Below are 113,520 nucleotides of genomic sequence, written 5' to 3'. Positions count from 1 at the left end.
GCACCACGTTCCTCAACAACCTCCACAAGGGTCAGGTCCGCAAGGGCGTCGTCTCGTCGATCGTCAACTTCGGTGCGTTCGTCGACCTGGGCGGCGTGGACGGCCTCGTGCACGTCTCCGAGCTCTCGTGGAAGCACATCGAGCACGCTTCCGAGGTCGTCGAGGTCGGCCAGGAGGTCACCGTCGAGATCCTCGAGGTCGACCTCGACCGCGAGCGCGTCTCGCTGTCGCTCAAGGCGACGCAGGAGGACCCGTGGCAGGTCTTCGCCCGCACCCACGCGATCGGACAGGTCGCGCCGGGCAAGGTCACCAAGCTCGTTCCGTTCGGTGCGTTCGTTCGCGTCGCTGACGGCATCGAGGGCCTCGTGCACATCTCCGAGCTGTCGGGCAAGCACGTCGAGCTCGCCGAGCAGGTCGTGTCGGTCGGCGAAGAGGTCTTCGTCAAGATCATCGACATCGACCTCGAGCGTCGCCGCATCTCGCTCTCGCTGAAGCAGGCGAACGAGTCGGTCGACCCCTACGGCACCGAGTTCGACCCCGCCCTCTACGGCATGGTCACCGAGTACGACGAGAACGGGGAGTACAAGTACCCCGAGGGCTTCGACCCGGAGACCAACCAGTGGAAGGAAGGCTTCGACGAGCAGCGTCTGGCCTGGGAGGCCGAGTACGCGGCAGCTCAGGGTCGCTGGGAGGCGCACAAGGCTGCTGTCGTCAAGGCCCTCGAGGCCGAGGCGGCTGCTCCCGCCGACAACGGCTCGTCGTTCTCGTCGGACGTCCAGTCCGCGAGCACCGGCGGCGGCACGCTGGCCGACGACGAGGCTCTCGCCGCTCTGCGCGAGAAGCTCTCGGGTCGCTGAGCTCACACTGATACGACGAAAGGGTCGGAGCCTGGTGCTCCGGCCCTTTCGCCGTTCCTGGGCGGCGGGCGCGATTCCGCCCCGCCGCGCGCGCGGGCGTCCGCGACGCGATAGTTTCAGTGCATGGAGAATGAGACGCCGCAACGAACGCGCGCGACCCACGTTCTCCCCGCGCCCCCGCGATGGGTGAACACCGTCCGGGGGGACGGTGACCGCGCGCGGTCGGCGATGCTCAATCAGATCGTGACGACGTCGGTCGTACTCGTCGTCGCGATCGCGGGCCTCATGGTGGGATTCCGCGGTGACACGGCGATGTTCTTCCTCGCCGTCACCGCTGTCTTCGTGCTGACCGGCGCATCGATCATCGTCCCGTGGGGGCATCTGCCGCCCCTGTGGCTCGCTCTGATCCCGCTGGGCGACATCGTCGCGATCGGCGTCATGCGCGTCGCCGAGCCGACCGGTGGATTCGGGTTGCTCTGGGTCTTCCCGGTGATCTGGCTCGCGGCGGGTTTCGGCGCCGCCGGCTGGCTCGGGGGCATCTTCCTCGCTCTCGCCGCATACGGCGTCACGGACGCGGTGATCCGGTCGTCGCCGTCATCCTTCGGTTTCCTGCTTCTGCCTCTCCTGCTCGTCGCCGTGAGCACGTCGACGTTCCTCAGCAGCCGGCGCGCCAGCGCACAGCGGCTGCTCCTCGACCGGCAAGCAACGGTGCTGACGCAATCTCTCGAGCGAGCGCGCCGACATGAGCAGGTGCTCACCGAGGCTCTCGACCGCGTCGACTTCGGCGTCGCTCGGATCGAGTCGGACGGCTCGGCCTCGATCATCAATGACGCCCACGCGCGCCTGCAGCGCGGGTCGCGCACCAGCGGACAGCCTGACGTGTTCTCGGCCGACGGTTCGACGCTGCTGGCCGCTGACGAGCATCCACTGGCGCGCGTCCGGCACGGCGAAGCCTTCACCGAAGCGCGAATCCAGGTCGGCCGGGGCGAGGACCGCCGTGTTCTGAGCGTGTCGGCGCGGCGCATCATCGAGCCGGACGGCAGGGACTCCGGCGCGGTCGTCGTCACCCGCGACGTCACGGCCGAAACCGACGCGTTGCGAGAGCGCGACGCGCTCGTGTCGTCGGTCTCGCACGAGCTGCGGACCCCTTTGACGTCCATCCTGGGTTACCTCGAACTGGCCATCGACACGCCGGGTGTTCCCGAGGCGGCGCTCGAGAACCTGCGCGTCGCAGATCGGAACGCCGACCAGCTGCTCCGCCTCGTGGGAGACGTGCTGGCGGCGTCGAGTCAGCACAAATCCGCGGCGCAGCTCACCGTCTCACCGGCGGACATCGATCTCGTCGAGATCGTCCACGCTGCCGTGGAGTCGATCCTCGTGAGCGCGGGGGAGCGCGGCATCGTGATCGACGTGTCCCGCGTCGAACCAGCCCGGGCCTATGCGGACCCTGTTCGCATCCGGCAGGTTCTCGACAACCTCCTCTCGAACGCGGTCAAGTACAACCGACCGGGCGGCCGTGTCTCGGTCGCCACCTCGGTCGGCGACCAGTGGGCGCTGATCGCCGTGCAGGACTCCGGGGTCGGGCTGAACGAGGAGGACCTCGGCTCGGTTTTCCAGCGCTACTACCGGGGGGCAGCCGTCCGCGATTCGTCCGTCACCGGCAACGGGCTCGGTCTGGCGATCAGCCGCGATATCGTGCGCAGGCACGGCGGCGACATCACGGTCACCAGCGTTCTGGGCGTCGGTTCGACTTTCTCGGTGACGCTTCCGGTGCGGCGGCCCGGGACGGCGACATCATGATCGATCAGTTCTCCGTTTCGCTCGTGACCGCCGTCGTGGTGCTGGTGTGCGCCGTGCTGTTCATCTTCGATACTCTGCTGCGTCGGCCCGAGCAGAGCGGCCGATTCTGGGCAGTCGGATTCCTCTCCGCCGTGCTGACCACGATGTTCTACGTCGTTTGGGCCAGTGCCCCTGAAACCGCCTGGGCCGTCGTGTGCGGCAACACCGCTGCCGTCGTCGGTACGGGTCTCATGTGGCTCGGATGCCGCGCCTACAACCGGCGGCCGGTGCGCGGAGCCGGTGTCGTCGTCGCGCTCGGCGGCACCGCTGCCGCAGTCGCCGCCTCCGTCGAGTTCGCTCTGGGCGGCGACGACTGGTCCGGAGCCGTAGTGATGTTCGGAGCGCTGAGCGTGCTGGCCGCGGCCGCGTCGGTGGAGTGCTTCCGCGGTGCCCTGGGCGCCTCCCGTACCGCGCTCCCGCTCGGCATCGTCTTCGGCGTGCAGGCGCTGTTCTACCTCGTGCGCGTCGTGATCGTCGCGACGCTGGGATACGGCGAGGTCTTCGACCTGTGGGCGGGTTCCATACCCACGAGCATCCTCACCGTGGTCCTCTCCATCACCGCCGTCGTCAGCGCGTCGGTCCTCCGCGCTGGTCGGGTCGGCGTGCGCGGGTCCGATTCGCCGGAGGGGCGCGATGCCGGTTCGGGTGAGATCGCGACGATAGCGGGCTTCCGCCGGGCGGTCAGCGTGAGCGTCCAGCGGGCCAGCGCGCGGAGGGAGTTGGTGGCGGTCTGGGTCATCGAGCTCGACGGACTCGAGTACATCGCCACCGCGTTCGGTCTCGATGTGGGCGATGAGGTCGTACAGACGTGGCGCAAGACCATGGCGACGAACGCGCCCACGCTCGCCGTTCTGGGCGAGGTCGGGGCCGAGCGGATCGGAGTCATCACGGTCGTCGGATCCGCGGCGGACGCGCGACGGCAGGCGCTGGCGCTCTACCGCTCCCTGTTCGAGGCGCTCGGCTCGGTCGAGGGCGGCGTGCTTCCCGCCATCGGCGTCGGCGTCGCGCTGAGCGATGCCGTCGGCTACGACGCGGATGCCCTGATCGAGGCGGCCGCGGCCGCGGCGACCCGTGCCTCGTCGGGGGTGGCTTCGGCCGTGCTGCTCGCCGAACCGTCCTGACGCTGTCCGCGCCGCTGTCAGCGCTGATCGAGCCGGTACCCCGTGCCCTGGTCCGAGGCGATCAGGGTCGACGTCGCGGCGGCCGCGAACGTCCCGCGCAGCGACTCGACGCTGCGCTCGATCGCCCGCACCTCGTCGGGATCGGGAGCTTCTGCGCGTGACCGGGACCGGAGAGCGAGTGCGAGGTCGTGCTTCGTCCGGGTGCGTCCCTGCGCGAGGAGCAGGGCGCGGAGCACGGACGCTTCCGTCTGCGCGAGTTCGATCGGAACGCCCGCGAGGCGGAAGACGCCGTCGGTCACCGATACGTCGCCATAGGAGAGGTTCTGCGCGGCCGGAGTCGGGGTCGCGGCCGGTGCGGCATCCACGACGGGCGCCTCCTCGCGTCGCCGCTGTGACGGAATAGCGGCCAGGCGAGCTTTAAGATCGCGCGGCCGGAACGGCTTGCCGAGGTACTCGTCACCGCCGGCTGCCCTGCCGCGCTCGGCGTCGCCCGGTTCCACGAAGGCGGAGATGAAGATGATGTAGGTGTCGCTGAACTCGCGGACGCGACGCGCGACCTCGAACCCGTCGATGCCGGGAATGTTGACGTCGAGGGTCGTGACGTCGGGGGATACCGATCGGATCAGCTCGACCGCGTCGAGGCCGTTCTCGGTCGCGTGCACCGAGAATCCGCTCGATTCGAGGATCGCCGAGAGCAGGCTGCGGATGTCGGCCTGGTCTTCGACGATGACGGCGGTGCGTTCCACGGTGATCCCACCTTCCGCGGGTTGTGTGGAATCCATCGTATCGACCGGGCGACCTCGCGCTCGGCCTAGCGCCCGTGGCATCCTCGGGTGTATGCCTCTGATCGCATTGACAGGCGGGATCGCGTCCGGCAAATCCACGATCGCGCGTCGGCTGGCCGAGCACGGGGCCGTTGTCGTCGACGCGGACGCGATCGTGCGGGACGTCCAGCGCCCCGGGTCTCCCGTGCTCGAGGCCATCAGCGGCGAGTTCGGGTCCGGCGTGATCGCGGCTGACGGCGAACTCGACCGCGCCGCGCTGGCGGCCATCGTGTTCGCCGACCCGGAAGCGCGAACCAGGCTGAACGAGATCGTTCACCCGGCGGTGCGTGCGGAGTCGCTGCGACGCTTCGACGAAGCACTCGGCCGAGGGGACGGGACCGTCGTGGTGTACGACGTGCCTCTGCTCGTCGAGGCTCGCGTCGACGACCCCTGGGATTCCGTCGTCGTCGCGCACGCGCCCGCATCCGTCCGCCGTGAGCGTCTGCGGCGGCTTCGCGGGATGACGGCGGAGGAGGCCGATCGGCGGATCTCGGCGCAGGTCGACGATGACCAGCGGCTCGCAATCGCCGACGTCGTCATCGACACCGCGGGTGACCTCGAGGCGACGCTGGCGCAGGTCGACGCCCTCTGGGCCGAGCTCACCGCGGCGCCGGCCTCGTAGCACGCGCGCACGCTCTGAGCGAAGGTCGGGCCCGATGTCGGTGGCCCCGCCTACGCTGGAATCATGCAGACCACGCGCTCCGTGAGGCCCTTCGAGGTCATCAGCGAATACGTCCCGAGCGGTGACCAGCCCCAGGCGATCGCCGAGCTCGCGGGCCGGATCAACGCGGGCGAGACCGACGTGGTGCTGCTGGGTGCCACGGGTACGGGCAAGTCGGCGACGACGGCGTGGCTCATCGAGCAGGTGCAGCGTCCGACGCTCGTGATGGCCCACAACAAGACGCTCGCCGCGCAGCTGGCGAACGAGTTCCGCGACCTCATGCCGAACAACGCGGTCGAGTACTTCGTCAGCTACTACGACTACTACCAGCCCGAGGCGTACGTCCCGCAGACCGACACCTTCATCGAGAAGGACTCGTCGATCAACGCCGAGGTCGAGCGGTTGCGCCACTCGACCACGAACTCGCTCCTGAGTCGTCGCGACGTGGTCGTGGTCAGCACCGTTTCGTGCATCTACGGCCTCGGTGCGCCGGAGGAATATCTCCGCGCCATGGTCGCGCTCCAGGTGGGCGAGCGATACGACCGTGACGCCCTCATCCGCAAGTTCATCGCGATGCAGTACAACCGCAACGACGTGGACTTCTCGCGCGGCAACTTCCGGGTGCGCGGCGACACGATCGAGATCATCCCGGTGTACGAGGAGTACGCCATCCGCATCGAGCTCTTCGGCGACGAGATCGAGGCGCTGTACATGCTCCACCCGCTGACGGGTGACGTCGTCCAGAAGCTGGACAGCGTCCCGGTGTTCCCGGCGTCGCATTACGTGGCGGGCACCGAGACGGTCCAGCGCGCCATCGGAACGATCGAGCACGAGCTCGGTGAGCGTCTGAAGGAGTTCGAGAGCCAGGGAAAGCTGCTGGAGGCGCAGCGTCTGCGGATGCGGACGACGTTCGACCTCGAGATGCTGCAGCAGCTCGGCTTCTGCTCGGGCATCGAGAACTACTCGCGGCACCTCGACGGTCGTTCCCCGGGTGACCCGCCCCACACGCTGCTCGACTTCTTCCCCGACGACTTCCTCCTCGTGATCGATGAGTCGCACGTGACCGTTCCCCAGATCGGAGCGATGTACGAGGGGGACGCCTCCCGCAAGCGCACCCTCGTCGACCACGGGTTCCGTCTGCCGAGCGCCATGGACAACCGGCCGCTCCGCTTCGACGAGTTCAAAGAGCGCGTCGGGCAGACCGTGTATCTCTCCGCGACACCGGGGCGGTACGAGATGGGCATCGCCGACGGCGTGGTCGAGCAGATCATCCGGCCCACCGGTCTCGTGGACCCCGAGATCATCATCAAGCCCTCGAAGGGTCAGATCGACGATCTGCTCGAGGAGATCCGGCTGCGCGTGGAGCGCGACGAGCGCGTCCTGGTGACGACACTCACCAAGAAGATGGCTGAAGAGCTCACCGACTTCCTCGGCGAGCACGGCGTCCGGGTGCGCTACCTGCACTCCGACGTCGACACGCTCCGCCGTGTGGAGCTCCTCACCGAGTTGCGCCAGGGCGCGTACGACGTGCTCGTCGGCATCAACCTGCTCCGAGAGGGACTCGACCTGCCCGAGGTGTCGTTGGTCGCGATCCTCGACGCCGACAAGGAGGGGTTCCTGCGTTCGGGAACCTCACTCATCCAGACAATTGGGCGCGCGGCGCGAAACGTCTCGGGCCAGGTGCACATGTACGCCGACAAGATCACCGACTCGATGGCCGCAGCCATCGAGGAGACCGAGCGTCGCCGTGAGAAGCAGATCGCCTACAACCTCGAGCACGGCATCGATCCGCAGCCGCTGCGGAAGAAGATCGCCGACATCACGGATGCCCTCGCGCGAGAGGCATCCGATACCCGCGACCTGCTGAACGGCAAGGCGACGGCTCGCAACAAGTCGGGCAAGGGCAAGAGCCCGACCCCGCAGCTGCGCCGTGAGGGGATCGCCGCAGAAGGGGCTCAGCAGCTCGAGGCGACGATCGAAGACCTCTCGCAGCAGATGCTCGCCGCGGCAGCGGAACTCAAGTTCGAGCTGGCAGGGCGCCTCCGTGACGAGGTGCAGGACCTCAAGAAGGAGCTGCGTGCGATGGAGCGAGCCGGGCACGCCTGACCGCGGGAGGTGTCAGCGGCGGCGCCGGGTCAACGGGGGCAGTGGAGCAGGGGCTTCGGCCCGGCTCGGTCCACGTCGTGCTCGGTCATCGGGTGGCCGCACAACGGACACGCGCGGCCGGTGCGCTCGGGCTCGGGCTCGCTCTCGTACGGGCCGACGGACGCCGGCCCGGCGGCACGGATGAGCCGCGAGTTCAGATAGGCGTACCAGCCGCCCGCCTCGCGGACGCGCGTGCGGAGGGGTGGGCGGCGGTCGTGCTCGGTCATGATCATCAGTGTACTAACGATTAGGGCGTATAGAATGCGAGGGTGGACTCCGCCGACGACATGTTGAAGCTCGACAACCAGCTCTGCTTCGCGCTGGTCACCGCGGCCCGGAACGTCGTGGCCATCTACCGGCCGATTCTCGAGCCGCTCGGCCTGACCCACCCGCAGTACCTCGTCATGCTCGCCCTCTGGGAATCGTCACCGCAGGCGCTGGGGGAGCTGGCGGCCGACCTTGCGATGGAGCCGGCGACGCTGTCTCCGCTCGTCAAACGTCTCGAGGCCCAGGGGCTGGTCACGCGCGCACGGCGGCGAGGCGACGAACGCGTGCTCGAGATCGGACTGACCGCTGCGGGCCGAGCGCTGCGCGCGGACGCGGTGCGTGTCCCCGAACAGGTCATGGCGGCGGTCGGCATGACGGTCGACGAGGTGACCGCTCTGCGCGACGGACTCGAGCCGTTCGCCGGGCGGCGGGTCCCTCGAGAGCAGCCGCCTGTAGCGCAAGAGTGAGCCCAGGGCGAACCGCGGAGCCGGTGTCGGAGGCCCGACCTAGACTTGTGCGGTGCCCATCGTCCCCGTCGCTTCCTCATCGAAACTCAGCATCCGCGGAGCCCGCGTCCACAACCTCAAGGACGTGGATCTCGACATCCCGCGCGACAGTCTCGTCGTCTTCACCGGCCTCTCCGGCTCGGGAAAGTCGAGTCTCGCCTTCGACACGATCTTCGCCGAGGGCCAGCGCCGCTACGTCGAGTCGCTGAGCGCATACGCGCGACAGTTCCTCGGTCAGGTCGATCGTCCCGACGTCGACTTCATCGAGGGCCTGAGCCCCGCCGTCTCGATCGATCAGAAGTCGACGAACCGCAACCCGCGGTCGACTGTCGGCACGATCACCGAGATCCACGACTACATGCGCCTCCTGTGGGCGCGGATCGGCGTACCGCACTGCCCCGAGTGCGGCGAGCGGATCCAGCGTCAGACCGTCCAGCAGATCGCCGACCAGCTCATGGAGCTGCCCGACCGCACGCGCTATCAGGTGGTCGCGCCGGTCGTGACGCAGAAGAAGGGCGAGTTCGTCGACCTCTTCAAGGAGCTGAGCGCGAAGGGCTACGCCCGGGCGGTCGTCGACGGCGACGTGATCTCGCTGGCCGAGCCGCCGACGCTCAAGAAGAGCTACAAGCACGACATCGCGGTGGTCGTCGACCGCCTCGTCGCCGGCCCCGATCTGCTCGGGCGCGTGACCGACTCGGTCGAGACCGCCCTGGCACTCGCCGGCGGCGTCATCAAGATCAACTTCGTCGACGAAGAGGGCGACGCGGCGTGGCAGAGCTTCAGCGAGAAGCTCGCCTGCCCGAACGGCCACGCGTTGCAGCTCACCGAGATCGAGCCGCGCACCTTCTCGTTCAATGCACCCTTCGGCGCATGCCCGACGTGCTCGGGTCTCGGCACCCGGATGTCGGTCGACGCCGAGCTCATGCTGGGCGACGAGGAGCTCTCGATCGCCGAGGGCGTCCTCCTGCCCTGGACAACGCAGGGCAAGGGACTCTTCCAGTACTACGAGCGGCTGCTCGAAGGGCTCGCATCCGACTTGAAGTTCTCGCTCAAGACCCCGTGGCGCAAGCTGCCGGCGGAGGTGCAGGACGCGGTGCTGCGCGGCGAGAACTATAAGGTGACGGTCAAGTGGAAGAACCGTTACGGGCGCGAGATGCGCTACGCATCGGGCTTCGAAGGCGTCATCCCGTACATCGAACGTCAGTATCTCCAGGCCGAGACGGACACGCAGCGTCAGCGCTGGGCGGAGTACCTGCGCGAGGTCCCGTGCCCCGCGTGCGACGGCGACCGGCTCAAGCCGGAGGTGCTCGCGGTCCTCGTCCACGAGCATTCCATCGCCGACGTCGCGCGGCTGAGCCTCGCCGAAGCGCAGACCTACTTCAACCAGCTCGAGCTCACCGAGCGCGAGGCCAAGATCGCGGCAGCGGTGCTGCGCGAGATCCGCGCCCGACTCGACTTCCTCATCGAGGTCGGACTGAACTACCTCAGCCTGGGGCGCGCCGCCGGATCGCTCTCGGGTGGCGAGGCACAGCGCATCCGGCTCGCGACACAGATCGGTTCGGGCCTCACCGGGGTCCTCTACGTCCTCGACGAGCCGTCGATCGGACTGCACCAGCGCGACAACCGCCGCCTGATCGACACGCTGGTGAAGCTGAAGAGCCTCGGCAACACGCTCATCGTCGTCGAGCACGACGAAGAGACGATCGCCGCCGCCGACTGGGTGGTCGACATCGGCCCGCGTGCCGGCGTCGAAGGCGGAAACGTCGTCCACTCCGGCCCGTACGACGCTCTGCTGGCCGACGAGAACTCCATGACCGGCGATTACCTGTCGGGACGCCGGTCGCTCGAGACGCCGACGAAGCGTCGCAAGATCGACAAGAAGCGGATGCTGACGGTCGTCGGCGCCCGGGCCAACAACCTCAAGAACGTGACCGCCGAGTTCCCGCTCGGTGTGCTCACCTCGGTGACCGGAGTCAGCGGCTCGGGCAAGTCCACGCTCGTCAACGGCATCCTGTACGAAGTGCTGGCGACCCGCCTGAACGGTGCACGCCGCGTCGCGGGCAAGCACACGCGCGTCACCGGCCTCGACAACCTCGACAAGGTGGTTCACGTCGACCAGGCGCCGATCGGCCGCACCCCGCGATCGAACCCCGCCACCTACACCGGCGTCTTCGACCGCATCCGCTCCCTGTTCAGCGAGACGCCCGAGGCGAAGGTCCGCGGATACCTGCCGGGTCGGTTCTCGTTCAACGTCAAGGGTGGTCGCTGCGAGGCGTGCTCCGGCGACGGCACACTGAAGATCGAGATGAACTTCCTGCCCGACGTGTATGTCGACTGCGAGGTGTGCCACGGCAAGCGGTACAACCGCGACACGCTCGCTGTGCACTACAAGGGCAAGAACATCGCCGAGGTCCTCGAGATGCCCATCTCGGAGGCCGCGGAGTTCTTCGAGCCGATCCAGGCGATCCACCGCTACCTGAAGACGCTCGTCGACGTCGGGCTCGGGTACGTCCGGCTCGGTCAGTCCGCCACGACGCTTTCGGGCGGCGAGGCGCAGCGCGTCAAGCTCGCCACGGAGCTGCAGCGCCGCTCGAACGGCCGCAGCATCTACGTGCTCGACGAGCCCACGACGGGCCTGCACTTCGAAGACGTCCGCAAGCTGCTCGAGGTGCTCAACGGTCTCGTCGACAAGGGCAACACCGTGATCACGATCGAGCACAACCTCGACGTGATCAAGGCCTCCGACTGGATCATCGACCTCGGTCCCGAGGGCGGTGCCGGCGGCGGCACGATCGTGGCCACGGGTACGCCCGAGCAGGTCGCGGGCGTCGCCGAGAGCCACACCGGTCAGTTCCTCGCCGAGATCCTGGGGGCCCCGGCGGCGCGCAAGGCGGGCTGACGTGGCGAACGTCCTTCCGTACCGGCCGAAAGCCGGCGAGATCCCCACAGACCCCGGGGTCTACCGCTTCCGCGACGCGGAAGGGCGGGTCCTGTACGTCGGCAAGGCGAAGAACCTCCGGGCCCGGCTGTCGAACTACTTCGCTCCGCTCCACACCCTCCACGAGCGCACCCGCCGCATGGTCACCACCGCGGCCTCGGTCGAATGGACCGTCGTGGCGACCGACGTCGACTCGCTGCAGCTGGAGTACATGTGGATCAAGGAGTTCGATCCGCCCTTCAACGTCCGCTACCGCGACGACAAGTCCTACCCGTTCATGGCCATCACTCTCGCCGATGAGGCGCCGCGGGTGATCGTGACGCGCAACCGGCGGATTCCCGGTGCGAAGTACTTCGGGCCGTATCCCAAGGTCTGGGCGGTGCACGAGACCATCGATCTGATGATCAAGGTCTTCCCGATCCGCACGTGCAGCGACTCGTCGTACAAGAAGGCGATGGCCTCGGGGCGTCCGTGCTTCCCCGGGCAGATCGGCCGCTGCGGCGGGCCGTGCTCGATGAAGGTGACGATCCAAGAGCACCGCGCGATGGTCGACGACTTCGTCGCCTTCATGTCGGGCGGCGACCAGCGGTTCGCCCGCGAGCTGACGACGCGCATGCGCGAGTCCGCCGCGGCGATGGACTACGAATCCGCGGCTGTCTACCGCGACAAGCTGCAGGCGATCGATGCCGTTCTCAACAAGAGCGCCCTCGTGCTCGAGGACGATATGGATGCCGACCTCTTCGGCATCGCCGAGGACGAGCTCGCCGCTGCCGTCCAGCACTTCGTTGTGCGCGGCGGTCGCATTCGCGGTGTGCGGGCGACGACGATCGAGAAGGAGATCGACATCTCCGGGGCCGATCTGGTCGATCAGGTGCTCCAGCGGACGTACGGGGATGCCGCGCCCGGTGACATCCCTCGGCATGTGTTCGTTCCGACGCTGCCCGGCGATGCCGGCGAGCTGGAGCAATGGCTGCAGACCCGTCGCGGCAAGCGCGTCACCGTGCAGGTCGCGCAGCGCGGGCGCAAGGCGGATCTGATGAAGACCGCCAACATCAACGCGCAGCAGGCGCTCATGCTTCACAAGACCCGTCGCACGAGCGACTACGTCGCTCGCAGCCAGGCGTTGACCGACCTCCAGGAGGCCCTCGGCCTCGAGGAGGCTCCGCTGCGGATCGAGTGCTACGACGTCTCGCACCTGTCGGGCACCAATGTCGTCGCGTCTCTCGTGGTCTTCGAGGATGGGCTTCCCCGCAAGGACCAGTACCGGATCTTCGGCGTCAACGAGACGACGGACGACACGGACTCGATGTACCAGGTGCTGACGCGCCGCCTCGCCTACCTCGACCGACCCGACGAGGACGATGAGCCGGTTCCCGACGCGACCGCCGACGGCGAGGTCGTGACGGCACGCAAGCGCCCGCGTTTCGCCTATCGTCCGCAGCTGCTCGTCGTCGACGGCGGCAAGCCTCAGGTCGAAGCGGCAGCGCGAGCCCTCGCCGACGCCGGACACAGCGAGATCGCTCTCTGCGGCATCGCCAAACGGCTCGAGGAGATCTGGCTGCCGGGGGAGGAGTACCCCGTCATCCTCCCGCGCACGTCCGAGTCGCTGTATCTCCTTCAGCGGCTGCGAGACGAAGCCCATCGATTCGCGATCGTCCACCAGCGCAAGCGGCGAAAGCGTGACATCACCTCGGTCCTCTCCGAGGTACCGGGCCTCGGAGCGGCCCGGATCAAGGCTCTGCTCCGGCACTTCGGCTCGGTCTCCAAGCTCAAGCAGGCGACGCCGGAGGAGATCCAGGAGCTGCCGGGCATCGGTCCCCGACTGGCCGAGGCGATCCATCGCCATCTCGCGGACGGATAGGCTGGACGTCGGCGACAGACAGGGGTGGTGACGGTGACCGACGAGGTACCCGCGGGCGAGATTCTCATCGTCACGGGCATGTCCGGTGCCGGCCGCACCACGGCCGCGAACGCCCTGGAAGACCTCGGGTGGTACGTCGTGGACAATCTGCCGCCCCAGATGCTGCGTCCGCTGCTCGAGCTCAGCGAGCTGGCGGGGAACGCGTTGCCGCGAGTCGCGGCGGTCGTCGACGTCCGCGGCGGTGAGCTCTTCGCCGCACTGCCCGAGATCACGCGGGCGCTCCGGCATGGGCGCACCCTCCGGATCCTGTTCCTGGATGCCGCCGACGAAGTGCTCGTGCGCCGGTTCGAGTCGGTGCGTCGCCCGCACCCTCTCCAGGGCGACGGCACACTCGTCGACGGCATCCGCCGCGAGCGCGAACGCCTCGCCCCGATTCGCGAGAGTGCCGACGTGATCGTCGACACCTCCCGCGACAACATCCATCAGCTGGCGACTTACATCGGTGACCTGTTCGCCGACGACGGTGCGGCTCGCCACACCGTCACCGTCATGAGCTTCGGCTTCAAGTACGGCCTGCCGCCGGACGCCGACCTCGTGGCCGACATGCGATTCCTGCCGAACCCGTTCTGGAACCCCGACCTCAAGGCGCTCACCGGCGAAGACGACGCCGTCCGCGAAGAGGTCCTTTCGCACGACAACGCACGCGAGTTCATCGACGCCTACGCTGCGGCGCTGGCACCTGTGCTGCGCGGTTACCAGGACGAGAACAAGCGCCATTCCGTGGTCGCCGTCGGATGCACGGGAGGCAAGCACCGCTCCGTCGTCACGGCTCGAGAACTTGCGCAGCGGCTGTCGGGGCTGCCCGGCGTGGCGGTGCGACTCAAGCACCGCGACCTCGGTCGCGAGTAGGCTATCCCTTCGTCCCCCGAACCCCCTCCCGAAGGAGCGCCGTGCCGCTGACCGCTGACGTCAAGACCGAGTTGGCTGCGATGCGCGACCCTCGACCCGCCGCCCGTGTGGCCGAGGTGACCGCGATCCTGCGCTTCGCGGGCGGTCTGCACTCGATCGCGGGCCGAGTGGCCGTCGAGGCCGAGGTCGACTCGGAGATTCTCGCCCGCCGCGTGGCGCGCGAACTCGTCGAGATCTACGGCGTGCGGCCCGAGCTCGCCCGCATCCAGGCGTCCGGCGGCCGCGACGGCGCGACGTTCGCCGTCCGCGTTCGCGAGGGAGGCGAGACCCTCGCACGTCAGACCGGCCTTCTCGACCAGCGGCGCCGCCCGGTGCGCGGCCTTCCCAACAGGCTCACGACCGGATCGCGTCCCGACCTGGCCGCCCTGTGGCGCGGTGCTTTCCTCGCTGCGGGTTCGCTGTCCGACCCGGGACGTTCGGCCGCTCTCGAGATCTCCTGCCCCTCTCCCGAGGCCGCCATGGCCCTCGTCGGCGCTGCTCACCGTCTGGGCATCGCGGCCAAGGCGCGCGAGGTCCGCGGGATCCCGCGCGTCGTGGTCCGCGACGGCGAGGCGATTCGGCAGACCCTCGCCGAGATGGGCGCCACCCGCACGGCCGACACGTGGGATCAGATGCGGCAGCGGCGCGAGGTGCGCGCAGGCGTGAACCGCCTCGTGAACTTCGACGACGCGAACCTGCGTCGTTCGGCGCAGGCAGCCGTCGCGGCCTGCGCGCGCGTCGAGCGAGCCCTCGAGATCCTGGGGGACGAGGTGCCCGACCACCTCAAGCAGGCCGGCGATCTCCGTCTCGCACACCGCGACGCGAGCCTCGATGAGCTCGGTCATCACGCCGACCCGCCGCTGACGAAGGACGCTGTCGCGGGCCGCATCCGCCGCCTTCTCGCGATGGCCGACAAGAAGGCCGCTGCTGAAGGACTGCCCGACACCGAGTCGGCGGTCCCCGCGGGACTCTCCGACTGAGCGACCCCACCCGCGTTACACCGCGTTCCGAGCGGGAAGCAACGGGGTGTGCGACGCGTTGCCCCTCAATAGGATGAGAAACGTCCACGAGGCGTGCGGTCGCGCGCCTTCGACAGCACGAGCCGCGCGCTGCGCGGTGCTGACAGGAGATAGAGAATGACGAAGTACACCCTTCCCGAGCTCCCATACGATTACGCGGCACTCGAGCCGCACATCAGCGGCAAGATCATGGAGCTTCATCACTCCAAGCACCACCAGACGTACGTGAACGGCGCCAACACCGCTCTCGAGCAGCTCGCGGAGGCCCGTGAGACCGGCAACCTCGCGAACGTCAACAAGCTCGAGAAGGACCTCGCGTTCAACCTCGGCGGGCACGTCAACCACTCCATCTTCTGGACGAACCTCTCGCCCGAGGGCGGCGGCGAGCCCGAGGGCGAGCTCCGCGCGGCGATCGACGAGTTCTTCGGCGGATTCGACAAGTTCCAGGCGCACTTCACGGCTGCCGCCACCGGCATCCAGGGCTCCGGCTGGGCCGTGCTCAGCTGGGACCCGATCGGCGCGCAGCTGATCATCCAGCAGCTGTTCGACCAGCAGTCGAACACCGCCCAGGGAACCATCCCCATCTTCCAGCTCGACATGTGGGAGCACGCCTTCTACCTCGACTACCTCAACGTCAAGGCGGACTACGTCAAGGCGGCGTGGAACATCGCGAACTGGCAGAACGTCGCCGAGCGCTTTGTGACGGCTCGGGAGAAGACGGCCGGCCTGCTCGCGTAGTAGGGTCATAAACAGGTGAGGATGCCGGGCTCCTCCCGGCAACGGGAGCCGAACCCGGCATCCTCTTCTTTTTCATCAGATCGCGTTTCGGTCAGCCAGCACGGGCTTTTCCGGCGCGACAAGAAACGGGAGACATCGTGTCTGTCAAGATCGGCATCAACGGCTTCGGCCGCATCGGACGCAACTACCTCCGCGCCGCCCTCGCTCAGGGCGCGGACCTCGAGATCGTGGCGGTGAACGACCTCACCGACAACAAGACTCTCGCCCACCTGCTCAAGTACGACTCGATCCTGGGTCGCCTGGACGCCGAGGTCACGTACTCGGAGGACTCGATCACGGTCGGCGGCAAGACCATCAAGGTCTTCGAAGAGCGCGACCCCGCCAACCTCCCCTGGGGCGAGCTGGGCGTCGACATCGTCATCGAGTCGACCGGTCGTTTCACCAACGCCGAGGACGCCAAGAAGCACATCGCGGGCGGCGCTAAGAAGGTTCTCATCTCGGCTCCCGCGAAGGGCGAGGACGGCACGTTCGTCATCGGCGCGAACGAGGACCTGTACGACCCCGAGAACCACAACGTCATCTCGAACGCGTCGTGCACCACGAACTGCCTCGCGCCGCTGGCGAAGGTCCTGAACGACGAGTTCGGCATCGTCAAGGGCCTCATGACGACGGTCCACGCCTACACGGCCGACCAGAACCTGCAGGACGGCCCGCACAGCGACCTCCGCCGTGCCCGCGCCGCCGCCCTCAACATCGTCCCCACCTCGACGGGCGCGGCCAAGGCCATCGGCCTCGTCCTCCCCGAGCTGAAGGGCAAGCTCGACGGCTTCGCTCTTCGCGTGCCCGTTCCCACCGGTTCTGCGACCGACCTCACGGTCGAGCTCGAGCGCGAGGTCACGGTCGAGGAGATCAAGGCTGCGTACAAGGCTGCTGCCGAGGGTCCGCTCAAGGGCATCCTGAAGTACACCGAGGACGAGATCGTCTCGAGCGACATCGTCACCGACGACCACTCCTGCATCTTCGACGCCGGCCTGACCCGCGTCATCGGCAACCAGGTCAAGGTCGTCGGCTGGTACGACAACGAGTGGGGTTACTCCAACCGCCTCGTCGACCTCACCGAGCTCGTCGCCAGCAAGCTCTGACGACCATGGCTCTGCGAACCCTCGATTCGCTGGGCCCGCTCGCAGGAAAGCGCGTCATCGTCCGTGTTGATTTCAACGTCCCCCTGAAGGACGGAGTCATCACGGACGATGGCCGTGTGCGTGCGGCACTGCCCACCATCGACCACCTCATCGGCCAGGGAGCCCGCGTCATCGCGTGCTCGCACCTGGGACGTCCCGACGGTTCCCCCGACCCCAAGTACTCGCTCGAACCCGTCGCACAGCGTCTGTCGGAGCTGCTCGGCAAGCCCGTCGCCTTCGCTGGCGACACGGTGGGCGAGTCGGCGCAGCAGGTCGTCTCGTCGCTCGGCGACGGTGACGTCGCAGTGATCGAAAACCTCCGCTTCAACGCGGGCGAGACGGCGAAGGACGAGACCGAGCGTCGCGCGTTCGCGGAGCAGCTCGCCGCGCTCGGCGATGTGCTCGTGTCCGACGGCTTCGGTGTCGTGCACCGCAAGCAGGCCTCGGTCTACGACCTCGCGGAGATCCTCCCGTCGGCCGCCGGCTTCCTCATCGAGAAGGAGGTCGACGTCCTCGACCGCCTCACCGAGAACCCCGAGCGTCCGTACGCCGTGGTGCTCGGCGGGTCGAAGGTGAGCGACAAGCTGGGTGTCATCGAGCACCTGCTTCCGCGTGCCGACAAGATCCTGGTCGGCGGGGGGATGCTGTTCACCTTCCTCGCCGCGCTCGGACACAAGGTCGGCAAGAGCCTGCTCGAGAGCGACCAGCTCGAGACGGTGAAGGGCTACATCGCCACGGCGAAGGAGCGCGGCGTCGAACTCGTGCTCCCTGTCGACGCGGTCATGGCTTCCGGCTTCGCGGCGGACGCCGATCACGTGGTCGCGGCGGCCGATGCTCTGGAGGACACCCCGTTCGGTGCCGACGGCATGGGCCTCGACATCGGCCCGAAGAGCGCAGAGCTGTTCGCCGACGCGATCCGCAGCTCGCGCACCGTGTTCTGGAACGGCCCGATGGGCGTGTTCGAGATGCCCGCGTTCGCGGCAGGCACGCGAGCCGTGGCTCAGGCGCTCACCGAGGTCGACGGGCTGTCCGTCGTCGGCGGCGGAGATTCGGCGGCCGCGGTGCGGCAGCTCGGGTTCGCCGACTCGTCGTTCGGTCACATCTCGACCGGCGGCGGTGCGTCGCTGGAATTCCTGGAGGGCAAGAAGCTGCCCGGTCTGGAGGTGCTCGGATGGGCATGAACCGTATGCCGCTCATCGCGGGCAACTGGAAGATGAACCTCGACCACCTGCAGGCGGTCGCATTCGTGCAGAAGCTGCACTGGACGCTGAAGGATGCCAAGCACGAGGACGACTCGGTCGAGGTGGCCGTCTTCCCGCCGTTCACCGATCTACGTACGGTGCAGACGCTGCTCGACGCCGACAAGATCGCGTTCGCGCTCGGCGCCCAGGATCTTTCCACGAAGGACTCCGGCGCGTACACCGGCGAGATCTCGGGAGCGTTCCTCAAGCAGCTCGACTGCCGGTACGTGATCATCGGGCACTCGGAGCGTCGTGAGTACCACGCCGAGACCGATGAGGTCGTCGCGGCCAAGGTCCAGGCGGCCCTCCGTCACGGTCTGTCGCCGGTCATCTGCGTCGGTGAGACGGCGGAAGACCTGGAAAAGCACGGCGCGTCGGCTGTTCCGGTGGCGCAGCTCGAGGCGGCCCTCGCGGGCGTGGCGGCGGATGCCGACATCGTCGTGGCTTACGAGCCGGTGTGGGCCATCGGGTCGGGCCAGGCTGCGACCCCGCAGCAGGCGCAGGACGTGTGCGCGAAGCTCCGTGAGGTCGTCGGCTCCGTGCTCGGCGCCGATGCGGCTGCGCGCACCCGCATCCTCTACGGGGGATCGGTGAAGTCGGCCAACATCGCCGGTTTCATGCGCGAGCCCGATGTCGACGGCGCTCTCGTCGGAGGCGCGAGCCTCATCGCAGACGAGTTCGCCGCGATCATCCGCTACCAGAAGCACGTCGGCGTGTGACGTCGTACGGCCCGGCGACCCACCGGTCGCCGGGCCGTACGCGTATCCGTGCGGCTGCTGGATATACTTGACCCTCGTGCGATCGGAACGATCGCCGGAAAGGTGACGACCACCGTGCAGATCCTCGAGTTCGTGCTGCAGGTGCTTCTGGGCATCACCAGCCTGCTCCTGACGTTGCTGATCCTGCTCCACAAGGGGCGCGGCGGCGGCCTGTCCGACATGTTCGGCGGCGGGATGAGTTCCGCCATGGGCTCGTCGGGCCTCGCGGAGCGCAACCTCAACCGCTTCACGATCGTGCTCGCGCTGGCGTGGTTCCTCTCCATCGTCGCCCTCGGCCTCATCACGAAGTTCACGGTGCTCTGATGGCCACCGGAGGAAACGCCATTCGCGGCACCCGCGTCGGTGCGGGCCCCATGGGCGAGCAGGACCACGGACACCACGCTGATCGCGTGGCGATCTCGTACTGGGACGCTCTCGGCAACGAGACCGTGCGCTACTTCGCCGCCGGCATCGCGGACGAAGAGATTCCCGAGACCATCGACTCGCCCCACTCGGGGCTGCCGGCCGGTCGCGACAAGGCGAATCCGCCTGCCGTCGCCAAGACCGAGCCGTACAAGACGCACCTCGCCTACGTGAAGGAGCGCCGCTCCGACGAAGAGGCCGAGCAGCTGCTCGACGAAGCGCTGCAGCAGCTTCGCGAACGCCGCGGACTGAACTGACGCGGCACACGTCGCAACATACGAAGAGAGCGGATGCCACGGCATCCGCTCTCTTCGTATGTGCGCGCGAGTCAGTACTCGTCGTCGATGAGCTCTGGCGGAACCTGCGCGGCGGTCGCTTCATCCGTGAACAGAATGGTGCGACGGGTGCCCTTCGCACCGGCTGCCGGCACGCTGTGGTAGCTGGCACCCGCAAGCGCGAGCCCGAGCGCGGCTGACTTGTCCGGACCGGCGAGCACCATCCATACCCGCTTCGACGCGTTGATCACCGGCCGAGTGAGCGTCACGCGCTCGGCCGGGGGCTTCGGGGAGTCGTGGACGGCTGAGACCGCGCTGTCGGTGATGCGGATCTCGCCGCGGTCCGGGAACAACGAGGCGATGTGGCCGTCGGGGCCGACGCCCAGGAAGCAGATGTCGAAGACGGGCCAGGCCGCGCCGTCGATGCCCGCCGTAGCGAGCTCGGCGGCGTACGCGCTGGCGGCGGCTTCGGCATCCGGCGCCTCGTCTGACGCAGCGATGGGATGCACGTTCGATGTCGGCAGCTCGATCGCGTCGAGGAAGGCGCGACGTGCGACCGCCTCGTTCCGATCCTCGCTGTCGCGGGCGACGAAGCGCTCGTCGACCCACCAGAAGTGCACGCGCGACCAGTCGACAGTGTCGCGCTCGGGGTGGGACCCGAGCCGCTCGAGCACATCCGTCATGATGCCGCCGCCCGCGAGACCGACGTTGACGGTTCTCCCGTCCGTTCCCCACTTCGCCACGCGATCGAGGAAACGTGCCGCGATCGAGCCGGTGAGGGTGTCGACGTCGGGGCTGATGACGACGCGCTTCTCAGCGGTCGGCATCTCAGGCGTCTCCGGCAGGCGAGCGGTGGAGCCGCGCCCAGCCGTCCGTGATGACCCGGCCGTACAGGACGTCGGGCCCGAGGCGTCGGAGCTCTTCCGCGAGGCATTCGCGGAGCGTCCGACGGGGGAGGACGAGATCGTGCGACGGCTGGCCCGGCTGGGTCAGCGTCGCGTCGACGGTCGTCGTGCGCTCGAGCAGGACGTCACCGCTCGGCCGCTTGAGGCGGACACTGCGGATGCCGTGCTCCCACTCGTCGCGGGGCGCGTACTGCCAGTTCACCGGTACATCGAGCATCAAGCACAGCCAGGCGGCGAGCAGTCCTGTCGACGGCGAGCTGCCGCTGCCGACGACCTCGACCTCGGTCACCGGCTCGTAGGGAGGCTGGTCGAGGACGGCCGCGAGCTGCTCGCGCCAGTGCGTCAGGCGTGTCCACGCCAGATCGGTGTCTCCGGGCGCGTAGCCGTCGCCCAGCGCGGCGAGCCGTCCACTGTCGTAGGGCAGCGTGGCGGCGTCGGTGATCCGCCGCTGCGCGATGCGGCCGATGGGCGACTGCGACGGGTCTGCGGGCGGGTGGTCGGGCCACCAGGCCACAACAGGAGCGTCGGGCAGCAGGAGGCCGGTGATGAGAGCCTCGTCGTTGCTCGCTGCGCCACCGCTGGCGCGCAGGACCACGACCTCGCTTGCACCGGCGTCGCCGCCGACCCGGATCTGCGCGTCGAGCTTCGATTCGCCCTTCGCATCGGTGATCAGCACGATCACGCGCATCGGGTGCTCGCGCGAGGCGTCATTGGCCGCCTCGATCGCGTCTTCTTCGAGCCCGTGCGACGTCGCGATGACGAGTGTCAGGACGCGTCCGAGGGCGACGGCACCGCCCTCCTCGCGCACGTTGACGAGTTCGCGGGCGATCTTCGACACGGTCGTGTCGGGCAGATCGACGATCATGGACGCCTCCAGACGCGGCCGTCGCGGGCCAGCAGTTCATCTGCGGAAGTGGGGCCCCAGGAGCCGGGCGCGTACTGCTCGAGCGGACCGCCCTGCTTCGCCCAGAACTCCTCGACGGGGTCGAGGATGCGCCACGAGAGCTCGACCTCTTCGTGCCGCGGGAAGAGCGGCGGATCGCCCAGGAGGACATCGAGGATGAGCCGCTCGTATGCCTCGGGGCTGGATTCGGTGAAGGCGTGGCCGTAGCCGAAGTCCATCGTGACGTCGCGGACCTCGGTGGCGGCCCCCGGCACCTTGGAGCCGAATCGGATCGTGACGCCCTCGTCGGGTTGGACGCGAATCACCAGGGCGTTCTGGCCGAGCTCCGTCGTCTGATTGCGCAGGAACAGATGCTGCGGGGCCCGCTTGAACACGACCGCGATCTCGGTCACGCGGCGGCCCAGACGCTTGCCCGTCCGGAGGTAGAACGGCACACCTGCCCAGCGGCGCGTGGCGATGTCGACCTTGATGGCGGCGTAGGTCTCGGTCGTCGACTCGGGATTCATCCCGTCCTCGTCGAGGAAGCCGGTGACCTCTTCGCCGCCCTGCCACCCGCCGGCGTACTGTCCGCGGGCGGTAGCGGTCGAGAGATCGGCCGGCAGCTGGACAGCGGCGAGCACCTTCTCCTTCTCGGCCCGCAGGTGGCCCGCCTCCATCGAGATGGGCTCCTCCATCGCGGTGAGGGCGAGGAGCTGGAGAAGGTGGTTCTGGATGACGTCGCGGGCCGCGCCGATGCCGTCGTAGTATCCCGCACGCCCGCCGACGCCGATGTCTTCGGCCATCGTGATCTGCACGTGGTCGACGTAGTTCGCATTCCAGATCGGCTCGAACAGCTCGTTCGCGAAGCGCAGTGCGAGGATGTTCTGCACCGTCTCCTTGCCGAGGTAGTGGTCGATCCGGAAGATCGAGTCGGCCGGGAAGGCCACCTCGAGCGCCTCGTTGAGTTCGCGGGCCGTCTTCAGATCGCTGCCGAACGGCTTCTCGATGACCACGCGGCGCCAGGTGTCGGCATCCGCGTGCTCGTCGACCAGGCCGGAGTCCTTGAGCTGCTTCGCGACGATCGGGAAGTCCTTCGGCGGGATCGACAGGTAGAACGCGTGATTCCCCATCGTCCCGCGATCGACATCGAGCTTCTCGACCGTCTCGCGGAGCCGACGGAAAGCATCGGCGTCGCCGAACTCGCCGGAGACGAAGCGGATGCCCTGGAGGAGCTGCTTCCAGGTCTCCTCGCGGAACGGCGTGCGCGCGTACTGTTTCACCGCCGAGTGCACGACCTCCGCGAAGTCCTGGTCCTCCCAATCGCGTCGGGCGAAGCCGACCAGGGCGAACCCGGGGGGCAGCAACCCGCGGTTGGCGAGGTCGTAGACGGCGGGCATGAGCTTCTTGCGCGACAGGTCGCCGGTGACGCCGAAGATCACGAGAGCGCTGGGCCCTGCGATGCGGTTCAAGCGGCGGTCGTCGGGATCGCGCAGGGGGTTGTGGGCGCGCGAGATCTCCACGGTCATGGGAGGGGTCTTCCTACTGGGCGGCTTCGAAAAGGGTGAGGACCTCGGTCGCGGGGTCCGTCAGGGTGAGCGTCACGACGGGGCGGCCGCGCTCGGCGAGGACCGCGGCGTCGCCGGAGGCCTGCGCTTCGATCAGACGGCCGAACGTGAAGGGACGACCCGGAATCTCGAGGTCGACGTCCGTGCGCTCGGTGATCTGGACGAACACGCCGTTCGCGGGGCCGCCCTTGTGGTACTGACCGGTCGAGTGCAGGAACCGCGGTCCCCACCCGAACGTGGTGGGGCGGCCGGAGTCGGCGGCGATCAGTTCGCGCACGCCAGCCAGCTGCGGCACGGCGGTGCGATCGACATAGGCCTGGACGGCGACGTATCCGTCGGCCGGGACGACCCGCCACAGATTCGCGAGGACCCCCGCGAGCGTGCGATCCGCCGCGAGGGCGGGATCGGACACCCGCACTTCGACGCCGTCCTCGACGAACAGCGGCGCGGTCGACGCGGGCTGCGCATCGAGCAGGCCACGCGCGGCGGTCTTCGCCGCCTCGACGTCGGGCTGGTCGAAGGGGTTGATCCCGAGCAGGCGACCCGCAATCGCTGTGGCGTACTCCCACACCAGGAACTGGGCGCCCAGGGAACCGCTGACGAGCACCTCGCCGGGGTGCTGCTCGAGGATCTGGAAGTGGACCGCGTCGCCGACGAGTCGCACGACCTGCAGGTCATCAGGAAGGAGGTCGAGCTCGGGGGAGAGCGGGGTGGCGACGACGGGCAGGATGCCGGTGCCGGCCTTCCCGGTCGATTCGGCGACCAGCTGCTCGATCCAATCGGGGAGTCCCACGATGTGGGTCCCGTCGCTGATGAGGGCCAGCTTGTCGCGGCGCGGTTCGCCGCCCGCGATCGCCGCGGCGAGCACGAGAGCGGGGTTGCGCGGGTCGTCCACGGCCACTTCGAGCAGGGTGGCGTCGGCTTCGTCGAGCAGCTGCCCGATGTCGGCCCCCGCCAATCCCGCCGGCACGAGGCCGAAGGCCGTGAGCGCCGAATAGCGCCCTCCGACCGTCGGGTCGGCGGTGAACACCCGGTGTCCCGCTTCGCGCGCCTCGCGCTCGAGCGGAGAGCCCGGGTCGGTGACGACGACGATGCGATCGGCCGGATCCATACCGAGATCGCTCCACGCAGCAGCGAAGGCGCGACGCGCCGAATCGGTCTCGACCGTCGAACCCGACTTCGACGAGACGACGAGGACGGTCTCGGCGAGACCGCCTGTCTCCGGGTCGCCGTCGATGGCCGCCAGGACCTGCCCGGGGGCGGTGGAGTCGAGGATCGTCAGCGGCACACCGTGCGTGCGGGCGATGACCTCGGGAGCGAGCGACGAGCCACCCATCCCGGCCAGCACGACGCGCGTGATACCCCGGCCGAGGAGCTCGGAGCGCAGCGCCTCGATCTCGGCGACGAGCGGACGCGACACGGTGACGGCCTGCACCCAGCCGAGTCGGCGGGACGCCTCGGCGGCGGCAACAGGACCCCACAGGTCGGCGTCACCGGCGGTGATGCCGCTCGCCACCAGATCGGTCACGAGTCGGGGCACGGTCTTCTCGACGACGTCGGAGACGTGCCCCGAGACGTGGATCTCGAAGCTCAACGGGCGCTCTCCAGAGCCGCCGTCACCGTGCCCTGCAGGTCGTGCCACGACGCGATGAACTTGTCGACGCCCTCGTCCTCCAGCAACTGGGTGACGTCTTCGAGGTCGATGCCTACCTCGGCGAGGTCGGCGAAGACCTTGTGCGCGGCCTCGTAGGCGCCGGTGACGGTGTCGCCGGAGATCACACCGTGGTCGAACGTCGCCTCGAGGGTCTTCTCGGGCATCGTGTTGACGGTGCCGGGGGCGACGAGCTCGGTGACGTAGAGGGTGTCCGGCAGCGCGGGGTCCTTGACACCGGTCGAGGCCCACAGCGGACGCTGCAGGTTCGCGCCGGCGGTAACGAGGTCCTGGGCGCGCTGCTCGGCGAACTTCTTCTCGAAGAGCTCGTAAGCCAGGCGCGCGTTGGCGACACCGGCGAGCGACTTCAGCTCGTTCGCGGCATCCGATCCGATCGCCGTGAGGCGCTTGTCGACCTCGGTGTCCACACGCGAGACGAAGAACGACGCGACCGAGTGGATGCCACCGAGGTCGACGCCCGCCTCGCGGGCGCGTTCCAGGCCGGCGAGGTAGGCGTCGATGACCTCGCTGTAGCGCTCGAGCGAGAAGATCAGCGTGACGTTGACGCTGATGCCGGCGGCGATGACCTCGGTGATCGCGGGCAGGCCGGCCTTGGTCGCGGGGATCTTGATCAGGACGTTCGGGCGGTCGACCGCGGCGGCGAGCTTGTTGGCCTCGGCGATGGTGGCGTCGGTGTCGTGCGCGAGGTCGGGGGAGACCTCGATCGACACGCGACCGTCGACGCCGCCCGTCTTGTCGAAGATCGGGCGGAAGATGTCGGACGCGTTGCGCACGTCCGTCGTCGTCAGCTCGAAGATCGTGTCGTCGGTGGAGGCTCCGGCCTTGGCCTGCGCCTCGATGGCCTCCTCGTATCCGACGCCCGCGCTGATGGCGGCCTGGAAGATCGAGGGGTTCGTCGTCACGCCGACGACGTTGCGGGTGTCGATGAGCTCCTGCAGGTTGCCGGTGGTGATGCGCTGACGCGACAGGTCGTCGAGCCAGATGCTGACGCCGGCGTCGGAGAGGTCCTGGGTGGGCGTGCTCATGCGTTGTTCTCCTCAACGGTTGCGCGGGCGGCCGCGACGACGGCCTCGGTGGTGATTCCGAACTTCTCGAACAGGGTCTGGTAGTCGGCCGAAGCGCCGAAGTGGTCGATGCCGACCGAGCGTCCGGTGTCGCCGACGATGGAGCGCCACAGCGGGGTGGCACCGGCCTCGACGGAGACGCGCGCACGGACGGCTGCGGGCAGCACCGACTCGCGGTACGCCTCGTCCTGCTCAGCGAACCATTCGAGCGCGGGGGCCGAGACGACGCGGGCCTGGATGCCGTCGGCGGCGAGAGCCTCGCGCGCTTCGACAGCCAGCTGCACCTCGGAACCGGTGGCGATGATGATGACGTCCGGCTGGCCGCCCTCGGCATCGATGAGCACGTACGCGCCCTTCGCCACGCCGTCCGTGGTTGCGAAGCCGTCCTCACCGCGTGGGAACACCGGGATGTTCTGTCGCGTCAGGGCGATGCCCGCGGGGCCGGCCTGGCGGCGCAGCAGCTCGTGCCACGCGGCCGCCGTCTCGTTGGCGTCGGCCGGACGGACGACCGTGAAGTTGGGGATGAGTCGCAGCGACGAGATCTGCTCGATCGGCTGGTGCGTCGGGCCGTCCTCGCCGAGGGCGATGGAGTCGTGCGTCCACACGTAGATCGACGGGATGTTCATCAGGGCGGCCAGGCGCACCGCGGGGCGCATGTAGTCGCTGAAGATGAGGAAGGTGCCGCCGAAGGCGCGCGTCTTGCCGTGCAGGACGATGCCGTTGACGATCGCGCCCATCGCGTGCTCGCGGATGCCGAAGTGCAGGACGCGGCCGTACGGGTCGCCCGACCACTCGTGCGTGGACCACTCGGTGGGGATGAAGCTCTTGCCCGACTTGATCGTCGTCAGGTTCGACTCGGCGAGGTCGGCGGATCCGCCCCAGAGCTCGGGGAGCTGGTCGGCGAGCGCGTTGATGACCTGACCGCTCGCGGCGCGGGTCGACACGGCCTTGCCCGCCTCGAACGCGGGGACCGACACGTCGGCCGGCAGCTCGCCGGACTCGAGGCGATCGAGCAGCGCCTTGCGCTCGGGGTTGGCCTCGGCCCAGGCGTCGAACGACTTCTGCCATTCGGCGCGCTCGGCTGCGGCGCGCTCGGCGAGGGAACGGGTGTGGCTGATGACGTCGTCGGCGACCTCGAAGCTCTTCTCGGGGTCGAACCCGAGCACCTTCTTCGTGGCGGCGAGCTCGTCGGCGCCGAGCGCGGAGCCGTGGATCTTGCCGGTGTTCTGCTTCCCGGGAGCCGGCCAGCCGATGATCGTCTTGAGGACGATGAGGGAGGGCTTGTCGGTCTCGCCCTTCGCCGCCTCGATCGCGGAGTAGAGGGCGGCCACGTCTTCGACGTATTCGCCCGTGCTCTTCCAGTCGACCGTCTGCACGTGCCAGCCGTAGGCCTCGTAGCGCGCTGCGACATTCTCGGTGAAGGCGACGTTCGTGTCGTCCTCGATCGAGATCTGGTTCGCGTCGTAGATCGCGATCAGGTTGCCGAGCTGCTGGTGTCCGGCGAGCGATCCGGCCTCGGCCGTGATGCCCTCCTGGATGTCGCCGTCGCTCGCGATGACGTAAATGAAGTGGTCGAACGGCGAGGTGCCGGCCGGCGCCTCGGGGTCGAACAGACCGCGCTCGTAGCGAGCCGCGTAGGCGAAGCCGACGGAGGTGGCGAGGCCCTGGCCGAGCGGGCCGGTCGTGATCTCGACGCCCTTGGTGTGGCCGTACTCGGGGTGTCCCGGGGTCAGCGAGCCCCAGGTGCGCAACGCCTTCAGATCATCGAGCTCGAGACCGAAGCCGCCGAGGTAGAGCTGCACGTACTGCGTGAGGGAGGAGTGACCCGCCGACAGGATGAAGCGGTCGCGCCCGAGCCAGTCGGTGTCCGTGGGGTCGTGCCGCAGCACGCGCTGATACAGGAGGTAGGCGGCGGGGGCGAGGCTCATGGCCGTACCCGGGTGGCCGTTGCCCACCTTCTCCACCGCATCCGCGGCCAGGACGCGGGCGGTGTCCACCGCGCGCCGATCGATCTCGTCCCAACGAAGTTCCGACACTCGGTCGCCTTTCTCGAGAGGCAGCGCCTGCGCATGCCGCTCCGCAGTCAGGAAGGGAGGGGTTCGGCGCCGGCGCGCGTATGACCTCAGCATAGCGAGGACGCCAGACGGCCGGGGCGCGCACGTCGTCATGTGACAGTCGTGGTAGGGCGGCCCCGCGGAGGCCCTCCTCGGCGGATGCCCTAGACTGGACAGGTTCACAGCGGTGAGATGCGGGGAGCGATGGACATCACGACGACTGCCGGTTCGGCCTCCGTCGACACCTCTCGTGGCACGTCGTTCGGTGCGACCGTCCGCGCGTATGTCGCGCTCACGAAGCCCCGCGTGCTCGAGCTGCTGCTGGTGACGACGGTGCCGGTGATGATCCTCGCGGCCGGCGGTCTTCCGAATCTCTGGCTCGTGCTCGCGACGGTCGTGGGAGGCGCGATGAGCGCCGGGTCCGCCGCCGCGTTCAACATGTACCTCGATCGCGACATCGACGCGCACATGAAGCGCACCGAGAACCGACCCATCGTGACGGGCGAGGTCTCGGCCCGCGGCGCGTTGATCTTCGCGTGGACGCTCGCGGTGGCATCCACGGTGTGGCTCGCCGTGACGACGAACTGGGTCGCGGCATCCCTCAGCGTCTTCGCCATCTTCTTCTACGTCGTGATCTACACGATGATCCTGAAGCGCCGCACGGAGCAGAACATCGTCTGGGGCGGCATCGCGGGCTGTTTCCCGGTCGTGATCGGATGGTCGGCCGTGACCGGCTCGCTCTCGTGGGCGGCGCTCATCCTGTTCGTTCTCGTCTTCCTCTGGACGCCGCCGCACTACTGGCCGCTGTCGATGAAGTACAAGAACGACTACGACGAGGTCGACGTGCCCATGCTGGGCGCAACCCGCAACGGATCGCAGGTCGGCCTTCAGGTCATCCTCTACGCGTGGGCGACCGTCGCGTGCTCGCTGCTGCTCATCCCGGTGGCGCCGATGGGGCTCGTGTACACCGTCTCGGCGATCGTCTTCGGCGGGTGGTTCCTCTACGAGTCGCACCGTCTGTACAACCGCGCCGTCCGCGGCGAGCAGGCTCGCCCCATGCGCGTGTTCCACGCCTCGATCACCTACCTGACGCTGGTCTTCGTGGCCATCGCGGTCGACCCGCTGCTGCCCTTCTGAGGCCGCGCCCGCGCGGCTGGGCTCACTGGACTCACTTGACAGGTGGGGCCCCTTCGGCGCGTGGGTAGGGGCGCGAGCTGCCATCTGGATCTGCAGGTCCGGGGTCGCTGGGCTCACTTGGCAGGGGCGCCCCCTCAGCACATGGGTGCGGGCGCGAGCTGCCAGGTGAACGTGCTCGGAGTCGAGCCGACAGTGCTGGCGCGTGCAGAACGGCCGCCCTCCTCACCCGGGGAGCCCGAGTGCCGCGGAGGACGGCCGTTCTGAGGGTGTGGCGGCGCGGCTCAGCGCTGCTGCGGGTCGTTGGACGGCGACTCCAGGGTCGAGGTCGTGGCCGGGTCGGGCGCCGTCGTGTCTGCGGCCGAAACCGCGGTCGTCTCGGTCGAGACCGCCGGCTCCGAGGCCGCGCGCTCCGAGATGACATGCTCCGAGGCGGGCACAGCTGCATGCCGATCCTGCTCTCCGGCGGTGCGGCGCGGCTCCCGCGGGAAGACCGAGCTCAGCGCCGCGGTGGCGAGGGCCAGAGCCAGACCGACGACGCCGGCGCCGAGGAGGATGCCGCCGAACACGCCCCAGATCTGGCCGACGTAGACGTCGACACCCGTGGCGGTGTTGTCGAGAATGGTCGCTTCCATGTTGCTGAGCTTCTCGACCAGGATGTAGGTGCCACCGCCGATCGCGGCAACCGATCCGGCAACGAGGATCCAGAACGGGATGCTGCGGACAATGCGGGGGTGAACGCTCATGGTGCTCCTTCGTGTCGCGACCGCTGTCGGCGGCCTCGAACACTCTGGGGGATCGACCTCTGCGTGCCCCTTCCGAAGCCTATGAGGCTTCTGTGTGCGCGACCTCTCGTTCGGTCGCGGGCGCCACGCTCGACAGCGGAGCCTTCAGCGACATCACGACGGCGACCATCGCGGCTACGAGGGCCACGGCGAGAACCATGTGGATGTTCACGAGCGCGATCGGCAGGCCCGTGCGCGCCTGCCACAGGCCGACCGCGATCTGCAGCAGCTCGATGCCGAGCAAGAGGCCCGTCCAGCGCTGCAAGCCGGTCGTGCGGGGGAGCCGGATGGCGCCCTGCACGAGGACGAGCGTCAGCACGAGGGTGATGTATGCGGGCCAGCTGTGCACGTGCTGCCAGAAGATCGGGTCGAGGCCGTTGCGGGCGGCGGCGTCGTCACCGGCGTGGGGCCCCGCTCCGGTGAGGAGGATGCCGACGACGACCGTCACGGTCACCGCGAGCGTCGTCACGTGCGTGGTGATGGCGTACGCCCGCGGCACGATCCGCGCGCGCGGGCCGGGCGTCGCATAGACGCGCACGAGGAACGCCGTCGCCAGCGCGACAAGCGCCGCCGAGATGAGGTAGTGGAGCCCGACGATGCTCGGGTGGAGGTGAAGCCAGACCGTGATGCCGCCCACGACCGCCTGCACGATGATCCCGAGGCCGACCAGGAAGCTCAGGACGGGCAACTCGCGTCGCGTCGCGCGAAGGCGGATGACGGAGAGGAAAGCGAGCAGGGCGACGATGACGAGCACGCCGGTGAGGGTGCGGTTGCCGAACTCGATGAGACCGTGGATGCCCATCTCGGGCGTCGGGGTGAGCGATCCCTCCGTGCAGTACGGCCACGTCTCGCACCCCATGCCCGATCCGGTGAGCCGGACGAGGCCGCCGGTGCCGACGATGCCGATGTTCGTGATGACGAGCAGCCATCCCATGATGCGCGTCCATCGCGTGATGGCGGTCGGCATGATCGTCGCGACGAGTCCGGGGCGGGTTCGGACCAGTGACATCGGACTCCTCCGGGGGCGCTCGATTCGCGCCTCGTACGTTCCGGGCAGGCCCGCGGATGGGGGCGTTGCCTGTAGAATCGGGTGTGTTCGGGATGGCGGCGCGTGTGCACGTCGTCCCTCATAGTCTAGGCGCGGCATCCGCGTCCATCAGGCCCGCGAATCGGCATCCCCGTCCACGTGACTCCCGTCGGAGTCGGGAATGCCGGGACGGATGACACCGTTGCGGTGCGAAGAGGAGGAAAGTCATGTCGGATGTGCTGATCGACCGACCGGAACTCGAAGGCCTGGGGGTGTACGAGTTCGGCTGGCACGACACGGATGCCGCGGGCGCTGTCGCGCAACGCGGCATCAACGAGGACGTGGTCCGCGGGATCTCGGCCCTCAAGAACGAGCCGGAGTGGATGCTGAAGACGCGTCTGAAGGGCTATCAGCTGTTCGGCCGCAAGCCGATGCCCACGTGGGGTGCCGACCTCAGCGACATCGACTTCGACAACATCAAGTACTTCGTGCGCTCGACCGAGAAGCAGGCGCAGTCGTGGGAGGACCTCCCCGAGGAGATCCGCGAGACGTACGAGAAGCTCGGCATCCCCGAGGCCGAGCGGCAGCGTCTCGTCGCCGGCGTCGCCGCCCAGTACGAGTCCGAGGTCGTCTACCACCAGATCCGCGAGGACCTCGAGGCGCAGGGCGTCATCTTCATGGACACCGACACGGCCCTGCGGGAGCACCCGGAGTTCTTCGAGGAGTACTTCGGCACCGTCATCCCCGCAGGCGACAACAAGTTCGCTGCCCTGAACACCGCCGTGTGGTCGGGCGGCTCGTTCGTCTACGTCCCCAAGGGCGTCCACGTCGAGATCCCGCTGCAGGCCTACTTCCGGATCAACACCGAGAACATGGGGCAGTTCGAGCGGACGCTGATCATCGCCGATGAGGACAGCTACGTCCACTACATCGAGGGATGCACCGCGCCGATCTACAAGAGCGACTCGCTGCATTCGGCGGTCGTGGAGATCATCGTGAAGAAGAACGCCCGCGTTCGCTACACGACGATCCAGAACTGGTCGAACAACGTGTACAACCTCGTCACCAAGCGCGCCGTCGCCCACGAAGGCGCGACGATGGAGTGGGTCGACGGCAACATCGGCTCCAAGGTGACGATGAAGTACCCGTCGATCTACCTCATGGGCGAGCACGCGAAGGGCGAGACCCTGTCGGTCGCCTTCGCCGGTCCCGGTCAGCATCAGGACGCCGGCGCCAAGATGATCCACATGGCGCCCTACACCCAGTCGTCGATCGTCTCGAAGTCGATCGCGCGCGGCGGCGGCCGAGCCGGCTACCGCGGAGAGGTCCGGGTCGACGCGAACGCGCATCACTCGGCCAACACCGTGCGCTGCGACGCCCTGCTCGTCGACACCATCTCGCGGTCCGACACGTACCCCGCGATCGACATCCGCGTCGACGACGTCCAGCTCGGGCACGAGGCCACCGTGTCGAAGGTGTCCGAGGAGCAGCTGTTCTACCTCATGAGCCGCGGTATGCCCGAGGACGAGGCGATGGCCATGATCGTGCGCGGCTTCATCGAGCCGATCGCGCGCGAGCTCCCGATGGAATACGCCCTCGAACTCAACAAGCTCATCGAGATGGGCATGGAAGGCAGCGTCGGCTGATATGACCAGCGTCACCCAGGCCCCCGCCACCGGCGAGAAGGGCCACATCGACCCTGCAGCGGCATTCGTGCCCGTCCAGACGCGTTCCGAGCGGCCGTCGTCGTACGACCCGGCCGATTTCGGCGCCCCGACGGGCCGCGAGGTCAACTGGAAGCACACCCCCATCGACCGGTTGGCCCCGCTGCTGGTCGACGAGGCCGGCCCGACCGGCGTCGTCTCGGTCGAGGTGACCGCGCCGGCCGAGGTCGAGCAGGCCCGGCTTCGCGTCGGCGATGCGCCCCGCGGCGAGGTCTTCCGTCCCGAGGACCTGCCGAGCGCCATCGCGTGGTCGCAAGAGGCCGAGGCGCCGCTGCTGCGGATCCCCGCAGGCGTCGAGCTGAATGAGCCGGTCGTGGTCAGCCTCCGCGGCAACGGCGGCCTGGCCCACGCGCACGTCGTGATCGAAGCCATGCCGAACGCGCGGGGCACCGTCATCCTTCGCCACGAGGGGACCGCCGCCCACGCGCAGAACGTCGAGATCATCGCTCGCGACGGCTCGGCCCTCACGGTCGTGTCGCTGCAGCGCTGGGACGACGACGCTGTCCACGCCGCGGCGCACCAGGCCCGCGTCGACCGCGACGCCTCGCTCACCCACGTCGTGGTGAGCCTCGGTGGCGCGGTGGTCCGCGTGAACCCGTCGCTCGAACTCGCCGGCTCCGGGGCCGAGGGGCGGATGTACGGTCTGTCGTTCGCCGACTCCGGCCAGCACCTCGAGAGCCAGGTGTACCTCCACCACAAGGGCCCCCAGACCGTCGGCGACGTCCTGTACAAGGGTGCGCTGCAGGGCGAGAGTGCTCACAGCGTCTGGATCGGCGACGTGCTGATCGGCCCCGACGCCGTGGGCACCGACTCCTACGAGGCGAACCGCAACCTCGTCCTCACCGATGGCGCGCGTGCCGACTCGATCCCGAACCTCGAGATCGAGACCGGCGACATCCAGGGCGCGGGTCACGCGAGCGCGACCGGCCGGTTCGACGACCAGCAGCTGTTCTACCTGCAGGCGCGCGGCATCCCCGAGGCCGAGGCGCGCCGCCTGGTCGTGCTCGGATTCCTCGCCGAGATCGTCCAGAAGATGGGTGTGGACGAGCTTGCGGACGAGCTGCTGCAGGCCATCGAGGCCGAGCTCGCAGCCGGAGCCGGCGCGTGACCGCGCAGAAGGTCCTGAAGCTCAGCGAGCTGGAGCAGGACACGGCGGTGCGCGTCGTCATCGACAAGGTCCCCATGGCCGTCGTCCTCGACGCCAACGGCGAGGTGCACGCGATCGGCGACACCTGCACCCACGGCGACATCTCGCTCGCCGAGGGCTTCGTGGAGGGCGACACGCTGGAGTGCTGGGCGCACGGCTCGGCATTCTCGCTGCGCACCGGCCAGCCCCTGAATCTTCCGGCCTACGAGCCGGTCCCCGTTTACGAGGTCACGATCGACGGGGATGACATCCTCATCGACCCCGCCGTGACCCGCGATGTGAAGTGAAGTAAGGAACCCGACATGTCTGTTCTCGAGATCCGCGACCTGCACGTGACGGTCGAGACCGAGGCGGGGGCCACCCCGATCCTCAACGGTGTCACCCTCACGGTGCGCACGGGCGAGACCCACGCGATCATGGGGCCCAACGGCTCCGGAAAGTCGACGCTCGCCTACGCGATCGCCGGACACCCCAAGTACACCGTGACCGGCGGCTCGATCTCGCTCGACGGCGAGGACGTCCTCGAGATGTCCGTCGACGAGCGCGCCCGCGCGGGCCTCTTCCTCGCGATGCAGTACCCGGTCGAGGTGCCCGGCATCACGGTCACCAACTTCCTCCGCACGGCCAAGACGGCCGTCGCGGGCGAGGCTCCGGCGATCCGCTCGTGGACCAAGGATGTCAAGCAGGCGATGGCCAACCTGCGCATGGACCCGAAGTTCGCGCAGCGCAACGTCAACGAAGGGTTCTCGGGCGGCGAGAAGAAGCGCCACGAGATCCTCCAGCTCGAGCTGCTCAAGCCGAAGATCGCGGTGCTCGATGAGACCGACTCCGGCCTCGACGTCGACGCGCTCAAGATCGTCTCGGAAGGTGTGAACCGCGCGAAGGCCGACACCGACCTGGGCGTGCTGCTGATCACGCACTACACCCGCATCCTGCGCTACATCCAGCCGCAGTTCGTCCACGTCATGGTCAAGGGACGGATCGTCGAGGAGGGCGGCCCCGAGCTCGCCGACCGACTCGAGGAAGAGGGCTACGACCGCTTCCTCGACGCCGACACCCCCGTCGACGCGTAAGATCGTTACATGACCGCAACACTCGCGCCCGAGAAGTACGACGAGGTCACCGAGGCTCTCAAGGACGTCATGGATCCCGAGCTGGGGATCAATGTCGTCGACCTGGGCCTCATCTACGACCTCGCGTGGGACGACGAGAACGACGCTCTCATCATCCACATGACGCTGACCTCGGCGGGCTGCCCGCTGACGGACGTGCTGGAGGAGCAGACGGCTCAGGCTCTTGACAACGTCGTGGACCGTTTCCGCATCAACTGGGTGTGGATGCCGCCGTGGGGCCCCGAGCGCATCACGGACGATGGCCGCGACATGATGCGCGCCCTCGGTTTCGCGATCTGACGACTTCCGCAGACAAGCCCCCGTGGCCGCCGGACGGCGGAGACGGGGGCTTCCGTCATGCGGCGACACCTGCCGGCGGCGCGCCCGGACCCGCGACTAGGCTCGCCGAATGAGCATCCAGCCCCTCGACGCCCTCCCGCTCGAGACGCTGCGGCGACGGTCGAGCACGAAATGGCGATCGTACCCGCACGACGTCATCCCGATGTTCGTCGCGGAGACCGATTTCGCGCTCGCGGAGCCCATCACGCAGGCTCTGCGCGACGCGGTGGAGATCGGTGACACCGGTTATACGCCTCCGCAGCCCGGTGTCGCGGAGGCGTTCGTCGGGTTCGCCCAGCGGCGATGGGGATGGACGGTGGACCCGAGCCGGGTCCGCTGGACCGGGGACGTCATGATGGGCGTCGTCGAGCTGCTGCGCGCCACGGTCTCGCCGGGCGATCGCGTCGTCGTCAACCCTCCGGTGTATCCGCCGTTCTTCGACACGGTGGCCGAGGCGGGCGCCATCGTCGAAGAGGTGCCCCTCGTCGACACCGGCACGGCCTGGGAGCTCGACCTCGACGGCATCGAACGAGCCCTCGCCGGGGGCGCGCGGGCCGTTCTGCTCTGCAATCCGCACAACCCCACGGGAACCGTGCACTCGCTGGAATCGCTCCGTGCGCTCGCGATCCTCGCGCACCGGTACGGCGCCGTCGTGATCAGCGACGAGATCCACGGTCCCCTTGCGGCAGCCGACGTCGTCTTCACCCCGTTCCTCACAGCATCGCCGGAAGCCGCCGCCGTCGGCTTCGCGGTTACGAGCGCGTCGAAGGCCTACAACCTCGCTGGACTGAAATGCGCCGTGCTCGTGACGGCATCCGAGACGAACGCTGACGTCGTTCGGGGACTGCCCTGGGAGGTGGAGTGGCGCACGGGGCTCTTCGGCGCGCTCGCAGCGATCGCCGCCTTCTCGCCGGAATCCGATGCCTGGCTCGACGGCCTGCTCGCGCGCCTGGATGTCAACCGGCGGCTGTTGGGCGAGCTGCTGACCGAGCACCTTCCGCTGGCCCGCTTTCGCATCCCCGACGCGGGATTCCTCGCGTGGATCGACGTGTCGGCGTACGGCTGGGGCGACGATCCAGCCGACCCGATCCGAGAAGGTTCCCGTGTCGCGCTCCACCACGGCCCGTTCTTCGGTACGGAGGGCACCGGGCACGTGCGCCTGAACTTCGGCTGCGGGCCCGAGGTACTGCGAGACGCCGTCAGCCGTGTCGGTGCGTTCGCGCGTCAGACGGTGCTCACCCGCGGCTGAATCGGTGGCGCCGCACGCGCGTCGTCAGTTCTCGGAGCGCCCGAGACGCCAGTAGCCCATGAAGGCGACGGCTCGGCGGTCGACCCCGACGGTGCCGACCAGGTGGCGTCGCAGCGTCTTGATCGCGGATGCCTCTCCCGCGAGCCAGGCGTACAGCGGCGCGCGTTTCAGGGCGGCGCCGCCCTTCGCCGTACGCGGCACCTCCCACAGGATGTCGGCGTCGATGTCGATCTCCTCCACCTCGGCGCCGATGCCCGCGGGGGCGAGGCGCGCAGCGGTGTCTTCCACCGCCGGGATCAGATGCGCGTGACGTTCGCCGTCATCACTGCGCGCGGCGATGTGACGCTCGAACCCGGGGTGGTGGGGGAGGTAGTCGATATCAGCCACCGTGGGGACCTCGAGCACCACGGTGCCGCGAGCGTCGAGCGGCAACTGCTCCAGGATCGTCGCGATCGCAGGCGCTGCTGTCTCGTCGCCGGCGAGCAGGATCGCGTCGGTATCGGCCGGCGGAACGAAATCGATCCCGTAGCTCACTCCGACGTGCGTGGTCGTCGGCGCCAGGATGAGCACTTCGTCGCCGACGCGTGCGTTCGCGATCCATGCCGACGCCGGCCCGAGGACGTCGTGGGCGACCATGTCGATGTCGACTTCTTGCACGGTGGGGCGGACGGCGCGCGTCGTGTACGTCCGCATCACGGGGCGGGCGTCGGGGGAGAGGGCGCGCCACCCCTCGTACCAGTCCGGGCCCGTGGGCATCGTGTCGATCGACGCGGTGTCTGTGGGGAAGAGGATCTTCACCCGCTGGTCGAAGCCCGGATCACCGTACTCGGCCAGGTCTTCGCCGCGGAAGGTGAACCGGCGGAAGCTGGGGGTCAGGTCGGTGATCGCCGCGACGGATACGCGGAAGAAGTCGAGTGCGGGACGAGTCATGGTTTTCCAATCAGCTCTGCAGGCACGTGATGACGGCCGATCGGCAGCACGAGCGGCCGCCCCGTGAGCGGGTCGGGGATGACGCGACTGTCGAGCCCGAAGACCGCGCGCACGGTCTCGGCCGTCAAGACCTCGGTGGGATCTCCGGCACCGTAGAGGCGTCCGCCGGCCATGGCGACGAGGTGGTCGGCGTACCGCGCCGCGAGGTTCAGGTCGTGCAGGACCATCACGATCGTCGTCCCGCGGCTGCGGTTGAGGTCGGTGAGAAGGTCCAGGACGTCGATCTGGTGGCTCACATCGAGGAACGTCGTGGGCTCGTCGAGCAGGAGCACATCGGTCTGCTGCGCCAGCGCCATCGCTATCCAGACGCGCTGACGCTGGCCGCCCGACAGCTCGTCGACGGAGCGATCGGCGATGGCGGCGGTGTCGGTGGCGTCGAGGGCCTGGGCCACTGCCTCGTCGTCCGTGCGCGTCCACCGCGCCAGGGGCCCGTGGTGCGGGGTTCGTCCGCGGCTCACGAGGTCGGAGACCGAGATGCCTTCCGGCGCGATCGGCGACTGCGGCAGCAGACCGAGATCGCGGGCCACCTGTTTCGTGGGCAGCCGGTGGATGTCTTTGCCGTCGAGCAGCACACTGCCGGTGCGGGGGGTGAGCAGGCGTGCCATCGACTTCAGCAGCGTCGACTTGCCGCACGCGTTGGCGCCGACGATCGCGGTGACGCGGCCCCCGGGTACGACGAGGTCGAGCTCGTCGACGATGATGCGGTCGCCGTAGCCGAGGCGCACGCCGCGTGCTTCGAGTGAGCGGTCCGCGGTCATAGTGAGCCTCCTGAGCGGCTGCTGCGGATAAGCAGGAAGATGAGATAGGGGGCGCCCAGCACCCCGGTGACGACTCCGACGGGCAGACGGATTCCGAGCAGGTACTGCGCCGTGAGATCGGCGACGAGGACGAGCAGCGACCCGAAGAGTCCGGCGGCCAAGACGGGGGAGCCGACGGGCCCGAGCATCCGTGCGGCGATCGGGCCGGAGAGGAATGCGACGAACGAGATCGGGCCGGCGGCGGCGGTCGCGAAGGCCAGGAGCGCAACCGCGGCGATGATCAGCAGGACGCGACGGCGTTCGACGGGAACGCCGAGTGCTGCCGCGGTGTCGTCGCCGAGTCGCATGAGTTCGAGATCGCGGGTCAGCCAGAGCAGGGCCGGGACGACCACGATCATCGTGAGGGCCAGGGGGATGGCCTGGTCCCAGGAGGCGCCGTTGAGGTTGCCCGTGATCCACCGCATCGCCGCCTGCAGGTCCCACTCCGCCGCGCGCGAGAGCACGTAGGACACGACGCTGTTGAAGATCGCCGCGACGCCGATTCCGATGAGGATGAAGCGAGCCCCGGCCCCGCCGTCCTTGAAAGCGAGCAGGTAGATCATCAGCGCCGTCACGAGGGCGGCGACGGTGGCGAGCAGGGAGATGCCGGTCTCGCTGAGCGAGAGGAAGACGATGCCGACGACGGCGGCCGCGCTCGCACCCGCGTTGACGCCGATGATGTCGGGGCTGGCGAGCGGATTGCGCAGCATCGTCTGGAACACCGCGCCGCCCATGCCGAAGCACAGGCCGGTGAGGAGGGCGACGGTGGCTCGGGGCAGTCGCAGCTCGCCGACGGTGAACGAAGCGCCGGGGACGGTCTGGCCGGTGATGACGCCCCACACCTCGGCGGGAGTGTAGAAGGTCTGACCGACCATGAGCGAGACCGCGTACATGACCACGACGGCCGTCAGCAGGGAGCCGAGGACGATGCGTCGGCGCCAGGCGCGGCGGGCGCGGCCGGAGACGACGATGTCGACCGTCGTGCGGGGAGCGGCGGCGGTCACAGCGCGCGCATCTTCTGTCGGCGGACGATCGCGATGAAGAAAGGAGCGCCGATGAGCGCGGTCACGATCCCGACCTCGACTTCCTGAGGCCGGGCGATCACACGGCCGACGACGTCGGCGACGATCAGAAGGCCCCCGCCGACGAGAGCTGAGACGGGCAGGAGCCACCGATGGTCCGGACCGACGAGCAGGCGACAGATGTGGGGCACGATCAGCCCGACGAAGCCGATGGGGCCGGCGACGGCGGTCGCCGCGCCGCACAGGATGACGGCGCCGAGCGCGGCGATCAGACGTACGGTGCGCACACGCTCGCCCAGGCCCGCGGCGAGCTCGTCGCCGAGCGCGAGGGAGTTGAGCGCGGCACTGGCCGCGAGACAGATCACCATGCCGACGGCGAGGAAGGGGAGCACGAGCAGGATCTTCTCGACGGTGGCACCGCCGACGCCGCCGATCTGCCAGAACCGGAAGACACTCATGACGTCGATGCGGGGGAGGAGGATGGCGCTGATCAGGGAGCTGAAGGCGACTGCTGTGGCGGCTCCGGCGAGGGCGAGCTTGAGGGGGCTCGCGCCGCCCCGGCCCAGCGAGCCGATCGTGTAGACGAAGACCGCCGCGATCGCCGCGCCGAGCATCGCGAGCCAGATGTAGCCGAACGCGCCGGTGACGCCGAAGAACGCGAGCCCGATGACGACCGCGAGCGACGCACCGCCGTTGATGCCGAGAATCTGCGGGTCGGCGAGGGGGTTGCGCGTGACTCCCTGCATCACGGCGCCCGATACGGCGAGGGCGGCTCCGACGACGAGAGCGAGCACGGTGCGTGGAACACGCTTGGTGACCGCGGCCGCGGAGGTGCTCTCGACGCTTCCGCTGAGCCCGGCGACGATGTCGTCGAAAGTGACCGCTCGCGTTCCGAAGGTCACCGAGACGATGCCGGCCGCGAGGACGAGCAGAGCGAGAACGATGAGCCAGACGACCCGCCGCCGCCGGGAGCGGCGCCGCGGGGGCGCGCTCACGGCGGCGGGGGCCGTCGTCACGGTCGTGACGCTCACGGCATCCGACGAGGATCGACTACGGTCACGAGGTCGCCTTCGCGGCCGCCGCGCCGATCATGTCGACGTACGTCGACGTCAGAGGGTCGGTGATCGAGAGGGGGCTGGGGTTGGCCGCCGCGGCGAGCGGGTCGTTCGCCGCGGGCAGCACGACCACGGCTCCCGAGGCGACGGCGGGGATCCGCGACAGCAGCGGATCGGCCTGCATGGCGGCCAGCGTGGAATCGTCGCCGTAGGTCACGAGCACCTGGAGGTCGGAGAACCGCTCGATCTCCTCCGTGCTGTTGGTGATCCAGAACTGGTCGGTGCCCTGGGACTGCTCCGTAACGGTCGCGGCCGGCGTGAGCCCCAGGTCTTCGAGGAAGAGGGGCCGCGGGTCAGCGGTCGAGTAGAAGCCGATCTGGCTGAGGTCGGTCGCGTCGAAGGAGCTGAAGAGCGTCGTCTTGCCGGCGATGTCGGGGTAGGCGCCCGTCAGCTCGTCCAGGTGCGCCGTGAGCTCGTCGACGAGCGCCTCCGCCTCGTCCTTGAGACCGAGCGCCGTACCGTTCATGACGGTGAGCTCCTGCCAGCTGGTGCCCCACGCGATGTCGGGGTACGCGACGACCGGCGCGATCTTGGTCAGGGTGTCGTAGTCGTCCTGCGTCAGACCCGAGTAGGCCGCGAGGATGACGTCGGGCTGCGTGTCCGCGACGGCTTCGAAGTCGATGCCCTCGGCCTCGTCGAAGAGCACGGGAGTCTCGCCGCCGAGCTCGTCGAGCTTGTCCTCCACCCAGGGGAGGATCCCGTCGCCGTCATCGTCGCCCCAGGTGACGGCGGGCATGCCGACCGGGACGACGCCCAGGGCGAGCGCGGCCTCCTGGTTTCCCCATGAGACGGTCGCAACGCGCGTCGGCTTGCTCTCGATCGTGGTCTGACCGAACGCGTGGTCGATTGTGACGGGGAAGGCGTCGGACGATGCGTCACCGGAGGCGGCGGGTGCCGAGTCGGGAGCGGCGGTCGAACCGCAGCCGGCGAGGAGCAGCGTGGCTGCGATCAGGGCTGCGGCGGCTGTGCGGATGCGGGGCACAGGGGCCTCCAAGAGGAGAGGTGAGTAAGGGCAGGCTTACTTTACGTCCGCCATGCCAATCCCGCCAATCCGCTGCAGTCGCCCTGAAGGTCAGGGGACCCGCGGAGCGGGAGCGCAGACACGGAGTAGGATGAGAGGCTGGCCGTTCGGCCGACCTCCCTGTTCCTGACGATTGGACGTTCGCTGTGCTCGCCGTGCACGACCTCGAAATCCGCGTGGGCGCGCGCACGCTGATGGCGGACGTGTCCTTCCGCGTCTCCGACGGCGACAAGATCGGACTCGTCGGGCGCAACGGCGCGGGCAAGACCACTCTCACCAAGGTGCTCGCCGGTGACCTCTTGCCGAGTGACGGCAAGGTCGAACGTTCGGGCGAGCTCGGCTACCTCCCGCAGGACCCCCGATCGGGTGACCCGGAGATGCTCGCACGCACGCGCATCCTCGACGCGCGCGGCCTCGGCACGATCGCGGTGGAGATGCAGAGCGCGTCGCTCGAGATGGGTTCCGAAGACGAAGCCGTGGCGGGAAAAGCCATGCGCCGGTACGGCAACCTCATGGAGCGTTTCGAGGCGCTCGGCGGCTATGCAGCCGAGGCCGAAGCGGCATCCATCGCCCACAACCTGTCGCTGCCGGATCGGATCCTCGACCAGCCGCTGAAGACCCTGTCCGGTGGGCAGCGGCGACGCATCGAACTCGCCCGCATCCTGTTCTCGGACGCGCAGACGATGATCCTCGACGAGCCCACGAACCACCTCGACGCAGACAGCGTGGTCTGGCTGCGCGAGTTCCTCAAGGGATACAAGGGCGGACTGATCGTCATCAGCCACGATGTCGAGCTGGTCGGCGAGACCGTCAACCGCGTCTTCTACCTCGACGCCATGCGCCAGGTCATCGACGTCTACAACATGAACTGGAAGAACTACCTGCGCCAGCGGGTGGCCGACGAGGAGCGCCGCAAGAAGGAGCGCGCGAACGCCGAGAAGAAGGCCACCGCGCTGCAGCAGCAGGCCGCCCGGTTCGGTGCGAAGGCGAGCAAGGCTGCCGCGGCGCACCAGATGGTGGCACGCGCTGAGAAGCTGCTCTCCGGTCTCGACGAGGTGCGCCAGGAGGACCGCGTCGCAAAGCTGCGCTTCCCCAAGCCCGCCCCGTGCGGTAAGACCCCGCTGATGGCGTCAGGGCTGTCCAAGTCCTACGGGTCGCTCGAGATCTTCACCGACGTCGATCTCGCGATCGATCGCGGCTCGAAGGTGGTCGTGCTGGGGCTCAACGGTGCCGGCAAGACGACGCTGCTGCGCATCCTCGCGGGCGTCGATCAGCCCGATACCGGAGTGCTGGAGCCGGGGCATGGGCTTCGTATCGGCTACTACGCGCAGGAGCACGAGAACCTCGATGTGGCGCGGTCCGTGCTGCAGAACATGATGTCCGCCGCGCCGGACATCACCGAGACCGAGGCGCGCAAGGTGCTCGGGTCGTTCCTGTTCACCGGAGACGACGTGCTCAAGCCGGCGGGTGTGCTCTCCGGCGGAGAGAAGACACGGCTCTCGCTCGCGACCCTCGTCGTCTCGTCGGCCAACATGCTGTTGCTCGACGAGCCGACGAACAACCTCGACCCCGCCTCACGCGACGAGATCCTCGGTGCGCTCGCGCACTACGAGGGCGCTGTCGTGCTGGTGTCGCACGACGAGGGCGCGGTGGAGGCCCTCAACCCCGAGCGAGTGCTGATCCTGCCCGACGGCGTCGAGGACATCTGGGGACGCGACTACCTCGAGCTCATCACCCTGGCCTAACGGCCCGGAGCGCGATCAGCTGCGCGACGAGTCGAGGATCGCGTCCTCGTCCTCCATGTCGCGGTCGCGCTTGGTGTCGCGACGGCGACGCAGGCTGGGCGGGACGACCGATGACTTGTGCGGACCGGATGCCGTGACGGCAGGCGCGGGTGATTCCTCGGAGACCGGGGCGGCCAGCGCGGCGGCGGCTGCGGCATCCTCTTCGTCTTCACGCCGGTGACGGCGCTCGGTGCGGATCATGTACCAGATGAAGACGAAGCCCATGATCGCGAACAGGATCCACTGAATCGCATACGACAGGTGCGGTCCCGGATCCTCGGACGGGCTCGGCATGGCTCCGAGGCTGTCGGCGGGGGCGGGGTCCTCGGAGACGAGGAGCCCGTACGCCGACGTCACGACATCGCCGGCGAGGCCCGCTTCGTCGGCGACGAGGTCGACGTTGATCGTCGGGACCTGGCCGTCGGGTGCCGAGCGCCCCGACGTGGGCGCGGCTTCGGCGGGCTTCAGCCGGGCCACCACCGTCACCGTGCCCGCGGGCGGTGCGGCTATCGCGTCCGGCACGGGGCTGTCCGACGCCGGCGGCACCCAGCCGCGATCGACGACGAAGATGCGACCGTCCGTCGTCTGGAACGGGACGAGGACCTCGAAGGCCGATGTGCCCCCGTGCGGGCGGTTGCGAACAAGCACCTGATCGTCGGCGCGGTACTGGCCGATCAGCTCCACGGGGTGCCACTCGTCCGCCGGGTCGAGCTCCGCGCCTGACGGCAGGATGTCGGACAGCGGCGCGGGGTCGGCGTCGTAGTTCCGCTCGACGAGCTCGAGCTGAGCGCCGCGCTCTTCGTTGCGCGTGAACTGCCAGTTCGACAGATAGGCGCAGGCGATCGCGAAAGCCACGGCGACGGCGACATAGCCCGTCCAGCGCACAGCGGTCTTGCCTCTCACGACCCACCTGCTTCGCTGCTGTCGACGACGAGAGGCTCCACGCTCACGGGGAAGTCGCGTGCGGCGACGAACTCTCTCAGGTATGCGACGTGGTCGTCGCAGGCCACCCAGATCTTCCGCCGGTCGGCGGTATGGATGCGAGGATTGCGCCAGATGACCCGCCACCGTGCCGACGCGCGGCATCCGGCGCGGGAGCACTCGATGTCGTTCACTCCGGCCGCGACTCCCGGATCTCGATCACGGTCGGCTTCGCGGGTTCCTGCGGCTTGCTCGGCGACTCTTCCGGGCGCTCGGGCAGGGCCGCGAGGGGTGAGACGGCCGCGGGTTCGCGCACGTCGTCGCCGACGTTCGCGATGACCACCGCGAAGTAGGGGAGGAAGATCGCACCGACCGCGAGGGCGGCCGTGTGCCAGCCGTAGGGGGCGATGACGACCATGAGGACGAAGCACACCACGCGCACCGCCATCATGATGAAGTACTTCGTCATGCGACGGTTCGAGTCGTCGTGCGGGGCTCGCGGGAGCGAGGTCGCCGACGGTGTGGCGGTCTGATGCTTCACGGTGCATCAAGGATACGCCCGCGGTGAGTGGTGCGGCCGGGCTCAGAAGCTCGACGAGTAACTGGTGTAGCTGTCCTGCTCGATGGCCCAGCCGATGAACGACGCGACGATGATGATGCCGACGATCGCGAGAGCGAGGCCCGCATAGCCGACGATGAGGCCGGCCAACGCCATTCCTCGCCCGTTCTCGTTGGTCCGCTTGATCTGCGACAGCGAGATGTGGCCCATGATCACACCGGCGACGGACCCGATGACCGGGAGCAACCAGATGAAGCCCACGATCGAGGCGATCATCGACACGATCGCGAGCGTGTTCGTCTTCTGCGGCTGGTAACCGCCGTGGCCGTACGCCGGGGGCGGATACCCCGCCGGCTGGTACGCCTGCTGCTGGGGCGGGGTGGCGTACGGCGGCGCCGGGGGCGGGACCGGCGCGCCGGAGGCGGGCTGTCCGGGCGCGGGGTACGGCTGCTGCGGCTGGGGCTGGTCGCTCACATCTGCTCCTCGTCGACGTCGGGCCGCCAGCTTATCGGTCGTCAGCCTCGCGCACGCGCCCGCTAGGCTTGCGGGGTTCCCGCCGCAGACACAGGAGAGTCGCATGTCCACGTCCCGAGTCGTTCTCGTCACCGGAGGAAACCGCGGCATCGGCCGCGCGATCGCGGAGCGCTTCATCGCCGACGGTCACCGTGTCGCTGTGACGGCACGGTCGGGCGAAGGCCCCGAGGGTGCGCTGACGGTTCGTGCCGACGTGACGGATGCGGCATCCATCGACGCAGCGTTCACCCAGGTGGAGAGTGAACTCGGTCCCGTGGAGGTCGTGGTCGCGAACGCCGGGATCACGAAGGACACGCTTCTGCTGCGTATGACGGAGGACGACTTCGACTCCGTCGTCGCGACGAACCTCGGTGGCGCCTTCCGTGTCGTCAAGCGCGCCTCGAAGGGCATGCTGCGGGCGAAGTGGGGCCGCGTCATCCTCATCTCGAGCGTCGTCGGGCTGTTCGGTTCGGCGGGGCAGATCAACTACTCCTCGTCGAAGGCCGCGCTCGTCGGCTTCGCCCGTTCGCTCACCCGAGAGCTCGGCGCGCGCGGCATCACCGCGAACGTCGTCGCGCCGGGGTTCATCGAGACCGACATGACGGCGGCTCTTCCCGAGGAAACACAGGCCGAGTACAAGCGCAGCATTCCGGCGGGTCGTTACGGCTCGTCTGCCGAGGTGGCCGGGGCTGTGGCCTGGCTCGCCTCGGATGACGCGGCGTACATCTCCGGCGCTGTCATCCCGGTCGACGGCGGCCTCGGAATGGGGCACTGACGCGCCGTCGAGCGTCACATGAGCGCGGCGACGATCTCGCGCCCGAGGCGGTCGGGCTGCGAGAACTGCGGCCAGTGACCTGAACCGAGCTCGACGACCGTGACGTCGTCGAGAGCGTCGAACTCCGCGAGGAAGGGCAGCCACGCCGTCAGCGTCTCGCGGACTCCTGGTTCGTCGGCCGAGCCCGACAGGACAGTCACCGGGATGCCGTGTCGGCGGGCGTCGCGCAGCTCGACGGCGTCGGTCGGCACTGCGGCCGGAACCCGGTGTGTGCGAGCCGCCCACCGGGCACGCGTGCCGTCGTCGAGGTCGGTGACATCCGGCTCGTCGAAGAACTCCCAACCGGGGAACGGCACGACGCCGTCGACGACCGGGAACGCCGAGATCTCGGCACCGGGCGCGGGCGGAAGAGTGTCGACGAAGACGACCCGCGCGATGCGATCGGGGCGCCGGTCAGCGGCCGCCCACGCGACGTTCCCGCCACCGCTGTGCCCCACGAGAGCGACCGACCGTAGCGCTCGGCCCGGACACGCGACAGCCTCGTCTCAGGGGAGGAGCGGAATGACCTCTCGCAGGTCGACCGGGCCAACCACGACGTCCGCCTGGCGGCGCACCGCGGGCTTGGCGTTGAACGCGACGCCGAGGCCGGCAGCGGCCATCATCCGCAGGTCGTTCGCCCCGTCGCCGATGGCGATCGTCCGGGTGAGAGGGACCTCGTGACCATCCGCCCATTCGCGCAGGGACGCTGCCTTGGCCTCCGCGTCGACGATGGCGCCCGCGACCGTGCCGTCCAGCGTTGCGCCGTCGGTGCCGAGCCGATTGGCGCGCCACAGGTCGACCCCCAGCCCGGGAGCGATGTGATCGAGCACCTCGTGGAAGCCCCCGGAGACGACAGCGGCAGCGCCGCCGCGCTCGTGGATGGCGGCGATGAGCTCAGCCGCGCCCCGCGTCGGCTCGACGCGCGACCGCACCCGGTCGAAGGCCGTGAGCGGCACCCCCGCGAGCTGTGCGACGCGTGAGCGCAGGCTCGACGCGAAGTCGACCTCCCCGCGCATCGCCGCCTCCGTCGCGGCGGCGACCTCCGCGCCGCGTCCTGCTTCGTCGGCGATGAGCTCGATGACCTCGTTGCGCAGGAGGGTCGAGTCGGCATCGAAGACGACGAGGAAACGCGCGTGGGGCATGACCACCACGCTAGCGGGAACGCGTGTCAGCGCTCGACGCGCGCGTTCTTGCCGACGACGGTGATGCCGGTGTCGGTCACCGTGAAACCGCGGGCGAGGTCGCGCTCACGGTCGACGCCCACCGTGGCACCGTCTTCGAGCACGACGTTCTTGTCGAGGATCGCCCGGTGCACACGCGCCCCCGCGCCGACGCTGACGTAGTCGAACAGCACCGAGTCGGTGATGGTCGCGCCGCCCCCGGAGAGTGTCCACGGGCCGACGACGCTGCGCTCGAGATGGGTCCCCGACAGCACGGAGCCGAGCGAGACGATCGAGTCGATCGCATTGCCCATGCGTCCCACGCTGTCGCGGACGAACTTCGCCGGCGGCGAGTTGACGGCTTGGGAGTGGATCTGCCAGTCGGTGTTGTACAGGTTGAAGATCGGCAGCGTCGAGATGAGGTCCATGTGGGCGTCGAAGAACGACTCGATGGTGCCGACGTCGCGCCAGTAGTTGCGATCCCGCGGGGTCGAGCCGGGCACGTCGTTCCGCTTGAAGTCGTAGACGGCCGCCTCGCCTCGGTTCACGAAGTAGGGGATGATGTCGCCGCCCATGTCGTGGTTCGACGTCGGCAGCTCGCCGTCGGCCTCGACCGCCTCGATGAGGGCGTCGGTGTCGAAGATGTAGTTGCCCATCGAGGCCAGCACCTCGTGCGGCGAGTCGGGCAGCCCGGCGGGGCTCTGCGGCTTCTCGAGGAACTCCCGGATGCGGGTCTCGTCAGCGGGGTCGACGTCGATGACCCCGAACTGGTTGGCGAGCCCGATGGGCTGGCGGATGCCGGCGACTGTCGCGCGGGCGCCGGAGGCGATGTGCGCGTCGAGCATCTGACGGAAGTCCATGCGGTACACGTGGTCGGCGCCGATCACGACGACGATGTCGGGCTTCTCATCGTTGATGAGGTTCAGGGACTGGAGGATCGCGTCGGCCGAGCCGGAGAACCACCGCTTTCCGAGACGCTGCTGTGCGGGAACGGAAGCCACATAGGAGTCCAGCAGGGCCGACATGCGCCACGTCTGCGACACGTGGCGGTCGAGGCTGTGCGACTTGTACTGGGTCAGCACGACGACCTGGCGCAGGCCCGAGTTGATCAGGTTCGAGATCGCGAAATCGATCAGGCGGTACTGGCCGCCGAACGGGACGGCGGGCTTGGCGCGGTCTGCCGTCAACGGCATCAGGCGCTTTCCCTCGCCGCCGGCGAGAACGATTCCGAAGACCTTGGGCGCTGCTGGCATGGCACCACACTAGGCCCGCCGAACGCTCCTGTACTAGCGTTCGAGACATGCGTGTAGACATCGTCTCGAAGGAGTATCCTCCCGCGATCTATGGGGGAGCGGGGGTGCACGTCACCGAGCTCGTCCGCGCCCTGCGCGCGTCGATGGAGGTGCAGGTGCGCGCCTTCGGGGCCGACCGGGAGGAGCCCGACACCACGTCCTATGCCACCCCGGTCGGACTCCTCGACGCGAACGGCGCGCTGCAGACGCTCGGCACCGACCTCGAGATCGTGGGGGATGTCGCCGGCGCGGACGTCGTGCACAGCCACACCTGGTACGCCAACTTCGCGGGTCACCTCGCCTCGCTCCTGCACGGCATCCCGCACGTCGTCACAGCGCACTCGCTCGAGCCGCTGCGTCCCTGGAAGGCCGAGCAGCTCGGCGGCGGCTACGCCGTGTCGAGCTACATCGAGAAGACGGCATACGAGAACGCGGCCGCGATCATCGCCGTGAGCGACGGCATGCGCCGCGACATCCTGCGCAGCTATCCGGATCTCGATCCCGAGAAGGTCTCGGTGATCTACAACGGCATCGACGTCGAGTCGTGGCGCCCCGTCCACGATCCCGCGGTCCTCGAGCGCCACGGCATCGATCCCGCACGCCCCTCGGTGGTCTTCGTCGGCCGCATCACGCGGCAGAAGGGGCTGCCCTACTTCCTGCGCGCGGCTCGTCTCCTGCCCGCCGACGTCCAGGTCGTCCTCTGCGCGGGCGCGCCCGACACGGCCGAGATCATGGCCGAGGTGCAGGGGCTCGTGCGCGAGCTGCAGGCCGAGCGCTCGGGTGTCGTCTGGATCGAGGAGTTCCTTCAGCGCGACGAGCTCTGTGCGATCCTCACCGCCGCGACGACGTTCGTCTGCCCGTCGGTCTACGAGCCGCTCGGCATCGTCAACCTCGAGGCGATGGCGTGCGGCGCCGCCGTCGTCGGTACTGCGACCGGCGGCATCCCGGAGGTCGTCGTCGACGGCGTGACCGGGCGCCTCGTTCCCATCGAGCAGTCGGACGACGGCACCGGGACGCCGCTCGATCCCGACAGGTTCGTCGCCGATCTGGCGGCCACCTTGACCGAGGTCGTCTCGGATCCCGAGACGGCGCGAAGCTACGGCGCCGCGGGCCGCGAGCGTGCCGCCGACTCGTTCAGCTGGGCCGCGATCGCGGACGAGACCGCCGCGTTGTACGCGAGAGTGGCGGGGCTCGGCCGCTAGGCTGAACCCATGCCGCAGGTCCTGGAGTTCTCCGACGTCGTCGTCCGCCGAAACGCCCGGAACATCATCGACCGGGTCGACTGGTCGGTTTCCGATGATCAGCGCTGGGTGGTGCTCGGCCCCAACGGCGCGGGCAAGACGACAGTGCTCCAGCTGGCGGCGAGCCTGCTCCACCCCACCTCGGGGACCGTCGAGATCCTGGGCGAGCGCCTGGGGCGCACCGACGTGTTCGAGCTCCGCCCGCGCATCGGGTTCGCCTCGTCGGCGATGGCCCGCCGCATCCCGGCTGAGGAGACCGTACTCGACGTGGTCCTCACCGCCGCCTACGCGGTGACCGGGCGCTGGCGCGAGGACTACGAGGACATCGATGAGCGGCGCGCCATGCGGGTGCTCGCAGAATGGAAGCTCGACGGTCTGGCCGAGCGCACCTTCGGCACCCTCTCGGACGGTGAGCAGAAGCGCGTCCAGATCGCCCGCGCCGTCATGACCGACCCCGAGCTCCTGCTTCTGGACGAGCCGACGGCGAGCCTCGACCTCGGCGCTCGCGAGGAGCTGCTCGCTCTCCTGGGCGGTTATGCCCAGGCCCCGACCACGCCCGCGATGATCATGGTGACTCACCACGTCGAGGAGATCCCGGTCGGGTTCACGCACGTGCTCCTCCTTCGCGAGGGTGGAGTGGTCGCTGCCGGTCCGCTGGCCGAGACGCTCACCGCGGAGAACCTCACCGAGACGTTCGGGCTCTCCATCACGCTCACCGAGGAGGGCGGTCGCTACGCGGCTCGGGCGGCATCCTGAACCTGGTAAGATCGCTCTTTGGTGCAGACGCATCGCAGATTTCCCTCGCCCTGGCAAAATCCAGGGCACCACGTAAGGAATCCCATGAAGACTGACATCCACCCCGAGTACCGCGCCGTCGTGTTCCGCGACCTGGGCTCCGGCGAGACCTTCCTGACCCGTTCGACGGTCTCGAGCGACAAGACGATCGAGCTGGACGGTGAGACCTACCCCGTCATCGACGTCGAGATCTCGTCCGCCTCGCACCCGTTCTACACGGGCAAGCAGCGCATCATGGACTCGGCCGGTCGCGTCGAGAAGTTCAACCAGCGCTTCAAGAACTTCGGCTCCAAGTAAGTCGTTCTTCGATCAAGGCCCCGCTTCGGCGGGGCCTTCGTCGTTCTCGGCGGTGTGCTGTGCCCGCTCACGCGATCACGGCTTGACGATCGGGATCGACGCCGTCTCGGCGGCGACCTTGCGGCGGTGCAGGGCGCGTTGCTCGGGCAGGGAGATGTCGAACACGACGGCGAGCAGACGGATGACGGTGGTCACAGCGATGCCGACGATGGCCGCCGCCACGATCGGGGCTCCGAGCGCCGATGCGCCGGCGAGCACCGCACACCCCACCGCTGCCGCGACGGCGTAGAGGGAGCCGACGTGCATGATGGCGACGGGAAGCCCGAGGATGACGTCGCGCAACATGCTGCCGCCGACCGCCGCGCACGAGCCGATGAAGATCGCCGGGACGATCGGAAGTCCCAGCACGAGGGCCTTGCTGGTTCCGAATGCGCCGAACAAGCCGATGACGACGGCGTCGAGGCCGATGATGACGGCGTTCAGCCGTCGGAAGACGTTCGACAGGAGCATTCCCACGAGGGCTGCCGAGGTAGCGGTGATGAGGTACCAGTTGCTCTGCAGCGTGACCGGCTGGACGCCGAGGAGCAGATCGCGGATGAGGCCGCCGCCCATCCCGATCAGGATCCCGATGATGACCACGCCGAGAGGGTCGAGCCGCTGCTTGCCCACGAACCCCGAGGCGAACAGAGCGCCCTGCACCCCGCCGAGGCCGACAGCGGTCAGATCCGCCCAGAGCGGGATCACGAACTGAGACTGCGTCACGGAACCATTGTCGTCGGTCGGCGCGATAATTGGAGGGTGCCCACCTACCGCGACGAGGTCGTGATCCTCCGCACCCACAAGCTGGGTGAAGCGGATCGCATCGTCACGATGCTCAGCCGTCGGCACGGCAAGCTCCGTGGCGTCGCCAAGGGAGTACGTCGCACGTCGTCGCGCTTCGGGGCGCGCCTCGAGCCGTTCATGGTCGCCGACGTGCAGATGTACAAGGGACGGTCGCTCGACATCGTGCAGCAGGCCGAGTCGCTCGGGTCGTACGGGGCCGACATCGCGACCGACTACGACCGGTACACCTCGGCGTCGGCGATGGTCGAAGCCGCCGACCGTCTGAACGAGGCCGAGACGACGCCGCAGCAGTACCTGCTGCTCGTGGGCGGCCTCCGCGCGCTCGCGCGTGGCGAGCACGACAGTCGCGCTGTGCTCGACTCCTACCTCCTTCGCGCCATGGCGCTCTCGGGGTGGGCGCCCTCGCTCGACGCCTGTGCCCGCTGCGGTCGTACCGGGCCGCACGACGGGTTCGTCGCGCCCCTCGGGGGCTCGGTCTGCGATGCCTGCGCTCCGGCGGGATCGGCCCGCATCGCACCGGAGACCGGCGCCCGGCTCCGCGCCCTCATCGCCGGCGAATGGGAAACGGTCGACGGCGGCAGCCCCGGCACCGCGAACGCGGCATCGGGGCTGATCGCCGCGTATGCCCAGTGGCATCTCGAGCGCGGCATCCGGTCACTCGGACACATCGGCGCGGCGCGCTGACCACGGTGATGGCGGGCAGCTCGAACGCCTAGGCTCGAACCGATGAGTCCCAAGCCGTACACGCACCGCGACGCGGTTCCCTATCGCCCCCTCGACTGGACCGGGGTGTACCCGCCGGCGTTCCCGCGAGGCGGCGTCCCGAACCACGTCGCGATCGTCATGGACGGCAACGGACGATGGGCCAACCGCCGCGGACTCACCCGCATCGAGGGGCACCGCGCGGGCGAAGAGGTGCTGCTCGACGTCGTCGCCGGCGCCGTCCAGGCCGGCGTCAAGCACCTGAGCGTCTACGCGTTCTCGACCGAGAACTGGTCGCGGTCGCCTGATGAGGTGCGCTTCCTCATGGGCTACAACCGTGACGTCCTCCACCGTCGTCGTGATCAGCTCAACGAGTGGGGCGTGCGTGTGCGGTGGGCCGGGCGCAAGCCGCGCCTGTGGGGCTCGGTCATCTCCGAGTTGCAGTACGCCGAGCAGCTCACCCGCGACAACGACGTCCTCACGCTCACGATGTGCGTCAACTACGGCGGCCGGCACGAGATCATCGATGCGATGCGGGCGATGGGGGAGCAGATCGCCGCGGGGCGGATGAAGCCCTCCGCCATCACGGAGAAGGCCCTGCGCCGGCACCTCTATGTGCCCGACATGCCCGACGTCGACCTGTTCATCCGTTCGAGTGGAGAGCAGCGGACCTCGAACTTCCTCCTGTGGGAGGCGGCCTACGCCGAGATGGTGTTCCTCGACACGCTCTGGCCCGACTTCTCTCGTGCGGACCTGTGGGGTGCGATTCAGCTGTATCTCTCGCGCGACCGCCGGTTCGGCGGCGCTGTCGACGCTCCCACCGCGTAATGCGCGAGCGGGAATAGCCCGCGCGCGCCAGGACGTTGCACCCGGTGTGACGGACGCAATCAAGATCGACGTGTGGAGCGACATCGCCTGCCCGTGGTGCTACATCGGCAAGCGCAACCTCGAGTCGGGCCTCGCGGCCACGGCGGATGACGAAGACGCTCCGCGCGTCGAGGTGACCTTCCACTCGTTCGAGCTCTCGCCCGACACTCCGGTCGATTTCGAGGGCGACGAGCTGGACTTCCTCTCGACGCACAAGGGGATGCCGCGCGAGCAGGTGCAGCAGATGCTCGACAACGTCACCGGCGTCGCGAAGGACGCGGGCCTCGACTACCACTTCGACATCCTCAAGCACACCAACACGGTCAAGGCGCACGAGCTGCTGCACGCCGCGAAGGCGGAGGGCCGTCAGCACGAGATGGCCGAGCGCCTGATGGCGGCGTACTTCACCGAGGGCCGCCACGTCGGACGGATCGACGATCTCGTCGAGCTCGCCGCCGAGGTCGGACTCGACCGCGACGTGATCCGCGCCGCGCTCGAGTCGGGCGAGCACCTGCCGGCCGTTCGCGCCGATCAGGATCAGGCGCGTTCGTACGGCATCAACGGCGTCCCGTTCTTCGTCATCGACGGCAAGTACGGCGTCTCCGGAGCGCAGCCTGCCGAGGCGTTCGCGCAGATCGCCCGTCAGGTGTGGGCCGAGCGGAACGGCGTCGAAACCGCGGGCTGAGCGCGGTCCGCGCACGCGCGCAGGGTCAGCGCGGGAGGTTCGCCTCGATGACCGCGACGATCTCCGGCGCGTCGGGCTTCGTCTGGGGGCGGAAGCGGTGCACCTCACCGCTCGGCGTGATGACGAACTTCTCGAAGTTCCACATCACCGGGCCTCGCGCACCTTCCTCGTTGCGGATCTTCTTCAGCGCCTTGTACAGGGGAGCGGCGTGCGAGCCGTTGACCCGGATCTTGTCCATGATGGGGAAGCTCACTCCCCAGGTCATCGCGCAGTAATCGAGGATCTCCTCCATCGAGCCCGGCTCCTGACCCATGAACTGGTTGCAGGGGAATCCGATGACCTGGAGTCCGCGCTCGCCGTAGGTGCGCTGAAGCTGCTCGAGCTGCTCGTACTGGGGCGTCAGGCCGCACTTCGAGGCGACGTTGACGACGAGCAGCACACCGTCGCCGAGCTCCTCCAGCGTGGTGGCGGTGCCGTCGGCTGCGGAGAAGGGAATCGAACGGATGTCGGTGGTCGCTTCGGTCACGTCCCCAGGCTACGCCCGGCCGCCTTCCGGCATCCGTCCTTCTGGGAGAATGATCTGGTGAGTACCGTCGTTTCCGCTTCCCCGCGCCTGCGGATCGGCCCGATCGCCCTGGATGCACCCGTCGTCCTGGCGCCGATGGCCGGGATCACGAACACCGCATTCCGTCGACTGTGCCGCGAGTACGGCGCTGGTCTCTACGTCAGCGAGATGATCACGACCCGCGCACTCGTCGAGCGCAACGCCACCACCATGCGCCTGATCACCCATCACGAGTCGGAGAAGCCGCGCTCCATCCAGCTCTACGGCGTCGACCCCGCCACGACCGAGGCCGCGGTGCGGCTCCTTGTCGAGGAGGACCGCGCCGACCACATCGACCTGAACTTCGGATGCCCCGTGCCCAAGGTGACGCGCAAGGGCGGGGGAGCCGCCCTGCCGTGGAAGCTCGACCTGTTCCGCGACATCGTCACGCGCGCCGCGCGCGCGGCCGGCGACGTCCCGCTGACGGTCAAGATGCGCAAGGGCATCGACTCGGACCACCTGACCTACCTCGACGCGGGTCGCATCGCGGAGGACGCCGGGGTCTCGGCGGTCGCGCTCCACGCACGCACCGCGGCGGAGTTCTACTCGGGGCACGCCGACTGGTCGGCCATCGCCGCGCTGAAAGAAGCCGTCACGAGCGTTCCTGTTCTCGGCAACGGTGACATCTGGTCCGCCGACGACGCCGTGCGCATGATGGCGGAGACCGGCTGCGACGGGGTCGTCGTCGGTCGCGGATGCCTCGGGCGTCCGTGGCTCTTCGGAGACCTCGCGCGAGCGCTGGGCGAACCGGGCTCAGCTGGGCCGGAGGTCGACGCCACGCTCGGGTTCGTCGCGACCGCCTTCCGCCGGCACGCCGAGCTTCTCGTGGAGTTCTTCGAGGATGAGGGCCGGGGATGCCGCGACATCCGCAAGCACGTCGCGTGGTACTTCAAGGGGTACCCCGTCGGCGGTGACACGCGGGCGCGGCTGGCGACCGCGTCGAGCCTCGCCGAGATCGACGACATCCTCGCGACGCTGGACTGGACGGCGCCCTACCCCGGCTCGGCTGCGGAGGGGCAGCGTGGTCGCGCGGGAACGCCCAAGCGCCCGGCGCTGCCGGACCGTTGGTTGGAGTCCCGCGACGTCGACGCGGCCGAGTCGTCGGCCATCGCCGCAGCGGAGGTCGAGAACAGTGGGGGCTGAGGTCACGAGCGGTGTCGGCGTCTCGGCGGGACGCCCCTCCGGCTACGACGACCACGACGCCGCCCGTTTCCACCGCGAGGAGCACCGCTCGCGCCGCGACAGCTTCGCCCGCGATCGCGCCCGTGTGCTGCATTCCGGCGCCCTGCGCCGTCTCGCCGCCAAGACGCAGGTGCTGAGTCCGGCGAGCCCGGCCGACTTCGCGCGCAACCGCCTGACGCACTCGCTCGAGGTCGCCCAGGTCGGGCGCGAGCTGGCCATCGCTTTGGAGCTCTCGCCCGACGTCGTCGATACCGCCTGCCTCTGCCACGACCTCGGACACCCGCCGTTCGGCCACAACGGTGAGCGGGCCCTCAACGACTGGGCCGAGGACATCGGCGGCTTCGAGGGCAACGCGCAGTCGCTGCGCATCCTCTCGCGTCTCGAGCCGAAGGTCGTCGACGCGTTCGGTCAGAGCGCGGGCCTGAACCTCACGCGGGCGAGCCTCGATGCGACGTGCAAGTACCCGTGGACGGTCGAGCACGCCATCCCCGACCCGGGCGGACGGCAGAAGTTCGGCGTCTACCCCGAGGACGAGGCGGTGTTCCAGTGGATGCGTGAGGGCGCCCCGGGACGCCTGCGTTGCATCGAGGCCGAGGTCATGGACCTTTCCGACGACATCGCCTACTCGGTGCACGACTTCGAAGACGCGGTCCTGAACGGCTACCTCGATCCGGCGCGGCTCGGCGATCCCCGCGAACGCGAGGCGCTGCTCACCGCGATCCAGAGCTGGGTGGGCTACGGGTTCACGAAGGACGAGCTGGGCGATGCACTCTACCGTCTGACTCTGCTTCCCGAATGGCTCGAGTCGTACGACGGCTCGCGCGCGGCGATGGCACGTCTCAAGAACCTCACCTCCGATCTCATCGGCCGGTTCGCGCGTGCCGCCACGGCCGCGACCCGCGAGCACTACGACATCCCCGTCCTGACCCGCTTCCGCGGTCGGGTCATCGTTCCGCGCGTCATCGAGGTCGAGATGGCGGTGCTCAAGGGAGTCATCGGCGCCTTCGTCGTCTCGATCGAGGGACGCAAGGGGCTCTACAAGGAGCAGCGTCGCGTGCTGCGCCGCCTTGCCGACGCCCTCTGGGAGCGCCCGGAGCACCTCGACGCGCTGCACGCCGAGGACTTCGCCGCAGCGGTAACGGATGCCGCCCGCCGCCGCGTCATCGTCGACCAGGTGGCGACCCTCACCGACCGCTTCGCGATCGAGTGGCACGGCCGCCTGGTGGGCCCGGTCGACCTTCGCGAGCTGGGCCTGTGGTCGTCTGATCCGCGCGCGACGGCGCCGAGCCACTTCGCGCTGCCCGAGCCCATCGAAGGGCTCTGATGGCACGGATCCGGCAGACCGACATCGAAGAGGTCAAGGCGCGCACGAACATCGGCGACATCGTCGGCGAGCGTGTCGCCCTGAAGTCCGCCGGCGTCGGCTCGCTGAAGGGGCTCTGCCCGTTCCATGACGAACGAAGCCCCAGTTTCCACGTCCGGCCGCAGGTGGGGTACTACCACTGCTTCGGATGCGGTGAGTCGGGCGACGTCTACTCGTTCCTGCGGGCGATGGATCACCTCTCGTTCACCGAGGCCGTGGAGCGCCTCGCGGCGCGCATCGGTTACTCACTGCACTACGAGGACGGCGCTGCGGCTCCCGAGACGAGCGGTCGTTCCCGGCTGTACGCCGCCCACACCGCCGCGGCTGAGTTCTACCGGTCGCAGCTGTCCGCCCCGGACGCGCAGGCCGCACGTCAGTTCCTCGGCGAGCGGGGATTCGACGCCGGTGCAGCCGCGCACTTCGGGGTCGGATACGCGCCCCAAGGCTGGTCGGCGCTTCGCGACGCACTGCGGTCGCAGGGATTCACCGACGAGGAGCTGCTCACCGGGGGACTGGTCTCGAAGGGGCAGCGCGGCGTCTACGACCGGTTCCGGGGACGGGTCGTCTGGCCCATCCGCGACGTCGCCGGCCAGACGATCGGTTTCGGCGCTCGCCGCCTCTACGACGACGATCAGGGCCCGAAGTACCTCAACACGCCAGAGACGCCGATCTACAAGAAGGCGCAGGTCCTCTACGGCCTCGACCTCGCGAAGAAGTCGATCTCGCGGGAGCATCGCGTCGTCGTCGTCGAGGGCTACACCGATGTGATGGCGTGCCATCTCGCCGGGGTCACCGGAGCCATCGCGTCGTGCGGCACGGCCTTCGGTACCGATCACATCACGGTGCTGCGTCGCGTCATGGGCGACAGCGAGGGCAGCTCGGGGGAGGTCGTCTTCACGTTCGACCCGGATGCCGCCGGCCAGAAGGCCGCGCTGCGCGCCTTCGGCGACGAGAAGCGCTTCGCTGCGCAGACGTACGTCGCGGTCGCCCCCGAGGGGCTGGACCCGTGCGATCTCCGGCTGAACCGCGGTGACGCGGCCGTGCGCTCGCTCATCGAGGCGAAGGCGCCGATGTTCGAGTTCGTCATGGATCAGCGTCTGTCGACGTTCGACCTCTCCACCGTTGAAGGACGCATCGGCGCCCTGCGGGCGGCGGCACCGATCGTCGCCGACATCCGCGATGCCGCGCTTCGACCGGGCTACACGCGTGTCCTCGCCGGAAAGCTCGGGCTCGACCTTTCGGAGGTGCAGCCCGAGGTCGAGCGGGCCGCGCGCCGCGCGTCGGCGTCCGGGAGCGCAGGGGAGCGCACTCGCGGCGAGGCACCGGGCGCAGGCCGAGCGCAGCCCTCCGGTGCGCCCGGCGCGGCCTCCGAACCGCCGCCCGTGTCGGTCCGTGTCACCCTCGCCTCACTGCCGGCCGCCCTCGAGCTCGAGAAGCGCGCGCTCATGGGCGTGCTGCAGTACGGGCACCTGCTCGACAAGCAGGCCGTCGACATCGCGCTGGGTCTGCCCATGCCGCATCCGGCTCTCGAAGCCGTCCGTCAGGCCGTCTCGATGCAGCCCGATCTCACCCGGCCCGGATGGACCTCGGCTGCGGTGGACGCGACTCGCGAGCCCTATCGCACGCTCGCGATCGAACTGCTCACGGCGGACTTCCCCGCGGGAACCGAACGCATCGCGCAGACGACGGCGATGGAGTCGCTGCGCAAACTCCGCCAGCGGGCGCTCGAACGCGAGAAGGCCGAGCTGCGAAGCGCGCAGCAGCGCCTGGAACCGGGCTCGCCCGAGTTCCGTTCCATCGGCGTCGCCATCCGCGATCTCGACCTTCGGCTGCGGCAACTCATGGAGTCGGAGTAGCCGCCGTCGGCGACGAGTGGCGGTCGAGCGATGAAAACGGCAGGATGATGCGCATGTCCCGACGACCCGACGCGGAGATCGCGGTGCGCTGCGACGATTTGTCGATAGCGCGGACGGGCGATTCCGATCGCGTCGTCGAGGGCGTCAGCGTCACGGTCCGGGCGGGAGAAGCCCTCGCCGTGATGGGCGCGACCGGATCCGGTAAGTCGACGCTGCTCTCCGTCCTGGCCGGCAATGCGCCGGCCGACGTCGGGGTCGTCGGCGGTGCCGCCGAGGTGGCCGGCCTCTCGGTGCGGAAGGGTGGCCGTTCCCGCCGCATGCTCACCTATTACGCCGGGCACATGCCACAGGCGGCGGGCGCGTCGCTCCCGGCTCGATTGACCGTGGCCGAAGTCATCGCCGAGCCCATCACCTCGCGTGACCGGCGGGTGAGTCAGCGCGCTCTGTCGCTTCGGGTCGCCTCGCTCCTCGACGAGTTGCACCTTCCGCTGGGGGCGGCCTCGCAGTATCCCTACGAGCTCAGCGCGGGCATGCGCCAGCGCGTCGCCCTCGCGCGCGCTCTCGTGCTCGACCCGAAGGTCTTCATCGGCGATGACCCGTACGCGAACCTCGACATCGAGGTACGCATCGCGGCTCGAGAGGCCTTGCTCTCGCGTCGCGACGACACGGGGATGGCGATCGTCATCGCGACGAACGACGTCGAGACCGCCGACGAGCTGGATGCCGCGGCTCTCGTCCTGCACGGTGGCCGGCCCGTGGGATACGGGCAGACCGCATCGGATGTGGTCTGGACGCCGGACGGGCGATCGCGGGCGTCCTGACGGCCGCGACCCGCCCGGCGGTCGGCCGATGTCGTGAGCACCCCCGGAGCTTTGCTAATATAGACGGGTTGCCCGGCGCGAGCGGGGCGGCTGATCCTCGGTAGCTCAATTGGCAGAGCAATCGGCTGTTAACCGATAGGTTCTTGGTTCGAGTCCAAGCCGGGGAGCGAGAGACCCGCGTTATCTACCGCGGCTCTCACCGAAGGCCCGGGCTTCCACCCCGGGCCTTTACTCATGTGTCTGAGGTTCGCCTGGCACTCGATGCCCGTTCCTCGGCCTCGAAGCGGCGCAAAGTGCCAACCGGAGACGTGCGCTCGAACGATCAGCCGAAGACGTGCAGTCCGAGGTCGTCGCTCAGCGCCTCCGCGCCGATGCGACCGCGCACGCTCGTCCCGTGCTCGTCGAGAGGCGGGCTCACGATGGCAGCGCCGAGCTTGCCCGGAGCCGACAACACGATCGCGCCGGAGACACTGGACTTCGCGGGGACGCCGACGGCTCGCATCCAGCGCCCCGATCCGTCGTAGACGCCGCACGTGGCCATGACGGCGACGACGTCTCTCGCGATCCGCGCAGACACCGCCCGTTCGCCGGTCACGGGATTCACCCCGCCGAGAGCGAGCGTCGCGCCCATGACGGCCAGGGTCTGCGCGTCCACCAGCACGGCGCACGCACGGGCGTAGACCGCGACGGCGTCATCGGCCGTGACGGCGAGCGTTCCCTCATCGCGCATCAGATGCGCGAGTGCATGATTGCGGTCGCCGAGGAGGTGCTCGCTGTGGGCGACATCGTCGTCCACCTCCAGTCGACGACCGGCGAATCCCGAGAGCCCGGCCACGATGCGGCTCGCCCGCTCGTCGGGATCGTCTCCATCGACCAGCGCGCAGGTCAGGATGGCGCCGGCGTTCACCATCGGGTTCGGGGGTCTTCCCGTGCCGCTCTCGAGCTTGATGGCGTCGAACGCCTCGCCCGTCGGCTCGATGCCGACCCGGGCTAGAGCTGCGCCGTCGGTGTCGGCCAGAGCGAGGGCGAACAGGAACGGCTTGACGGCTGACTGGATGCTGAACGGGACCTCCCCATCCACCGACGATCGGACCGAGCCGTCGGGCAGAGCCAGTGCGATCGCGCACAGGTCGCGGTCGGCGTCGGCGAGCTCGGGGATGCTCGTCGAGCGTTCACCGTCGCGCGCCGGCAGCAACCGTCCACGCAGAGCGTCGAGATCGTATGCACGCGGACCGCTGGCGTCGCTCATGGCGTCAGGCGTCGAGATCGTCGACGCCCGGCATCCAGGCGTTGCCCGGACGGCCCCAGCCGCGCTTCTTCGCGATCTTCTGCGTCGTCTTCCAGCCCGAGTCGTCGAGGCGGTCCACGTAGAGGATGCCGTCGAGGTGATCGAACTCGTGCTGCATGATGCGCGCGCGCCAGCCATCGACGCGGATCTCGACGGGGGAGCCGGCGAGGTCGGTGCCGGTCACGAGCACCTCCTCGGAGCGCCGCAGCGGGAACCGCTCACCGGGGAAGGAGAGGCACCCCTCCGACTCGTCGTCGGGATCGGGTGATCCGGGCTCGAGGGGTCGCATCCAGAGCTCGGGATTGATGATCTCGCCGCGCCAGGGCTCGCCGTCGTCGTCCTGGTACGTGTAGACGTAGATCCGCAGGCCGACGCCGACCTGCGGAGCAGCCAGGCCGACCCCGGGGGCGGCATCCATGGTCTCGTACATGTCGGCGACGAGCTGGCGGATCTCGTCCGTGATCTCGGTGACGGGCTCGGCGGGGGCGTGCAGCACGGGATCGCCCATGATGCGAATCGGAAGAACGGGCACGTTGCGAGCCTAATCGAGCCCGCTTCGCCGTTATGGTCGAAAGGTGATTCCGTTTGTCGCGTCCCTCGATGACGTCACCGATCAGCTGATCGGAGTCTTCCGCGAACCCAGAATCCTCATCGGAATCCCGCTCGCGCTGCTCGGCGCTGTGTTCATGTCCTTCGGAGCGCTCTACCAGCACCGGGGTGTGCAGAAGGTCGAGCGTCTCACCAACTCGTCGGGAAGCGCCGGGCTCAACGGCTCGCAGCTGCTGAGTCTGCTCAAGCGTCCGTCGTGGGTGGCGGGGACGATCATGCTCGGGCTCGCGATCGTGTGTCAGCTCGCAGCGCTGACTTTCGCGCCGCTCATCCTCGTTCAGCCGCTCGGTGCGATCTCTCTCGTGATCACGACCCTGCTGAATGCACGCATCACCGGCGTCAAGCCGACGAAGCGGTCGGTTCGCTCGATCATCCTGTGCGTCGGAGGCATCCTCGCCTTCGTCACGGTGGCTGCGCTCGTCGCGACGGAGGAGCCGATCGATCAGGCGCAGCTCATCACCATCCTCGCTCTGCTCGCGGGCGTGCTGCTGATCTCGGGGGCCGTGTGGATGCTGGTGCGCAAGGGCGCGAAGCCGCTCTTCTACATCGCGGCCTCGGGAATCATCTACGGTTTCGTCGCGACGCTCGCGAAGGTCGTGATCTCGCGCATCCAGAACGGCGACTTCGAGTGGTTGACGCTCCTGTGCCTCGTCGGCCTGATCACCGCGACCGCCGTCGGTGCGTACTTCGTTCAGACCGCTTACTCCGTCGGGCCTCCCGATCTCGTCATCGCCGGGCTCACCGTCATCGACCCGATCGTCGCCGTCATCATCGGCATCGCCATCTTGCGTGAGGCCGCAACGGCGCCGTTGCCGGCATTCGTCGGCTTCGTCGTCGCCGGAGCCATCGCGGTCTATGGCGTGACGTCGCTGGCGCGGAACCATCCGCAGGTCGTGCTCGACAGTCAGCAGCTGCCGATTCCGCGCGGGAGCAAGGGCAAGCGCCTCGACGATTGAGCGGTCGCGTCGGCTCGAGGCGGCTCGCGCTAGGCTCGATACGGCAGGGGGCGGTGGCCAAGCTGGTCAAGGCAGCGGGCTCATAACCCGACGATCGTGGGTTCAAGTCCCACCCGCCCTACAAACGAATGGCCGCCCGCGGGCGGCCATTCGCATGCACAGGCGCGTGAGGCATCAGGGGTGCGTAATTGCGGGATCCTGCGGGAAGTCGGTGTTGTCGTCGCCCGCCTTGAGATCGGTGTCGCCGAGGTCGGAGCCCGCGCGAGCCGCGTCGGCCTTCACCTCATCGCTGGCGGCATCCGTCGGCGCGGCGCTGTCGGCGTGCGCGTCATCGGCGTCGCGGTGGTGGGGAGTGCTGTCGGACATGCGGCATCCTTTCCTCGGGGTGTGAGATCCAGCCTGCCGCTCGGGTGGGTCACGAGGAAGGCGCTTGACATCGGATGCCGGGAGAAATCGTGACACGGTTGTGATTCTTCAGGTTCGTGCGCGATAATCGACGCCATAACCGAACACATCGCCGACATCCGGGCTCAGGTCGTAGGGGAAGACGTACCTGATGAAACGGAGAAGTCATGGCGACACCACAGGCGCGTGGAGTGATCTTCATCCACTCCGCGCCACGCGCGTTGTGCCCGCACCTCGAGTGGGCGGCGGGGCGTGCGCTCGGACGCGCGGTCAGCTTCGACTGGGAGGACCAGCCGGTGCTCGATGGCAGCCGTCGCGCGGAGTTCTACTGGGAGGGCCCCGCCGGAACCGGAGCAGCACTCGCGACGGCGATACGGGGCTGGGAGCACCTGCGATTCGAGGTGTCGGAGGATCCGACGCCGCGCAGCGACGGGGGCCGGTGGATGCACACCCCGAGCCTCGGCATCCATTACGCCCAGACCGATGCAACGGGCAACGTCGTGATCGGTGAGGACCGCATCCGCTACGCCATGGAGATCGCGGCGGGCGATGTGCGCGAGCTGCAGCGCGAGCTCGACGTCGCGTTGGGCGCAGCCTGGGACGAAGAGCTCGAGCCCTTCCGTCACGCGGGCGACGATGCTGCCGTGGTGTGGCTGCACAAGGTGGGCTGATTCTGAGTCGCACAGACCCAGTCGGCCCGTGCGTTCGTACCGAGCCCCGGTGGAATGATCCCGGGGAACGGGAGCACGTACGGGACGACTGACCCGAAAGAAGAACAGACCCCCGCGGAACGCCGTCCGCGGGGGTCTGTTTCGTGTTCCGAGACCGGTCAGGCCGAACGGAACGCGACGACGGCGTTATGCCCGCCGAAGCCGAACGAGTTGCTGATCGCCAGCAGATCACCGTCGCCGAGGCTCTGGGTCTCGCCCGAGACCCGGAACGGGACGGCGGGGTCCTGCTCGGTGATGTTGATCGTCGGCGGCGCGATCCGTTCGCGTAGAGCCAGGATCGTGAAGATCGCCTCGAGGGCACCGGTACCACCCAGCAGGTGACCCGTGGACGCCTTCGTGGCCGAGACCGGGATCTCGTCGATGCGGTCGCCGAAGACGCTGCGCAGCGCCTGGTACTCGTTGGGGTCGCCGACGGGGGTCGAGGTCGCGTGCGCATTGATGTGCGCGACATCATCGGGGGAGGCATCGGCCTGCTCGAGAGCAGCGCGGACCGCGCGCGAGGCGCCGGCGCCCTCGGGGTCGTTGGCCGTGATGTGGTACGAGTCGGCGGTGACGCCGCCGCCCACCGCGTAGGCGTAGATCTTCGCGCCGCGAGCCTTGGCGTGTTCTTCGGTCTCGAGGATCAGCACACCGGCGCCCTCACCCATGACGAAGCCGTCGCGATCGATGCTCGTCGGGCGCGAGGCCGTCGCCGGGTCGTCATTGCGGCGTGACAGTGCCTGCATCGACGCGAAGGACGCCATCGTGATGGGGTGGATGGCCGACTCGGTGCCACCGGCGATGACGATGTCGGCCAGGCCGTCCTGCAGGTGCTCGATCGCGTTGACGATCGACTCCGTGCTCGAGGCGCAGGCGCTCGCGACCGTCCGGGCGAAGGCGCGCGCCCGGAAGTGCAGCGAGAGGTTACCGGCGGCGGCGTTGGGCATGAGCATCGGAACCGTCATGGGCAGAACCCGTCGCGGTCCCTTCTCGCGCAGCGTGTCCCACGCATCGAGCAGCGTCCACACCCCACCGATGCCGGTCGCGAAGTCGACACCGAGACGCTCGGGGTCGACCTCGGGGCTGCCGGCATCCGCCCACGCCTCCATCGCGGCGACCATCGCGAACTGCGACGCGGGGTCGAGACGCTTGGAGACAGGGCGCTCCAGCACGGTGTCGGGGCGCACGATGGCCTCGGCGGCGAAGTGAACCGGAATCTGGTACTTCTCGACCCACTCGTGCTCGAGTGTGCGCGTGCCGGAATGGCCGGCGAGCAGGCCTTCCCAGCTTTCGGGTGCGGTGCCGCCCAGGGGCGACGACGCTCCGATTCCGGTGACGACGATACGCGGGGTGCTCATGGATCTCCTCGGTGGAACCCCGGCGGGGGCGTGTGCCCCCGCCGGTGGGGGTTACGCCTGGTTGGACGTGATGTAGGTGACGGCGTCGCCGACGGTCTTGAGGTTCTTGACCTCTTCGTCGGGGATGGTGACGCCGAACTTCTCCTCGGCGTTGACGACGATCGTCATCATCGAGATCGAGTCGATGTCGAGGTCGTCGGTGAAGGACTTCTCGAGGGCGACCTCGTCGGCCGAGATGCCGGTCTCGTCGGTGATGAGCTCGGCGAGTCCTGCGAGGACCTCGTCGTTGCTGAATGCCATGGGTTTTCTCCTTGTTATCTCTGGACCGACCCGGACGCGGGCCGCTGTTCAGTCTAGGTGCGGGGACCCGCCCGATCAGGGAAGGACGACGACCTGCGCGCCGAAGACGAGCCCCGCACCGAAGCCGATCTGGAGGGCCAGACCGCCGCTCAACTCGGGGTTCTCCTCGAGCAGGCGGTGCGTGGCGAGGGGGATGGAGGCCGCCGACGTGTTGCCGGTGGTCTCGATGTCGCGACCGATCGCGACGGTCTCGGGCAGCCCGAGCTGCTTGGCGAACTCATCGATGATGCGCATGTTCGCCTGGTGCGGGATGAAGGCGGCGAGGTCACCGGCCTGGATGCCGGCCTCCTCGATGGCTCGCCGTGCGACCTTGACCATCTCCCAGACCGCCCAGCGGAACACCGTCGGGCCTTCCTGCCGGAGTGTCGGCCACGGCGCAGTCCCGTCGCGGAACTCCACGAGGGTGTGGTTCATGCCGACGGCGTCGGCCTTCGACCCGTCCGAGCCCCACACCGTCGGACCGATGCCCGGGGTGTCGCTCGGCCCGATGATCGCCGCGCCCGCGCCGTCGCCGAGCAGGAACGAGATCGTGCGGTCGGTGGGGTCGATGATGTCGCTGAGCTTCTCCGCGCCGACGACGGCGACGTAGCGGGCCGCACCCGCGCGAACGAGTGCGTCGGCCTGAGTCACTCCGTAGGAGAACCCTGCGCACGCCGCGTTGACGTCGTACGCCGCCGCCGGGTTCGCCCCGACGCGGTCGGCGACGATCGCCGAGACCGACGGGGTCTGCTTCGGGTTCGAGATCGTCGAGACGATGACGGCGTCGACCTGGTCGGCAGGAACGCCGCTGCGCTCGATCGCCTCGGCCACGGCATCCGCGGCCAGGTCGATGACGGTGGTCTCCTTGTCCGCGCGGACGCGAGTGACGATGCCGGTGCGCTGACGGATCCACTCGTCGCTCGAGTCGATCGGTCCGACGAGGTCGTCGTTGGGTACGGCGTTCTCACCGCGAGCCGCGCCGTACGCGTAGATGCGGGTGTGAGCGGGGCCGGTGGCCTGGCGAATGGCGGCGGTCATGCGGCACCTCCGGAGATGAGAGCGGATGCGGCGACGAGGTCGTCGGGGGTCTTGACGGCGACCGAGGGGACACCGCGGAGAGCGCGCTTCGCGAGACCCACGAGGGTTCCGGCCGGGGCGAACTCGATGATTCCGGTGACGCCGTGCTCGGCGAACGAGGACATGCACAGGTCCCAGCGCACGGGAGACGCGACCTGGGCGACCAGACGGTCGAGAGCGTCACGGCCCTCGGCGACGACGGCGCCGTCGCGGTTCGACCACAGCGTGAGGTCGGGGTCGTTCACCGAGGTGGCGGATGCCGCCGCGGCGAGCGTGTCGACGGCCGGCGCCATGTACCGCGTGTGGAACGCGCCGGCGACCTGGAGGGGAATGACCCGGGTCGCAGCGACGGGCTCGGCGGCGAGGCGCGCGAGAGCGTCGAGTGCTCCGGCCGCGACGATCTGTCCGCCGCCGTTGTAGTTGGCGGGCGTGAGATCGAGCTCGTCCAGGCGGGCGACCACAGCGTCCTGGTCGCCGCCGAGCACAGCGCTCATGCCGGTCTGCTCACGGGTCGCGGCATCCGCCATGGCACGGCCACGGAGTCCCACCAGGCGCATCGCGTCATCGTCGCTCAGTACGCCGCCGGCGGCGAGTGCCGCGATCTCGCCGACCGAGTGGCCGGCGACGCCTGCCGGGCGAGCGCCGTCGGCGACGAGCGCGCTGTACGACAGCAGGCTGGCGGCGACGATGAGCGGCTGGGCCACGGCGGTGTCTCGGATGCGATCCGCATCCCACTCGGTACCGGCGGCGACGAGGTCGACCTCGGCGAGCTCGGAGAAGCGCTCGAGGCGTTCACGCGCACCCTCCAGCTCGAGCCACGGGGCGAGGAAGCCGGGGGACTGCGACCCCTGCCCGGGGAACACGGCGATGATCACTGTTACATCCTTCCAAGTTCAGTCGGTCGACCGCTGGCGACGATCGCACAACAATGCGGCGAACCTTTGTGTCGACCGTACAGTCGACGGTTCATGAGGAGCGTCCGACGGAGGCGCGGCCTCGTCAGCTCCGGCGCGACTGCGGCGCGCGTCGTCTCGTGAGGTCATTGCCGATAGAGCCCAGGATGAGCGCAGTCTGCAGGATGAGCGCCTCACGGGGCCCGGTCGCGTCCCAGCCGATGACGTCCGACACGCGCTTCAGCCGGTACCGGACGGTGTTCGGATGCACGAAGAGCTCGCGGGCCGTCGCTTCGAGGGAACGACCGTTGTCGAGGTAGCTCCACAGGGTAGCGACGAGGTCCGCAGAGTGGGCGAGCAGCGGACGGTAGATCCGCTCGACCAGGGTGGCCTTGGCGACGGGATCGCCGGCCAGCGCGCGCTCGGGAAGCAGGTCGTCCGCCTCGACGGGGCGCGGTGCGTGACGCCAGGCGCTCGCGACCGCGAAGCCGGCAAGAGCCGCGCGGGCACTCTGGCTCGCGTCGACCAGAGCGGGCACGGTGGGGCCGAGCACCAGGTGACCGGGGCCGAAACCGGGCTCGAGTCTCGCCGCTATCTCGAGGAAGGTCAGCTCGGGCACCGGCTCCGCCCGGCCCGGCAGATCAGCGCGCCCGATCACGATCACCAGGCGAAGGCCCTGAACGCCGACGAGGACATCGACACCCATCTTGCGCGCGGCACGGCGCAGCTGGTCGACGTCGAACTGCGGGGGAGCGGTGCCGACGAGGACGGCGACCGCACCGTGCCCGTGCCAGCCGAGCGCGGCGATCCGGCTCGGAAGCTCCTCGTCGGTCTCACCCGTGAGGATGGAATCGACGACGAGCGCCTCAAGGCGGGCATCCCACAACCCGCGCGCCTCGGCGGCGCGCGCGTACACGTCTGCCGCTGCGAAAGCGACGTCACGCGAGTACTTCAGGATCGCCTCGCGGACATCGTCGCCGCGGTGCGCCACCCGTTCCTCGGTGACTTCGACGGTCACTCGCACGAGCTGCAGGGTCTGCGTCAGGCTGACGCTGCGCAACAGCTCGCGCGGAGCCGCGGCGAAGATGTCGGCCGCGATGCGCGGGGTCGAGGTCGGATCCTCGTACCACTGGATGAACGAGGTGATGCCCGCCTGCGCGACCAGTCCTACGGAGGACCGGCGCGCAGGCGGCATCTCGGCGTACCAGGGCAGCGTCTCCTCGAGCCGATTGATCGTGGCTGTGGCCAGATCACCCGAGATCCGGCGGAGCCACGCGAGTGTCTCCGCCTTCGAGCTGTCGTCGGTCACCGAAGGGTCAGCTCTCGCCGCCCGCGTTTCCGCTCGTGCCCGCCGTCACGTCGTGCAGGCGGTAGCGCTCGATCGCCTGCGCCGACAGACCGCGGTCCACGACGCCGTCCTCGGCCAGAGCCTGGAGCGTCCGCGCCACGATCGACGGCCCGTCGATCTTGAAGAACCGTCGAGCGGCCGGGCGGGTGTCGGAGAAGCCGAAGCCCTCCGCGCCCAGCGTCGCGAAGCGACGCGGCACCCACGGCCGGATCTGGTCCTGCACGGCGTGCATGAAGTCGCTGACCGCGACGACCGGGCCCTCGGAGTCGTTGAGCTTCTGCGTGACGAAGGCCGTGCGGGGCTCGTCGGTCGGGTGCAGGAAGTTGTGCTCGTCGACGGCGAGACCGTCACGACGCAGCTCGGTCCAGCTCGTGACCGACCAGACGTCGGCGATCACACCCCAGTCGTCCTTCAGGAGCTTCTGCGCCTCGTAGGCCCACGGCACGCCGACGCCCGACGCGAGCAGCTGCGCGCGCGGCCCGTCGCCCTCGCCGACGCTCACGCGGTGGATGCCGCGGATGATGCCGTCGACGTCGACATCCTCAGGCTCCTTCGGCTGCACCAGCGGCTCGTTGTAGAGCGTGATGTAGTACATGACGTTCGGGTCGGGGTGGTTCCCGCCGTACATGCGCTCGAGACCCGAACGCACGATGTGGGCGATCTCGTACCCGTAGGCCGGGTCGTACGACACAGTGGCGGGGTTGGTCGAAGCGAGCAGGTGCGAGTGGCCGTCAGCGTGCTGCAGGCCCTCGCCGGTCAGGGTCGTGCGGCCGGCCGTCGCGCCCATGATGAACCCGCGGGCCATCTGGTCGCCCGCGGCCCACTGCGCGTCGCCGGTGCGCTGGAATCCGAACATCGAGTAGAAGACGTAGACCGGGATGAGCGGTTCGCCGTGGGTGGCGTACGAGGTTCCGATCGCGGTGAACGCCGCGACGGCGCCGGCCTCGTTGATGCCGACGTGGAGGATCTGACCCTGCGGGCTCTCCTTGTACGCCAGCAGCAGCTCGCGGTCGACCGACGTGTAGTTCTGCCCGTGCGGGTTGTAGATCTTCGCCGTCGGGAAGTACGCGTCCATACCGAACGTGCGCGCCTCATCGGGGATGATCGGCACGATGCGGTGGCCGAAGTCCTTCGCACGCAGCAGGTCCTTGAGCAGGCGGACGAACGCCATCGTGGTGGCGATCTCCTGCGTGCCCGAGCCCTTCTTCGGCAGCGCGTACGACTCGTCGCCGGGCAGCGTCAGCGGCGCGTGCTTCGTACGACGCTGCGGCAGGAAACCGCCGAGCTCACGGCGACGCTCGAGCATGTAGCGGATCGTCTCGTCCTCGGCGCCCGGGTGGTAGTACGGCGGGAGGTACGGGTTCTCCTCGAGCTGCGCGTCGGTGATCGGGATGCGCATCGAGTCGCGGAAGTGCTTGAGGTTCTCGAGCGTCATCTTCTTCATCTGGTGGGTCGCGTTGCGGCCCTCGAAGTGGTGACCGAGACCATAGCCCTTGATCGTCTTCGCGAGGATGACGGTCGGCTGGCCCTTGTGCTCCATCGCCTGCTTGTAGGCGGCGTAGACCTTCTGGTAGTCGAGACCGCCGCGGCGGAGCTTGCCCCAGATGTCGTCGTCCGACCAGTCCTTCACGAGCGCCGCCGTGCGCTCGTCGCGCCCGAAGAAGTGCTCGCGGATGAACGCGCCGTCCTCGGCGCGGTAGGTCTGGAAGTCGCCGTCGGGGGTGGTGTTCATCAGGCGGACGAGGGCGCCCTCGTCATCCTGCGACAGCAGCTCGTCCCAGCCGCGTCCCCAGACGACCTTGATGACGTTCCAGCCCGCGCCGCGGAAGTACGCCTCGAGCTCCTGGACGATCTTGCCGTTTCCACGGACCGGGCCGTCGAGGCGCTGGAGGTTGCAGTTGATGACGAACGTGAGGTTGTCGAGTCCCTCGTTGGCTGCGACCTGCAGCTGACCGCGGCTCTCGACCTCGTCCATCTCGCCGTCGCCGAGGAAGGCCCAGACGTGCGAGTCGGACAGGTCCTTGATGCCCCGGTTGGTGAGGTACTTGTTGTTCATCGCCTGGTAGATGGCGTTGATCGGGCCGAGACCCATCGAGACCGTCGGGAACTGCCAGTAGTCCGGCATCAGACGGGGGTGCGGGTACGACGGGATGCCGTCGGGCGCCTTCGAAGCCTCCTGGCGGAAGCCGTCGAGCTGGCTCTCGCTGAGGCGTCCCTCGAGGTACGAGCGGGCGTAGATGCCGGGTGAGGCGTGGCCCTGGATGAAGATCTGGTCGCCGCCGGACGGGTGGTCGGGACCGCGGAAGAAGTGGTTGAAGCCGACTTCGTAGAGCGAGGCCGACGACGCGTAGGTGGAGATGTGTCCGCCCACACCGATGCCGGGACGCTGGGCGCGGTGCACGGTGACCGCGGCGTTCCAGCGGATCCAGCGACGGTAGCGACGCTCGAGCTCTTCGTCACCGGGGAACTCCGGCTCGTTCTCGGGTGCGATGGTGTTGATGTAGTCCGTCACCGGCACCTGCGGGACGTTGAGCTGCAGCTCGTGCGAGGCCTGCAGCAGGCTCAGCATGATCTCGCGACCGCGACCCGAGCCCTTCGCATCGACCAGCTGGCGCAGCGACTCCTGCCATTCACCGGTCTCTTCCGGGTCGCTGTCCAGGGCGTCCTGGGAGTAGGGGTCTTGATCGTTGACAGTCACGGGCGACCTTTCTCGTATGGCAGATCGTGCCAGGTAATCACCACGGGCAGGGCGCGGGCATTGTCGGGCGCGCACAAGCACCGCACGACAGCCTACTCACGCTCGGAGGGGTCGGCGCTCTCGTACACTGAGAGCAGGGGCCTATAGCTCAGTTGGTTAGAGCACCTCGTTTACACCGAGGGAGTCGGGAGTTCGAGTCTCTCTGGGCCCACATGAAAGCCACCCCCGCAGATCAGCTGCTGCTGCTGGACATCGCCCGCCTTGACGCGCAGGCGCGCGGAGCGGAGGCCGCCAAGCGCAATCCGGCTCAGGCGGCGCGTGTCAACGAGCTGCTCGCACGCCGTCAGGAGCTCTCGGTCGAGCTGACCGGCCTGCTCGGCAATCGCGACGACATCGAGGCCGAGCTCAAGCGCATCGCATCGGACGTCGCTGTCGTCGACGCTCGAGCGGCTCGCGATGCCGATCGACTCGCGGCGACCTCGAACCCGAAGGACGCCCAGGGCCTCGAGCACGAGATCGCTTCGCTCGCCCGCCGTAAGAGCGAGCTGGAAGACGCGCAGCTCGAAGCCATGGAGCGCCTCGAGGCCGCGGAAACCGCGGTCTCCGCGCAGCAGGCCCTGATCGCCGAAGTCAACGCCGAAGGCGGGCGGTTGAGCGCCGAGGGCAAGGCCGCCGTCGCGGACGCCCAGGCCCGTCTCGACGCGGCCACCCGTGACCGTGCGGCGGTCGCGGCCAAGGTGCCCGCAGATCTTCTGGCGCGTTACGAGTCGCTCGCCGAGCGGACGCCGGGCGCCGGCCTCCTGCAGCGCCGCACGTGCGGCGGGTGCCACATGGAGCTCTCCGGAACCGACCTCAAGGCGATCGGGCAGGCTGCCGCCGACGAGGTCGTGACGTGCCCCCAGTGCGGCTGCATCCTCGTCCGCACCGAAGAATCCGGTCTGTGATCCGTCGATGACCACACCGCGCGCCCGGTGGCGCGCGGTGGGACGCCGCAATGACGGAGACGTCGACATCGCGGTGGTGGATGCCGCCGGCGCGGTGGTCGAGCGCGGCCGTGTCGCCGCCGGCGAGCTGGCGGGTGAGATCGCAGCCGACCCCGATGCGCGGTGGATCTGGTCTGACACGACGGCCTGGTACCACGACATCCTGGCCGCCGGCGTCCGGGTGGCGCGGTGTCACGACCTGCGACTGTGCCACGCGATCCTGCGCGACAGCTCGCTCGTCACGGAACCGGCACAGCTGCGGGCCGTGACCTCCTGGGACGCCGCGCCCGAAGACCCGGTGTCTGATCGCGACGTCCTCTTCGCGCTCGAGCCCGCCGCCGACGCCCTTCCGCATGACCTCGACGCGACCCTCGCAGAGTTCGCACGGCAGGTCCGCGCCATGGCGAGCGCGACCGATCCCGGTCGCCTGCGCCTCCTGACCGCGGCCGAGTCCGCCGGAGCCCTCGTGGCCGTCGAGCTGCACGTTGCGGGCGTCCCGTGGAGTCGCGAGGTGCACGACGCGATCCTCGCGGACGCGCTGGGCCCCCGTCCGCGACCGGGTGAGCTTCCGAGTCTTGTGCGCGACTTGGCCGACCGGGTGCGGAAGGCGCTCGGCGACCCGACCGCGAGCCTCGACTCGCAACCGCGCCTGCTGCGCTCGCTGCACCGGGTGGGTGTGCTCGTCGAGTCGACGAGCAAGTGGGAGCTCCGACGTCACGAGCACCCGGTCATCGAGCCGCTTCTGGCCTACAAGCGTGCGATGCGGCTGTTGAGCGCCAACGGCTGGGCGTGGATGGACGAATGGATCCCGACCGACCGGTTCCGTCCGGTCTACGTGCCGGGAGGGGTCGTCACGGGGCGCTGGGCGTCTTCAGGCGGAGGAGCGCTGCAACTGCCCCGGATGCTGCGGCCCGCGGTGCGAGCCGATCCCGGGTGGCAGCTGGTGGTCGCGGACGTCGCTCAGCTCGAGCCGCGCATCCTCGCGGCGATGTCCGGCGACCTCGCCCTCGCCGATGCCGCGCGGGGGCGCGACCTGTACGAGGGCGTCGTGGCCCGCGGTACCGTCCCCTCGCGTCAGGAGGCGAAGATGGCGCTGCTCGGCGCGATGTACGGGGCGACGACCGGCGACAGCGGGCGGCTGGTACCGTCGCTGCGCCGCGCGTACCCGCGGGCGATGGCCCTCGTCGATGACGCGGCGCGCGTGGGAGAGGAGGGCGGCTCGGTGCGCACGCTGCTCGGTCGCACCAGCCCGGCGCCGTCCGCGGCGTGGCGCGAGCTCCAAGCGGATGCCGCCGAGCCCGAGGCATCCGATGCCATCAAGACGCTCGCGCGGTCACGGGCCCGCGAGCGCGGCCGGTTCACCCGAAATTTCGTCGTTCAGGGGACGGCGGCCGAATGGGCGCTCGCCTGGCTCGCCGACCTCCGGCAGCGCCTCGCGGCTTTTCCGAGCGTCGGAGACCACCCCGTCACGGGGCGCGCGCACCTCGCGTTCTTCCTCCACGACGAGATCATCGTGCACACCCCCGTCGAGCACGCCGAGTCCGCCGCGGCAGCCGTCCGCGACGCCGCAGACGCGGCAGGACGACTGCTCTTCGGCTCGTTCCCCCTGGACTTCCTGCTGGACGTGCGCATCGCGGCCTCCGCCGACAAGAGCTGACGACGGGCGTGGGTGGGCCCGCCGGTAGACTCGACGGGCGAATGGGTCGGCTGGACGGTCGCGTGGCGGGCAACCGCACCGAGGAACGTCCGGGCTCCACAGGACAGGACGGTGGGTAACGCCCACCCGGAGTGATCCGCGAGACAGTGCCACAGAAAGCAGACCGCCGGCGTCCGCGCCGGTAAGGGTGAAAGGGTGGTGTAAGAGACCACCGGGGTCGTGGTGACACGACTCGCACGGTAAACCTCGTCCGGAGCAAGGTCAGACAGGGGATGTTGACGCGGTCCGCCGAGTCCCCGGGTAGACCGCTGGAGCGGCACGGCAACGTGTCGCCGAGAGAGATGGCCGTCCACGGGGCTCACGCCCCCGGACAGAACCCGGCGTACAGGCCGGCCCATTCGCCCAACCCCGCTTCACGTCAGGCGCACTTCCGCGCATCAGGCGCGGCTTGAAGCGCGCGCGATGCGCGGAAGTGCGCCCGAAGCCGCAGCTGCCGGCGAGACCTCGCCGTGCGAGGTCAGTGGGCGGTCGTGCCGGCGAGGTCTTCCGTCGTCTCGTCGAGCACGCCCGGGCGTTCGCCGGCGAGCGCGAGGGCCGCTGCGCCGATGATGCCGGCGTTGTTGCGGTGGACGGCGGGCACGATCGGCGTCTTCAGGTCGAGCAGCGGCAGGAACTTGTCGGCATGCTTGGACACTCCACCGCCCACGACGAAGAGATCGGGCGAGAAAAGGAACTCGATGTGGCTGTAGTACCACTGCAGGCGCTCGGCCCACTCGGGCCAGTCGAGCTCGTCGCGCTCCATCGCCGAGTACGCGGCCCAGGCCTCGGCATCCTTGCCGTGTTTCGCCCGGTGCACGTGCCCGAGCTCGGAGTTCGGGATGAGCACGCCGTTGTAGATCATGGCCGAGCCGATGCCGGTGCCGAGCGTCGTCAGGATGACGAGGCCGTCCTGGTCGCGTGCGGCGCCGTAACGCAGCTCGGCGACGCCGGCGACATCCGCGTCATTGGCGAAGTGGATCTGACGGCCGAGGCCCTTCTCGAAGAAGCTCTCGGCTTCGAAGTCGATCCAGGTGTCTGCGACGTTGGCCGCCGAGAGGGTGCGGCCATTCTTCACGATCGCGGGGAAGGCCACGCCGAGCGGCACGTCGCCCGCGTCGGTCACCTCCAGTCGGTTGAGCACGACCTTGACGGCATCGAGGACGTCTTCGGGCTCTGCCCCGTGGGGCGTGGCGACCTTGATCCGATCGGTCAGGAGCTCGCCCGTCGACAGGTCGACGACCGCTCCCTTGATGCCGGTTCCGCCGATGTCCACTCCGACGGCCCGCGTCGCACTCGCACTCATACGGCTCAGCCTATCGAGCGCGAGCTCACCGGATTAGGCTCGGGCTGAGCGCCATCGCAGGCGCAGTCTGGAGCGACCATGCCCGAGAGCCACGACGAGTACTGGTACAACCTCACGACGCACGAGGTGGAGCACGGCAAGCAGTCGCCGGGCGCCGATCGCGCCGGCCCTTTCGCCTCCGCCGAGGAAGCAGCGCGGGCTCCGCAGATCATGGCCCAGCGCGCGCAGGCATGGCGCGAGGACGAGGCTCGGGAGGACGACTGGGGCACGCCGCCGTCGGAGGGCGCTCGCCGCCAGTAGTCTGGGATCCGACCCTGTCTCGGAGAGGACGCGATGGACAAGCAGCGGGACTTCGTACTGCGAACGATCGAGGAGCGCGGCGTCAAGTTCGTGCGGCTCTGGTTCACCGATGTGATCGGCACCCTGAAGTCGGTCGCGATCGCCCCGGCAGAGGTCGAGGGCGCTTTCGCGGAGGGCCTGGGCTTCGACGGCTCGGCCATCGAGGGACTGACCCGAAGCTACGAGTCGGACCTGCTCGCGCACCCTGATCCGACCACGTTCCAGCTCCTGCCCTGGCGCGGCGAGATCGACCCCACCGCTCGGATGTTCTGCGACATCACGACGCCGGACGGTCAGCCCGCGGTCGCCGACCCGCGCAACGTGCTCAAGCGGACCCTCGCGAAGGCGGCCGACGCCGGGTTCACCTTCTACACGCACCCCGAGATCGAGTTCTACCTGCTGAAATCGTCGTCGTACGGGCCCGACGGTCCCGAGCCGGTCGACTCCGCCGGCTACTTCGACAACGTCCCCGGCGGCACGGCGCATGACTTCCGCCGGCGCTCGGTGCGGATGCTGGAAGACCTCGGCATCTCGGTCGAGTACAGCCACCACGAGGGCGGCCCGGGCCAGAACGAGATCGACCTGCGCTACGCCGATGCCCTTGCGACGGCCGACAACATCATGACCTTCCGGACCGTCATCAAGGAAGTGGCGATCGAGCAGGGTGTGTACGCGACCTTCATGCCGAAGCCCCTCAGCGGCCACCCGGGCAGTGGGATGCATACCCACATGTCGCTCTTCGAGGGCGATGTGAACGCGTTCTACGAAGAGGGTGCGCAGTACCAGCTCTCGCAGACCGGCCGCCAGTTCATCGCCGGTCTTCTCCGCCACGCCAACGAGATCTCGGCGGTCACCAACCAGTTCGTGAACTCGTATAAGCGCCTGTGGGGCGGCGACGAGGCCCCGAGCTTCATCACGTGGGGTCACAACAACCGCTCGGCTCTCGTGCGCGTGCCGATGTACAAGCCCAACAAGAGCCAGTCGTCGCGCGTGGAGTACCGTGCGCTCGACTCGGCTGCCAATCCGTACCTGGCGTACGCGCTGCTACTCGCAGCGGGGCTGAAGGGCATCGAAGAGGGCTACGAGCTCCCCGCCGAGGCCGAGGACAACGTGTGGTCGCTCACCGATTCGGAGCGTCGGGCCCTCGGTTACGCGCCGCTTCCCGCGAGCCTCGATCACGCTCTCGAGTACATGGAGGAGTCCGAGCTCGTCGCCGAGACGCTCGGCGAGCAGGTGTTCAACTACGTGCTGCTGAACAAGCGTCGCGAGTGGCAGAACTACCGCGCCCAGGTGACGCCGTTCGAGCTCAAGAGCAACCTGGAGATGCTCTGAGGCCATGACCCGGTCACCTCGTTCGACCGGGCTGACGGGGTTGGCCCGGGCGGGCTTCGATGACCTCGCGCGCGCGGATGCCGACCTCGCCGAGCTCGCCGAGCTGACCGGCATCGAGCGCGGGGAGCTCGTCGGATCGGCGGAGCTGGCGGCGGACCCCGACGGAGCGGTGGCGGCGCTGCTGCGCATCGCCCGCCGGGATGCCGAGATCGTCACCGACACGCTGCGACGGCGGCCTGCGGCGGTGTGGTCGGTGCTCGGCGCGTCGCACGGGCTGGCCGACTTCTACCTGCGGCATCCCGAGGAGCTCGCCGATCTCGCCTCCGACGGCGACGGACTCCCCACACGCGACGAGCTGAGCGCGCAGATGCTGGATGCCGTCGGCGCCGAGGACGGCTTCGCGGCCTCCTGGGGTGACGAGGCCTGGGTCGCGCTGCGGGTGCGATACCGCCGGATGCTGGCGCGCATCGCACGGTTCGACCTCGCAGCATCCGACCCGACGATCATCTTGCACGCGGTCGCTGCGGCCCTCGCCGACGCTGCCGGTGCCGCCCTCGAGGCGTCTCTCGCCGTCGCGCGCAGCAGGCTCGTCGCCGGCGTCCCCGGCGCGGCGCGTTCCGAGCGCGACGCCGTCGCCGCGACTCGCCTCGCGATCATCGGGATGGGCAAGTCCGGGGCGCGCGAACTGAACTACGTCAGCGACGTCGACGTCATCTTCGTCGGCGGATCGGCCGACGAAGCCGTCGTCTCGGAGTCGCAGGCCGTCGAGATCGCGACGAGACTGGCGATTCAGACGATGCGCGGCATCTCGGAGGTTGAGATCGAGCCGCCCCTGTGGGAGGTCGACCCGAACCTGCGGCCCGAGGGGAAGCAGGGGGCACTCGTGCGCACCCTCGAGTCGCACGTCGCCTACTACGACCGCTGGGCGAAGAGCTGGGAGTTCCAGGCTCTGCTCAAGGCGCGGCCGCTCGCCGGTGACCCGGAGCTGGGGGAGCAGTACGTCGACGCTGTCCAGCCGATGGTGTGGGCGAGCGCGGCTCGCGAGAACTTCGTCGAGAGCGTGCAGAAGATGCGCGAGCGGGTGACCGACCACATCCCACCGGGCGAGGTCGCGCGGCAGCTCAAGCTCGGACCGGGCGGCATCCGCGATGTCGAGTTCACCGTCCAGCTGCTGCAACTCGTGCACGGCGCCTCCGATGACCGCATCCGGGAACGGTCGACTCTGGACGCCCTCGACGCGCTCGTGTCGGAGGGGTACATCGGACGCGAGGACGCGTCACGCTTCGCATTCGACTACCGGCGTCTGCGCGTCATGGAGCACAGGCTGCAGCTGCGCGAGCTGCGCCGGACCCATCTCATGCCCGAGGACGGGGCGGCGCTGCGAACGCTCGCGCGCTCGTCGCGCATCGGCGACGGCGGCGACCGGGTCGTCGCGGTGTGGGAGGAGATCAAGCGCGAGGTGCGTGAGATCCACGTGCGGCTGTTCTACCGGCCGCTCCTCTCGGCGGTCGCGGCGCTGCCCGCCGATGAGCACACGCTCTCGCCCGACGCGGCGAAGGCCCGTCTCGCCGCGATCGGGTTCCGTGATCCCGCGGGCGCGCTGCGGCACATCGGCGCCCTGACGAGCGGCCTCAGCCGCAAGGCCGTCATCCAGCGACACCTCATGCCGGTCATGATCCGCTGGTTCGCCGATGGCGTCGACCCGGACTACGGACTGCTCGCGTTCCGCCGCGTCAGCGAACGGCTGGGGAACACGCCGTGGTTCCTTCGGATGCTGCGCGACTCGGCGGGCGCCGCCGAGCGTCTCACCCGCCTGCTCTCGGGCTCGCGCTACGTAGGCGAACTGATGGAGTGGATCCCCGAGTCGATCGCCTGGCTCGACTCGCCTGATCAGCTCCGGCCGCGACCCGGATTCGTGCTGCAGGAGGAGGCGCGCGCGATCCAGACCCGACACGCCTCGATCGATGACGCGATGTCGGCGGTCCGCGCCCTCCGGAGGCGTGAGCTGCTGCGCCTGGCGATGGCGGCCGTCGTCGGCGAGCTGTCGATCGAAGAGCTCGCCGAAGGCCTGACCACCATCACGGAGGTCACCATCCAGGCGACACTGCGCGCCGTGCGGCGCGAGGTGGTGCCGCCAGAGGACGACCGCCTCGACTTCTCGGTCATCGCGATGGGGCGTTTCGGCGGTGCCGAGCTCGGGTTCGGATCGGACGCCGACATCATCTACGTCTTCGACGCGAATGGGGTGCCGGCGCAGCGGGCCCAGGAGCTCGCCCTCCAGCTCGTGCACGGCGTGCGCCGATACTCCGAGGATCACCGTCTGCCGCTCGAGCTCGACGCGGGCCTGCGCCCGGAGGGTCGCAACGGTCCACTCGTGCGCTCGCTGGAGTCGTACGCGGAGTACTACCGGCGCTGGTCGCTGTCGTGGGAGGCGCAGGCGCTTCTGCGCGCTCGGGGCGTCGCGGGCAGTGTGACGCTCATCGATCGCTTCCTCGCCCTCGCCGACGACCTGCGTTATCCGGTGGCCCCCGACCCTCAGGGCCTCCGCGAGATCCGGCGTATCAAGGCGCGCGTCGAGAGCGAGCGACTGCCCCAGGGGCAGGACCGCTCCCGGCACCTCAAGCTCGGTCCGGGGGGCCTGAGCGATGTCGAATGGCTCGTGCAGCTCATCCAGCTCGAGCACGCTCACCGCGTAGCGGGCCTGCGCACGACCTCGACGATCGCCGCACTCGAGGCGGCAGTAGAGGCCGACCTCATCCCGCGGGATGCCGCGGAGAAGCTCGCTGCGGCATGGCGGCTGGCCAGTCGGCTGCGCTCGGCGAACACCCTGCTGTCGGGACAGACGAGCGACGTCCTGCCGACTGATCGTGGCCGCCTGGACGGAATCGGTCGTTTGCTGGAGTATCCGGCGCGATCGGCGACCATCGTGGAGGAGGATTGGATGCGCGCTGCGCGTCAAGCCCGCCGCGTGTTCGAGAAGCTCTTCTACGGCTAAGGGGAAACATGTCGGTTGGTCTGCTGGCTGTCGTCGACGACATCCTGAGCGCGGCGCTGCGCGCCTCCGCGAAGTCGGCGGGTGTCGTGATCGACGATGCCGCGGTGACGCCCCAGTACGTGCAGGGGATCACGCCCGCTCGGGAACTGCCGGTCGTGGGGAAGATCGCGCTCGGCTCGATCGCGAACAAGTTCCTCATCATCATTCCGGTCGCGCTGTTGCTGACCGCGTTCGCGCCGGCTGTGCTGCCCTTCCTTCTCATCCTCGGTGGAATGTTCCTCTGCTACGAGGGAGCCGAGAAGGTGCTGGAGTGGTTCGGGGTGCACCACGGGGCGGAGGACGACGGCCCGCGCGACGAGAAGAAGCTCGTGCTCGGCGCTGTCCGCACCGACCTCATCCTCTCAGCCGAGATCATGCTCATCTCGCTCTCGAACCTCGACGAGGGGATGGGCATCTGGCAGACCCTCGCTGTCCTGGCCGTGATCGCCCTGCTCATGACGGGAATCGTCTACGGAGCGGTCGCGCTCCTAGTGAAGATCGACGACATCGGCCTGCGGATGGCGAAGAACCCGTCATCTCGCGTCCGGCACACCGGCATGCGTATCGTCCGGTCGATGCCCGCTGTGTTCCGCGTGATCAGCGTCGTGGGCACCGTCGCGATGCTGTGGGTGGGCGGTCACCTCGTGCTCGCGAACCTCGGCGAGGTGGGAGTGGCCTTCACCCTCGACCTGCTGCACGGGGTGGAGCACCTGCTCGAAGCCGCGGGCGGTGTGGTCGTCTGGATCGGCGAGACGGCCGTGTCGGCAATCGCCGGGCTGCTCGTCGGGCTCGTGATCGTCGGTGTGCTCACGGTGATCCGGCGCCTCCGGCACAGCGAACCGCAGCATGCCGGAGGCGCCGGCACGCATTGAGCGTCAGCGCTCGCCGCGCTCGGCGTTCGGAATCCGGTTCTGCTCCGCCTCGACGGGGTCGGTGTCGAGATCGGGCACGATCGAGGTGTCGTCGCGATCGGTGTCCTGCGCGGCGGGGTCGGCGATGGGCTGCTGGTCACGGGATGCATCGGTCATGACGGCAGTCCACCGCGGCGTCGGCATCCGGTCACGGTGGTTGACACGAAGTCAAGCCGCCTGCACTCGGTTCCCGGCTCTCATAGCCTGACGAGGTGATGACGACCTCGACGCTGCCTCGCCCGGAGCGTGTCGGATGGTCGCCCCGGCGGATCTCCGTCGACGGGCTCGCGTTCCGCGTCTGGAGCTCCGCCACCGAAGCGTCGCCTCCGAACATCGTGCTTCTCCACGGGGTGGGGATGTCGCACCGCTCGTTCCTCCGGCTGCACCCGCTGCTCGCGCGGAGCGCATCGGTGCACAGCGTCGATCTGCCCGGCTTCGCGGGCCTGCCGACGCCGCGTCGGAATGTGCCGGTCGCCGCAATGTCGGATGCGCTGGCGGAGGTGCTGGGTCGCGTGCTCGCGAGACCCGCTGTGCTCGTCGGGCACTCGATGGGGGTGCAGTGGGCGGTGGAGACGGCGTCGCGGCATCCGGATCTGGTGAGTGGGCTCGCCCTGATGGGCCCGGTCGTCGATGATCACCACCGCACGCTCGGCGCGCAGGCCCTGGCACTGTCCCGCGATGGACTGCTCGAGCCGCCCCGGGTGAACGCCCGCGTCACGCTCGACTACTTCCGAACCGGCCCCCGCTGGTTCTTCGCGCAGGTCCGGCACATGCTCGCCTATCCCATCGAGGAGCGCGTGGCGCAGCTGAATGTGCCGACGCTTCTCGTACGCGGCGGCCGCGACCCGATCGCGGGGGACGCGTGGGTCGAGCGCCTCGCCGCCCGAACGGCACGAGGCAGCGTCCTCGTTGTACCGGGTAAGGGCCACCACGTCGAGCGCACCGCGGCGGAACCTGTCGCCCGCGGCATCCTCGCGATGGCCGCGTCGAGGGACCCGGGAGAGGGCCCGTGATCTTCCGCCCCGTGAGGAATGCCGCGTGGTGGATCGCGGACTACGCCTACGCCGTCGTCTGGCAGGCTCGCGCCTTCTTCTCGCGGACGGATCCCGGCGACTTCGGGTCGGGGGATGGCACGCCCGTCGTGGTGCTGCCCGGCGTCTACGAGACGTGGCGCTTCCTGCAGCCCCTGATCACCGAGCTGCACGACCGCGGGCATCCGGTTCATGTGATCGCCGCGTTGGGGCGGAACCGCTGGCCGGTGCCGCGTGCCGCGCGCCACGTCGCGGAGTACCTGCAGCAGCACGATCTCGACGACGTCGTGATCGTCGCGCACAGCAAGGGCGGCCTCGTCGGCAAGCAGGTCATGGCGGATCCCGCCGTCGGCGGTCGGGTCCGGGGGATGGTCGCCGTCGCGAGTCCGTTCGCCGGATCGGTCTACGGCCGGCTCATGCTCGTGCCGACGCTGCGTGCGTTCTCGCCGACTGCGCCTGGGATTCTGGCGCTGGCGCGCGAAGTCGCACCCAACCCGCACATCGTGTCGGTCTACGGCGAATTCGATCCTCACATTCCGGGTGGAAGCGAGCTCGACGGTGCGCGCAACGTCCGGTTGGAGACCGGGGGACACTTCCGCATCCTCGCGCACCCGCGGGTCATCGCCGAGGTCGTGCGACTGGCCGAGTGAGGCTCCTCAGTTGATGATCTCGGCGCGTTTCATCCGGTCAGGATGGCTCCGTCGCCGGCGGTGCGCACGCACGCCGAAACGACGGAGCCCCGCCGCCCAGCTCGCGAGAGCGGGCGACGGGGCTCCGTCGCAGCTGGTGCTCAGACGCCGAAGTACAGCTCGTACTCGTAGGGGTGAGGACGCGCGTTGATCGGCTGGATCTCGTTCTCGATCTTGTACTCGATCCAGGTCTCGATCAGCTCGGGCGTGAAGACGCCGCCGGCCAGCAGGAACTCGTGGTCGTTGCGCAGCGCCTCGAGGGAGTCGAGCAGCGAGTTCGGAACCTGCGGGATGTTCTTGGCCTCCTCAGGCGGCAGCTCGTAGAGGTCCTTGTCGACCGGCTCGTGCGGCTCGATGCGGTTCTTGATGCCGTCGAGGCCGGCCATCATCTGAGCGGCGAAGGCGAGGTACGGGTTGCCCGAGGCGTCCGGGGCGCGGAACTCGATGCGCTTGGCCTTGGGGTTGGTGCCCGTGATCGGGATGCGGACGGCCGCCGAACGGTTGCCGGCCGAGTAGACCAGGTTGACCGGAGCCTCGTAGCCCTTGACGAGACGCTTGTACGAGTTGAGCGTCGGGTTGGTGAACGCCAGGACCGCGGGAGCGTGCTTGAGCAGGCCGCCGATGTACCAGCGCGCGATGTCGGAGAGTCCGCCGTAGCCCTTCTCGTCGTAGAAGAGGGGCTCGCCGTTCAGCCACAGCGACTGGTGGGTGTGCATGCCCGAGCCGTTGTCGCCGAAGAGGGGCTTGGGCATGAAGGTCGCGACCTTGCCCCACATCTCGGCGGTGTTCTTGACGATGTACTTGAACTTCAGGATGTCGTCCGCCGAGTGCACCATGGTGTCGAAGCGGTAGTTGATCTCCTGCTGTCCACCGGTGCCGACCTCGTGGTGGGCGCGCTCGAGCACGAGGCCCGACTCGATGAGCTTGAGCGAGATGTCGTCGCGCAGGTCGGCGGTCTTGTCGACGGGCGAGACGGGGAAGTAGCCGCCCTTGTACGCGGTCTTGTTGGCGAGGTTGCCGCCCTCTTCGACGCGGCCGGTGTTCCAGGCGCCCTCTTCGGAGTCGACGGAGTAGAAGCTCGAGTTCTGCTTCACTTCGTAGCGGACGTCGTCGAAGATGTAGAACTCCGCCTCGGGGGCGAAGAACGCGGTGTCGGCGATACCGGTCGAAGCGAGGTACTTCTCGGCCTTCTTCGCGACCTGGCGCGGGTCCTTCGCGTAGATCTCGCCGTTGCGCGGGTTGTAGATGTCGAAGATCATGATCAGCGTCTTCGCCTCACGGAACGGGTCGACGTAGGCCGTCGAGACGTCCGGGATCAGCTGCATGTCCGACTCGTGGATGTTCGCGAAGCCGCGAATGGACGAGCCGTCGAACAGCTGACCGACCGTGAAGAACTCCTCGTCGACGGTCGAGGCCGGGATGTTGAAGTGCTGCTGCACGCCAGGGAGGTCCGTGAAACGGATGTCGAGGAACTTGACGTCCTCGTCCTGGATGAACTTGAGCACCTCGGAAGAATCTTTGAACATGGAGTCTCCAAGATCGGGTGAGGAACAGCCTGGAGTCATCCAGACCTCTTCGAACCTATCGGCATCCAGTTGCCCGGCAGTATCTCGGATGTTTCCGGGATGTTACGCGGCCGGCCCCGTTTAGGCTGGTGAAGTGCCCGAACCCCTGCGCGAGAACACCTATCCCGGCGAGCGGTTGGGGCGTCCCGAGTACGGCCCCGGCAGCGTCGGCCGCCTGGGCCGGCGGCTCGCGGCGCTGGTGATCGACTACGCCGCGGCCACGCTGCTCGCGACCGCGTTCCTCGGTTTCAACCAGTTCGCCCTTCCGGGTGAGGCGGGAGTGACGCAGTTCGCGCCGATCACCGTCTTCGCCGCGCTCCAGGTCATCTTCATCCCGCTCATCGGGGGCAGCCCGGGTCATCGCATCGTGGGCCTGCGCCTCGAGCTCCTGCACGGCGGCTGGACGGGCCTCTGGCGTCCGATCATCCGGACGCTGCTCCTCGTCCTCGTCATCCCCGCCGTCGTGTTCGATCCCGACCAGCGGGGCCTCCACGACAAGGCGGCCGGCACGATCCTCGTCCGGGCCTGATCCCGCCAGCCTCGGGCCGGGTGGAACTCAGCGGGGTCGCTGGGCGCGAGCCTTCATCGGGTCGACGCCCTTCGGGATCGGCAGCGAGGTGACCGACTGTGAGACGGACTCGATGCGCTTGATGACGGCCGCCATCGTCGTGCGGTCGATCGCCTTCGGCAGCGCCTTGATGGTGGGGGCGAGCTTGGCGATGGGGACCTCGTCCTCGCCGTGGCCGACGTACAGCACGTGGATCGGCACACCCGAGGCCACGCGCTTGACCTTGCTGCGCTCGTCGTTGATCAGTCGCGTCAGACGTCCGCGGGCACCCTCGCCGATGATGACGACACCGCCACGGCCGACGGCCCGGTAGACCGCTTCCTGAGTCTTCGGGTTCACGCCGACGGGCATCTCCGAAGCCTGCCACTTTCGGCCGAGGTTGGTCGAGATGATGTGCCCCGTCGCTCCCGGCATCCCGTCGATGCGCTTGTACATCGCCCGGGTCGCCAGTCGCGTCATGGTGATCATGGCGCCGAGGATGCCGAAGAGCAGACCCGTGACGCCCCACAGGATGATGCTCCAGATCGCTCCCGGCGGGATGAGGAAGCCCACGAGCACGCCGAGACCGATGCCGACGACCACGATGCCGATGAGCAGCCACGGCAACCAGCTGTAGTACTCCTTCGTGAAGGTGAAGAGGGAGCGGAGCTGGGAGAAGAATCCGGGGCGCTTCTCGGGTGCGGTGCTGCGGGACGACATGCTCACAGCCTACCTTTTCGGCCGCCCCGTTCCGCCTGCACAGGCACCGTCGCGCGATCACTGTGCACATCGGCACCGGAAGGTCGCAGGCGCGCCGGGCGCCATCGCGAGACTGGGGCCATGATCCGAACGGGCAATCTCGACGTCACCACTCCGTTACGCCGCGTCGCGCCCCCGGAGGTGCCTTTCGCCGGGGAGATCCTGGCGACGTCCGACGGCGCGGTGTACCGAGTCTCTGCGGCGGACGTGCCGCGTCCGGTGTGGGCGGCGCGGCCGGACGGTCACCTGCTCGCCGTCGAGGACGTGGACCGGATCGCGGGGACGACCGTGGCGATTCTGCCGTTGCTCGACACACGCCTGTGCGGTGGTGAGCAGCCGTTCGACCTCACGCCCGGCCAGGCGGTGACACTTGCGGTCAGCGTTCTCCGAGGGGCGGCCGAAGCGGCGGAATCGGACTGCCACGAGGGGGAGTGGTGGTCGACGACCCAGGGACGACCTGTGCTCGTGCCGAGCGGAGACCGCGCATGGGAACTCTCGTCGCGGCTGGTGCTCGACCGGATCGCGGACGCCGTGCTGCCCCGGCGGATCCGTGACCGACTCGACGAGGCGCTGAGCGACCGGGTCACGCTGCCTTTCACGGTGCCCGGACTCGAGGACGACCTCTTCGCGGTGGCGACCCCGGAGCCGTTCGCGGTGTCGGTGTCGGCGTCATCTCCGTCCGCGCGCAACGTTCGCGAGCACGACACCGCTGGCCATCCCGGCGCCCGACCGGGTCCGGCTCCGCTGGCACGGGATGCTGCCGCCGGGCTCGTCGACGGCGAGGTCGTCGAGCGCCTGACCGATGTTCTCAGCTCGGTGCGCGCCGCAGTCCGACGCGTGTCCGACCGGCTCCCGGCCCGGCGGCGGGGCCATGGCGCCGAGGCCCACGACAAGAGCGGGGGAATCGCGACCGGGAGGCGACGCGTCCCGATGGTCGCGCTCGCTGCGGTCGCCACGACGCTCGTGGTGGGTCTGCTGTGGCCGGAGGGTGGCGAGAGCGACAACGGATCCGCCTCGGCCCGAGACGTGCCCGAAGACTCGATCGTGCGCCCGACGCCGAGGCATGACGCAGCGCAGGAGACGTCGGCCGCGCCGGTTCCCGCCGCGGAGGAGGCTCCTGCACCGGTCTCCGGCGCGCCCGAAGACGACGAGGAGCCCGACCCGGTCGAGAGCGCGATCGACGAGCTCGCGCGGTGCTGGCGGGAGGAGGACGCGCGATGCCGTGCGGCGATCCTGGAGCGTCCGGATGCGGCGCTCCCGGAAGGCGTCGCGACGTCCGCCGGCCCTCGAGAGGTGGCCCTCCTGGATGATCTGGGCGGAGTCGAGGTGGTTCGCGTCGACGACCCGTCCGGGACGCTGCCTGCGCAAGTCGTCGTGCTGGTTCGGCGTGACGACAAACGGCTGGTCCGCGACGTGTATGACGTCGCGGACCAGCCGTGAGGTGGGTGCTCAGCTGATCAGTAGCCGAGGTTCCCCTCGAACTGGGCGCCCTCGAGGCGTGCCTTCATCGCGCTCAGGAATCGAGCTGCGTCGGCGCCGTCGATGGTGCGGTGGTCGTACGAGAGCGCGAGGTACACGTACGAGCGCACCGAGATCGCGTCCTTGCCGTCCACCGTCACGACGCCGGGGCGCTTGTAGACGATGCCGGTGCCGAGGATCGCCGACTGCGGCAGGAACACCACCGGGGTGTCGAAGAGCGCGCCGCGCGATCCGGTGTTCGTGATGGTGAACGTTCCGCCTGCGAGCTCATCGGGCTTCAGCTTGTTGTCACGCGTGCGTGCGGCGAGGTCTGCGATGTCCTGAGCGATCTGTGCCAGGTTCTTCGAGCCTGCGTCGCGCAGCACGGGCGTGAGCAGCCCGCGCTCGGTGTCGACCGCGATCGAGATGTTCTCGGTGGCGGGGTAGACGATCTCTTCGCCGTCGACCGTCGAGTTGACGATCGGGAAGGTCTGCAGCGCCTCGGCTGCAGCGAGGGCGAAGAAAGGCAGGAACGACAGCTTCGCGCCGGTCTTCTCGTTGAAGTCGACCTTCACCTTGTCGCGGAACGCGGACAGCTTGGTGACGTCCACCTCGACGACGGTCGTCAGCTGAGCGGTCTGCTGCATCGACTCGACGGCGCGCTTGGCGAGCACCTTGCGCAAGCGCGACATCGGCGCGCGCGTTCCGCGCAGCTCCGAGACCTCGACCTGCGCGGGGGCGGCGGGAGCCTCCGCGGATGCGGCGGCGGGCTGGGCCGATGCTGCTTCCGCGGCCTTGAGGACGTCTTCCTTGCGGATGCGACCGCCGACGCCGCTGCCCTTGATCGACGACAGATCGACGCCCTGCTGCTGGGCGAGGCGACGCACGAGCGGCGTGACGTAGGTGACGCCGTCGTTGTCGGAGGCGGACGCTGCTTCAGCGGCCGGAGCCGCCGGAGCAGCCTGCGGAGCGGAAGCTGCCTGCTGAGCCGGAGCGGCCTGCTGAGCCGGAGCGGGCGCCGATTCCTGCGCGGGGGCCTCGGCCGGCGCGGCGGGCTTCTCAGCTGCGGGCTCGGGCGCCGCGGCGGGCTCGGGGGCGGCGGGCGCTTCCGCGGCCGGGGCGGGAGCGCCCGAGCCGATGCGCGCGAGTGCCGCGCCGACCTCGACGGTCTCGTCCTCCTGGACGAGGATCTCGACGAGCGTGCCGGCGAAAGGCGCGGGGATCTCGGTGTCGACCTTGTCGGTGGAGATCTCGAGAAGCGGCTCGTCGACCGCGACGTCGTCGCCGATCTGCTTGAGCCAACGGGTGACGGTTCCCTCGGTCACGCTCTCGCCGAGCTCGGGGAGCACGACATCCTTCGCGTCGCCGGATGCCGCCGGAGCGGGAGCCGCCTGCTGGGGTGCGGCGGGTGCCTCGGCGGCAGAAGCCTCCTCCGCGGGAGCGGGAGCCTCCTCAGCCGGAGCCTGCTCGGACGGTGCGTCGCTTGCGGGCGCGCCCGAACCGTCACCGATCTTCGCCAGAACGGCGCCGACCTCGACGGTCTCGTCCTCCTGCACGAGGATCTCTTCGATGACGCCGCTCACGGGCGACGGAATCTCGGTGTCCACCTTGTCGGTGGAGATCTCGAGAAGACCCTCGTCTTCCTGGATGGTGTCACCGACCTTCTTGAGCCAGCGGGTCACCGTTCCCTCGGTGACGCTCTCTCCGAGCGCGGGGAGGACCACGGAAGTGCTCATGAATCTGTCTCCTTCAAGAAATGCCGATGTCCTTCTAGCTTACTGATCTGCATCGGTCGACCGGTCAGAGCGCGTGCAGCGGTTTGCCCGCCAGCGCCAGGAATGCTTCTCCGAGAGCTTCGCTCTGCGTCGGATGGGCGTGGATGAAAGGTGCGATGTCCTCGGGATGGGCTTCCCAGCCCACCGCGAGCTGGCCCTCGGTGATGAGCTCCCCGACGCGATCGCCGGCGAGGTGCACCCCGACGATGGGGCCATCGAGTCGTCGAACGACCTTGACCAGGCCCGCCGTCCCGAGGATCTCGCTCTTGCCGTTTCCGGCGAGGTTGTACTCGCGCACCACGATCGCGTCACCGTGCTCGGCACGGGCCTGCTCCTCCGTCAGCCCGACGGATGCGACCTCCGGGCTGCTGTAGGTGACGCGCGGCACGAGGCTGTCGGGGACGACGGTCGGGCGCAGGCCCGCGATCTCCTCGGCCACGAAGACGCCCTGCTGGAAGCTGCGGTGAGCGAGCTGCAGGCCCGGGACGATGTCGCCGACGGCCCACACCCGGTCGCGTGTCGTGCGCAGCCGCTCGTCGACGCGGACGAAGCCGCGATCGAGCTCGACTCCGGCCTCTTCGAGACCGAGACCGGCCGTCGCGGGGCCGCGGCCGACGGCTACCAGCAGGACGTCGGCCTCGAGCTCGGTGCCGTCTTCGAGCGACACCCGGACACCGTCCGCTCGGCTCTCGGCGCCGGCGAAACGCACTCCGGTGCGAGCGCTGATCCCGCGCTTGCGGAACGCGCGCTCGATGGCCTTGCTCATGGCGGCATCCTCAGCGGGCAGCAGCCGGTCGAGAGCCTCGATGATCGTCACCTCGGCGCCGAAGGATCGCCAGATGCTGGCGAACTCGACTCCGATGACGCCGCCGCCGAGGATGACGGCATGCCGCGGCACCGTGCCGAGTGCCAGGGCGCCCTCGCTCGTGATGATCCGGTCGTCGAGCTCGAGTCCGGGCAGCGATCGGCTGTACGAGCCGGTGGCCAGCACGACATCCGTGCCGCGGTAACGGTCGTCGCCGACGGTCACGCCACCGTCCGCCTCGAGTCTGCCCTCGCCGTGCACGACGGTGATCTTCCGTGCCGCGATCAGGCCCTCGAGGCCTTTGTGCTTCTTGGCCACGATGCCCTCGCGATATGCGTGGACACCAGCGATGTCGATTCCCTCGAGCGTGGCGCGCACGCCGACGTGCTCCGAGCCGCGGATGCTGTCGGCGACCTCTGCGGAATGCAGGAGCGCCTTGGTGGGGATGCAGCCGCGGTGCAGGCACGTTCCGCCGAGCTTGTCCTTCTCGATGAGCACGACCGATGAGCCGAGTTCCGCGGCGCGCAGCGCGGTCGCGTAACCGCCGCTGCCACCGCCGAGGATCACCAGATCGACGCTGTGATCGGTCATCGCTGCGAACCCCGGAGGTACTCGACGAGCGAGCGGACGGTCGCCGCGGTCGGGCCCTTGTCGGTGCCGCCGAAGGCGGCCTTCGTCGTACCCGACCCGGCGATGTCGAGGTGGATCCAGGGGATCCGAGGAGCGTCGTCATCGTCACCCGTACGCCCGACGAAGCGCTGGAGGAAGAGGCCCGCGAAGAGGGAGCCGCCCGAGGGGTCGCCGATCTTCGCGTTCTGCATGTCGGCGATCGGCGAGTCGAGCTCGTCTTCCATGTGAGCGGGGAGCGGCAAGTGCCATGCGTCCTCGCCCGCCCGCTCGGCCGCCGCCAGATAGTCGGCGACGGCGGCCTCGTCTCCCATGACACCGGTGTGCCGGTTGCCGAGGGCGACGATGATCGCCCCGGTCAGAGTCGCGATGTCGACGATCGCGTCCGGCCGCGTTCGGCTGGCAGCGACGATGCCGTCGGCGAGGACGAGACGGCCCTCGGCGTCGGTGTTCAGAACCTCGACGGTCGTGCCGTCGAGCATGCGGAGCACGTCGCCCGGGCGCGTCGCGCGCCCCGAGGGCATGTTGTCGGCGACGCAGAGCCATGCCGAGACGCGCACCGGAAGGGCGAGCGCCGCGGCCGCCTGGACGACCGCCAGCACCGTCGCGGCACCGGCCATGTCGTACTTCATGCCGACCATGCTCGCCGGGGGCTTGAGCGAGAGGCCTCCCGTGTCGAAGGTGATGCCCTTGCCCACCAGTGCCACGTGACGTGCGGCGTCCGCGGGGGAGTAGTCGACGCGAACGACGCGGGGCGGGCGGTCGGAGCCCTGCCCGACGCCGAGCACCCCACCGAAGCCCTGACGTTCGAGCTCGCTCTCGTCGAGGACTTCGACCTCGACGGGGAGCCCCGCGACGGCCTCGATCGCGCGCTCCGCGAGGTCTGCGGGCGACAGCCACTCGGCGGGCGTGCTGACCAGGTCCTTCACCAGCGCGAGCGCCCGACCCAGAGCGTTGACGTCCGCGACGTCCTCGGCGGACGGCTCAGCCGACGAGTGGATCGTGACCCGTTCCGCGCGCGATTTCGGCGTGCCGCCCTTGTATCCGGCGAAGCGGTACCCGCCGATGGCCGCACCCTCCGCGAGAGCGCCCCACGCATCCGCCGCCGCGAGCGGCGCGGTCACGGCGAGCGAGGCGAAACCTGTCGTGACGCGAACTGCCGTGCCGACGGCGTCGCGCAGCGCGGCGGCGTCGGGATCGGTTCCCGATCCGACGACGACCACGGGGGCCGACGACACGGCCGGCAGGAAGACGCGATGGACCGATCCTCGCGCGCCGGTGAACCCGACGGCGGTCAGCATCTCGGTGATGCCCGGCCAGTCGGCGACGTCGGCCTGCTCATCGAGCGGTGGCAGAACGAGGACGAGAGCGTCGGCGTCGGATTCGGTGACGGGCGCGCTGCTGTGCGCGATCTCGGGGAACGGCATCCTCCCATCCTAGGTTCGCGCGCCGCGGGCGTTCGCTGACAGCGAGGGGGTGAGCCGCCTCGGGGGTGTGATGGGCCTCGTAGAGTTGAGCCATGCCGCTGTCCGGACCGCTCTACGCACGTGCCGCCGGGTCTCCGCCCGTTCCCGCGGGGCTGCCGCTCGTCATCGCGCTGACCGGGTTCACGGATGCCGGCGGTGCGGTCTCGCGCATCGTCGAGTACTTCCGTGGCGAGCTCGACCCCACGACGGTCGTCGCGTTCGACAACGACGTCCTGTTCGACTACCGCGCACGACGGCCGATCGTCACCTTCGACGAGGATCACCTCACCGACTACCGCGCGCCGCGGTTGGAGCTCTCTCTCGCGCACGACTCGCTCGGCCAGCCGTTCGTGCTGCTCGCCGGCTACGAGCCCGACTTCGCGTGGGAGGCGTTCGCCGAAACCGTCGTGGGTCTGGCCGAGGGGATGCAGGTCGCCTCGATCACGTGGGTGCACGCGATTCCCATGCCCGTGCCACACACGCGACCCATCGGCGCGACGGTCAGCGGTACCCGTTCGGAACTCACGGCGGCCCACTCCGTCTGGCAGCCGCGAACGCAGATCCCCGCCACGGCGGGCCATCTGCTCGAGCTCCGTCTCGCCGAGGCCGACGCGCGCGTCGCGGGCTTCGCCCTGCTCGTGCCCCATTACCTCGGTGAGACCGAGTACCCGGCTGCGGCCATCGCCGGCCTCGACAGCCTGAGCGTCGCGACCGGGCTCGTCTTCGACAGCGACACGTTGCGCAACGAGAACCGCGACTACCTCGAGAAGGTCGCTGATCAGGTTTCCGGCAGCGAAGAGCTGACGACCATGCTGCACACGCTCGAGGAACGCTACGACTCGTACATGGCGGGGTCGGCGCTCGGACAACCCATCATCCATACGGGTGATCTTCCGAGTGCGGATGAGCTCGCTGCCGAGCTCGAACGATTCCTCGCTTCGCGCCCGCCAGGGGACGACGACAAGCGCGGCCGCTCCTGAGCTTGCCCCTCCGGCCCCGGTCATCTCCGACGGTGGGAATGCCCCGTAGGCCGTCGGCGTTCTCATAGGAATGAATGCTTGCGCAGGAACAGCGCACGAGATATGAGACAATGAAGGACCTGACCCGTTGTCGATCCTGTGCTCCTCGTCGTTCGAGTGGCGGGGGACTTGACAAGGGTCTTACTAGTGTCCGAGAACCCGGTGCGTTCGCACCGGTGAGAGGCTAACCGTGACGTCAGGCACGAAGACCACCCGCACCCGCGCGAGCGAGGACACCGAACTCGTCGAGGACGCGCCCGCTACCGCAGCGAAGGCTGCGCCCAAGAGCGCCGCGAAGAAGGCGCCTGCGAAGAAGACCGCCGCGAAGAAGGCCGCCCCCGCGAAGGCTTCCAAGGCGAAGGCCAAGGCCGACGACGAAGAGATGGACGACGAGGACGTCGAGGACGACGTCGAGGTCGACACCGACGACGTGACCGACGACGCCGCCCCCGCGGGCGATGCGGCCAAGGCAGACGACGACGAGGACGACGACGAGTCGAAGAAGCCCGTCGTCACCGAGGCGCTGCCGACCGGCGCCATCGTCATCTCGTCGAGCGACGAGGAGGACGTCCCCGTCTACTCGACGCAGATCACCGGCGCGACGGCAGACCCGGTCAAGGACTACCTCAAGCAGATCGGCAAGGTCCCGCTGCTGAACGCGGCCGAAGAGGTCGAGCTCGCGATGCGCATCGAAGCCGGACTCTTCGCCGAAGAGAAGCTCTCCCACATGTCGGCGGCCGAGAAGTCGAACCAGCTCGGTCTCGACCTGCAGTGGGTCGCACGTGACGGTCAGCGCGCCAAGAGCCACCTGCTGGGCGCGAACCTGCGTCTGGTCGTCTCGCTCGCCAAGCGCTACACCGGCCGCGGGATGCAGTTCCTCGACCTCATCCAGGAGGGCAACCTCGGTCTCATTCGTGCCGTCGAGAAGTTCGACTACACGAAGGGCTTCAAGTTCTCGACCTACGCGACGTGGTGGATCCGTCAGGCGATCACGCGCGCCATGGCAGACCAGGCCCGTACGATCCGCATCCCGGTGCACATGGTCGAGGTCATCAACAAGCTCGCCCGGGTGCAGCGTCAGATGCTGCAGGACCTCGGACGCGAGCCCACGCCCGAAGAGCTGAGCCGTGAACTCGACATGACCCCCGAGAAGGTCATCGAGGTGCAGAAGTACGGTCGTGAGCCGATCTCGCTGCACACACCCCTCGGTGAAGACGGCGACAGCGAGTTCGGTGACCTCATCGAGGACACCGAGGCGGTCGTCCCGGCCGACGCGGTCGGCTTCACCATGCTGCAGCGTCAGCTCGAGTCGCTCCTCGACTCGCTCAGTGAGCGCGAGGCCGGCGTCATCCGCATGCGCTTCGGCCTCGGCGACGGCCAGCCGAAGACGCTCGACCAGATCGGCGACACGTTCGGCGTGACACGCGAGCGCATCCGTCAGATCGAGTCGAAGACGATGGCGAAGCTGCGCCACCCGTCGCGTTCGCAGTCGCTCCGGGACTACCTCGAGTGACCGGCGCCGCCAACGAGGGCAAGGCTCTCGAGGTCGTCGTCGACGGCACGTCCTACGCGCGGATCCCGATCCGCACCCGCGTGGTGATGCCGGGCGACGATCTCGAGGCCGTCATCTCGGAGTACGCCACGTCCACCGTCCAGCCGGGAGACCTGCTCTTCGTCACCGAGAAGATCGTGGCGATCACGCAGGGTCGTTCCTACACGCTCGACGAGATCGAGGTGCGCCCGCTCGCCCGATTCCTGTCGAAGTACGTCACGCGCACCCCGTACGGCATCGGCCTCGGCATGCCCGAGACGATGGAGATGGCACTTCGCGAGTGCGGCACGCCGCGCATCCTCTTCGCCGCCGCCGTCAGCGCCGTCACGAAGGTCTTCGGCCGCCGGGGCGACTTCTACCGCGTGGCCGGCGACAAGGCGCGCGCCATCGACGGGCCCACGTCCGGAACCATCCCGCCCTACAACAAGGCGGTCGTCCTCGGGCCTACCGACCCGAAGGGTGTCGCCGCGCGGATCAAGTCGCAGCTGGGCGGCGTCGCCGAGGTCGCGGTGGTCGACATCAACGACATCGGCGGCAACATCCTCGGCTCGACGCTCGACAAGGCCGGAGAGCAGCGGCTCGTGCGGATTCTCCGCGACAATCCGCTCGGTCAGGGCCACGAGTCGACGCCGCTCGGCGTCATCCGCGAGGTCTGACGTGGGAGCGGTGAACCGGCTCTACCGGCGTGCGCGTTTCTTCGTCCGTCGCGTCTCATCGTTCGACCGCGAGCGGGTGCTCCAGTTCGCCCGCCAGTCCGCCGCGCTCTCGAAGGCGCCGGTGTGGTGGGTCGCCGCCGACATGGCGTGGTGCGCCGTTCGCTACGAGACGACCTTCGAGAACTATTCGGAGTGGGATTTCCGGATCCTGAAAGCGCGTGAGCGCCGGACGTACATGACCGACCCGAAATCGTTCCACCTGTCGCGGCGTCTCAACGACAACTCGGTGCGCGGCGTCTTCGACGACAAGCTCCAGTTCGCCCAGCGGTTCGGTGACGAGCTCGGACGGGCGTGGCTCGATGTCACCACCTCCGACGCGGCGGCCCTCGCCGCTTTCCTCGACGGTCGCGACCGCGTCATCACCAAGAACCCCGGGGGAGTCGGCGGCAACGGTATCACGATACGCGAGGTCGCCTCGATCGATGACGTCGCTGCGCTTCGCGAGGAGCTTCTGGCGTCGGGTGAGACGCTCGTCGAAGAGGTCCTGGTGCAGCATCCGGAGATGGCGCGGCTCTATCCTGGCAGCGTCAACTCGCTCCGCGTGGTGACCTATCGAGACCCCGACGATGTGGTTCACGTCCTCGCCTCGGTGCTGAAGGTGGGCAATGGGGGAGTGATCGACAACTTCTCCAACGGTGGCATGTACACGATGCTCGACGACGAGGGCCGCGCCCTCCACGCCGCGAGCGATGAAGAAGGCCGCCCGTTCGAGACGCACCCGATCACCGGAGTTCCGATCACGGGTTACCAGGTTCCGCTCTACCCCCAGGTGCTCGAGCTCGTCGATCGGCTCGCCCGACGGGTTCCCGAGATGCCGTACATCGGCTGGGACATCGCGATCACGCCCGAGCGGCCCGTCGTCATCGAGGGCAATCACAACACGGGTGTGTTCCAGTCGAAGCCGTCGGTGTCGGGCATCCGGCGCGGGCTGCTGCCGCGCTACCGCACCGCGATGCGCTTCTGAGGTCCGCTGGATCCGCCACCGGAACACCGAGAAACACGGAGAGAACGAGCAATGGGTCGATCACGCGTCCGGCTGGGCTACCTCCTCGACCGTGCCCGCAACGTCCGGGTCGGCAACCTCGTCGAGTTCGGCCGCCAGGTGCAGAAGGTGTCGAAGGCACCCCTGCCGCTGATCATCGCCGACATGCTCTGGTGCTCGGTCAAGTACGACATGGGTTTCCGCGATTACGCGGTCTGGGACATCCGTCTGCTGAACGCGCGCGAGCGCGCCACCTGGATGACGCACCCGAAGTCGTTCCGGATCACCCGCATGCACAACACGCCCGAGGGGCGCGCGAAGCTGGAGGACAAGCGCCGGTTCGCTCGCGAGTACGCCGACCTGCTCGGCCGCGAGACGCTCGACCTGCGCGATGTCGACGACGCGGAACTCGGTGCGTTCCTCGGCCGCCACCCGAAGGTTCTGGCGAAGCCGCTCGACGGACACGGCGGCGGCGGGATCACCCTGCACGAGAACGTGACGGATGCTGCGGCCTTCCGCGCCGAGGCCACCGCCGCCGGGCAGTCGATCGTCGACGAGTTCATCGTGCAGCATCCCGAGATGGCCTCGCTCTACCCCGACAGCGTCAACACGGTACGGATGATCACGTTCCTCACCCCGGAGGGCGATGTGCGCCTCCTCGCCGGTGTGCTGCGGATCGGCAACGGCGACGTCATCGACAACTTCGCCTCGGGCGGGATGTTCACGATGCTCGACGAGCACGGCGTCGCGCTCTACCCGGGCGTGGACAAGAACTCGAACGTCTACCGCGAGCACCCCGTGACCGGCACCCCGATCGTCGGCTTCACCGTTCCGTTGTTCGACCAGGTGCTCGCGCTGACCGAACAGCTGGCTCGCCGGACGCCGGAGGCGCCCTATGTCGGGTGGGACCTGGCGATCACGCCGAACGGTCCGGTCGTCATCGAGGGCAATCACAACTCGAGCGTGTTCCAGCCCAAGCCGTCGGCCTCGGGTGTGCGCACCGGCCTGCTTCCCGTGTACCAGGCGGCCGTCGGGTTCTGACCTGACGACCGGGAACTGCGCCGCGGTTCCCGGTACGCGAAAGCCCCGAGCACGATGCTCGGGGCTTTCGTCGTGAGGCCGTCCTCAGCCGGCTGCGACGAGGCGCGAGGTCTCGTCGTGCCAGCTGGTGGCGACGGCGCGGAGCTTCTCTTCGTACTTGCGGCCGTGGTGGGCGCAGAAGAGGAGCTCGCTGCCGTTCACCTCGGCGGCGATGTAAGCCTGTGCGCCGCACGAGTCACAGCGATCTGCCGCAGTCAGGCGGTGTTCGAGGACGGCGGTGCTCTCGGAAGTGTTCGTGGTCATGATGGGTGCCTCCTCGGTCGATCGGGTCGTGCAACTGAGTGCCTTCGATACAACCACGACCAGCCGGGGGTATGCCTCATTTGACGTGCATTTCGCTCTGCGCGTACGCTCACCGCGCACAGACCGGACCGGGACCGCCGTGACCTCGTGTGTCCTCCCCAGCGTGTCGGCGCCCGCGGATACGCTTGGAGATCGTGACTGCTGAGTATTCCGCCCACCACCTCCAGGTGCTCGAAGGGCTCGAAGCCGTCCGCAAACGCCCCGGCATGTACATCGGCTCGACCGACTCCCGCGGCCTCATGCACTGCCTCTGGGAGATCATCGACAACTCCGTCGACGAGGCCCTGGGCGGATACGGCTCGCGCATCGACATCGTGCTCCATGCCGACGGCAGCGTCGAGGTACGTGACCGCGCCCGCGGCATCCCCGTCGACGTCGAGCCCCGCACCGGCCTGACCGGTGTCGAGGTCGTCTTCACCAAGCTGCATGCGGGCGGCAAGTTCGGTGGCGGCTCGTACGCAGCGTCGGGCGGCCTCCACGGTGTCGGCGCATCGGTCGTCAACGCCCTGTCGGAGCGCCTCGACGTCGAGGTCGACCGCGCGGGCAAGACCTACGCGATGTCGTTCCATCGCGGCGAGCCGGGGCTCTTCGCGGGCGATACGCCCGACTCGGAGTTCACCCCGTTCGAGCGCTCGTCCGAGCTGCGTGTGGTCGGCAAGGCGCCCCGGGGCACGACCGGTACCCGCATCCGCTACTGGGCCGACCGTCAGATCTTCACGAAGGATGCCGCCTTCCATCTCGAAGAGCTCGTGCAGCGGGCGCGGCAGACCGCCTTCCTCGTCCCTGGCCTCGAGATCGTCATCGTCGATGAGCGCGGCGAGGAGCGGGTCGAGACGAGCTATCGCTTCGACGGCGGCATCTCCGAGTTCGCCGAGTTCCTCGCTCCCGATGCCCCGATCACCGATACCTGGCGGCTGACAGGCTCGGGAAACTTCACCGAGACCGTGCCCGTGCTCCAGGCCAACGGCGCGATGGTCCCGACCGAGGTCGAGCGATCGTGCGAGGTCGACATCGCGCTGCGGTGGGGCACGAGCTACGAGACCGTCACCCGGTCGTTCGTGAACATCATCGCGACTCCGAAGGGCGGAACGCACCAGCAGGGCTTCGAGCAGGGCCTGATGAAGATCATCCGCAGCCAGGTCGAGCAGAACGCTCGGCGCCTGAAGGTCGGCAACGACAAGCTGGAGAAGGACGACATCCTGGCCGGGCTCACCGCGGTCCTGACGGTCCGTCTGCCCGAGCCCCAGTTCGAGGGCCAGACCAAGGAGATCCTCGGAACACCGGCGGTGCGGCAGATCGTGGCATCCGTCGTCAACCGGGAACTGGGTGCGCTGTTCTCATCCACCAGACGCGACGACAAAGCGCAGACCGGGCAGCTGCTCGAGAAGGTCGTCTCCGAGATGAAGGCGCGCATCTCGGCGCGCACCCACAAGGAGACCCAGCGGCGCAAGACCGCTCTCGAGTCCTCGTCGCTGCCGGCGAAGCTCGCGGACTGCCGCAGCAACGACGTGGCCGAGTCCGAGCTGTTCATCGTCGAGGGCGACTCGGCGCTCGGCACCGCCAAGCACGCCCGCAACAGCGAGTATCAGGCGCTGCTCCCCATTCGCGGGAAGATCCTCAACGTGCAGAAGGCGTCGGTCAGTGACATGCTCTCCAACGCCGAATGCGCCGCCATCATCCAGGTGATCGGCGCGGGGTCGGGACGCTCGTTCGACCTGAGCGCGGCTCGCTACGGCAAGGTCATCCTGATGAGCGACGCCGACGTCGACGGCGCACACATCCGTACCCTGCTGCTCACGCTCTTCTTCCGGTATATGCGACCGCTCATCGAGGAGGGTCGCGTGTTCGCTGCGGTTCCGCCGCTGCACCGCGTGGTCGTCGTCAACCCGGGGTCGAAGCCGAACGAGACGATCTACACGTACTCCGAGGCCGAACTCCACGGGCTGCTCACGAAGCTCCGCAAGTCCGGGCGGAAATGGCAGGAGCCCGTGCAGCGCTACAAGGGTCTCGGCGAGATGGATGCCGATCAGCTGGCGACGACCACGATGGATCGCGCCGGCCGTACGCTCCGCCGTGTCCGTGTCGAGGACGCCGATGCGGCCAACGCCGTCTTCGAGCTGCTCATGGGCAACGAGGTCGCGCCGCGCCGCGACTTCATCGTCACCTCGAGCGACCGCCTCTCGCGCGAGGCCATCGACGCCTGACCCACGCCGCGGCGGCGCGCACGAAGCTCGGAGGACGACGCGAGCCTCGGAGGCATCCCGGCTAGGGGTCCGAGATCGGCGTCATTCTCCGAGGTTCGGGGGCCGGCGGCTCAGGCGACGACAGTGCCGACCGCACCGATCACGCCATCCAGAGGCTGGCCTGACGCGTCGCGCTTGGCTCCGGCCTCGGGCAGAGCGCGGGTCGCACCGTCAGGACCGACCGCGCGGGGGGAGTCGCCCACCCACGCCAGGGTCAGCGTGTCTTCGCCGCGCAGGAAGCGCTGCGCACGGACGCCGCCGGTCGCGCGGCCCTTCGCCGGGAACTCCGAGAACGCCGACACCTTGCCGCTGCCGGCGTCAGCACCGGCGAGCGACTGCGTCGACCCGGCGATCGTGACGACGACGGTGTTCTCGGAGGCCGTCACGGCGGTGAATGCGATGACTCGCTCGCCGTCTGCGACGCGGACGCCCGCCATGCCGCCGGCCGCCCGACCCTGCGGTCGCACCGCAGCCGCATCGAATCGCAGCAGCTGAGCATCGGAGGTGACGAAGACCAGCTCGGTCCCGTCGGGGGCGGCCGCAGCGCCGACGACGCGATCACCGGGCTTGAGCGAGATGATCTCGGCGTCGGGCTTGCCGGGCGCGAGCTCGGTGGCCGCGACGCGCTTGACCACGCCCTGAGCGGTGCCGAGCGCGATCGGCGGTTCGCCGGTCAACGGCACGATGGCCACGACGTGCTCGTTCGCGCCGAGTCCGAGGTACTGGTCGGCCTTCGAGCCGGCCGCAAGCTGAACGCTGTTGCCGGGAACCGAGGGCAGATCGACGGGCGAGAAGCGGACGAGACGCCCGGTGCTGGTGACGGCGCCGAGGTCGCCACGGACCGTCGCGTCGACGGCAGATCGGATGGCGTCGTGCTTGCTCCGTCGCGCAGGCGGGACGATGCCGCTGCTGAGCAGATCTTCGCCGAGCTCCGCGCGGACCATGCGGCCCGTGGCCGACAGGAACACGCGGCAGGGCGCGTCGGCGATCTGCAGGTCGGCGCCGGCCTTCTTGCCCGAGCGCGCAGTCACGGGTCCGCCGTTGAGCAGCAGCGTGCGACGCGGCGTTCCGTACGTCTCGGCGGCCGCCTCGAGCTCGCGGGCCACCTGGGCGCGCAGCAGCACATCGCTCGCGAGGAGCTCCTCGAGGTGCGCGATCTCGGCCTTCAACTGGTCGCGCTCGGTCTCGAGCTCGATGCGAGAGAACTTCGTCAGGCGGCGTAGACGCAGTTCGAGGATGTACTCGGCCTGCGGCTGCGAGAGATCGAAGACGTCGATCAGTCGCGTCCTCGCCTGCTCCCCGTCGTCGGACGCGCGGATGACCTGGATGACCTCGTCGATGTCGAGGATCGCGATGAGCAGGCCCTCGACGAGGTGCAGGCGCTCCTGCTTCCTGGCCAAGCGGTACCGGCTGCGCCGTGTGACGACCTCGATGCGATGGTCGAGGTAGACGCGCAGCAGCTCTTTGAGTCCGAGCGTCTGGGGCTGTCCCTCCACCAGCGCGACGTTGTTGATGCCGAACGAGTCCTCGAGCGGGGTCAGCCGGTAGAGCTGCTCGAGCACCGCGTTCGGGTCGAAGCCCGTCTTGATCGTGATGACGAGGCGCAGCCCGTGGTTGCGGTCGGTGAAGTCCTGGACATCCGAGATGCCGGTCAGCTTCTTGGCGTTGACGGCATCCTTGATCTTCTCGATGATCCGCTCGGGGCCGACCATGTACGGCAGCTCGGTCACGACGAGACCGGTGCGTCGTGGTCCGAGCGACTCGACCGACACCTTCGCGCGGGTGCGGAAGGTGCCGCGCCCGTTGGTATAGGCATCCTTGATGCCGTCGAGTCCGACGATCACGCCGCCGCCGGGCAGGTCGGGGCCCGGCACGAACTCCATGAGCTCGTCGAGCGTCGCGTCGGGGTTCTCGAGCAGGTGCACGGCTGCCGCCACGACCTCGATGAGGTTGTGCGGCGCCATGTTCGTCGCCATACCGACGGCGATGCCCGTCGTTCCGTTGACGAGCAGGTTCGGGTATGCGGCGGGAAGGACAGCCGGCTGCTGGAACTGTCCGTCGTAGTTCGGGACGAAGTCGACGACGTCCTCGTCGAGGTTCTCGGTCAGGGCGAGCGCGGAGGGCGCCAGCCGGGCCTCGGTGTACCGCGCTGCCGCAGGCCCGTCGTCGAGCGAGCCGAAGTTGCCGTGTCCGTCGACCAGGGGCACGCGCAGAGCGAAGTCCTGTGCGAGACGGACGAGCGCGTCGTAGATCGCGGAGTCGCCGTGCGGGTGCAGCTTTCCCATGACTTCGCCCACGACGCGGGCGCTCTTGACGTGCCCCTTATCAGGACGGAGGCCCATGTCGGCCATCTGGAACAGGATGCGCCGCTGCACGGGCTTGAGGCCGTCACGCGCGTCGGGAAGCGCGCGGGAGTAGATGACCGAATACGCGTACTCGAGGAACGAACCCTGCATCTCCGCCGAGACGTCGACGTCCTCGATGCGCTCCGGCTGGTCGGGGACGGGTGAAGCGGTGCGGGATGCGGCCATGGAGCTGTACGGACCTCGATCGGGGATGGGAGTGCGGATGCCGGGTGTGCGAGACTGTCCGCGATGCCCTCCAGCCTACCGATCGACCCGCCCACGGCCCGGAGCCTCACCGGTGTGCTGTCGCAGCTGATCGCCTCCGTCTCGGGTCGATCCGACTGGTTCGCTCCGGCGCGATCGGCGATCGTCATCGTCGCGGACGGGCTGGGGCGCGGCAACCTCGCTCAGCGGGCCGCTTACGCCCGGTTTCTCTCCGAGCGGATGGCCAAGCGGGATGCCGCTCGCACGGTGTTTCCGGCGACGACCGCCGCCGCCCTGAGCAGCCTCTTCACCGGCGTGCTTCCGGGTGAGCACGGCATCGTCGGCTATCGCGTCCGCGTGCCGGGCACCGCATCCGCTCCCAATCAGCTGACGGGGTGGGAGCACGACGGGCTCGATCCGCTCTCGTGGCAGCGCTCGCAGCCGGTCTTCGAGCGCGAGGTCGCCGGGGGAAGACGCTGTTTCGTCGTGAGCCGGGCGCAGTACGCCGGCACGGGGTTCACGACGGCGACGGTGCGCGGCGCCGAGTTCGTCGCGGCCTCGGGGATCGGCGAGCGTCTCGCGATGGCTGAGGCCCTCGCGGGCGCTCATGATGGGTCCCTCATCTACGTCTACATTCCCGAGCTCGACGTCATCGGGCACGCGCAGGGCTGGGAGAGCGACCGGTGGTCGGCCGAGCTGGAGTCGCTCGACGCCGAGCTGCGGCGCTGGGACCGTCAACTGGCACCCGGGATCGGCGCGGTGCTGACGGCCGACCACGGCATGATCGACGTTCCCGCCCACCGGCATGTGCTGCTCGGAGAGGGGGACCCGCTCGTCGACGAGGTCGAAGTCATCGGCGGCGAGCCGCGGATGCTGCACCTCTATGCGTCGGACGGCGCGGCCGAACGGGTCGCTTCGCGCTGGCGCGACGCGGAGTCGGATCGCTCCTGGGTCGTGACGCGCGAGGAGGCGATCGACGCCGGGCTGTTCGGACCTGTGCACCCCGAGGTCGTACCGCGGATCGGCGACGTACTGGTCGCCGCGCGTTCAGCGGTGGCCTACTACGACGATCGTCTCGCCGACAAGAAACCGCAGCGCATGGTCGGCCAGCACGGATCTCTGACGGATCAGGAGCGGATCGTTCCGCTCGTCCGTCTCGGCGCTTTCGCCTGAGCGGTCAGGCGTCCTCGCTGCGAGCGCCGAAGACGATCTCGTCCCACGAGGGCATCGACGTGCGGCCACCGCGACGGCGAGTCTCGGGCGCGGAATCCTCGCTCGCGGGCACGGTCTTCGGCGTCTCGGGTTCGGACGGCGCGGGCTCGGCTGGCTCGCGCTGACCGGCCTCCAGGGCATCGAAGAGCGCGACCGGAGTGCGTTCCCGCGCGTCGGAACCGCGGTCCTCGCCGGGCATCGGCTCACGATGGCCCCGGCGACGCCGGAGCGCTTCGAGCAGATCGGCGGTCTCCGACGAGGTCACGACCGGCTCGGGTGCTCGCTTGATCGCCGCGTCCTTCGCGTTCGTGCTGCGCAGCGAGTTCGACGCGACCGCGTCAGCGTCGGCGGCGGCGGGATGCCGCGGCCCGAAGGCGCCGCTGTCGAACCGTGACTCGTCCTTGGCCTGCGGCGTGTCGAGGGCGCGCAGACGGGGGATCAGTCCCTCCGGCAACGACCCCTGGCGCGACAACTGCGTCGCATCCGAGTTCAGCGGTGCCAGCGACGAGCGCCGCGGGTCGAACGACCACCGTGCGTCGTGCTCCACCTCGCCGACCGCGAACTCGACCTTCACGATCCAGCCGTCGGGTTCGCGCCAGCTGCTCCACCGCTCGCCGGTCGCGCCTGCCTCGCTGAGCTTGGTGCGAACCGCCGTTCCGAAGGTCGGCTGCGCATCGGGCTCCAGCTCGCCTGCGATGAGGACGGGCACGGCGAGCGCTTGCCCGACGATGTGCTCGCGTTCGGCGATGATCGGGCGCTCGTAACGCGCGACGTCCTCGACCCGGACTCCGAGGAGGGTGGCGACGTCAGCGGCGCTCATCCCGGAGCGGATGTGCGATTGGATCTCGCGCGGGCTGGGGCGAGGAGCCCGCGGTTCGTCCGTCGGCCGGGCGCGGCGCAGCTGGGCGCGCAGCGTCTCGTTCACCGGCAACGCGAAGCGCTCCCCGGACTCGGTGGCGAGGACGAGGATGCCCTCCTCGGTCCCGATGACCTTGAGCTGTTCCATGCGCAGAACCCTCCCAGCGATACGTGTGCCGTCATGGTGTCACAGGCATCCGGGCACCGCGGGAATATCCGGGGCGCGCCGCCGGTTTCGGGGGGCGAACCGGTCGTGCGCATCCGTTCCCGGAAGGATCTTCCGCGACGTTTTGCGAAAATCGCGCCGGTCATGCAAACTATCGCCGCCCCACTCGGCGCGGCAACCGGCAACACCTGGAAGTAGAGGCCTTTCGACATGGCTACGGATTACGACGCACCCCGCAAGACCGAGGACGACAGCGAGTCGATCGAGGCCCTGAAGGAGCGCGTGCCCGACAAGTCGTCGGGCTCGATCGACAACGAGGACGCCGACAACCCGTCGGGCTTCGAGCTGCCCGGGGCCGACCTCTCGGACCTCGAACTCGATGTCGTCGTCCTGCCCCCGCAGGAGGACGAGTTCACGTGCATGGAGTGCTTCCTCGTGAAGCACCGCACCCAGATCGATCACGAGACCAAGGTCGGCGCCATCTGCACCGAGTGCGCGGCCTGATCGCACGACCTTCGCTGACCCTCGACGCTCCGGCGTCGGGGGTCTGTCTTTTACCGGGCGGCGTTACGCGTCGGGCCCGGCCGGGGCGGCGGTCGCGCGGGCGCTCTCGATCACCGCGGCGACGCGGGCGGGCGTCCGCGAGGAGAACACCCAGTGGGTGACCGGATCGTCGTCGTCTTCGATCGCGATCCGTACGACTCCGTCGATGCCGCCACGCAGAAGGTGCCAGGAACTCGACGACAGGCCGGGCCCGCGTGCCTGCCGCGCGGCGTCGCCGGTGAACGTCTCGATCTCGCCGAGGTAGGTGAGCTCGATGCTCGCGCGCCCGACTCGGAGCCGCTCGCCGGTGACTTCGATCACCGGCGAGAGGGCGATGAGTCCCGCCACGACGAGGGCTCCCACGGCGATGCCAGCGATGAGCCCGACCACCGAGTCGAGCGGGGCGAGCACGAGAGCGACCATCGGCCCGCAGACGGCGGCGCTCACCAGAGCCCACAGGGATGGGCTCAGGCGCTCGCGGTAGCGTGTGGCGGGCGAGGTGGCGGGGGCGGAACTGTGCATTAGCCTCGTGGGGTGACCGAATCCGTGGACGTCCCCATTATCGCCGCCGACGTTCCCGTTTACGCCCATCCCGGAGATGCCGGAGCAGATCTCGTGTCCGTCGAGCAGCTGCGTCTCGAGCCCGGGCAGCGCGCGCTCGTGGGGACCGGTGTCCGAATCGCCCTGCCGGACGGCTTCGCCGCCTTCGTCGTGCCGCGCAGCGGGCTCGCGGCGAAGCACGGGATCACCGTGGTCAACTCGCCGGGAACGGTCGACGCCGGGTACCGCGGAGAGATCAAGGTCACGCTCCTGAACACCGACACCGCGGAGCCGTACGACATCGCGCCCGGCGACCGCATCGCCCAACTGATCGTCATGCCCGTCACCCCGGCCCGCTTCATCCCCGTCGACACCCTGCCCGAGAGCGTTCGCGGTGAGGGCGGTTTCGGCTCGACCGGCTATCAGCAGCAGACAGGAGTACCCGCATGAGCGACGACGCGAAGTCGGCACCCGCCGACCGGGCCACGGCAGGCCCCTTCGACGAGTCCGAGGCCAACCCGGTTCGTCCGTACATCGATCTCGGCGGTATCAAGGTGCTGCCGCGCGAGGGGCTGAACCTGCGTCTCGAGGTCGAGGAACAGACGAAGCGCATTGTCGCGGTCGGTCTCGACTACGCCGGTTCGACGCTTCAGGTCCAACCGTTCGCAGCGCCCCGTTCGACGGGGCTCTGGGAGGAGACGCGCGAGCAGATCCGCCAGCAGGTGCGCCAGCAGGGCGGTCGCGTCGAGGAGCGCGAAGGCCCGCTCGGCCCGGAGCTGCTCGCCGAGGTCCCCGTGATGGCCGGGGCGGAGGGCAGCGGAAAGCGTCTCGCACGTTTCGTCGGCGTCGACGGGCCGCGGTGGTTCCTCCGAGGCGTCATCGGCGGTGCGGCGACCAATGACGTCGACGCGGCTGCGCAGGTCGAGGATCTCTTCCGGTCGCTCGTGGTCGTCCGCGGCGGATCGCCGATGCCGCCGCGTGACCTCATCCCGCTCAAGATGCCGGCGACCCCCGGCTCGGCGTGAGCGCTGACGAACGGCGCGAGGCCGCGACCGAGCGCCCCGCCGATCTGACCCCGCCCGAGCCGGCGGCCTCGACCTCGGGCGTTCTCGGAGCCGCGCTCGGCGAGGCTGCGCGCAAGGCCGGTTTCGATCCCGACACCGAGGCTTCGACCGGGGGCGTCGTCTGGCGCGCGATGGGCGGTTTCCGCGGCATCGTCGAGGCCGTCCTCCCCGGCTTGGTCTTCATCGTCGTGTTCACGCTCACGACGGACCCGCAGACCCGTGAGGCGAATCTCTGGCTGTCGCTCGGACTGTCGGTCGGCGTCGCCGCGGTGTTTACGCTGCTGCGCCTCATCCAGCGCGGCCCGGCAGGAGCCGCATTCGGAGGTCTCATCGCGACCGCTGCGGCCGCGGGGCTGGCGCTGTGGACGGGGCGGGGGCAGGACAACTTCATCCCGGGTCTGATCACCAATGCGGCTTACGGGACCGCCTTCCTGGTCTCGGCCCTCATCGGATGGTCGCTCATCGGGCTCGCCGCCGGATTCCTCATGAACGAGGGCGTCGCCTGGAGGCGTGACAAGCGCAAGCGTCGCGTCTACTTCTGGCTCGCGATCGCCTGGGCGGGGCTCTTCTACCTCAGGCTCGCCGTGCAACTGCCGCTGTACTTCGCCGACGAAGTCGCCGCCCTCGGAACCCTGAAGCTCGTCATGGGCCTGCCGCTGTTCGCCCCGCTCGCGGCCGTCACCTGGCTCGCCGTGCGGGCGCTCTATAAGCGGCCCGCCGAGTGATACATTTATCTTGACGTCAAGATAAATTTCCCCCGATCCGACTAAGGGTCGCCTCACTAGATCGACCGGTGCGGCGAGGGGATGATGGGACAGTGCGCGCGAGCGCGCGGCCCGCCGATGAAGGAGAGCAGACGTGTCCACTGTTGACAGCTTCGGAGCCAAGAGCACCCTGACGGTCGGCAGCACCGACTACGAGATCTTCCGGATCGACACGGTCGAGGGTTACGACCGTCTTCCCTTCAGCCTCAAGGTGCTGCTCGAGAACCTCCTGCGCACCGAGGACGGCGCGAACGTGACGCAGGAGCAGATCCGCGCGCTGGGTTCGTGGGACGCCTCGGCAGAGCCCGACACCGAGATCCAGTTCACCCCGGCCCGCGTCGTGATGCAGGACTTCACGGGCGTGCCCTGCATCGTCGATCTCGCCACGATGCGCGAGGCGGTGACCGCGCTCGGCGGTGACCCCAACCGCATCAACCCGCTCTCGCCCGCCGAGATGGTCATCGACCACTCGGTCATCGCCGATCTCTTCGGCAGCGAGAACGCCCTCGAGCGCAACGTCGAGATCGAGTACGAGCGCAACGGCGAGCGTTACCAGTTCCTCCGTTGGGGTCAGGGCGCGTTCGACGACTTCAAGGTCGTCCCCCCGGGCACCGGCATCGTCCACCAGGTGAACATCGAGCACCTCGCGAAGGTCATCTACGACCGCAACGTCGACGGTGTGCTCCGTGCGTACCCCGACACCTGTGTCGGCACCGACTCGCACACCACGATGGTCAACGGCCTCGGTGTCCTGGGCTGGGGTGTCGGCGGCATCGAGGCCGAGGCCGCGATGCTGGGTCAGCCCGTGTCGATGCTCATCCCGCGCGTTGTGGGCTTCAAGCTCACCGGCGAGATCCCCGCGGGCGTCACCGCGACCGACGTCGTGCTGACGATCACTGACATGCTGCGCAAGCACGGCGTGGTCGGCAAGTTCGTCGAGTTCTACGGCGCCGGCGTCGGGTCCGTCCCGCTCGCGAACCGCGCCACGATCGGCAACATGAGCCCCGAGTTCGGGTCGACCGCCGCGATGTTCCCCATCGACGACGTCACGCTCGACTACCTGCGCCTGACCGGCCGCGACGAGCAGACCGTCGCCCTCGTCGAGGCGTACGCGAAGGAGCAGTCGCTCTGGCACGACCCCGCGAACGAGCCGAGCTACAGCGAGTACATGGAGCTCGACCTCTCGACGGTCGTCCCGTCGATCGCCGGCCCGAAGCGCCCGCAGGACCGCATCCTCCTGTCGGAGTCGAAGGAGCAGTTCGCGAAGGACATCCTCAACTACGCGACGGCCGCCGACGAGGCCGTCGAGGTCGAGGGCACCTTCCCGGCGTCCGACCCGGGCAACGCCCCGGGCGTCGAGCACGAGACCCACTCCGACGACACCGTCTCGCACCAGCACGACCACGCGCACGCGGGTCTGCTCTCGAGCGGCGCACGCCATGCGGCATCCAACCCGGTGAAGGTCACGCAGCCGTCGGGCGAGAGCTACATGCTCGACAACGGCGCAGTGACGCTTGCGGCCATCACGTCGTGCACCAACACGTCGAACCCGTCGGTCATGATCGCCGCAGGTCTGCTGGCGCGCAAGGCCTCGGAGCGCGGCCTCACGCGCAAGCCGTGGGTCAAGACGACGCTCGGCCCCGGCTCGAAGGTTGTCACCGACTACTACGAGAAGTCCGGCCTTGACAAGGACCTCGAGAACCTCGGCTTCTACACCGTCGGCTACGGCTGCACGATCTGCATCGGAAACTCCGGCCCGCTGATCGAAGAGGTCTCGGCCGCGATCAACGAGAACGACCTCGCGGTCACCGCGGTGCTCTCGGGCAACCGCAACTTCGAAGGCCGCATCAGCCCCGACGTCAAGATGAACTACCTGGCTTCGCCGCCGCTGGTCGTGGCCTATGCGCTGGCCGGGTCGATGAACTTCGACTTCGAGACCGATGCGCTCGGCAAGGACTCGGACGGCAACGACGTCTTCCTCAAGGACATCTGGCCCGCTCCCGATGAGGTCCAGGAGATCATCGACTCGTCGATCTCTCGTGAGCAGTTCATCAAGCAGTACGCCACCGTGTTCGACGGTGACGAGCGCTGGAAGAACCTGCCCACGCCGACCGGCCCGGTGTTCGAGTGGGACGAGGACTCGACCTACGTCCGCAAGGCGCCGTACTTCGACGGTATGCAGATGGAGCTGACCCCGGTCGCCGACATCACCGGCGCGCGCGTCATGGCGACGCTGGGCGACTCGGTCACCACCGATCACATCAGCCCGGCCGGAAACATCAAGGCCGGCACCCCGGCCGCGCAGTACCTCACCGAGCACGGCGTCGCGCAGAAGGACTTCAACTCCTACGGCTCGCGCCGTGGCAACCACGAGGTCATGATCCGCGGAACCTTCGCCAACATCCGTCTGAAGAACGAGCTCACGGCAGCGGTCAACGACGGCAAGGTCGTCGAGGGTGGCTACACGCGCGACTTCACCCAGGAGGGCGGCCCGCAGTCGTTCATCTACGACGCGAGCCAGAACTACCAGGCGCAGGGTACGCCGCTCGTCATCTTCGGTGGCAAGGAGTACGGCTCGGGCTCGTCGCGCGACTGGGCGGCGAAGGGCACTAACCTGCTCGGCGTGAAGGCGGTCATCACCGAGAGCTTCGAGCGCATCCACCGCTCGAACCTGATCGGCATGGGCGTCGTCCCGCTGCAGTTCCCCGCCGGCGAGAGCTGGAGGTCGCTGGGACTCGACGGCACCGAGATCATCTCGATCACGGGCCTGGAGCAGCTGAATGAAGGCGTCACTCCGAAGACGGTGAAGGTCGTCGCCGAGCCGAGCGAGTTCTCGCCCGAGGGCAAGCAGACGGTCGAGTTCGACGCGATCGTGCGCATCGACACCCCCGGTGAGGCCGACTACTACCGCAACGGCGGCATCCTGCAGTACGTGCTGCGCTCGCTCGTCTGAGACGCGGAGCTGCAGTAGTCCACGAGAGGCCGGAGCGTCCAGCTCCGGCCTCTCGTGCATCCCGCTGATTAGACTTACCGGCACCCGATGGAAGGAGGAGCTCGATGTCGTTGCTCTCCTCGATCTCGCACCCGCGCGATCTCGACGCCCTCTCGATCGCTCAGCTCGAGACGCTCGCCGGTGAGATCCGCTCGTTCCTCGTCGAGAACGTCGCGCGCAGCGGCGGACACCTCGGGCCCAACCTCGGAGTCGTCGAGCTCACCCTCGCGATCCATCGGGTCTTCGACTCTCCGAACGACCCGGTGGTCTTCGACACCGGGCATCAGTCCTACGTGCACAAGCTGATCACGGGCCGCCAGGACTTCTCGCGGCTGCGTTCGCGCGGCGGCTTGGCGGGCTACCCGCAGCGCAGCGAGAGCGAGCACGACGTCGTCGAGTCGTCGCACGCGTCGAGCTCGCTCAGCTGGGCCGACGGCATCTCGCGGGCCTTCGCCCGCACCGGTCGCACCGACCGCCATGTCGTCACCGTGGTCGGCGATGGCTCGCTGACCGGCGGGATGACGTGGGAGGCGCTCAACAACATCTCCGACGACAACGATCGCAACCTGGTCATCGTCGTCAACGACAACGGCCGTTCGTACGCGCCGACGATCGGCGGCATGGCGCGTTTCCTGAACAAGGTGCGCACCACCGAGGGCTACCGGTCGTTGCACGAAGGCTCAGCGTCGCTCTTCGGCCGCCTCGGGCCGGCGGCGCGGGCCGTCTACCGTGGACTCCGCGGTGGGACTCACGGATTCTTGTCCCGGTTCGTGAACAATGAGGCCCTGTACTCGAATCTCGATATCAAGTACCTCGGACCCGTCGACGGCCACGACCTCGAGGCCATGATCGAGACCCTGCGCCTCGCGAAGTCGTACGGTGCTCCGGTCATCGTGCACGCGATCACCGAGAAGGGCCGCGGCTACGCGCCCGCCCGACTCGACGAAGCCGACCAGTTCCATGCCGTGGGGAAGATCGACCCTGCGACGGGCCAGCCGGTCTCCTCCAGTGGCAAGACGACCTGGACCGACGTGTTCGCCGAGGAGCTCGTGTCTGCGGGGGAGCGCCGCGGCGATGTCGTCGCGATCACTGCGGCGATGCTGCGTCCGACCGGGCTGCTGCCCTTCGCGCAGCGGTTCCCCGACCGTGTCCTGGACGTCGGCATCGCGGAGCAGCACGCCGTCGCGGCATCCGCCGGCCTCGCCTTCGGCGGCCTGCATCCGGTCGTCGCGATCTACGCGACGTTCATGAACCGCGCGTTCGACCAGATGATGATGGATGTCGCGCTGCACCGCGCCGGTGTGACGTTCGTCCTCGACCGGGCGGGCGTGACCGGTCCCGACGGACCCAGCCATCACGGCATCTGGGACCTCGCGATGCTCCAGCTCGTGCCCGGCGTTCGCATCGCGGCGCCGCGGGACGCCGAGCGTCTCCGCGAGGTGTTCCGCGAGGCGGTCGAGATCGAGGATGCGCCCACGGTCGTCCGGTACCCGAAGGGCTCGGTCGGCGACGAGCTGCCGGCCGTCGAGCGTCTGGACGACGGGACCGACGTGCTCGTGCGGGGCGAGTCCGACGACGTGCTCATCGTCGGGATCGGCCCGATGGCGCGCCTGGGCATCGAGGTCGCCGAGCGCCTGCGAGCACAGGGAATCGGCGCGACCGTCATCGATCCTCGCTGGGTGGTCCCGGTCGCTCGCTCGGTCGTGGACCTCGCGGCTGGACACCGGCTGGTCATCACCATCGAGGACGGGATCCGTGTCGGTGGTATCGGCACACGCATCCGCCAGGTTCTTCGCGAGGCCGGCATCGACACGGCCGTCGACGAGCTCGGACTGCCCGACGAGTTCATTGATCACGCGGAGCGCGACGAGATCCTCGACGACGCGGGTCTGACGGCCGCGAAGATCGCGCACGACGTCGTCGCGCAGGTCCTCGGCACCCGCATCCCGATCGCCCGGCCAAGCGCGGATGCCGCGACGGACTGGTCGGATGCCGCCGACGCGCCGGGCCGCGCGGGTGCGAGCGACGGCGAGCCTCAGCCTCGCGGCCGCTGACGTCGTCGCCGGTCGGGGGAGATGATGCGGTAGCGCTCGTCGAGGGCATCCCCGGTGGCGGCGTCCGGGTCCTCGTCATGCGCGGGTGCGACGACCACCCCGGCGTCGGCCTGCCGAGCGTGTTTCGCGGTGACGAACCACGCGCCTGCGAGCCCGACGGCCGTCACCGGGGTGTTCACGATCAGAAGCCATGAAGAGTCCAGGAGTGCCGCGAGTTCCGTGGTCGGAGCCGTCACGATGAGAGCGTAGATGGCGGTGACCACGACGCTGAGGAGTGCACCGTACCCGGCGAACGCCGCGAGGTGAACCGGGACGTGCGGTGATCGCCTCAGCCATCTTCCGAGCACGTACGCACCGGGTGCCCCGATAGCGAGGGCGAAGACAGACGCGGGCAGGATGAAGAGAGCTGACACGACGCCGATGCCGCCCGTGCTGATCGCCCAGACGGCGATCAGGAGCATCGCGGTCCAGAACCATGCTCGCGCAGCGCCGCGCAGGAACTCCGAACGGGTGAACGCGAACGGTTCTGGTGTCGTCCTCGGGGACTCCGGTCGATGGTCGGCGACCGTCACGAGCGGGCCTCGGCGATGAGGTCGAGAAGTTCCCGCAGCGGCCGTCGCAGCATCGGGAGGCGAGCCAGCGGGAGCGCCATCGCGAGCAGTGCCAGGCCCTTGTCGAGCAAGCGCCGCGTCTTCGCCTGATGCTCGGACTCGTCGTAGACCCAGTACATCGCAAGCAGCAGATGCGCGAGAACGAGCGCGCCGGGCAGCGCCGCGGCGATGTCCTTCGGAAGCTTGTGGTCGGCACCGTCGACGGCGGTGCGGAACAGATCCTCCACGATCGCGAGCGAGGCATTCGACTCGGGCGACAGCGGGTTGATCGACGATCGCGGCGAGACGGCGGCCGTCAGGAACTCGGGCGCATGGCCATGCGTCGGCGTCAGTTGATCGAGGCCCGTGCGGAAGACGATCGCGAGCCGGTCCTTGAGGTCGCGCTCCGACTCGAGTCGGGGCAGGGCAGCCGCGCGGTGAGCCTGCTGCACCTGCAGGTAGAACTCCTGCACGAGCTCGTTCTTCGACGCGAAGTGGTAGTTCGTCGTCCCGACCGACACGCCGGCCTCCGACGCGATGCGGCGGATGGTAGTCGCGTCGTAGCCGCGTTCGCGAAACGAACGCAGCGCCGTCTCGACGATCAGGGCACGCGTGCGGTCGCGCTTCGATCCGGTCGGCTCCGGGGTGCTGAACATGTTCAGATACTAGCGTGCAGGAAGCCCCGGCCACCGGCGTCCCCGCTCCCGTGGAAGCATGGAGGGATGACCGGCCACAACCTCACCCGTACCGACGCTCAGCATCGTG

At 68.9% G+C, this 113,520-nt stretch carries 106 protein-coding genes, 3 tRNA genes, 1 other RNA gene and 1 pseudogene (2 of these 111 cut by a window edge); 65 read left to right on the top strand and 46 right to left on the bottom strand.

The window, feature by feature from the left end; all coding sequences use genetic code 11:
- The 3 genes from rpsA to O1W71_RS03945 all read left to right on the top strand — a co-directional run.
- Positions 1 to 857, top strand: partial view of a 30S ribosomal protein S1 gene (rpsA, locus tag O1W71_RS03955; RefSeq protein WP_023951490.1) — the 3' portion only. 601 nt of this gene lie to the left of the window's left edge; only the last 857 of its 1,458 coding nucleotides appear in the window; its start codon lies beyond the left edge, outside the window; its stop codon occupies positions 855 to 857.
- A 123-nt stretch (positions 858 to 980) separates the two neighbouring features.
- Positions 981 to 2,657, top strand: coding sequence for a sensor histidine kinase (locus tag O1W71_RS03950; protein ID WP_269266579.1), 1,677 nt, complete (start codon positions 981 to 983; stop codon positions 2,655 to 2,657).
- Positions 2,654 to 3,817 carry a diguanylate cyclase domain-containing protein gene (locus O1W71_RS03945; protein WP_269266578.1) on the top strand — a complete coding sequence of 388 codons (1,164 nt, stop codon included), beginning with the start codon at positions 2,654 to 2,656 and terminating at the stop codon, positions 3,815 to 3,817. The genes O1W71_RS03950 and O1W71_RS03945 overlap by 4 nt, the downstream gene beginning before the upstream one ends.
- Positions 3,818 to 3,834: 17 nt before the next feature.
- On the opposite strand, the gene O1W71_RS03940 is transcribed toward O1W71_RS03945, so the two are convergent.
- Entirely contained in the window at positions 3,835 to 4,563 is a 729-nt protein-coding gene (locus O1W71_RS03940) for a response regulator transcription factor (protein ID WP_269266577.1), read from the bottom strand.
- A 91-nt stretch (positions 4,564 to 4,654) separates the two neighbouring features.
- On the opposite strand from O1W71_RS03940, the gene coaE reads away from it, so the two are divergent.
- Positions 4,655 to 5,263: a dephospho-CoA kinase gene (coaE, locus tag O1W71_RS03935; protein WP_269266576.1), complete on the top strand. Its 609-nt coding sequence runs from the start codon at positions 4,655 to 4,657 to the stop codon at positions 5,261 to 5,263.
- A 63-nt stretch (positions 5,264 to 5,326) separates the two neighbouring features.
- Positions 5,327 to 7,408, top strand: coding sequence for an excinuclease ABC subunit UvrB (gene uvrB / locus O1W71_RS03930; RefSeq protein WP_112614014.1), 2,082 nt, complete (start codon positions 5,327 to 5,329; stop codon positions 7,406 to 7,408).
- Between the two features lie 29 nt (positions 7,409 to 7,437).
- On the opposite strand, the gene O1W71_RS03925 is transcribed toward uvrB, so the two are convergent.
- The gene (locus O1W71_RS03925) at positions 7,438 to 7,674 is read right to left on the bottom strand and encodes a hypothetical protein (protein WP_378718155.1); all 237 of its coding nucleotides are present in this window, start codon (positions 7,672 to 7,674) and stop codon (positions 7,438 to 7,440) included.
- Between the two features lie 60 nt (positions 7,675 to 7,734).
- Between O1W71_RS03925 and O1W71_RS03920 the strand changes: the two genes are divergently transcribed.
- The 11 genes from O1W71_RS03920 (at position 7,735) to O1W71_RS03870 (ending at position 19,584) form a co-directional block, all read left to right on the top strand.
- Positions 7,735 to 8,181, top strand: a complete 447-nt coding sequence (locus O1W71_RS03920; RefSeq protein ID WP_205289228.1) for a MarR family winged helix-turn-helix transcriptional regulator — start codon at positions 7,735 to 7,737, stop codon at positions 8,179 to 8,181.
- Positions 8,182 to 8,233: 52 nt separating this feature from the next.
- Positions 8,234 to 11,119: an excinuclease ABC subunit UvrA gene (uvrA, locus tag O1W71_RS03915; protein WP_269266575.1), complete on the top strand. Its 2,886-nt coding sequence runs from the start codon at positions 8,234 to 8,236 to the stop codon at positions 11,117 to 11,119.
- A gap of 1 nt (position 11,120) precedes the next feature.
- The gene (gene uvrC / locus O1W71_RS03910) at positions 11,121 to 13,019 is read left to right on the top strand and encodes an excinuclease ABC subunit UvrC (RefSeq protein WP_269266574.1); all 1,899 of its coding nucleotides are present in this window, start codon (positions 11,121 to 11,123) and stop codon (positions 13,017 to 13,019) included.
- Between the two features lie 33 nt (positions 13,020 to 13,052).
- Positions 13,053 to 13,928, top strand: coding sequence for an RNase adapter RapZ (gene rapZ / locus O1W71_RS03905; protein ID WP_112615073.1), 876 nt, complete (start codon positions 13,053 to 13,055; stop codon positions 13,926 to 13,928).
- 41 nt (positions 13,929 to 13,969) lie between these two features.
- Positions 13,970 to 14,947 carry a DNA-binding protein WhiA gene (gene whiA / locus O1W71_RS03900; RefSeq protein WP_023951475.1) on the top strand — a complete coding sequence of 326 codons (978 nt, stop codon included), beginning with the start codon at positions 13,970 to 13,972 and terminating at the stop codon, positions 14,945 to 14,947.
- A gap of 156 nt (positions 14,948 to 15,103) precedes the next feature.
- Positions 15,104 to 15,724 carry a superoxide dismutase gene (locus O1W71_RS03895; protein ID WP_023951473.1) on the top strand — a complete coding sequence of 207 codons (621 nt, stop codon included), beginning with the start codon at positions 15,104 to 15,106 and terminating at the stop codon, positions 15,722 to 15,724.
- A 137-nt stretch (positions 15,725 to 15,861) separates the two neighbouring features.
- Positions 15,862 to 16,866: a type I glyceraldehyde-3-phosphate dehydrogenase gene (gene gap / locus O1W71_RS03890; protein WP_094261864.1), complete on the top strand. Its 1,005-nt coding sequence runs from the start codon at positions 15,862 to 15,864 to the stop codon at positions 16,864 to 16,866.
- Positions 16,867 to 16,871: 5 nt separating this feature from the next.
- Positions 16,872 to 18,086, top strand: a complete 1,215-nt coding sequence (locus O1W71_RS03885) for a phosphoglycerate kinase (protein WP_112614024.1) — start codon at positions 16,872 to 16,874, stop codon at positions 18,084 to 18,086.
- Positions 18,077 to 18,865, top strand: coding sequence for a triose-phosphate isomerase (gene tpiA, locus O1W71_RS03880; RefSeq protein WP_269266573.1), 789 nt, complete (start codon positions 18,077 to 18,079; stop codon positions 18,863 to 18,865). The genes O1W71_RS03885 and tpiA overlap by 10 nt, the downstream gene beginning before the upstream one ends.
- Positions 18,866 to 18,979: 114 nt before the next feature.
- Complete coding sequence (secG, locus tag O1W71_RS03875) at positions 18,980 to 19,228, top strand: preprotein translocase subunit SecG (RefSeq protein WP_036304945.1); 249 nt, start codon at positions 18,980 to 18,982, stop codon at positions 19,226 to 19,228.
- Positions 19,228 to 19,584, top strand: a complete 357-nt coding sequence (locus tag O1W71_RS03870; RefSeq protein ID WP_112614028.1) for an RNA polymerase-binding protein RbpA — start codon at positions 19,228 to 19,230, stop codon at positions 19,582 to 19,584. The genes secG and O1W71_RS03870 overlap by 1 nt, the downstream gene beginning before the upstream one ends.
- Positions 19,585 to 19,655: 71 nt before the next feature.
- On the opposite strand, the gene pgl is transcribed toward O1W71_RS03870, so the two are convergent.
- From pgl to tkt, 6 genes are read right to left on the bottom strand one after another with little or no spacing between them, the layout of a single operon-like run.
- On the bottom strand, positions 19,656 to 20,429 hold the full coding sequence (gene pgl, locus O1W71_RS03865; protein WP_112614030.1) for a 6-phosphogluconolactonase: 774 nt from the start codon (positions 20,427 to 20,429) through the stop codon (positions 19,656 to 19,658).
- A 1-nt stretch (position 20,430) separates the two neighbouring features.
- Positions 20,431 to 21,372, bottom strand: coding sequence for a glucose-6-phosphate dehydrogenase assembly protein OpcA (locus O1W71_RS03860; RefSeq protein ID WP_112614032.1), 942 nt, complete (start codon positions 21,370 to 21,372; stop codon positions 20,431 to 20,433).
- Positions 21,369 to 22,916 carry a glucose-6-phosphate dehydrogenase gene (zwf, locus tag O1W71_RS03855; protein ID WP_269266572.1) on the bottom strand — a complete coding sequence of 516 codons (1,548 nt, stop codon included), beginning with the start codon at positions 22,914 to 22,916 and terminating at the stop codon, positions 21,369 to 21,371. Before zwf ends, O1W71_RS03860 begins: the two co-directional genes overlap by 4 nt.
- A 13-nt stretch (positions 22,917 to 22,929) precedes the next feature.
- Complete coding sequence (locus O1W71_RS03850; protein ID WP_269266785.1) at positions 22,930 to 24,549, bottom strand: glucose-6-phosphate isomerase; 1,620 nt, start codon at positions 24,547 to 24,549, stop codon at positions 22,930 to 22,932.
- Positions 24,546 to 25,652 carry a transaldolase gene (gene tal / locus O1W71_RS03845; protein WP_269266571.1) on the bottom strand — a complete coding sequence of 369 codons (1,107 nt, stop codon included), beginning with the start codon at positions 25,650 to 25,652 and terminating at the stop codon, positions 24,546 to 24,548. The genes O1W71_RS03850 and tal overlap by 4 nt, the downstream gene beginning before the upstream one ends.
- Positions 25,649 to 27,727: a transketolase gene (gene tkt / locus O1W71_RS03840; RefSeq protein ID WP_269266570.1), complete on the bottom strand. Its 2,079-nt coding sequence runs from the start codon at positions 27,725 to 27,727 to the stop codon at positions 25,649 to 25,651. Before tkt ends, tal begins: the two co-directional genes overlap by 4 nt.
- A gap of 222 nt (positions 27,728 to 27,949) precedes the next feature.
- Between tkt and O1W71_RS03835 the strand changes: the two genes are divergently transcribed.
- The gene (locus O1W71_RS03835; protein WP_112615075.1) at positions 27,950 to 28,882 is read left to right on the top strand and encodes a heme o synthase; all 933 of its coding nucleotides are present in this window, start codon (positions 27,950 to 27,952) and stop codon (positions 28,880 to 28,882) included.
- A gap of 281 nt (positions 28,883 to 29,163) precedes the next feature.
- Here the strand turns inward: O1W71_RS03835 and O1W71_RS03830 are convergent, their stop codons facing one another.
- A complete protein-coding gene (locus O1W71_RS03830; RefSeq protein WP_269266569.1) occupies positions 29,164 to 29,625 on the bottom strand; it encodes a dinucleotide-utilizing enzyme in 462 nt (153 codons plus the stop codon).
- 79 nt (positions 29,626 to 29,704) lie between these two features.
- On the bottom strand, positions 29,705 to 30,673 hold the full coding sequence (locus tag O1W71_RS03825) for a COX15/CtaA family protein (RefSeq protein ID WP_269266568.1): 969 nt from the start codon (positions 30,671 to 30,673) through the stop codon (positions 29,705 to 29,707).
- A gap of 245 nt (positions 30,674 to 30,918) precedes the next feature.
- Between O1W71_RS03825 and sufB the strand changes: the two genes are divergently transcribed.
- From sufB to O1W71_RS03795, 6 genes are all read left to right on the top strand, one after another.
- Positions 30,919 to 32,337 carry a Fe-S cluster assembly protein SufB gene (sufB, locus tag O1W71_RS03820; RefSeq protein WP_023951442.1) on the top strand — a complete coding sequence of 473 codons (1,419 nt, stop codon included), beginning with the start codon at positions 30,919 to 30,921 and terminating at the stop codon, positions 32,335 to 32,337.
- 1 nt (position 32,338) lies between these two features.
- Entirely contained in the window at positions 32,339 to 33,523 is a 1,185-nt protein-coding gene (sufD, locus tag O1W71_RS03815; protein ID WP_269266567.1) for a Fe-S cluster assembly protein SufD, read from the top strand.
- Positions 33,520 to 33,849: a non-heme iron oxygenase ferredoxin subunit gene (locus tag O1W71_RS03810; protein WP_112614048.1), complete on the top strand. Its 330-nt coding sequence runs from the start codon at positions 33,520 to 33,522 to the stop codon at positions 33,847 to 33,849. Before sufD ends, O1W71_RS03810 begins: the two co-directional genes overlap by 4 nt.
- A 15-nt stretch (positions 33,850 to 33,864) precedes the next feature.
- A complete protein-coding gene (gene sufC, locus O1W71_RS03805) occupies positions 33,865 to 34,635 on the top strand; it encodes a Fe-S cluster assembly ATPase SufC (RefSeq protein WP_112614050.1) in 771 nt (256 codons plus the stop codon).
- Between the two features lie 9 nt (positions 34,636 to 34,644).
- Entirely contained in the window at positions 34,645 to 34,974 is a 330-nt protein-coding gene (locus tag O1W71_RS03800; RefSeq protein WP_023951434.1) for a metal-sulfur cluster assembly factor, read from the top strand.
- Between the two features lie 109 nt (positions 34,975 to 35,083).
- Positions 35,084 to 36,262, top strand: coding sequence for a MalY/PatB family protein (locus O1W71_RS03795; RefSeq protein WP_269266566.1), 1,179 nt, complete (start codon positions 35,084 to 35,086; stop codon positions 36,260 to 36,262).
- A gap of 24 nt (positions 36,263 to 36,286) precedes the next feature.
- Here O1W71_RS03795 and O1W71_RS03790 read toward each other — a convergent pair whose 3' ends face one another.
- From O1W71_RS03790 to O1W71_RS03770, 5 genes are read right to left on the bottom strand one after another with little or no spacing between them, the layout of a single operon-like run.
- A complete protein-coding gene (locus tag O1W71_RS03790; RefSeq protein WP_112614054.1) occupies positions 36,287 to 37,192 on the bottom strand; it encodes a siderophore-interacting protein in 906 nt (301 codons plus the stop codon).
- The gene (locus tag O1W71_RS03785; protein ID WP_112614056.1) at positions 37,189 to 38,010 is read right to left on the bottom strand and encodes an ABC transporter ATP-binding protein; all 822 of its coding nucleotides are present in this window, start codon (positions 38,008 to 38,010) and stop codon (positions 37,189 to 37,191) included. The genes O1W71_RS03790 and O1W71_RS03785 overlap by 4 nt, the downstream gene beginning before the upstream one ends.
- Positions 38,007 to 39,053, bottom strand: coding sequence for a FecCD family ABC transporter permease (locus O1W71_RS03780; protein WP_269266565.1), 1,047 nt, complete (start codon positions 39,051 to 39,053; stop codon positions 38,007 to 38,009). The genes O1W71_RS03785 and O1W71_RS03780 overlap by 4 nt, the downstream gene beginning before the upstream one ends.
- On the bottom strand, positions 39,050 to 40,102 hold the full coding sequence (locus O1W71_RS03775) for a FecCD family ABC transporter permease (protein ID WP_269266564.1): 1,053 nt from the start codon (positions 40,100 to 40,102) through the stop codon (positions 39,050 to 39,052). The genes O1W71_RS03780 and O1W71_RS03775 overlap by 4 nt, the downstream gene beginning before the upstream one ends.
- A gap of 25 nt (positions 40,103 to 40,127) precedes the next feature.
- Entirely contained in the window at positions 40,128 to 41,168 is a 1,041-nt protein-coding gene (locus tag O1W71_RS03770; RefSeq protein ID WP_114587872.1) for an iron-siderophore ABC transporter substrate-binding protein, read from the bottom strand.
- Between the two features lie 185 nt (positions 41,169 to 41,353).
- Between O1W71_RS03770 and abc-f the strand changes: the two genes are divergently transcribed.
- Positions 41,354 to 42,952, top strand: coding sequence for a ribosomal protection-like ABC-F family protein (gene abc-f / locus O1W71_RS03765; protein ID WP_112614064.1), 1,599 nt, complete (start codon positions 41,354 to 41,356; stop codon positions 42,950 to 42,952).
- A gap of 15 nt (positions 42,953 to 42,967) precedes the next feature.
- Here the strand turns inward: abc-f and O1W71_RS03760 are convergent, their stop codons facing one another.
- The 4 genes from O1W71_RS03760 to O1W71_RS03745 are packed head-to-tail and all read right to left on the bottom strand — an operon-like array spanning position 42,968 to position 44,945.
- Positions 42,968 to 43,894 (bottom strand): SURF1 family cytochrome oxidase biogenesis protein, encoded by a 927-nt coding sequence (locus O1W71_RS03760; RefSeq protein ID WP_269266563.1) that lies wholly within the window; start codon positions 43,892 to 43,894, stop codon positions 42,968 to 42,970.
- Entirely contained in the window at positions 43,891 to 44,106 is a 216-nt protein-coding gene (locus tag O1W71_RS03755) for a hypothetical protein (RefSeq protein WP_269266562.1), read from the bottom strand. Before O1W71_RS03755 ends, O1W71_RS03760 begins: the two co-directional genes overlap by 4 nt.
- Positions 44,103 to 44,453: a DUF3099 domain-containing protein gene (locus O1W71_RS03750; protein ID WP_114587870.1), complete on the bottom strand. Its 351-nt coding sequence runs from the start codon at positions 44,451 to 44,453 to the stop codon at positions 44,103 to 44,105. Before O1W71_RS03750 ends, O1W71_RS03755 begins: the two co-directional genes overlap by 4 nt.
- Positions 44,454 to 44,495: 42 nt before the next feature.
- On the bottom strand, positions 44,496 to 44,945 hold the full coding sequence (locus O1W71_RS03745) for a DUF4190 domain-containing protein (protein ID WP_240309659.1): 450 nt from the start codon (positions 44,943 to 44,945) through the stop codon (positions 44,496 to 44,498).
- Positions 44,946 to 45,048: 103 nt separating this feature from the next.
- On the opposite strand from O1W71_RS03745, the gene O1W71_RS03740 reads away from it, so the two are divergent.
- Positions 45,049 to 45,759 carry a beta-ketoacyl-ACP reductase gene (locus O1W71_RS03740; RefSeq protein ID WP_064956815.1) on the top strand — a complete coding sequence of 237 codons (711 nt, stop codon included), beginning with the start codon at positions 45,049 to 45,051 and terminating at the stop codon, positions 45,757 to 45,759.
- Positions 45,760 to 45,773: 14 nt separating this feature from the next.
- Here O1W71_RS03740 and O1W71_RS03735 read toward each other — a convergent pair.
- The 3 genes and pseudogenes from O1W71_RS03735 to glgC form a co-directional block, all read right to left on the bottom strand.
- Positions 45,774 to 46,262 (bottom strand): annotated as a pseudogene (locus O1W71_RS03735) (alpha/beta fold hydrolase); the annotation flags it as partial.
- A gap of 42 nt (positions 46,263 to 46,304) precedes the next feature.
- Entirely contained in the window at positions 46,305 to 46,940 is a 636-nt protein-coding gene (serB, locus tag O1W71_RS03730; protein ID WP_269266561.1) for a phosphoserine phosphatase SerB, read from the bottom strand.
- Positions 46,941 to 46,966: 26 nt separating this feature from the next.
- Positions 46,967 to 48,211 carry a glucose-1-phosphate adenylyltransferase gene (gene glgC, locus O1W71_RS03725; RefSeq protein ID WP_112614076.1) on the bottom strand — a complete coding sequence of 415 codons (1,245 nt, stop codon included), beginning with the start codon at positions 48,209 to 48,211 and terminating at the stop codon, positions 46,967 to 46,969.
- 47 nt (positions 48,212 to 48,258) lie between these two features.
- Between glgC and glgA the strand changes: the two genes are divergently transcribed.
- From glgA to O1W71_RS03710, 3 genes are all read left to right on the top strand, one after another.
- Positions 48,259 to 49,452 carry a glycogen synthase gene (gene glgA, locus O1W71_RS03720; protein ID WP_112614078.1) on the top strand — a complete coding sequence of 398 codons (1,194 nt, stop codon included), beginning with the start codon at positions 48,259 to 48,261 and terminating at the stop codon, positions 49,450 to 49,452.
- Positions 49,453 to 49,461: 9 nt separating this feature from the next.
- On the top strand, positions 49,462 to 50,247 hold the full coding sequence (locus tag O1W71_RS03715; protein WP_112614080.1) for an ABC transporter ATP-binding protein: 786 nt from the start codon (positions 49,462 to 49,464) through the stop codon (positions 50,245 to 50,247).
- An 84-nt stretch (positions 50,248 to 50,331) separates the two neighbouring features.
- On the top strand, positions 50,332 to 50,583 hold the full coding sequence (locus O1W71_RS03710; RefSeq protein WP_018186539.1) for a type B 50S ribosomal protein L31: 252 nt from the start codon (positions 50,332 to 50,334) through the stop codon (positions 50,581 to 50,583).
- 75 nt (positions 50,584 to 50,658) lie between these two features.
- Here the strand turns inward: O1W71_RS03710 and O1W71_RS03705 are convergent, their stop codons facing one another.
- Positions 50,659 to 51,345: a trimeric intracellular cation channel family protein gene (locus O1W71_RS03705; protein ID WP_112614082.1), complete on the bottom strand. Its 687-nt coding sequence runs from the start codon at positions 51,343 to 51,345 to the stop codon at positions 50,659 to 50,661.
- A 36-nt stretch (positions 51,346 to 51,381) separates the two neighbouring features.
- Here O1W71_RS03705 and recO point away from each other — a divergent pair, with 36 nt between their 5' ends.
- The 3 genes from recO to O1W71_RS03690 are packed head-to-tail and all read left to right on the top strand — an operon-like array spanning position 51,382 to position 53,680.
- Entirely contained in the window at positions 51,382 to 52,110 is a 729-nt protein-coding gene (gene recO, locus O1W71_RS03700; protein ID WP_269266560.1) for a DNA repair protein RecO, read from the top strand.
- Between the two features lie 42 nt (positions 52,111 to 52,152).
- Positions 52,153 to 52,956 (top strand): isoprenyl transferase, encoded by an 804-nt coding sequence (locus O1W71_RS03695; protein ID WP_269266559.1) that lies wholly within the window; start codon positions 52,153 to 52,155, stop codon positions 52,954 to 52,956.
- A 46-nt stretch (positions 52,957 to 53,002) separates the two neighbouring features.
- Positions 53,003 to 53,680 (top strand): DsbA family oxidoreductase, encoded by a 678-nt coding sequence (locus O1W71_RS03690; RefSeq protein ID WP_112614088.1) that lies wholly within the window; start codon positions 53,003 to 53,005, stop codon positions 53,678 to 53,680.
- 25 nt (positions 53,681 to 53,705) lie between these two features.
- Here the strand turns inward: O1W71_RS03690 and O1W71_RS03685 are convergent, their stop codons facing one another.
- Entirely contained in the window at positions 53,706 to 54,206 is a 501-nt protein-coding gene (locus O1W71_RS03685; protein ID WP_114587865.1) for a glutathione peroxidase, read from the bottom strand.
- 57 nt (positions 54,207 to 54,263) lie between these two features.
- On the opposite strand from O1W71_RS03685, the gene dusB reads away from it, so the two are divergent.
- The 5 genes from dusB to O1W71_RS03660 all read left to right on the top strand — a co-directional run bounded on the left by dusB (position 54,264) and on the right by O1W71_RS03660 (position 59,673).
- Positions 54,264 to 55,427: a tRNA dihydrouridine synthase DusB gene (gene dusB / locus O1W71_RS03680; RefSeq protein ID WP_269266558.1), complete on the top strand. Its 1,164-nt coding sequence runs from the start codon at positions 54,264 to 54,266 to the stop codon at positions 55,425 to 55,427.
- Positions 55,417 to 56,790: a deoxyguanosinetriphosphate triphosphohydrolase gene (locus tag O1W71_RS03675; protein ID WP_094261834.1), complete on the top strand. Its 1,374-nt coding sequence runs from the start codon at positions 55,417 to 55,419 to the stop codon at positions 56,788 to 56,790. Before dusB ends, O1W71_RS03675 begins: the two co-directional genes overlap by 11 nt.
- Complete coding sequence (gene dnaG, locus O1W71_RS03670) at positions 56,790 to 58,685, top strand: DNA primase (protein WP_269266557.1); 1,896 nt, start codon at positions 56,790 to 56,792, stop codon at positions 58,683 to 58,685. Before O1W71_RS03675 ends, dnaG begins: the two co-directional genes overlap by 1 nt.
- Positions 58,686 to 58,738: 53 nt before the next feature.
- A complete protein-coding gene (locus O1W71_RS03665; protein WP_112615079.1) occupies positions 58,739 to 59,506 on the top strand; it encodes an ATP-binding cassette domain-containing protein in 768 nt (255 codons plus the stop codon).
- Between the two features lie 94 nt (positions 59,507 to 59,600).
- Positions 59,601 to 59,673, top strand: a tRNA-Asn gene (locus tag O1W71_RS03660).
- A gap of 155 nt (positions 59,674 to 59,828) precedes the next feature.
- Here the strand turns inward: O1W71_RS03660 and glsA are convergent.
- Positions 59,829 to 60,755: a glutaminase A gene (glsA, locus tag O1W71_RS03655; RefSeq protein ID WP_269266556.1), complete on the bottom strand. Its 927-nt coding sequence runs from the start codon at positions 60,753 to 60,755 to the stop codon at positions 59,829 to 59,831.
- A 4-nt stretch (positions 60,756 to 60,759) separates the two neighbouring features.
- Positions 60,760 to 61,326 carry a peptide deformylase gene (gene def / locus O1W71_RS03650; RefSeq protein ID WP_269266555.1) on the bottom strand — a complete coding sequence of 189 codons (567 nt, stop codon included), beginning with the start codon at positions 61,324 to 61,326 and terminating at the stop codon, positions 60,760 to 60,762.
- Positions 61,327 to 61,369: 43 nt separating this feature from the next.
- Between def and O1W71_RS03645 the strand changes: the two genes are divergently transcribed.
- On the top strand, positions 61,370 to 62,359 hold the full coding sequence (locus tag O1W71_RS03645) for a DMT family transporter (RefSeq protein WP_112614102.1): 990 nt from the start codon (positions 61,370 to 61,372) through the stop codon (positions 62,357 to 62,359).
- A 47-nt stretch (positions 62,360 to 62,406) separates the two neighbouring features.
- Positions 62,407 to 62,480: transfer RNA gene (locus tag O1W71_RS03640), tRNA-Ile, on the top strand.
- Positions 62,481 to 62,533: 53 nt separating this feature from the next.
- On the opposite strand, the gene O1W71_RS03635 is transcribed toward O1W71_RS03640, so the two are convergent.
- Complete coding sequence (locus tag O1W71_RS03635) at positions 62,534 to 62,725, bottom strand: hypothetical protein (RefSeq protein WP_269266554.1); 192 nt, start codon at positions 62,723 to 62,725, stop codon at positions 62,534 to 62,536.
- Between the two features lie 206 nt (positions 62,726 to 62,931).
- Between O1W71_RS03635 and O1W71_RS03630 the strand changes: the two genes are divergently transcribed.
- Positions 62,932 to 63,435 carry a DUF3145 domain-containing protein gene (locus O1W71_RS03630; protein WP_112614106.1) on the top strand — a complete coding sequence of 168 codons (504 nt, stop codon included), beginning with the start codon at positions 62,932 to 62,934 and terminating at the stop codon, positions 63,433 to 63,435.
- 158 nt (positions 63,436 to 63,593) lie between these two features.
- Here the strand turns inward: O1W71_RS03630 and O1W71_RS03625 are convergent, their stop codons facing one another.
- The 6 genes from O1W71_RS03625 to aceE all read right to left on the bottom strand — a co-directional run bounded on the left by O1W71_RS03625 (position 63,594) and on the right by aceE (position 71,187).
- Complete coding sequence (locus tag O1W71_RS03625) at positions 63,594 to 64,832, bottom strand: beta-ketoacyl-[acyl-carrier-protein] synthase family protein (protein WP_114587862.1); 1,239 nt, start codon at positions 64,830 to 64,832, stop codon at positions 63,594 to 63,596.
- Between the two features lie 51 nt (positions 64,833 to 64,883).
- Positions 64,884 to 65,132 carry an acyl carrier protein gene (locus O1W71_RS03620; RefSeq protein WP_023951379.1) on the bottom strand — a complete coding sequence of 83 codons (249 nt, stop codon included), beginning with the start codon at positions 65,130 to 65,132 and terminating at the stop codon, positions 64,884 to 64,886.
- 75 nt (positions 65,133 to 65,207) lie between these two features.
- Positions 65,208 to 66,209, bottom strand: coding sequence for a beta-ketoacyl-ACP synthase III (locus O1W71_RS03615; protein WP_269266553.1), 1,002 nt, complete (start codon positions 66,207 to 66,209; stop codon positions 65,208 to 65,210).
- Positions 66,206 to 67,123: an ACP S-malonyltransferase gene (locus O1W71_RS03610; RefSeq protein ID WP_269266552.1), complete on the bottom strand. Its 918-nt coding sequence runs from the start codon at positions 67,121 to 67,123 to the stop codon at positions 66,206 to 66,208. The genes O1W71_RS03615 and O1W71_RS03610 overlap by 4 nt, the downstream gene beginning before the upstream one ends.
- Positions 67,124 to 67,247: 124 nt before the next feature.
- Positions 67,248 to 68,450 (bottom strand): PucR family transcriptional regulator, encoded by a 1,203-nt coding sequence (locus tag O1W71_RS03605; RefSeq protein ID WP_112614114.1) that lies wholly within the window; start codon positions 68,448 to 68,450, stop codon positions 67,248 to 67,250.
- A 7-nt stretch (positions 68,451 to 68,457) separates the two neighbouring features.
- Complete coding sequence (gene aceE / locus O1W71_RS03600) at positions 68,458 to 71,187, bottom strand: pyruvate dehydrogenase (acetyl-transferring), homodimeric type (protein WP_269266551.1); 2,730 nt, start codon at positions 71,185 to 71,187, stop codon at positions 68,458 to 68,460.
- A gap of 137 nt (positions 71,188 to 71,324) precedes the next feature.
- Between aceE and O1W71_RS03595 the strand changes: the two genes are divergently transcribed.
- The 4 genes from O1W71_RS03595 to rnpB all read left to right on the top strand — a co-directional run bounded on the left by O1W71_RS03595 (position 71,325) and on the right by rnpB (position 74,228).
- A tRNA-Val gene (locus O1W71_RS03595) sits at positions 71,325 to 71,398 on the top strand.
- Position 71,399: 1 nt separating this feature from the next.
- A complete protein-coding gene (locus O1W71_RS03590; protein WP_269266550.1) occupies positions 71,400 to 72,131 on the top strand; it encodes a zinc ribbon domain-containing protein in 732 nt (243 codons plus the stop codon).
- 7 nt (positions 72,132 to 72,138) lie between these two features.
- Complete coding sequence (locus tag O1W71_RS03585) at positions 72,139 to 73,827, top strand: bifunctional 3'-5' exonuclease/DNA polymerase (protein WP_269266549.1); 1,689 nt, start codon at positions 72,139 to 72,141, stop codon at positions 73,825 to 73,827.
- Positions 73,828 to 73,869: 42 nt separating this feature from the next.
- An RNA gene (gene rnpB, locus O1W71_RS03580) (RNase P RNA component class A) lies at positions 73,870 to 74,228 on the top strand.
- Between the two features lie 116 nt (positions 74,229 to 74,344).
- Here rnpB and ppgK read toward each other — a convergent pair.
- A complete protein-coding gene (gene ppgK / locus O1W71_RS03575; RefSeq protein WP_269266548.1) occupies positions 74,345 to 75,169 on the bottom strand; it encodes a polyphosphate--glucose phosphotransferase in 825 nt (274 codons plus the stop codon).
- Between the two features lie 78 nt (positions 75,170 to 75,247).
- Here ppgK and O1W71_RS03570 point away from each other — a divergent pair, with 78 nt between their 5' ends.
- Genes O1W71_RS03570 through O1W71_RS03555 form a run of 4 tightly spaced genes read left to right on the top strand, consistent with a single transcriptional unit; the run spans position 75,248 to position 80,746 of the window.
- The gene (locus O1W71_RS03570) at positions 75,248 to 75,469 is read left to right on the top strand and encodes an SPOR domain-containing protein (RefSeq protein WP_114587856.1); all 222 of its coding nucleotides are present in this window, start codon (positions 75,248 to 75,250) and stop codon (positions 75,467 to 75,469) included.
- 33 nt (positions 75,470 to 75,502) lie between these two features.
- Positions 75,503 to 76,840 carry a type I glutamate--ammonia ligase gene (gene glnA, locus O1W71_RS03565; RefSeq protein ID WP_064956796.1) on the top strand — a complete coding sequence of 446 codons (1,338 nt, stop codon included), beginning with the start codon at positions 75,503 to 75,505 and terminating at the stop codon, positions 76,838 to 76,840.
- A 4-nt stretch (positions 76,841 to 76,844) separates the two neighbouring features.
- Positions 76,845 to 79,835: a bifunctional [glutamine synthetase] adenylyltransferase/[glutamine synthetase]-adenylyl-L-tyrosine phosphorylase gene (locus tag O1W71_RS03560; protein ID WP_269266547.1), complete on the top strand. Its 2,991-nt coding sequence runs from the start codon at positions 76,845 to 76,847 to the stop codon at positions 79,833 to 79,835.
- Positions 79,836 to 79,843: 8 nt separating this feature from the next.
- Positions 79,844 to 80,746, top strand: a complete 903-nt coding sequence (locus O1W71_RS03555; protein ID WP_269266546.1) for a DUF808 domain-containing protein — start codon at positions 79,844 to 79,846, stop codon at positions 80,744 to 80,746.
- 3 nt (positions 80,747 to 80,749) lie between these two features.
- Here the strand turns inward: O1W71_RS03555 and O1W71_RS03550 are convergent, their stop codons facing one another.
- The gene (locus O1W71_RS03550; RefSeq protein ID WP_269266545.1) at positions 80,750 to 80,902 is read right to left on the bottom strand and encodes a hypothetical protein; all 153 of its coding nucleotides are present in this window, start codon (positions 80,900 to 80,902) and stop codon (positions 80,750 to 80,752) included.
- Between the two features lie 98 nt (positions 80,903 to 81,000).
- Between O1W71_RS03550 and O1W71_RS03545 the strand changes: the two genes are divergently transcribed.
- Together O1W71_RS03545 and O1W71_RS03540 are read left to right on the top strand one after the other, a co-directional pair.
- Positions 81,001 to 81,798, top strand: a complete 798-nt coding sequence (locus tag O1W71_RS03545) for an alpha/beta fold hydrolase (RefSeq protein ID WP_269266784.1) — start codon at positions 81,001 to 81,003, stop codon at positions 81,796 to 81,798.
- On the top strand, positions 81,795 to 82,466 hold the full coding sequence (locus tag O1W71_RS03540; protein ID WP_442923714.1) for an esterase/lipase family protein: 672 nt from the start codon (positions 81,795 to 81,797) through the stop codon (positions 82,464 to 82,466). Before O1W71_RS03545 ends, O1W71_RS03540 begins: the two co-directional genes overlap by 4 nt.
- Positions 82,467 to 82,606: 140 nt before the next feature.
- Here O1W71_RS03540 and glnA (O1W71_RS03535) read toward each other — a convergent pair whose 3' ends face one another.
- A complete protein-coding gene (glnA, locus tag O1W71_RS03535) occupies positions 82,607 to 84,031 on the bottom strand; it encodes a type I glutamate--ammonia ligase (RefSeq protein WP_023951345.1) in 1,425 nt (474 codons plus the stop codon).
- A gap of 133 nt (positions 84,032 to 84,164) precedes the next feature.
- Here glnA (O1W71_RS03535) and O1W71_RS03530 point away from each other — a divergent pair, with 133 nt between their 5' ends.
- Entirely contained in the window at positions 84,165 to 84,599 is a 435-nt protein-coding gene (locus tag O1W71_RS03530; protein ID WP_240309658.1) for an RDD family protein, read from the top strand.
- A gap of 27 nt (positions 84,600 to 84,626) precedes the next feature.
- Here the strand turns inward: O1W71_RS03530 and O1W71_RS03525 are convergent, their stop codons facing one another.
- Entirely contained in the window at positions 84,627 to 85,337 is a 711-nt protein-coding gene (locus O1W71_RS03525) for a DUF4191 domain-containing protein (protein ID WP_112614144.1), read from the bottom strand.
- Positions 85,338 to 85,457: 120 nt separating this feature from the next.
- Between O1W71_RS03525 and O1W71_RS03520 the strand changes: the two genes are divergently transcribed.
- The gene (locus O1W71_RS03520; RefSeq protein WP_269266544.1) at positions 85,458 to 86,816 is read left to right on the top strand and encodes a hypothetical protein; all 1,359 of its coding nucleotides are present in this window, start codon (positions 85,458 to 85,460) and stop codon (positions 86,814 to 86,816) included.
- A gap of 17 nt (positions 86,817 to 86,833) precedes the next feature.
- On the opposite strand, the gene sucB is transcribed toward O1W71_RS03520, so the two are convergent.
- The 3 genes from sucB to O1W71_RS03505 form a co-directional block, all read right to left on the bottom strand.
- Positions 86,834 to 88,570 (bottom strand): 2-oxoglutarate dehydrogenase, E2 component, dihydrolipoamide succinyltransferase, encoded by a 1,737-nt coding sequence (sucB, locus tag O1W71_RS03515; protein WP_269266543.1) that lies wholly within the window; start codon positions 88,568 to 88,570, stop codon positions 86,834 to 86,836.
- 64 nt (positions 88,571 to 88,634) lie between these two features.
- Entirely contained in the window at positions 88,635 to 90,005 is a 1,371-nt protein-coding gene (gene lpdA / locus O1W71_RS03510) for a dihydrolipoyl dehydrogenase (RefSeq protein WP_114587849.1), read from the bottom strand.
- The gene (locus tag O1W71_RS03505) at positions 90,002 to 91,468 is read right to left on the bottom strand and encodes a leucyl aminopeptidase (RefSeq protein ID WP_269266542.1); all 1,467 of its coding nucleotides are present in this window, start codon (positions 91,466 to 91,468) and stop codon (positions 90,002 to 90,004) included. The genes lpdA and O1W71_RS03505 overlap by 4 nt, the downstream gene beginning before the upstream one ends.
- Before the next feature lie 92 nt (positions 91,469 to 91,560).
- On the opposite strand from O1W71_RS03505, the gene O1W71_RS03500 reads away from it, so the two are divergent.
- From O1W71_RS03500 to O1W71_RS03480, 5 genes are all read left to right on the top strand, one after another.
- Positions 91,561 to 92,487: a proteasome assembly chaperone family protein gene (locus tag O1W71_RS03500; protein ID WP_112614154.1), complete on the top strand. Its 927-nt coding sequence runs from the start codon at positions 91,561 to 91,563 to the stop codon at positions 92,485 to 92,487.
- A gap of 229 nt (positions 92,488 to 92,716) precedes the next feature.
- A complete protein-coding gene (locus O1W71_RS03495) occupies positions 92,717 to 94,039 on the top strand; it encodes an RNA polymerase sigma factor (protein ID WP_112614156.1) in 1,323 nt (440 codons plus the stop codon).
- The gene (locus O1W71_RS03490) at positions 94,036 to 94,734 is read left to right on the top strand and encodes a coenzyme F420-0:L-glutamate ligase (RefSeq protein WP_114587847.1); all 699 of its coding nucleotides are present in this window, start codon (positions 94,036 to 94,038) and stop codon (positions 94,732 to 94,734) included. The genes O1W71_RS03495 and O1W71_RS03490 overlap by 4 nt, the downstream gene beginning before the upstream one ends.
- 10 nt (positions 94,735 to 94,744) lie before the next feature.
- Positions 94,745 to 95,758: a sugar-transfer associated ATP-grasp domain-containing protein gene (locus O1W71_RS03485; protein ID WP_269266541.1), complete on the top strand. Its 1,014-nt coding sequence runs from the start codon at positions 94,745 to 94,747 to the stop codon at positions 95,756 to 95,758.
- Between the two features lie 51 nt (positions 95,759 to 95,809).
- Positions 95,810 to 96,817, top strand: coding sequence for a sugar-transfer associated ATP-grasp domain-containing protein (locus O1W71_RS03480; protein WP_269266540.1), 1,008 nt, complete (start codon positions 95,810 to 95,812; stop codon positions 96,815 to 96,817).
- An 84-nt stretch (positions 96,818 to 96,901) separates the two neighbouring features.
- On the opposite strand, the gene O1W71_RS03475 is transcribed toward O1W71_RS03480, so the two are convergent.
- Positions 96,902 to 97,120 carry a DUF7455 domain-containing protein gene (locus O1W71_RS03475; protein WP_112614164.1) on the bottom strand — a complete coding sequence of 73 codons (219 nt, stop codon included), beginning with the start codon at positions 97,118 to 97,120 and terminating at the stop codon, positions 96,902 to 96,904.
- Positions 97,121 to 97,314: 194 nt separating this feature from the next.
- On the opposite strand from O1W71_RS03475, the gene O1W71_RS03470 reads away from it, so the two are divergent.
- Entirely contained in the window at positions 97,315 to 99,384 is a 2,070-nt protein-coding gene (locus O1W71_RS03470; protein ID WP_404568064.1) for a DNA gyrase/topoisomerase IV subunit B, read from the top strand.
- A gap of 110 nt (positions 99,385 to 99,494) precedes the next feature.
- Here the strand turns inward: O1W71_RS03470 and O1W71_RS03465 are convergent, their stop codons facing one another.
- The gene (locus tag O1W71_RS03465; protein ID WP_269266539.1) at positions 99,495 to 101,954 is read right to left on the bottom strand and encodes a DNA gyrase/topoisomerase IV subunit A; all 2,460 of its coding nucleotides are present in this window, start codon (positions 101,952 to 101,954) and stop codon (positions 99,495 to 99,497) included.
- Positions 101,955 to 102,017: 63 nt separating this feature from the next.
- Between O1W71_RS03465 and O1W71_RS03460 the strand changes: the two genes are divergently transcribed.
- A complete protein-coding gene (locus O1W71_RS03460) occupies positions 102,018 to 103,145 on the top strand; it encodes an alkaline phosphatase family protein (protein WP_269266538.1) in 1,128 nt (375 codons plus the stop codon).
- Positions 103,146 to 103,149: 4 nt separating this feature from the next.
- Here O1W71_RS03460 and sepH read toward each other — a convergent pair whose 3' ends face one another.
- A complete protein-coding gene (gene sepH, locus O1W71_RS03455) occupies positions 103,150 to 104,190 on the bottom strand; it encodes a septation protein SepH (RefSeq protein ID WP_269266537.1) in 1,041 nt (346 codons plus the stop codon).
- A gap of 228 nt (positions 104,191 to 104,418) precedes the next feature.
- Between sepH and O1W71_RS03450 the strand changes: the two genes are divergently transcribed.
- Positions 104,419 to 104,712 carry a DUF4193 domain-containing protein gene (locus tag O1W71_RS03450; RefSeq protein WP_023951316.1) on the top strand — a complete coding sequence of 98 codons (294 nt, stop codon included), beginning with the start codon at positions 104,419 to 104,421 and terminating at the stop codon, positions 104,710 to 104,712.
- Between the two features lie 63 nt (positions 104,713 to 104,775).
- On the opposite strand, the gene O1W71_RS03445 is transcribed toward O1W71_RS03450, so the two are convergent.
- Positions 104,776 to 105,273 carry a DUF3093 domain-containing protein gene (locus O1W71_RS03445; protein WP_269266536.1) on the bottom strand — a complete coding sequence of 166 codons (498 nt, stop codon included), beginning with the start codon at positions 105,271 to 105,273 and terminating at the stop codon, positions 104,776 to 104,778.
- Positions 105,274 to 105,285: 12 nt separating this feature from the next.
- Between O1W71_RS03445 and dut the strand changes: the two genes are divergently transcribed.
- The 5 genes from dut to dxs all read left to right on the top strand — a co-directional run bounded on the left by dut (position 105,286) and on the right by dxs (position 112,165).
- Positions 105,286 to 105,741, top strand: coding sequence for a dUTP diphosphatase (gene dut / locus O1W71_RS03440; RefSeq protein ID WP_269266535.1), 456 nt, complete (start codon positions 105,286 to 105,288; stop codon positions 105,739 to 105,741).
- Positions 105,738 to 106,316 carry a DUF3710 domain-containing protein gene (locus tag O1W71_RS03435; RefSeq protein WP_112614172.1) on the top strand — a complete coding sequence of 193 codons (579 nt, stop codon included), beginning with the start codon at positions 105,738 to 105,740 and terminating at the stop codon, positions 106,314 to 106,316. Before dut ends, O1W71_RS03435 begins: the two co-directional genes overlap by 4 nt.
- A complete protein-coding gene (locus O1W71_RS03430; protein ID WP_112614174.1) occupies positions 106,313 to 107,080 on the top strand; it encodes a DUF3159 domain-containing protein in 768 nt (255 codons plus the stop codon). Before O1W71_RS03435 ends, O1W71_RS03430 begins: the two co-directional genes overlap by 4 nt.
- A gap of 133 nt (positions 107,081 to 107,213) precedes the next feature.
- A complete protein-coding gene (gene acnA / locus O1W71_RS03425; RefSeq protein WP_269266534.1) occupies positions 107,214 to 110,072 on the top strand; it encodes an aconitate hydratase AcnA in 2,859 nt (952 codons plus the stop codon).
- Positions 110,073 to 110,176: 104 nt separating this feature from the next.
- Positions 110,177 to 112,165: a 1-deoxy-D-xylulose-5-phosphate synthase gene (dxs, locus tag O1W71_RS03420; protein WP_269266533.1), complete on the top strand. Its 1,989-nt coding sequence runs from the start codon at positions 110,177 to 110,179 to the stop codon at positions 112,163 to 112,165.
- Here the strand turns inward: dxs and O1W71_RS03415 are convergent.
- Positions 112,147 to 112,626 (bottom strand): hypothetical protein, encoded by a 480-nt coding sequence (locus O1W71_RS03415; protein ID WP_269266532.1) that lies wholly within the window; start codon positions 112,624 to 112,626, stop codon positions 112,147 to 112,149. The genes dxs and O1W71_RS03415 overlap by 19 nt on opposite strands.
- 107 nt (positions 112,627 to 112,733) lie before the next feature.
- On the bottom strand, positions 112,734 to 113,411 hold the full coding sequence (locus tag O1W71_RS03410; protein WP_269266531.1) for a TetR/AcrR family transcriptional regulator: 678 nt from the start codon (positions 113,409 to 113,411) through the stop codon (positions 112,734 to 112,736).
- 66 nt (positions 113,412 to 113,477) lie between these two features.
- Here O1W71_RS03410 and pepN point away from each other — a divergent pair, with 66 nt between their 5' ends.
- A protein-coding gene (pepN, locus tag O1W71_RS03405) for an aminopeptidase N (RefSeq protein ID WP_269266530.1) crosses the window boundary here: on the top strand, positions 113,478 to 113,520 show its 5' portion. 2,459 nt of this gene lie beyond the right edge of the window; the window shows 43 of its 2,502 coding nt (coding positions 1-43); the start codon lies at positions 113,478 to 113,480; the stop codon falls past the right edge of the window.

Origin of the sequence: Microbacterium sp. H37-C3, assembly GCF_027157935.1 — a bacterium.
In the GTDB taxonomy this organism is placed as follows: domain Bacteria; phylum Actinomycetota; class Actinomycetes; order Actinomycetales; family Microbacteriaceae; genus Microbacterium; species Microbacterium plantarum.
The sequence above is the reverse complement of the archived record's forward strand: the minus strand, read 5'-3'. Positions and strand labels throughout refer to the sequence as shown.

Coding starts and splice junctions, on each gene's coding strand:
- O1W71_RS03830 (WP_269266569.1), bottom strand. CDS start 29,625: ATGAGCGTTCACCCCCGCATTGTCCGCAGCATCCCGTTCTGGATCCTC.
- ppgK (WP_269266548.1), bottom strand. CDS start 75,169: ATGAGTGCGAGTGCGACGCGGGCCGTCGGAGTGGACATCGGCGGAACC.
- O1W71_RS03520 (WP_269266544.1), top strand. CDS start 85,458: ATGATCCGAACGGGCAATCTCGACGTCACCACTCCGTTACGCCGCGTC.
- sucB (WP_269266543.1), bottom strand. CDS start 88,570: ATGAGCACTTCCGTGGTCCTCCCCGCGCTCGGAGAGAGCGTCACCGAG.
- sepH (WP_269266537.1), bottom strand. CDS start 104,190: ATGGAACAGCTCAAGGTCATCGGGACCGAGGAGGGCATCCTCGTCCTC.
- O1W71_RS03570 (WP_114587856.1), top strand. CDS start 75,248: ATGCCCGAGAGCCACGACGAGTACTGGTACAACCTCACGACGCACGAG.
- O1W71_RS03480 (WP_269266540.1), top strand. CDS start 95,810: ATGGGTCGATCACGCGTCCGGCTGGGCTACCTCCTCGACCGTGCCCGC.
- coaE (WP_269266576.1), top strand. CDS start 4,655: ATGCCTCTGATCGCATTGACAGGCGGGATCGCGTCCGGCAAATCCACG.
- O1W71_RS03475 (WP_112614164.1), bottom strand. CDS start 97,120: ATGACCACGAACACTTCCGAGAGCACCGCCGTCCTCGAACACCGCCTG.
- glgA (WP_112614078.1), top strand. CDS start 48,259: ATGCGTGTAGACATCGTCTCGAAGGAGTATCCTCCCGCGATCTATGGG.
- O1W71_RS03590 (WP_269266550.1), top strand. CDS start 71,400: ATGAAAGCCACCCCCGCAGATCAGCTGCTGCTGCTGGACATCGCCCGC.
- O1W71_RS03870 (WP_112614028.1), top strand. CDS start 19,228: ATGGCCACCGGAGGAAACGCCATTCGCGGCACCCGCGTCGGTGCGGGC.
- O1W71_RS03790 (WP_112614054.1), bottom strand. CDS start 37,192: ATGACTCGTCCCGCACTCGACTTCTTCCGCGTATCCGTCGCGGCGATC.
- O1W71_RS03555 (WP_269266546.1), top strand. CDS start 79,844: ATGTCGGTTGGTCTGCTGGCTGTCGTCGACGACATCCTGAGCGCGGCG.
- O1W71_RS03630 (WP_112614106.1), top strand. CDS start 62,932: ATGGCGACACCACAGGCGCGTGGAGTGATCTTCATCCACTCCGCGCCA.
- sufB (WP_023951442.1), top strand. CDS start 30,919: ATGTCGGATGTGCTGATCGACCGACCGGAACTCGAAGGCCTGGGGGTG.
- O1W71_RS03500 (WP_112614154.1), top strand. CDS start 91,561: ATGCCGCTGTCCGGACCGCTCTACGCACGTGCCGCCGGGTCTCCGCCC.
- zwf (WP_269266572.1), bottom strand. CDS start 22,916: ATGACCGTGGAGATCTCGCGCGCCCACAACCCCCTGCGCGATCCCGAC.
- O1W71_RS03835 (WP_112615075.1), top strand. CDS start 27,950: ATGGACATCACGACGACTGCCGGTTCGGCCTCCGTCGACACCTCTCGT.
- dxs (WP_269266533.1), top strand. CDS start 110,177: ATGTCGTTGCTCTCCTCGATCTCGCACCCGCGCGATCTCGACGCCCTC.
- O1W71_RS03740 (WP_064956815.1), top strand. CDS start 45,049: ATGTCCACGTCCCGAGTCGTTCTCGTCACCGGAGGAAACCGCGGCATC.
- serB (WP_269266561.1), bottom strand. CDS start 46,940: ATGCCCCACGCGCGTTTCCTCGTCGTCTTCGATGCCGACTCGACCCTC.
- O1W71_RS03825 (WP_269266568.1), bottom strand. CDS start 30,673: ATGTCACTGGTCCGAACCCGCCCCGGACTCGTCGCGACGATCATGCCG.
- O1W71_RS03785 (WP_112614056.1), bottom strand. CDS start 38,010: ATGACCGCGGACCGCTCACTCGAAGCACGCGGCGTGCGCCTCGGCTAC.
- uvrB (WP_112614014.1), top strand. CDS start 5,327: ATGCAGACCACGCGCTCCGTGAGGCCCTTCGAGGTCATCAGCGAATAC.
- O1W71_RS03505 (WP_269266542.1), bottom strand. CDS start 91,468: ATGCCGTTCCCCGAGATCGCGCACAGCAGCGCGCCCGTCACCGAATCC.
- dnaG (WP_269266557.1), top strand. CDS start 56,790: ATGGCACGGATCCGGCAGACCGACATCGAAGAGGTCAAGGCGCGCACG.
- O1W71_RS03585 (WP_269266549.1), top strand. CDS start 72,139: ATGACCACACCGCGCGCCCGGTGGCGCGCGGTGGGACGCCGCAATGAC.
- O1W71_RS03925 (WP_378718155.1), bottom strand. CDS start 7,674: ATGACCGAGCACGACCGCCGCCCACCCCTCCGCACGCGCGTCCGCGAG.
- O1W71_RS03620 (WP_023951379.1), bottom strand. CDS start 65,132: ATGGCATTCAGCAACGACGAGGTCCTCGCAGGACTCGCCGAGCTCATC.
- glnA (WP_064956796.1), top strand. CDS start 75,503: ATGGACAAGCAGCGGGACTTCGTACTGCGAACGATCGAGGAGCGCGGC.
- O1W71_RS03545 (WP_269266784.1), top strand. CDS start 81,001: ATGACGACCTCGACGCTGCCTCGCCCGGAGCGTGTCGGATGGTCGCCC.
- tal (WP_269266571.1), bottom strand. CDS start 25,652: ATGAGCACGCCCACCCAGGACCTCTCCGACGCCGGCGTCAGCATCTGG.
- O1W71_RS03895 (WP_023951473.1), top strand. CDS start 15,104: ATGACGAAGTACACCCTTCCCGAGCTCCCATACGATTACGCGGCACTC.
- pgl (WP_112614030.1), bottom strand. CDS start 20,429: ATGCCGACCGCTGAGAAGCGCGTCGTCATCAGCCCCGACGTCGACACC.
- sufD (WP_269266567.1), top strand. CDS start 32,339: ATGACCAGCGTCACCCAGGCCCCCGCCACCGGCGAGAAGGGCCACATC.
- lpdA (WP_114587849.1), bottom strand. CDS start 90,005: ATGACCGATCACAGCGTCGATCTGGTGATCCTCGGCGGTGGCAGCGGC.
- glsA (WP_269266556.1), bottom strand. CDS start 60,755: ATGAGCGACGCCAGCGGTCCGCGTGCATACGATCTCGACGCTCTGCGT.
- O1W71_RS03435 (WP_112614172.1), top strand. CDS start 105,738: ATGAGCGACGACGCGAAGTCGGCACCCGCCGACCGGGCCACGGCAGGC.
- O1W71_RS03625 (WP_114587862.1), bottom strand. CDS start 64,832: ATGAGCACCCCGCGTATCGTCGTCACCGGAATCGGAGCGTCGTCGCCC.
- O1W71_RS03715 (WP_112614080.1), top strand. CDS start 49,462: ATGCCGCAGGTCCTGGAGTTCTCCGACGTCGTCGTCCGCCGAAACGCC.
- O1W71_RS03560 (WP_269266547.1), top strand. CDS start 76,845: ATGACCCGGTCACCTCGTTCGACCGGGCTGACGGGGTTGGCCCGGGCG.
- O1W71_RS03950 (WP_269266579.1), top strand. CDS start 981: ATGGAGAATGAGACGCCGCAACGAACGCGCGCGACCCACGTTCTCCCC.
- glgC (WP_112614076.1), bottom strand. CDS start 48,211: ATGCCAGCAGCGCCCAAGGTCTTCGGAATCGTTCTCGCCGGCGGCGAG.
- O1W71_RS03615 (WP_269266553.1), bottom strand. CDS start 66,209: ATGACCGCCGCCATTCGCCAGGCCACCGGCCCCGCTCACACCCGCATC.
- glnA (WP_023951345.1), bottom strand. CDS start 84,031: ATGTTCAAAGATTCTTCCGAGGTGCTCAAGTTCATCCAGGACGAGGAC.
- O1W71_RS03635 (WP_269266554.1), bottom strand. CDS start 62,725: ATGTCCGACAGCACTCCCCACCACCGCGACGCCGATGACGCGCACGCC.
- O1W71_RS03450 (WP_023951316.1), top strand. CDS start 104,419: ATGGCTACGGATTACGACGCACCCCGCAAGACCGAGGACGACAGCGAG.
- O1W71_RS03710 (WP_018186539.1), top strand. CDS start 50,332: ATGAAGACTGACATCCACCCCGAGTACCGCGCCGTCGTGTTCCGCGAC.
- O1W71_RS03920 (WP_205289228.1), top strand. CDS start 7,735: ATGTTGAAGCTCGACAACCAGCTCTGCTTCGCGCTGGTCACCGCGGCC.
- O1W71_RS03695 (WP_269266559.1), top strand. CDS start 52,153: ATGAGTCCCAAGCCGTACACGCACCGCGACGCGGTTCCCTATCGCCCC.
- O1W71_RS03860 (WP_112614032.1), bottom strand. CDS start 21,372: ATGATCGTCGATCTGCCCGACACGACCGTGTCGAAGATCGCCCGCGAA.
- O1W71_RS03460 (WP_269266538.1), top strand. CDS start 102,018: ATGCCCTCCAGCCTACCGATCGACCCGCCCACGGCCCGGAGCCTCACC.
- O1W71_RS03445 (WP_269266536.1), bottom strand. CDS start 105,273: ATGCACAGTTCCGCCCCCGCCACCTCGCCCGCCACACGCTACCGCGAG.
- O1W71_RS03885 (WP_112614024.1), top strand. CDS start 16,872: ATGGCTCTGCGAACCCTCGATTCGCTGGGCCCGCTCGCAGGAAAGCGC.
- O1W71_RS03795 (WP_269266566.1), top strand. CDS start 35,084: ATGAGCATCCAGCCCCTCGACGCCCTCCCGCTCGAGACGCTGCGGCGA.
- O1W71_RS03665 (WP_112615079.1), top strand. CDS start 58,739: ATGTCCCGACGACCCGACGCGGAGATCGCGGTGCGCTGCGACGATTTG.
- O1W71_RS03550 (WP_269266545.1), bottom strand. CDS start 80,902: ATGACCGATGCATCCCGTGACCAGCAGCCCATCGCCGACCCCGCCGCG.
- O1W71_RS03415 (WP_269266532.1), bottom strand. CDS start 112,626: ATGCTCCTGATCGCCGTCTGGGCGATCAGCACGGGCGGCATCGGCGTC.
- O1W71_RS03465 (WP_269266539.1), bottom strand. CDS start 101,954: ATGGCCGCATCCCGCACCGCTTCACCCGTCCCCGACCAGCCGGAGCGC.
- tpiA (WP_269266573.1), top strand. CDS start 18,077: ATGGGCATGAACCGTATGCCGCTCATCGCGGGCAACTGGAAGATGAAC.
- sufC (WP_112614050.1), top strand. CDS start 33,865: ATGTCTGTTCTCGAGATCCGCGACCTGCACGTGACGGTCGAGACCGAG.
- O1W71_RS03945 (WP_269266578.1), top strand. CDS start 2,654: ATGATCGATCAGTTCTCCGTTTCGCTCGTGACCGCCGTCGTGGTGCTG.
- O1W71_RS03525 (WP_112614144.1), bottom strand. CDS start 85,337: ATGTCGTCCCGCAGCACCGCACCCGAGAAGCGCCCCGGATTCTTCTCC.
- O1W71_RS03800 (WP_023951434.1), top strand. CDS start 34,645: ATGACCGCAACACTCGCGCCCGAGAAGTACGACGAGGTCACCGAGGCT.
- O1W71_RS03410 (WP_269266531.1), bottom strand. CDS start 113,411: ATGTTCAGCACCCCGGAGCCGACCGGATCGAAGCGCGACCGCACGCGT.